The organism is Bifidobacterium callitrichidarum, from assembly GCF_003129905.1.
GTDB classification, from domain to species: domain Bacteria; phylum Actinomycetota; class Actinomycetes; order Actinomycetales; family Bifidobacteriaceae; genus Bifidobacterium; species Bifidobacterium callitrichidarum.
Genome location: NZ_QFFM01000010.1, coordinates 1 through 115,343 on the forward strand (window position 1 = coordinate 1; position 115,343 = coordinate 115,343).

85 protein-coding genes, 6 tRNA genes, 1 other RNA gene and 1 pseudogene (1 of these 93 running past the window's edge) are annotated in these 115,343 nt (G+C 64.3%); 26 read left to right on the forward strand and 67 right to left on the reverse strand.

The window, feature by feature from the left end; genetic code table 11:
- Positions 1 to 210 precede the first annotated feature (210 nt).
- Positions 211 to 1,053, forward strand: coding sequence for a 6-phosphogluconolactonase (gene pgl, locus DF196_RS05535; RefSeq protein WP_109056890.1), 843 nt, complete (start codon positions 211 to 213; stop codon positions 1,051 to 1,053).
- A 733-nt stretch (positions 1,054 to 1,786) separates the two neighbouring features.
- Here the strand turns inward: pgl and gndA are convergent.
- Together gndA and DF196_RS05545 are read right to left on the reverse strand one after the other, a co-directional pair.
- The gene (gene gndA / locus DF196_RS05540; RefSeq protein WP_109056891.1) at positions 1,787 to 3,241 is read right to left on the reverse strand and encodes an NADP-dependent phosphogluconate dehydrogenase; all 1,455 of its coding nucleotides are present in this window, start codon (positions 3,239 to 3,241) and stop codon (positions 1,787 to 1,789) included.
- Between the two features lie 96 nt (positions 3,242 to 3,337).
- A complete protein-coding gene (locus DF196_RS05545) occupies positions 3,338 to 4,591 on the reverse strand; it encodes a putative ABC transporter permease (protein ID WP_338323320.1) in 1,254 nt (417 codons plus the stop codon).
- A 401-nt stretch (positions 4,592 to 4,992) separates the two neighbouring features.
- On the opposite strand from DF196_RS05545, the gene DF196_RS05550 reads away from it, so the two are divergent.
- The 5 genes from DF196_RS05550 to DF196_RS05570 all read left to right on the forward strand — a co-directional run bounded on the left by DF196_RS05550 (position 4,993) and on the right by DF196_RS05570 (position 13,682).
- Positions 4,993 to 6,651 carry an adhesin gene (locus DF196_RS05550; RefSeq protein ID WP_241519607.1) on the forward strand — a complete coding sequence of 553 codons (1,659 nt, stop codon included), beginning with the start codon at positions 4,993 to 4,995 and terminating at the stop codon, positions 6,649 to 6,651.
- Between the two features lie 369 nt (positions 6,652 to 7,020).
- Complete coding sequence (locus DF196_RS05555) at positions 7,021 to 7,935, forward strand: hypothetical protein (RefSeq protein WP_109056893.1); 915 nt, start codon at positions 7,021 to 7,023, stop codon at positions 7,933 to 7,935.
- A 394-nt stretch (positions 7,936 to 8,329) separates the two neighbouring features.
- On the forward strand, positions 8,330 to 10,864 hold the full coding sequence (locus tag DF196_RS05560) for a YhgE/Pip domain-containing protein (protein WP_109056894.1): 2,535 nt from the start codon (positions 8,330 to 8,332) through the stop codon (positions 10,862 to 10,864).
- On the forward strand, positions 10,861 to 13,023 hold the full coding sequence (locus tag DF196_RS05565) for a YhgE/Pip domain-containing protein (protein WP_109056895.1): 2,163 nt from the start codon (positions 10,861 to 10,863) through the stop codon (positions 13,021 to 13,023). The genes DF196_RS05560 and DF196_RS05565 overlap by 4 nt, the downstream gene beginning before the upstream one ends.
- A gap of 41 nt (positions 13,024 to 13,064) precedes the next feature.
- Positions 13,065 to 13,682: a TetR/AcrR family transcriptional regulator gene (locus DF196_RS05570; protein ID WP_109056896.1), complete on the forward strand. Its 618-nt coding sequence runs from the start codon at positions 13,065 to 13,067 to the stop codon at positions 13,680 to 13,682.
- Between the two features lie 74 nt (positions 13,683 to 13,756).
- Here DF196_RS05570 and DF196_RS05575 read toward each other — a convergent pair whose 3' ends face one another.
- The 8 genes from DF196_RS05575 to DF196_RS13835 all read right to left on the reverse strand — a co-directional run bounded on the left by DF196_RS05575 (position 13,757) and on the right by DF196_RS13835 (position 24,028).
- Positions 13,757 to 14,317, reverse strand: a complete 561-nt coding sequence (locus tag DF196_RS05575) for an FMN-binding protein (RefSeq protein ID WP_109056897.1) — start codon at positions 14,315 to 14,317, stop codon at positions 13,757 to 13,759.
- A gap of 215 nt (positions 14,318 to 14,532) precedes the next feature.
- Entirely contained in the window at positions 14,533 to 15,330 is a 798-nt protein-coding gene (locus DF196_RS05580; RefSeq protein WP_109056965.1) for an ABC transporter ATP-binding protein, read from the reverse strand.
- A 28-nt stretch (positions 15,331 to 15,358) separates the two neighbouring features.
- The gene (locus tag DF196_RS05585; protein ID WP_109056898.1) at positions 15,359 to 16,654 is read right to left on the reverse strand and encodes an ABC transporter permease; all 1,296 of its coding nucleotides are present in this window, start codon (positions 16,652 to 16,654) and stop codon (positions 15,359 to 15,361) included.
- Positions 16,655 to 16,687: 33 nt separating this feature from the next.
- Entirely contained in the window at positions 16,688 to 18,091 is a 1,404-nt protein-coding gene (locus DF196_RS05590) for an ABC transporter permease (RefSeq protein WP_109056899.1), read from the reverse strand.
- Between the two features lie 22 nt (positions 18,092 to 18,113).
- Entirely contained in the window at positions 18,114 to 19,391 is a 1,278-nt protein-coding gene (locus DF196_RS05595; RefSeq protein ID WP_109056900.1) for a DUF2318 domain-containing protein, read from the reverse strand.
- Positions 19,392 to 19,484: 93 nt separating this feature from the next.
- Positions 19,485 to 20,180, reverse strand: coding sequence for an iron transporter (locus DF196_RS05600; RefSeq protein WP_109056901.1), 696 nt, complete (start codon positions 20,178 to 20,180; stop codon positions 19,485 to 19,487).
- A 39-nt stretch (positions 20,181 to 20,219) separates the two neighbouring features.
- Positions 20,220 to 21,992 (reverse strand): FTR1 family iron permease, encoded by a 1,773-nt coding sequence (locus DF196_RS05605; RefSeq protein ID WP_338323321.1) that lies wholly within the window; start codon positions 21,990 to 21,992, stop codon positions 20,220 to 20,222.
- Positions 21,993 to 22,240: 248 nt separating this feature from the next.
- A complete protein-coding gene (locus DF196_RS13835) occupies positions 22,241 to 24,028 on the reverse strand; it encodes a DUF6020 family protein (protein ID WP_241519609.1) in 1,788 nt (595 codons plus the stop codon).
- Between DF196_RS13835 and DF196_RS13440 the strand changes: the two genes are divergently transcribed.
- Both DF196_RS13440 and DF196_RS05620 read left to right on the forward strand, forming a co-directional pair.
- Positions 23,996 to 24,084, forward strand: a tRNA-OTHER gene (locus DF196_RS13440). The two genes, DF196_RS13835 and DF196_RS13440, sit on opposite strands and share 33 nt — an antisense overlap.
- A 295-nt stretch (positions 24,085 to 24,379) precedes the next feature.
- Positions 24,380 to 24,467: transfer RNA gene (locus DF196_RS05620), tRNA-Ser, on the forward strand.
- A 153-nt stretch (positions 24,468 to 24,620) separates the two neighbouring features.
- Here DF196_RS05620 and DF196_RS05625 read toward each other — a convergent pair.
- On the reverse strand, positions 24,621 to 25,499 hold the full coding sequence (locus tag DF196_RS05625; RefSeq protein WP_109056902.1) for a LysR family transcriptional regulator: 879 nt from the start codon (positions 25,497 to 25,499) through the stop codon (positions 24,621 to 24,623).
- Positions 25,500 to 25,724: 225 nt separating this feature from the next.
- Between DF196_RS05625 and DF196_RS05630 the strand changes: the two genes are divergently transcribed.
- Both DF196_RS05630 and DF196_RS05635 read left to right on the forward strand, forming a co-directional pair.
- Entirely contained in the window at positions 25,725 to 26,534 is an 810-nt protein-coding gene (locus tag DF196_RS05630) for a PhzF family phenazine biosynthesis protein (protein ID WP_193852563.1), read from the forward strand.
- A 65-nt stretch (positions 26,535 to 26,599) separates the two neighbouring features.
- Positions 26,600 to 26,971, forward strand: a complete 372-nt coding sequence (locus tag DF196_RS05635) for a DUF488 domain-containing protein (protein WP_421728448.1) — start codon at positions 26,600 to 26,602, stop codon at positions 26,969 to 26,971.
- Between the two features lie 129 nt (positions 26,972 to 27,100).
- On the opposite strand, the gene DF196_RS05640 is transcribed toward DF196_RS05635, so the two are convergent.
- Both DF196_RS05640 and DF196_RS05645 read right to left on the reverse strand, forming a co-directional pair.
- A complete protein-coding gene (locus tag DF196_RS05640; RefSeq protein ID WP_109056903.1) occupies positions 27,101 to 28,555 on the reverse strand; it encodes an FtsX-like permease family protein in 1,455 nt (484 codons plus the stop codon).
- On the reverse strand, positions 28,552 to 29,397 hold the full coding sequence (locus tag DF196_RS05645; protein WP_109056904.1) for an ABC transporter ATP-binding protein: 846 nt from the start codon (positions 29,395 to 29,397) through the stop codon (positions 28,552 to 28,554). The genes DF196_RS05640 and DF196_RS05645 overlap by 4 nt, the downstream gene beginning before the upstream one ends.
- Positions 29,398 to 30,139: 742 nt before the next feature.
- Here DF196_RS05645 and DF196_RS05650 point away from each other — a divergent pair.
- The 3 genes from DF196_RS05650 (at position 30,140) to DF196_RS13840 (ending at position 32,412) form a co-directional block, all read left to right on the forward strand.
- Positions 30,140 to 30,211: transfer RNA gene (locus DF196_RS05650), tRNA-Thr, on the forward strand.
- Positions 30,212 to 30,378: 167 nt separating this feature from the next.
- Entirely contained in the window at positions 30,379 to 31,206 is an 828-nt protein-coding gene (locus tag DF196_RS05655; RefSeq protein WP_109056905.1) for a YoaK family protein, read from the forward strand.
- A gap of 204 nt (positions 31,207 to 31,410) precedes the next feature.
- Positions 31,411 to 32,412, forward strand: a complete 1,002-nt coding sequence (locus tag DF196_RS13840; RefSeq protein WP_241519610.1) for a hypothetical protein — start codon at positions 31,411 to 31,413, stop codon at positions 32,410 to 32,412.
- Between the two features lie 103 nt (positions 32,413 to 32,515).
- On the opposite strand, the gene DF196_RS05670 is transcribed toward DF196_RS13840, so the two are convergent.
- The 5 genes from DF196_RS05670 to gltX form a co-directional block, all read right to left on the reverse strand.
- Positions 32,516 to 32,965 carry a hypothetical protein gene (locus DF196_RS05670; protein ID WP_109056906.1) on the reverse strand — a complete coding sequence of 150 codons (450 nt, stop codon included), beginning with the start codon at positions 32,963 to 32,965 and terminating at the stop codon, positions 32,516 to 32,518.
- 91 nt (positions 32,966 to 33,056) lie between these two features.
- Positions 33,057 to 33,131, reverse strand: a tRNA-Gln gene (locus tag DF196_RS05680).
- A 38-nt stretch (positions 33,132 to 33,169) separates the two neighbouring features.
- Positions 33,170 to 33,242 (reverse strand) — tRNA-Glu (locus tag DF196_RS05685).
- Between the two features lie 247 nt (positions 33,243 to 33,489).
- Positions 33,490 to 33,562 (reverse strand) — tRNA-Glu (locus DF196_RS05690).
- Between the two features lie 351 nt (positions 33,563 to 33,913).
- The gene (gene gltX / locus DF196_RS05695) at positions 33,914 to 35,434 is read right to left on the reverse strand and encodes a glutamate--tRNA ligase (protein WP_109056907.1); all 1,521 of its coding nucleotides are present in this window, start codon (positions 35,432 to 35,434) and stop codon (positions 33,914 to 33,916) included.
- Between the two features lie 456 nt (positions 35,435 to 35,890).
- Here gltX and DF196_RS05700 point away from each other — a divergent pair, with 456 nt between their 5' ends.
- On the forward strand, positions 35,891 to 37,390 hold the full coding sequence (locus DF196_RS05700) for a DUF805 domain-containing protein (protein WP_109056908.1): 1,500 nt from the start codon (positions 35,891 to 35,893) through the stop codon (positions 37,388 to 37,390).
- Between the two features lie 213 nt (positions 37,391 to 37,603).
- Here DF196_RS05700 and nagA read toward each other — a convergent pair whose 3' ends face one another.
- The 4 genes from nagA to DF196_RS05720 form a co-directional block, all read right to left on the reverse strand.
- Positions 37,604 to 38,905 (reverse strand): N-acetylglucosamine-6-phosphate deacetylase, encoded by a 1,302-nt coding sequence (gene nagA, locus DF196_RS05705; protein WP_109056909.1) that lies wholly within the window; start codon positions 38,903 to 38,905, stop codon positions 37,604 to 37,606.
- 349 nt (positions 38,906 to 39,254) lie between these two features.
- Positions 39,255 to 40,067: a glucosamine-6-phosphate deaminase gene (gene nagB, locus DF196_RS05710; protein WP_109056910.1), complete on the reverse strand. Its 813-nt coding sequence runs from the start codon at positions 40,065 to 40,067 to the stop codon at positions 39,255 to 39,257.
- 239 nt (positions 40,068 to 40,306) lie between these two features.
- Complete coding sequence (locus DF196_RS05715) at positions 40,307 to 42,010, reverse strand: UDP-glucose--hexose-1-phosphate uridylyltransferase (protein ID WP_241519611.1); 1,704 nt, start codon at positions 42,008 to 42,010, stop codon at positions 40,307 to 40,309.
- The gene (locus DF196_RS05720) at positions 42,010 to 43,092 is read right to left on the reverse strand and encodes a phosphotransferase enzyme family protein (RefSeq protein WP_109056911.1); all 1,083 of its coding nucleotides are present in this window, start codon (positions 43,090 to 43,092) and stop codon (positions 42,010 to 42,012) included. The genes DF196_RS05715 and DF196_RS05720 overlap by 1 nt, the downstream gene beginning before the upstream one ends.
- 358 nt (positions 43,093 to 43,450) lie before the next feature.
- On the opposite strand from DF196_RS05720, the gene DF196_RS05725 reads away from it, so the two are divergent.
- Entirely contained in the window at positions 43,451 to 44,338 is an 888-nt protein-coding gene (locus DF196_RS05725) for a helix-turn-helix domain-containing protein (RefSeq protein WP_109056912.1), read from the forward strand.
- A gap of 42 nt (positions 44,339 to 44,380) precedes the next feature.
- Here DF196_RS05725 and DF196_RS05730 read toward each other — a convergent pair whose 3' ends face one another.
- The 3 genes from DF196_RS05730 to DF196_RS05740 all read right to left on the reverse strand — a co-directional run bounded on the left by DF196_RS05730 (position 44,381) and on the right by DF196_RS05740 (position 47,813).
- Positions 44,381 to 45,751 carry an ATP-binding protein gene (locus DF196_RS05730; RefSeq protein WP_109056913.1) on the reverse strand — a complete coding sequence of 457 codons (1,371 nt, stop codon included), beginning with the start codon at positions 45,749 to 45,751 and terminating at the stop codon, positions 44,381 to 44,383.
- Between the two features lie 177 nt (positions 45,752 to 45,928).
- Positions 45,929 to 46,978: a hypothetical protein gene (locus tag DF196_RS05735; RefSeq protein WP_109056914.1), complete on the reverse strand. Its 1,050-nt coding sequence runs from the start codon at positions 46,976 to 46,978 to the stop codon at positions 45,929 to 45,931.
- Positions 46,979 to 47,153: 175 nt separating this feature from the next.
- Positions 47,154 to 47,813 carry a histidine phosphatase family protein gene (locus DF196_RS05740; protein ID WP_109056915.1) on the reverse strand — a complete coding sequence of 220 codons (660 nt, stop codon included), beginning with the start codon at positions 47,811 to 47,813 and terminating at the stop codon, positions 47,154 to 47,156.
- A gap of 319 nt (positions 47,814 to 48,132) precedes the next feature.
- On the opposite strand from DF196_RS05740, the gene DF196_RS05745 reads away from it, so the two are divergent.
- Positions 48,133 to 49,566, forward strand: coding sequence for an MFS transporter (locus tag DF196_RS05745; protein WP_109056916.1), 1,434 nt, complete (start codon positions 48,133 to 48,135; stop codon positions 49,564 to 49,566).
- A gap of 400 nt (positions 49,567 to 49,966) precedes the next feature.
- Here the strand turns inward: DF196_RS05745 and DF196_RS05750 are convergent, their stop codons facing one another.
- Positions 49,967 to 50,503: a GtrA family protein gene (locus DF196_RS05750; RefSeq protein ID WP_109056917.1), complete on the reverse strand. Its 537-nt coding sequence runs from the start codon at positions 50,501 to 50,503 to the stop codon at positions 49,967 to 49,969.
- 375 nt (positions 50,504 to 50,878) lie between these two features.
- On the opposite strand from DF196_RS05750, the gene DF196_RS05755 reads away from it, so the two are divergent.
- Positions 50,879 to 51,226 carry a tautomerase family protein gene (locus DF196_RS05755; RefSeq protein ID WP_109056918.1) on the forward strand — a complete coding sequence of 116 codons (348 nt, stop codon included), beginning with the start codon at positions 50,879 to 50,881 and terminating at the stop codon, positions 51,224 to 51,226.
- Between the two features lie 196 nt (positions 51,227 to 51,422).
- Here DF196_RS05755 and DF196_RS05760 read toward each other — a convergent pair whose 3' ends face one another.
- From DF196_RS05760 to ffs, 8 genes are all read right to left on the reverse strand, one after another.
- Positions 51,423 to 52,940, reverse strand: coding sequence for a formate--tetrahydrofolate ligase (locus DF196_RS05760; protein WP_109056919.1), 1,518 nt, complete (start codon positions 52,938 to 52,940; stop codon positions 51,423 to 51,425).
- A gap of 149 nt (positions 52,941 to 53,089) precedes the next feature.
- Positions 53,090 to 54,691, reverse strand: a complete 1,602-nt coding sequence (locus DF196_RS05765; protein ID WP_109056920.1) for a C69 family dipeptidase — start codon at positions 54,689 to 54,691, stop codon at positions 53,090 to 53,092.
- A gap of 200 nt (positions 54,692 to 54,891) precedes the next feature.
- Positions 54,892 to 55,446 (reverse strand): YbhB/YbcL family Raf kinase inhibitor-like protein, encoded by a 555-nt coding sequence (locus DF196_RS05770; protein ID WP_109056921.1) that lies wholly within the window; start codon positions 55,444 to 55,446, stop codon positions 54,892 to 54,894.
- A gap of 330 nt (positions 55,447 to 55,776) precedes the next feature.
- The gene (locus DF196_RS05775) at positions 55,777 to 56,928 is read right to left on the reverse strand and encodes a DNA polymerase III subunit delta' (RefSeq protein WP_109056922.1); all 1,152 of its coding nucleotides are present in this window, start codon (positions 56,926 to 56,928) and stop codon (positions 55,777 to 55,779) included.
- 192 nt (positions 56,929 to 57,120) lie between these two features.
- Positions 57,121 to 57,744: a dTMP kinase gene (gene tmk, locus DF196_RS05780; protein ID WP_109056923.1), complete on the reverse strand. Its 624-nt coding sequence runs from the start codon at positions 57,742 to 57,744 to the stop codon at positions 57,121 to 57,123.
- Between the two features lie 166 nt (positions 57,745 to 57,910).
- Complete coding sequence (gene topA / locus DF196_RS05785; protein ID WP_170114991.1) at positions 57,911 to 60,925, reverse strand: type I DNA topoisomerase; 3,015 nt, start codon at positions 60,923 to 60,925, stop codon at positions 57,911 to 57,913.
- A 137-nt stretch (positions 60,926 to 61,062) separates the two neighbouring features.
- On the reverse strand, positions 61,063 to 62,235 hold the full coding sequence (locus DF196_RS05790) for a phosphatase PAP2 family protein (protein WP_109056925.1): 1,173 nt from the start codon (positions 62,233 to 62,235) through the stop codon (positions 61,063 to 61,065).
- A gap of 191 nt (positions 62,236 to 62,426) precedes the next feature.
- Positions 62,427 to 62,523: signal recognition particle sRNA small type (gene ffs, locus DF196_RS05795), an RNA gene on the reverse strand.
- A gap of 542 nt (positions 62,524 to 63,065) precedes the next feature.
- Here ffs and DF196_RS05800 point away from each other — a divergent pair.
- Positions 63,066 to 65,264, forward strand: a complete 2,199-nt coding sequence (locus DF196_RS05800; RefSeq protein WP_170114995.1) for a transglycosylase domain-containing protein — start codon at positions 63,066 to 63,068, stop codon at positions 65,262 to 65,264.
- A 366-nt stretch (positions 65,265 to 65,630) separates the two neighbouring features.
- On the opposite strand, the gene leuA is transcribed toward DF196_RS05800, so the two are convergent.
- Positions 65,631 to 67,547, reverse strand: a complete 1,917-nt coding sequence (gene leuA / locus DF196_RS05805; RefSeq protein ID WP_109056927.1) for a 2-isopropylmalate synthase — start codon at positions 67,545 to 67,547, stop codon at positions 65,631 to 65,633.
- 221 nt (positions 67,548 to 67,768) lie between these two features.
- Here leuA and DF196_RS14045 point away from each other — a divergent pair, with 221 nt between their 5' ends.
- From DF196_RS14045 to DF196_RS05820, 3 genes are all read left to right on the forward strand, one after another.
- Entirely contained in the window at positions 67,769 to 68,623 is an 855-nt protein-coding gene (locus DF196_RS14045; protein WP_276310817.1) for a DUF4234 domain-containing protein, read from the forward strand.
- Positions 68,624 to 68,845: 222 nt separating this feature from the next.
- Complete coding sequence (locus DF196_RS05815; protein ID WP_109056928.1) at positions 68,846 to 71,185, forward strand: PASTA domain-containing protein; 2,340 nt, start codon at positions 68,846 to 68,848, stop codon at positions 71,183 to 71,185.
- 454 nt (positions 71,186 to 71,639) lie between these two features.
- Complete coding sequence (locus DF196_RS05820; protein ID WP_170114992.1) at positions 71,640 to 73,181, forward strand: metallophosphoesterase family protein; 1,542 nt, start codon at positions 71,640 to 71,642, stop codon at positions 73,179 to 73,181.
- Between the two features lie 7 nt (positions 73,182 to 73,188).
- Here the strand turns inward: DF196_RS05820 and DF196_RS05825 are convergent, their stop codons facing one another.
- On the reverse strand, positions 73,189 to 75,474 hold the full coding sequence (locus tag DF196_RS05825) for a PASTA domain-containing protein (protein WP_158276276.1): 2,286 nt from the start codon (positions 75,472 to 75,474) through the stop codon (positions 73,189 to 73,191).
- Positions 75,475 to 75,633: 159 nt separating this feature from the next.
- Positions 75,634 to 75,741, reverse strand: a pseudogene (locus DF196_RS14190) (zinc-ribbon domain-containing protein); the annotation flags it as partial.
- Positions 75,742 to 76,197: 456 nt separating this feature from the next.
- Here DF196_RS14190 and DF196_RS05830 point away from each other — a divergent pair.
- Positions 76,198 to 77,055 carry a FadR/GntR family transcriptional regulator gene (locus DF196_RS05830; protein WP_109056930.1) on the forward strand — a complete coding sequence of 286 codons (858 nt, stop codon included), beginning with the start codon at positions 76,198 to 76,200 and terminating at the stop codon, positions 77,053 to 77,055.
- A gap of 302 nt (positions 77,056 to 77,357) precedes the next feature.
- Here DF196_RS05830 and nagB (DF196_RS05835) read toward each other — a convergent pair whose 3' ends face one another.
- The 10 genes from nagB (DF196_RS05835) to DF196_RS05880 form a co-directional block, all read right to left on the reverse strand.
- Complete coding sequence (nagB, locus tag DF196_RS05835) at positions 77,358 to 78,170, reverse strand: glucosamine-6-phosphate deaminase (protein ID WP_109056931.1); 813 nt, start codon at positions 78,168 to 78,170, stop codon at positions 77,358 to 77,360.
- A 52-nt stretch (positions 78,171 to 78,222) separates the two neighbouring features.
- Positions 78,223 to 79,185: a dihydrodipicolinate synthase family protein gene (locus tag DF196_RS05840; RefSeq protein ID WP_109056932.1), complete on the reverse strand. Its 963-nt coding sequence runs from the start codon at positions 79,183 to 79,185 to the stop codon at positions 78,223 to 78,225.
- 180 nt (positions 79,186 to 79,365) lie between these two features.
- Positions 79,366 to 80,199: an ABC transporter ATP-binding protein gene (locus DF196_RS05845; protein ID WP_109056933.1), complete on the reverse strand. Its 834-nt coding sequence runs from the start codon at positions 80,197 to 80,199 to the stop codon at positions 79,366 to 79,368.
- Positions 80,196 to 82,271: a dipeptide/oligopeptide/nickel ABC transporter permease/ATP-binding protein gene (locus tag DF196_RS05850; protein ID WP_109056934.1), complete on the reverse strand. Its 2,076-nt coding sequence runs from the start codon at positions 82,269 to 82,271 to the stop codon at positions 80,196 to 80,198. Before DF196_RS05850 ends, DF196_RS05845 begins: the two co-directional genes overlap by 4 nt.
- A gap of 2 nt (positions 82,272 to 82,273) precedes the next feature.
- Positions 82,274 to 83,230: an ABC transporter permease gene (locus DF196_RS05855; RefSeq protein ID WP_109056935.1), complete on the reverse strand. Its 957-nt coding sequence runs from the start codon at positions 83,228 to 83,230 to the stop codon at positions 82,274 to 82,276.
- A gap of 282 nt (positions 83,231 to 83,512) precedes the next feature.
- Positions 83,513 to 85,081, reverse strand: a complete 1,569-nt coding sequence (locus DF196_RS05860; protein WP_109056936.1) for an ABC transporter substrate-binding protein — start codon at positions 85,079 to 85,081, stop codon at positions 83,513 to 83,515.
- 509 nt (positions 85,082 to 85,590) lie between these two features.
- Positions 85,591 to 86,259 carry an N-acetylmannosamine-6-phosphate 2-epimerase gene (locus tag DF196_RS05865; protein WP_109056937.1) on the reverse strand — a complete coding sequence of 223 codons (669 nt, stop codon included), beginning with the start codon at positions 86,257 to 86,259 and terminating at the stop codon, positions 85,591 to 85,593.
- A 102-nt stretch (positions 86,260 to 86,361) separates the two neighbouring features.
- Entirely contained in the window at positions 86,362 to 87,387 is a 1,026-nt protein-coding gene (locus DF196_RS05870; RefSeq protein WP_109056938.1) for an ROK family protein, read from the reverse strand.
- Positions 87,384 to 88,292, reverse strand: coding sequence for a DUF4862 family protein (locus tag DF196_RS05875; RefSeq protein WP_109056939.1), 909 nt, complete (start codon positions 88,290 to 88,292; stop codon positions 87,384 to 87,386). The genes DF196_RS05870 and DF196_RS05875 overlap by 4 nt, the downstream gene beginning before the upstream one ends.
- Before the next feature lie 126 nt (positions 88,293 to 88,418).
- Complete coding sequence (locus DF196_RS05880) at positions 88,419 to 89,039, reverse strand: DUF5701 family protein (protein WP_109056940.1); 621 nt, start codon at positions 89,037 to 89,039, stop codon at positions 88,419 to 88,421.
- A 234-nt stretch (positions 89,040 to 89,273) separates the two neighbouring features.
- On the opposite strand from DF196_RS05880, the gene asd reads away from it, so the two are divergent.
- Entirely contained in the window at positions 89,274 to 90,368 is a 1,095-nt protein-coding gene (gene asd, locus DF196_RS05885; protein ID WP_109056941.1) for an aspartate-semialdehyde dehydrogenase, read from the forward strand.
- Positions 90,369 to 90,429: 61 nt separating this feature from the next.
- Here the strand turns inward: asd and DF196_RS05890 are convergent, their stop codons facing one another.
- Both DF196_RS05890 and DF196_RS05895 read right to left on the reverse strand, forming a co-directional pair.
- Positions 90,430 to 90,996 (reverse strand): ACT domain-containing protein, encoded by a 567-nt coding sequence (locus DF196_RS05890; protein ID WP_109056942.1) that lies wholly within the window; start codon positions 90,994 to 90,996, stop codon positions 90,430 to 90,432.
- Between the two features lie 83 nt (positions 90,997 to 91,079).
- Positions 91,080 to 91,844 carry an aspartate kinase gene (locus DF196_RS05895; protein WP_109056943.1) on the reverse strand — a complete coding sequence of 255 codons (765 nt, stop codon included), beginning with the start codon at positions 91,842 to 91,844 and terminating at the stop codon, positions 91,080 to 91,082.
- A 427-nt stretch (positions 91,845 to 92,271) separates the two neighbouring features.
- Here DF196_RS05895 and DF196_RS05900 point away from each other — a divergent pair, with 427 nt between their 5' ends.
- Positions 92,272 to 93,459 carry a class C sortase gene (locus tag DF196_RS05900; protein ID WP_109056944.1) on the forward strand — a complete coding sequence of 396 codons (1,188 nt, stop codon included), beginning with the start codon at positions 92,272 to 92,274 and terminating at the stop codon, positions 93,457 to 93,459.
- Positions 93,460 to 93,476: 17 nt separating this feature from the next.
- Here DF196_RS05900 and recR read toward each other — a convergent pair whose 3' ends face one another.
- Together recR and DF196_RS05910 are read right to left on the reverse strand one after the other, a co-directional pair.
- Positions 93,477 to 94,079, reverse strand: a complete 603-nt coding sequence (gene recR, locus DF196_RS05905) for a recombination mediator RecR (RefSeq protein ID WP_109056945.1) — start codon at positions 94,077 to 94,079, stop codon at positions 93,477 to 93,479.
- Positions 94,080 to 94,170: 91 nt separating this feature from the next.
- On the reverse strand, positions 94,171 to 97,509 hold the full coding sequence (locus DF196_RS05910) for a DNA polymerase III subunit gamma and tau (protein WP_109056946.1): 3,339 nt from the start codon (positions 97,507 to 97,509) through the stop codon (positions 94,171 to 94,173).
- Between the two features lie 159 nt (positions 97,510 to 97,668).
- Between DF196_RS05910 and DF196_RS05915 the strand changes: the two genes are divergently transcribed.
- Positions 97,669 to 98,274, forward strand: coding sequence for a TetR/AcrR family transcriptional regulator (locus DF196_RS05915; RefSeq protein ID WP_109056947.1), 606 nt, complete (start codon positions 97,669 to 97,671; stop codon positions 98,272 to 98,274).
- Between the two features lie 146 nt (positions 98,275 to 98,420).
- Here the strand turns inward: DF196_RS05915 and DF196_RS05920 are convergent, their stop codons facing one another.
- The 15 genes from DF196_RS05920 to DF196_RS05990 all read right to left on the reverse strand — a co-directional run bounded on the left by DF196_RS05920 (position 98,421) and on the right by DF196_RS05990 (position 113,361).
- The gene (locus DF196_RS05920) at positions 98,421 to 99,545 is read right to left on the reverse strand and encodes a diacylglycerol/lipid kinase family protein (RefSeq protein WP_109056948.1); all 1,125 of its coding nucleotides are present in this window, start codon (positions 99,543 to 99,545) and stop codon (positions 98,421 to 98,423) included.
- Positions 99,546 to 99,643: 98 nt separating this feature from the next.
- The gene (locus tag DF196_RS05925; RefSeq protein WP_241519613.1) at positions 99,644 to 100,024 is read right to left on the reverse strand and encodes an Rv3654c family TadE-like protein; all 381 of its coding nucleotides are present in this window, start codon (positions 100,022 to 100,024) and stop codon (positions 99,644 to 99,646) included.
- Between the two features lie 35 nt (positions 100,025 to 100,059).
- Positions 100,060 to 100,506, reverse strand: a complete 447-nt coding sequence (locus DF196_RS05930; protein WP_109056972.1) for a TadE/TadG family type IV pilus assembly protein — start codon at positions 100,504 to 100,506, stop codon at positions 100,060 to 100,062.
- Positions 100,507 to 100,511: 5 nt separating this feature from the next.
- Positions 100,512 to 100,796 (reverse strand): DUF4244 domain-containing protein, encoded by a 285-nt coding sequence (locus tag DF196_RS05935; protein WP_109056950.1) that lies wholly within the window; start codon positions 100,794 to 100,796, stop codon positions 100,512 to 100,514.
- A 379-nt stretch (positions 100,797 to 101,175) separates the two neighbouring features.
- Positions 101,176 to 101,781, reverse strand: coding sequence for a type II secretion system F family protein (locus DF196_RS05940; protein WP_109056951.1), 606 nt, complete (start codon positions 101,779 to 101,781; stop codon positions 101,176 to 101,178).
- Positions 101,778 to 102,500 (reverse strand): pilus assembly protein, encoded by a 723-nt coding sequence (locus DF196_RS05945; protein ID WP_170114993.1) that lies wholly within the window; start codon positions 102,498 to 102,500, stop codon positions 101,778 to 101,780. The genes DF196_RS05940 and DF196_RS05945 overlap by 4 nt, the downstream gene beginning before the upstream one ends.
- A gap of 3 nt (positions 102,501 to 102,503) precedes the next feature.
- Positions 102,504 to 103,517: a TadA family conjugal transfer-associated ATPase gene (locus tag DF196_RS05950; protein ID WP_109056952.1), complete on the reverse strand. Its 1,014-nt coding sequence runs from the start codon at positions 103,515 to 103,517 to the stop codon at positions 102,504 to 102,506.
- 4 nt (positions 103,518 to 103,521) lie between these two features.
- Positions 103,522 to 104,478, reverse strand: coding sequence for a CpaE-like family protein (locus DF196_RS05955; RefSeq protein WP_109056953.1), 957 nt, complete (start codon positions 104,476 to 104,478; stop codon positions 103,522 to 103,524).
- A gap of 304 nt (positions 104,479 to 104,782) precedes the next feature.
- On the reverse strand, positions 104,783 to 105,508 hold the full coding sequence (locus tag DF196_RS05960) for a DedA family protein (protein WP_109056954.1): 726 nt from the start codon (positions 105,506 to 105,508) through the stop codon (positions 104,783 to 104,785).
- A 240-nt stretch (positions 105,509 to 105,748) separates the two neighbouring features.
- Positions 105,749 to 106,429 carry an HAD family hydrolase gene (locus tag DF196_RS05965; RefSeq protein WP_109056955.1) on the reverse strand — a complete coding sequence of 227 codons (681 nt, stop codon included), beginning with the start codon at positions 106,427 to 106,429 and terminating at the stop codon, positions 105,749 to 105,751.
- A gap of 243 nt (positions 106,430 to 106,672) precedes the next feature.
- Entirely contained in the window at positions 106,673 to 107,275 is a 603-nt protein-coding gene (locus tag DF196_RS05970; protein WP_109056956.1) for a heat shock protein transcriptional repressor HspR, read from the reverse strand.
- Between the two features lie 189 nt (positions 107,276 to 107,464).
- Positions 107,465 to 108,472: a DnaJ C-terminal domain-containing protein gene (locus DF196_RS05975; protein WP_109056957.1), complete on the reverse strand. Its 1,008-nt coding sequence runs from the start codon at positions 108,470 to 108,472 to the stop codon at positions 107,465 to 107,467.
- 70 nt (positions 108,473 to 108,542) lie between these two features.
- On the reverse strand, positions 108,543 to 109,262 hold the full coding sequence (gene grpE / locus DF196_RS05980; protein WP_109056958.1) for a nucleotide exchange factor GrpE: 720 nt from the start codon (positions 109,260 to 109,262) through the stop codon (positions 108,543 to 108,545).
- The gene (dnaK, locus tag DF196_RS05985; protein ID WP_109056959.1) at positions 109,262 to 111,145 is read right to left on the reverse strand and encodes a molecular chaperone DnaK; all 1,884 of its coding nucleotides are present in this window, start codon (positions 111,143 to 111,145) and stop codon (positions 109,262 to 109,264) included. Before dnaK ends, grpE begins: the two co-directional genes overlap by 1 nt.
- Positions 111,146 to 111,522: 377 nt before the next feature.
- The gene (locus DF196_RS05990; protein ID WP_241519614.1) at positions 111,523 to 113,361 is read right to left on the reverse strand and encodes an alpha-amylase; all 1,839 of its coding nucleotides are present in this window, start codon (positions 113,359 to 113,361) and stop codon (positions 111,523 to 111,525) included.
- Between the two features lie 245 nt (positions 113,362 to 113,606).
- Between DF196_RS05990 and DF196_RS05995 the strand changes: the two genes are divergently transcribed.
- Positions 113,607 to 114,632 carry a LacI family DNA-binding transcriptional regulator gene (locus DF196_RS05995; RefSeq protein WP_109056961.1) on the forward strand — a complete coding sequence of 342 codons (1,026 nt, stop codon included), beginning with the start codon at positions 113,607 to 113,609 and terminating at the stop codon, positions 114,630 to 114,632.
- Between the two features lie 107 nt (positions 114,633 to 114,739).
- Here DF196_RS05995 and DF196_RS06000 read toward each other — a convergent pair whose 3' ends face one another.
- Positions 114,740 to 115,343: the 3' portion of a TraX family protein gene (locus DF196_RS06000; RefSeq protein ID WP_109056962.1), read on the reverse strand. 203 nt of this gene lie beyond the right edge of the window; the window shows 604 of its 807 coding nt (coding positions 204-807); the start codon falls outside the window, past its right edge — the gene reads right to left on this strand; it ends in the stop codon at positions 114,740 to 114,742.

Consider the following 115,343-nt stretch of genomic DNA (forward strand, 5'->3'; position numbering starts at 1 on the left):
ACCAAGATTGACATGAATTCCATTGGACTACCCCTCAGTCGGCTTCGCCGCCAGCTCCCCTGACAAGGGGAGCCAAGGATAAAGGGCATGTCAATCCTGGTTTAACAGAGCCATATGAATTGCTCCCCTCAGTCAGCTTTGCTGCCAGCTCCCCTCAGAGAGGGGAGCTGGCACTACTCTTTTCAATACGCAAGAGGAAAAGGAACACGTATGGCGGAACGTAAACTGGTGGTTTATCCGGGCAAGGACCTGATGATTCAGGCGGGCGCGCGGCGCTTTGTGCTGACGCTGCTGGATTTGCTGAGTGAACGGTTGCCCGACGGCGGTCAGCGCAAGCGCGTGGATGTGGCGTTGTCCGGCGGTTCGGCGGCTCAGCCGTTGGGTCTGGTGCTCGCCGATCCGCTGGCGGATGCCATCGACTGGCAGCGCGTCCACTTCTGGTGGAGCGACGAACGCTTCGTGCCGGCAGACAACGCCGACCGCAACGCGCTGGAGGCCCGCAAGCTGCTGCTCGACCAGTTGGTGGCCGATGGCAAGCTGCCGGAATCGAATATTCATGAGATGGCGGCAGACGTACGCTCCGCCGAGGAGATCGCATCGGTGATGGCGGATGCCGCCAGCGACGATGCTTCCGTCCGAGCTGCGGCCGATGCCGTCAATGACACGCTGCTGGAAGCTGCCGCCCGTGCTTATGAGGACGAGTTGACGCGAGAGCTGGGACCGAAGCCGGCCATCGACTTGATGATTCTGGGCATGGGACCGGATGGCCATTACGCCTCGCTGTTCCCCGGACATGACGAGGTGCTGGTCGCCGATCGACTGGCTGTGGGCGTGAATCACTCCCCCAAGATGCCGCCGTTGCGCGTCTCGTTGACCGCGCCGCTCATCGCGCGTTCCCGTCACACGTGGTTCTTCGCGGCCGGTGCCGGCAAGGCCGAGTCGCTGGCGCACGTGTTCGCACAGCCGAACAATCCGGCATATCCGTCGTCGTTCGCCGGTGGAGTGGACGAATTCGTCTGGTTCTCGACCGAGGAGACCGTGACGAAGCTCTGAGGTGGGCGCGGGCACAGACCGTGTGCCCCGTAAGGGCATTTCACCTAAAAAAATGGGCTATCGGGGCAATATTGCTTGCCCCGATAGCCCATTTTTCGTCAGAATCGCATATGGGGGCACGGGCCTTATCACGTCATTTTGACGATTCAGACAAAAACGGCGGAATTCCAACGATTCTCATTTGCCCCGATACGCTAAAAACGCCTCAAATCAGTCTCCGGGGGCACATCGCGTGCCCCGATACTCGAATTTGATACGAAAAGTGGCTATTGGGGCACGGATTTGCATTGCGCGGAGGAACCCCAGGACCGACACGGTGACATAGCCGCTGTGAGAGGAAAATCAGGAGAGCCCATCGAGCTCTCCTCAAACCGAAAGACGAGAACACATCTTCAGAGTGCAGCTTGCCTTCATCGCCCTTGGCCCCTGCAATGCGGGGCCTGTTGCGGCAAAAATCAGCCCTGGCTCAGCGGCATATCCGCCGGCCTTCGAAGAAGAATGGAAAACCCACTGGAATGGCAGCATAACCGCCAGTCCAGTGGGTCAGTCAACAGTCCATTTGACTGTGCTCAAGCCTGAAAATCAGCTCTGCTGCTCTTCAGGCTTGCCTTCTTCGACCAGCAATTACGGACCGGCCTACGGCCGGGCTCAGATCTGGCTCGGCGGTAAACCGCCTCGCAACCGAAGAAGGCCGGAGAGCCCACAGGGCTCTCCTAAGCCTGAAATTACGAAGCTACGCTTCGATTTCAGGCTGGCCCGCTTCGGCCCACAACGTGTGGAACACACCCGGCTTGTCGACGCGGCCGTAGGTGTGGGCACCGAAGAGGTCACGCTGGGACTGGGTCAGGGCGGTGGGCAGGCGCTTGGAGCGCAGGCCGTCGTAGTAGGCCAGGGAGCTGGAGAACACCGGGGTCGGGATGCCGGCCTCGATGGCCTTCACGATCACGCGGCGCCAGGCGTCCTGGGACTCGCCGATGATCTTCTCGAAGTACGGGTCGAACAGCAGGCTCTCCGGCGGGTTGTCGCCCTTGAAGGCCTCGGTGATGCGGTCGAGCAGGAACTGGGCGCGGATGATGCAGCCGCCGCGCCAGATGCGGGCCACCTCGGACAGGTTGATGTCCCAACCGTATTCCTTGGCACCGTCCTGAATCTCGTTGAGGCCCTGGGCGTAGGCGACCACCTTGGAAGCGAACAGCGCCTTGCGCACGTCCTCCACGAATGCGGCCTTCTCCTCGCCGTTCAGGTCGATGGTCTTGTTCGGACCGGCCAGGCCTTCCTTCTGAGCGGCCTCGCGCAGCTCGCCGTGGGAGGACAGGGCACGGGCGAACACGGCCTCGCCGATGGAAGCGACCGGGGAGCCGAACTCCAGACCGGTCTGCACGGTCCAGGTGCCGGTGCCCTTCATGCCGGCGTGGTCGACGACCACGTCCACGAACGGCTTGCCGGTTTCGGCGTCCTTGTGGTGCAGGATCTCGGCGGTGATCTCGATGAGGTAGGAATCGAGATCACCCTTGTTCCACTCCTCGAACACGTCGCCGATCTCCTCGGCGTCCATGCCCAGGCCGCGGCGCAGGATGTCGTAAGCCTCGCCGATCACCTGCATGTCCGCGTACTCGATACCGTTGTGCACCATCTTGACGAAGTGGCCGGCGCCGTCCGTGCCGATGTGGGTCACGCAGGGCTCGCCGTTGACCTTGGCCGCGATGGATTCGAGAATCGGGCCGAGGGTCTTCCAGGATTCCGCGGTGCCGCCGGGCATCAGGGACGGGCCGTTGAGCGCGCCTTCCTCGCCGCCGGACACGCCGCAGCCCACGAAGTGGAAGCCCTTGGCGCGCACTTCCTTCTCGCGCTTGATGGTGTCCTTGAAGAAGCTGTTGCCGCCGTCCACGATGATGTCACCGGGCTCGAAGACCTCCTCGAGCTGCTCGATCACGGCATCGGTCGGGGCGCCGGCCTTGACCATGATGATGGCCGTACGCGGGCGCTTCAGGGACGCGGCGAACTCCTCCAGCGTCTTGGCCGGCACGAAGTTGCCCTCGGTGCCGTGCTCGTCCATCAGCTTTTCGGTACGGGAGTAATGACGGTTGAACAGGGCCACCGTGTTGCCGTGGTGGGCCAGGTTGCGCGCCAGGTTGGAGCCCATGGCGGCCAGTCCGATAACGCCGATATTTGCAGTAGCTTCGGCCATTGCCTTGCCTTTCCTTGACTTCGGTCAAACAACTGCAAGTCTATCGTTCGGCATGACCCCGCGCACGGGTCGTCTTACGCTGCCCGCGTAGCGGAATCACATACGTCCGGCCTTGGAGGGGTCGATGTGCATCGTCTGGAATCGGTCGGCCATGTAGGAATCACCGAAATGCTCGCCGAACCACATGGCGACCGGCGAATCCTGCACCTGACCGGCCATGCGCCCGTACCAGCAGTCCAGCGCCATCAGCGTGAAAACGATGTCGATCACCATGAGCACCGCGCACACCGCAGTCAGCGAGTAGCGCACCTTCCAGGGGATCCGGTTGATAAGCGCAAGCATGCGCGGCAGCAGGAACCTGACCCACACCACACCGATAAGGCCCCAGAAGAACATGTACTTGCCGGACGTGCGGCCGTCGATGGACAGCCACTGGCCGGTGTAGTCCCACGCGGTGATGCCGAACGCCACCTCCATGAACCAGCTCGTGCAGTATTCGAACGCGCCGCCGATCACCGCGGACGCACAGAAGATGAGGAACGGGTTCGCTTTCCACAACCGGTTCAGGCAGACGGTCACCAGCACGGCCCCGCAGCCGTAGATCGGCGAGAACGGGCCCCACAGCAGGCCCGCACGGTCCTGCAGTTCGCCGTGGTACAGCGCCATGTGGTAGATCGTCTCGATGACGAGTCCTCCCACGGAAGCGATGGTGAACAGCCAGAAGATATTGAAGAAGTCCAGCGCGATGTAGCCTTTGCCGGACTGGTCGCGCCCGAGCATGCCTGCGGCCACGGCGGATTCGTAGTCGCTGCGTTCGTCCATGCGCCTGAGCGCACGTTGCAGCCGACGTTCCTCTCGCAGCGACGGATCGGCCGTGACGGAAATCACGATGAGGATGACCATCTGGATGGCCGGCAACACGAGGTTCCAGCCGAGGCCTTCGAGCGCCAACGACAGCATGCCGTCCGCCAGGGTGAGCGGCATGAGCACGTACGCCCAGCGTGCGGCGTACCGGCGTCGGTTGCGCACCAGTAATACGCCGAAAATGGTCAGGCACACGGCGTTGACGATGAGCACCACCGCATGCGCCGCGGTCAGGATGAAGGTCAGGCTCAGCGCGTCCACGTGGCCGCGGCCCTCCGCGATCTCACGGATGGCGTACAGGGAGGACAGCACCAGGATGGGCAGCGTTGCCAGTCCGTCCAGCAGCACCAGCACGCCGTAGACGCGGGCCAGAATCGGCAGTCGCTTGGCATCCAGGTCCATGTCGGCGCCGTCCAGCTCAGTGGCGGCCAGTTCGGCGACCACGGCCGATTCCTCCGGGGACTCGGAAGGCGAGACTTGTGTCATACGGTGTCTCCTCATTTATGAAGCGTTATCGAATCGGCATGAGCCTATGCTGGCGACTTTTTGGCTCCCCTCTCTGAGGGGAGCTGTCGAACGAAGTGAGACTGAGGGGAGTGACACTGCATATGACTCCCCTCAGTCAGCTTCGCTGACAGCTCCCCTCAGAGAGGGGAGCCAGAAAAAGGCCATTTACATATTCGGCTTCTGCCCACGCTAGCACGCCGGGGCTTTCAGGAAACTCCCCAAAACTGTCCAGAAGGCCTTGACAGAAGTTCCAGAGACTCTTTCGGGCCATACAAGGGACCTTTGCGGCAGGAGCGGTGTACTGAAACCATCAACGCACGACGAGTGCCCACCGCAAGCGCGGGCAGCAGTAACCGCCATGCACTGTGAAAGGAATCATCATGACCAGCACGCATTCGTCCGGCAAGCGGCGGACGTCCGCCCACGGAAACGACAACCAGCATCGAGACGCCCGCCCCGGCTCGTCCAAGGCCCGCCGCACCGCACAGCTTCCGCTTGGCAAGGCCGCGGCCGCAGCGGCCGCCATCTCCCTGATCACCGGATTCGGATACGGCATGGCCGGCACCGCCATCGCCTCCAATCTGGGACTCGGCTCCTCCAGCAGCAGTTCCGCCGCGAACGGCAACGCGCAGGGCGGCATGGGCGGAGGCGCCGACACCATGACTTTCGACTACACCGGCACCTACTCCGGTGCCCTCACCGCGGACGGCAAGAAGGTCAGCTCCGACGGCGAGACCACCGAGGCCACCGAATCGGACCAGAACGTGGCGCTGGCCGAAAACGGCGGCACCCTCACCCTCACGAACGCCACGCTGAACAAGTCCGGCGATTCGGACAACGCCGACAACAACAACTTCTACGGCACCAACTCCGTCTCCCTGACCGTGGGCGAGGACTCCAAGACCATCATCTCCGACTCCTCGCTCAACGCCTCCAGCTCCGGCTCGAACGGCATCTTCGCCACGGATTCGGGCACCGTACTGGCCAACAACGTGAAGATCACCACCACGTCCGACAATTCACGAGCGCTGGACGCCACGTACGGCGGCACGATTCTGGCGAGCGCAGTCACCGCCTCCACGCAGGGCGACCACAGCGCCACCATCGCCACCGACCGCGGCGGCGGCTCCATCTCCGCCACCGATTCCACGCTTTCGACCGCCGGCTCAGGCTCGCCGCTGCTCTACTCCACGGGCGACGTGCAGGTCTCCGGGGTCACGGGCACGTCCACCGGCTCGCAGATCGCCGGCATGGAGGGCCTGAACACCATCCTCATCAAGGATTCCAAGCTGACCAGCACCATCACGGACAAGACGGCCAGCGACCCGATCGCCAACGGCGTGATCATCTACCAGTCCACCTCGGGCGACGCCGAGTCCACCACGGGCGAGCATGCCACATTCCAGGCGGCGGATTCCACGCTGAAGTCCTCGATCCAGTCCGGCTCGATGTTCTACTTCACGAACACCACGGCCGATGTGGTGCTGTCCAACACCACACTCGACTTCGATTCAAGCAAGGCGGCGCTCATCACCGCGGCCGGCAACGACTCCAACAATTGGGGCCAGGCCGGTTCGAACGGCGCGACCGTGGTGTTCACCGGCCGCAACCAGACGTTGAAGGGCGCGGTGAGCGCGGACACCATCTCCTCAGTCACGCTGAACCTGCTTGAGGGGTCGACCTGGACCGGCACGGCCTCGATCGCCGAGAACGCGAACGGATCCACCTCGGACGCCCCGATCACGGTGAACGTGGACGACACCTCCACCTGGACGGTCACCGGCGACACCACCGTCTCCGCCCTGAACGTGGCGGACGGCGGCAAGGTGGTCGACTCGGACGGCAACACCGTGACGATCGTCGCGAACGGCAAGACCGTGGCCAAGGGCACCGGTTCGGTGACCGTGACCGTCACCGGCGACTACGGCACCACGCTGCCGGACTCCGCCACCGGTGAGGACACGCAGCTCGACACGGACCTCATCGACCGCTCCGACTTCGACGACCAGTTCGACACCTCGACCAGCTGGAGCATGTGACGCCACAAACGGCGTTCCTTCGCTTCCCGCTTTGCTAGACGGCTTCTCTCAAAGCGGGGAGCCAAGGAACGAAGCCATCAGATTTGCGTCGGGTGATGCGGGGCGCACCCGACGCGCTATCCCCTCGCCCCTTCGGCCCCGCACCACGTTTCCAAACCACAACCAATAAACCAATAAGACTCCGTTAATCCAAAGTCGGCATGAACCCGATTGGACTACCCCTCAGTCGGCTTCGCCGCCAGCTCCCCTGACAAGGGGAGCCAAGGATAAGGGCGCGCCCGCATTGGTTTGACAGAGCCAATAACCACCAATCCGCGATGCTCCGAACCGCGCACTCCCGTACCAGCGGTTCATAGGAAAGGACCAATCATGAGCAACAACGACACCACGAACATCATCCCGCAGAACAACGGCGGCGAGCCGACCACCGGCTCCACCACGCCGATCACGGCGAAGTCCTCCGGCACGACCGGCACGTCCGGCGCGTATGCGGAATCCGGTCAGAGTGCCGCCCGCATCAACGGCGGCACGTCGGCTTCGGCATCCACCGGTTCGGCGGACGACCAGAGCCTGCCGCTGTCCTACACGCCACAGCAGTCCAATGCCAGCAATTATGCGGGCTCAGCATCCAGCCAGCAGACGCAGTCCGCACAGCAGTCCACCCCGTTCGCCACGGCCCCGACGCAGGGCGTGCCAGGTGCGTACAGCGCGCCTACGCAGCAGGCCGGCCAAGCCAACGCCTACTGGCAGTCCGCCGCCGCCAACGCTCCCGTGGCCCCGGCGATCCCCGGCGGCGAGGCCGCTGCGGCCGGCACGTTCTCCGGCAAGGCCATCGCATTGATCGTGGGCATCAGCTTGGTCTGCGGCCTGGTGGGCGGCCTCGGCGGCGGCATGGCGTACGGTGCGATCGCCGGCAACGGCTCCTCCTCGTCCAGCCAGCAGATGCAGATGGGCGGCGGACAGGGCGGCATGGGCGGTCAGTCCGGCAACGGCAACAGCCAGGGCGGCCAGAGCCTGCCGGGAGGCCAGTCGACCGATGGTCAGTCCTCCAGCGGACAGTCCACGGACAGCGAGTCGTCCAGCGGCTCGTCCAGCTCCGACGGCAGCAGCCAGTCGGGCCAGTCCGGTTCCGTGCCGTCCATGCCCGGCGGCCAGTCCGCTCCGGGAGGCCAGTCGACTGACGGCCAGAGCGGTTCCGCTTCGGGCCAGTCCACGGACGGCTCCTCCGAATCTTCCAGCCAACTGAACGGCACCTCCGAAGACGCGAGCACCATCCAGAGCTGATACAGCAAGGTTCCGTTAAACCAAGATTGACATGACTGTTACTGGACTACCCCTCAGTCGGCTTCGCCGCCAGCTCCCCTGCAATCAAGGATGAACTTCGTTCACGTCTTGCTAGCTCGACTACCGTCTCGCGCATCGCCTACGGACAGCACACCGTGCTGTCCGTTTCACGGCGACGCCCTGACAAGGGGAGCCAGGAGTGGAAGCCAAAGCTGACATCCATCACCAAAATAGACAGACTGCCCAGCGGCGCACGATTTGCCGCTGGGCAGTCTGCGTTTCCGGCCGCGCGCATCCCGAAATCTCCCGGCATGGCATTACGCTACTTACTGCGTAGCGCTACGTTTTCCGTATCGCTACGGGAAACGTAGCATCACAAGACCGGGGGTATGCAGTGCGCAACATTCTCAAGGTCCTCAAGCGCGACATCCTGCGCCTGCTTAAGGTGCCGACCGCCTGGGTGATCCTGTTCGGCATGGTGTTCATCCCGCCGCTGTACTCCTGGTACAACATCGTGGGCTTCTGGAACCCGTACGGCAACACCGGCGGCATCAAGGTGGCCATCGCCAACAACGACGCCGGCACGGACAACACCCTCATCGGCAAGCAGAACCTCGGCGACCAGATCGTGGCGCAGATGAAGGAGAACACCCAGCTGGGCTGGACCTTCGTGAATCAGGCCGAGGCGATGGACATGGTGGAATCCGGCAACGCCTACGCCGCCATCGTCATCCCCAAAAGCTTCTCGGATGACCTCGCCGGCGTGGTGACGGGCGGCAGCGACCGACCGACCCTGGAGTACTACGTCAACGAGAAGGCGAGCGCCGTGGCCCCCAAGGTCACGGACGTGGGCGCCTCCACGCTGGACCGTACGGTCAACTCCACGTTCGTCTCCACCGTCTCCAAGGTGCTCACGGACGTCATCAACAAGGCCGGCGACAAGGCCATCGCCAGCACCGACCAGACCAAGTCCAAGGCGCTCACGGCCCTCGACGAGGCCTCCGGCGACGTGCAGACCACGCGAAACACCATCGCCAAGCTCAACACCGCACTGGACAAGGCGCCCGGACAGACCCGCACCGCGCGCGAGGCCATCGAGGACGCGCGCAAGCTCGGCCTTGACGCCGCACAGGGCCTTGCCGGAGCATCCAAGCTCATCGGCACCACGCAGAACAGCGTCACCGATTTCATCGTGGATACCTCCGGCACCATCGACCAGGGCTCCAGCCTGCTCAGCCAGGCCGTGAACAAGGCCAACCAGAGCGTGGGCACGGTGACCGGCGCCATCAATTCGGCCAACCAGCAGGTGGGCGGGCTCATCAACACCGCCACGGACATCAACGAGGCGAACGCCGAGATCATCGCGCAGCTCAACGCACTGCCGAACGCGGACAGGGAGCCGCTCAAGTCGGCGATCGCCAAGCTGGAGCACCGCAACAGCCAGCTGGCCGGCACGCTGGGCAACCTGAGCAGCCTCAACACCACCATCGGCAACGCCGCCACGCACACGCAGGGGCTGGCGGACAACCTCAACAACGCCACGCAGACCACCATCACCGCCGTGGGCGACGCCCGCAAGACGCTGGTCTCCGGCTCGCTGCCGCAGTTCAACAACGGTCTGAACACGCTGGGCACCACCGTGGGAACGCTGGCGAACGGCGTCACTTCGCAGACCCAGCTCATCGACCAGTCGAAGAAGGTGCTGGACCAGCTGGACAAGGCCGTGTCCTCCACCAAGACCGCGCTGAAGGACACGGACTCGGCGCTGGCGGGCGTGCAGGACAAGCTCGGCACGCTTGCCACGGATATCAAGGCCCTGTCCATCTCCAATGCCCTCAACGCCCTGATGGACACGGACGGCAAGTTGGATGCGTCCAAGATCTCCAGCTTCATGCTTTCCCCCACCGTGATCAGCGAGAAGACGCTCTATCCGGTCTCCTCGTACGGTTCCGGCATGGCGCCGCTGTTCACCGCGCTGGCGCTGTGGGTGGGCGCGTTTGTGCTGGTGGTGATTCCCAAGATCGAGACGGACAGCGAGGGTATCGAGCACCTCACGCCCACGCAGGGCTATCTGGGACGACTCGCGCTGCTGTCCGTTCTGGCGGCCACGCAGGGACTGGTCACGGCCATCGGCAACCTGGTGCTGGGCATGCAGTGCGTGAACATCCCCGTGTTCGTCCTGACCTGCGTGATCACCTCACTGGTGTACATGTCGTTCATCTTCGCCATGGCCACCACGTTCATGCACGTGGGCAAGGGCCTGTGCGTGGCCTTGGTGATCCTGCAGGTGCCGGGCGCCTCCGGCCTGTACCCCATCGAGATGATGCCCAGGTTCTTCCGCGTGATCTACCCGCTGCTGCCGTTCACGTACTCCATCGACGCGATGCGCGAGGCCATCGCCGGATTCTACGACGGCAACTGGTTCCGCTACATCGGCAAACTCCTGATCTTCGCCGTGATCGCCTTCCTGCTGGGTCTCGTGGCCCGTCCAAAGATGGCGAACCTCAACCGCCTGTTCGCGCGCGAGATCGAGGAAAGCGACATGATCATCGGCGAGAAGGTGCATCTGCCCGGCAACGAATACCGCATCACGCAGGCCATCGCCGCGCTGGCCAACCATGAGGGCTACCGCAGGTCCATCGAGCGGCGTGCGGCCAGTTTCCAGCGGCAGTATCCGAAGCTGCTGCTGGGCGCACTCATCGCCGGGTTCGTGGTGCCGGCGATCCTCATCATCGTGTTCTCGCTGACCACCGGCGAGAAGATCGTGGTCATGGCCACGTGGCTCGCGTGGGTGGTCATCATCATCGGCTTCCTGATGGTGGTGGAGTTCACGCGCGACTCCATCCGCCGCCAGACCGAACTCGGCAATCTCTCCGACGAATCGATCCGCTCGATGCTGTACGAGAAGGAAGGAAAGCACGCACGATGAAAACCATCTGGAAGCTGTTCATCGGCGACGTCAGGCGACTGACCAGCAACGTGGTCTCCATCATCATCGTGATCGGCCTGGTGATGATCCCCGGCCTGTTCACCTGGTTCAACGTGGCCGCATGCTGGGATCCGTTCTCGAACATGAAGAACCTCAAGTTCGCAGTGGCGAACGTGGACGAGGGGTACAAGTCCGACCTCATCCCCATCAAGATGACCGTTGGCGACCAGGTGGTCAACGCCCTGCGCGCCAACAGCCAGCTCGACTGGACCATCACCACGAAGGCGGACGCCATCGACGGCGCGAAATCCGGCAAGTACTATGCGGCCATCGTGATTCCGAAATCGTTCAGCAAGGACATGATGACGTTCTTCTCCAGCGACGCCAAGAACGCGCAGCTGACCTATTACCGCAACGAGAAGAAGAACGCGCTGGCCCCGAACCTGCTCAACGAGGGCGCGGACGAGGTGGCGGCGGAGATCAACACCACGTTCGCCAAGACCATCACCTCCTCGGCGCTGGAGATCGCCTCGTCGCTCGCCGACCAGCTCGACCAGCCGGAAGCCAAGGAGAAGCTGGCCAACTTCAACACGAACATCGCCGACTTCGCCGCCCGTCTCAACGACACGGCTGACATGCTCGGCACGTATTCCTCGCTCACCGAATCGGCCCAGCTGCTCATGGACACGTCCAACGACCTCATCGCGCAGGCCTCGGATTCGGCCAAGCAGGCCAAGAAGGACCTGTCCGGCGCCAAGTCCGGCGTGGAGGACGTGGCGGGCGCGTTGGGCACCACCACATCCGCCATGACCGAGGCGCTCAAGACCAGCGCCGACAGCTTCGGCTCGGTCTCCGATTCCATCGACTCGCTGTACGAGGACGCGGCCGCCGGTTCCTCCACGGCCGCCGCCGAACTGGACAGCCAGGCCGCCGCCGTGGGCGAGCAGATCGCGCACTACCAGTCGATCCGCGACACCCTGGCCTCGATCCTGGGCGACAATGCGCTGACCGTGCGCATGCTGGACCGGTCCATCGCGCGGCAGACCAAGCTGCAGAACGCGCTGAGCGGCGCGGCGAGCGACATCCGCGCCGGCAACCAGCACGCCCAGGACCAGCGCGAGCAGGTCAAGGCGCTGGCAAACCAGGCCAAGGACAGCATCAACGGCGTCAAGACGGACTTCGACGAGAACGTCAAGCCGCAGATCGAATCGCTGTCGTCCACGGTGTCCGACGCGGCGACGCTGCTCGGCACCAATGCGGACACGCTCAAGGGCACGCTGGGCGATCTCAAAGATTCGGCTTCGAGCGCGGGCACGATGCTCACGGACGCGCGGGCCACGCTGGGCAAGGTCGCGGGCAAGCTGCGTTCGGCGGCCACGGAACTGACCTCGTTCACCGGCAAACTCGGCGAGGCGCTGGACACCGGTGACATGAGCATGGTCAAGGACGTGCTCGGCTCCGACCCGGAGACGCTGGCCTCCACGCTGGCCGCGCCGGTGCAGCTCAAGCGCAAGGCCGTGTTCCCGGTGGACAACTTCGGCTCCTCGATGGCTCCGTTCTACACGCTGATTCCGCTGTGGGTGGGTTCGTTGCTGCTGGTGGTGACGCTGAAGACCACCGTGTCCCGCCGTATCCGCAAGGAACTCGGCGATCCGCGGCCGCACCAGCTGTATCTGGGCCATTACGGGGTGTTCGGGCTCATCGCCTTCATCCAGGCCACCGTCTCGCTGGGCGGCGATCTGCTGTTCCTGCGCGTGCAGGCCGTGCATCCGCTGCTGTTCATGCTCTCCGGCTGGCTTTCCGTGTTCGTGTTCTCGCTGTTCATGTACACGATGGTGGTGAGCTTCGGCAACGTGGGCAAGGCCATCGGCGTACTCATGCTCATCGTGCAGATCACGGGCGCCAACGCCGCGTATCCGGTGCAGATGCTGCCCGACTTCATCTCGAAGATCTCGCCCGCGCTGCCGTTGACTCATTCGGTGACGATGATGCGCGCGGCCATCGCCGGCGTCTACGACATGGATTACTGGAAGGCCGCCGGCATGCTGCTGGTGTTCGTGCCGCCGCTGCTGCTGCTCGGCCTGCTGCTGAGGAAGCCGCTGGTGCGGTTCAACCAGTGGTATGTGGCCAAGGTGGAGAGCACGAAGGTGCTGAGTTAGCAATCCCGGATACAGGCCAGACGAAACAAGAAGAAGGAATCATGACGGCAATGGCGATGACCGCGGCTCCGCGCGCCGAACGCACGCGCAAGGCCACGGACCGCAAGCTTATGAAGGCCACGCTGCAGATCGCGGTGGAGCGTGGCATCAGCGGCGTGACCATCGAGGAGGTGGCGCGGCGTTCGGGTGTGGCCAAAACCACCATCTACCGCCGCTATCACAACGCCAATGAGCTACTGCGCGAAATCAGCGCCAGGTATCTGGTCAGCAACGAGGACACCTCGGAAGCGCCATCCCCCACGCGGGAGCATTTCATGCAACTGCTGCAGCGGCTGGTGGATTGGGTGAATGCCAACGACATCGACATCAAAAGCGTGGGCATCGTACTGTCCAGCGAAGCGGAGTTCTTCCAGCACATCGTCACTCAGGTCGTGACGCCCTGGCTGGGCACGCTCAAGGCGTTCCTGGAGCGGGGCGTTGCGCAGGGCGTCTTTCGGCGCGGCCTTGACGAGCGGCTGCTGCTGTCCACCATCATCGGCTCGCTGGTGGCGTATGAGGCGATTGAGGGTCAGGCTACGGGGGCGGCGCGGGCCACGTCGTCGCACGGGGATTGGCCGGAGCGCCTGACCGACCTGCTCTGGCCGGCGTTGCAGGCCTGAACCGACCGCCGACCGTGTTCATATAGGCGCATGTGTTGCGCGTCCGTGCAGCGACGGCACGAAACGCGCCCACGTCACTCCTGGATAGATGCCTCCTGGCGGGCGATTTCGAGGGCCTTGTTGAAGGCGTCCGAGGTCCAGCTGGCACCGGCCACCTTGTCCACCTTGAGGTCCTTCAGAGGCTTGCCGTCCACCACGCCGTTGATGGCTTTGGCGAAGGCGTCCTGATGGTTCTTGGAGATGGTGGTGAACGGGTGCCCCACGATCTCCACGTTCTCGACGTTGCCGTCCTTGATGGTCAGATGGACGTCGATGGAATCCTCGCCCACCGGACCGTACTGGCCGTTGATGGAGTAGTCGCCGTCCTTGTAGTTGCCGGTGTCCTTCTTGTCGGACGTGGTGCCGGAGTCGGAGGAGTCGGACGAATCGGACGACGAACCGGAACCCGAGGAATCCGAGCCGCTCGACTGCGACTGCTCCTCCTGTGACTTCTCGGTCTCGCCGGAGTTGCCGGCATAGTCGTCGTTCATCGGCGTGGCCTTGGACTCGCCGCATCCGGCGAGCAGCGCGCCGGCCACCACTAGACCGGCGGCCGCCAACGTGGCGGATTTCTTCAGTGCATGCATGTCAGTCATTATGCCCACCTTATCGACTCATCGCGATTGACTACCCCTCAGTCGGCTTCGCCGACAGCTTGTCCTGCAATCAAGGACGAACTTCGTTCACGTTTTGCCGGCTCGACTGTCGTCTCGCACATCGCCTATGGACAGCACACCGTGCTGTCCATTCCACGGCAATGTCCTGACAAGGGGAGCCAAGGAGAGCGACCTTATCAATCGGCTCAACGGAATCATTCCTCGCCGCCGGTTTTGGCGGCCTTGGTGGGGTCGGCGAATCCGATGGCGGTCTCGCCGGTCTGCGCGCCTTCGACCTGAGCACCGGTGGAGGCCGGCTTGCCGCCGGCCGCCTCGTAGGCCTCGCGGGCCTTCTCGTCGTTCCACTTCTCACCCACGAGCACGCCGTGGTTGAGCATGATCTCGCGCTCTGCACATGAAGCCACCAAGGCGTCGTGCGTGACCACGATGATCGTGGTGCCCTGCTCGTGCAGCTGGCGGAACAGGTCGAGCACGATCTTCTCGTTCTTCTCGTCCAGATTGCCGGTCGGCTCGTCGGCCAGAATCAGTTTCGGCTCGTTGATGAGCGCGCGGGCCACGCACACGCGCTGCTGCTCGCCGCCGGAGAGCTGGCCGGGCAGGTGGTGGGCGCGGTCCTTCAGTCCAACCTTCTCCAGCGCCTCAAGCGCCTGCTTCTCATCCACGACCGAATGGTAGTACTGCGCCACCATCACGTTCTCCACGGCCGTCAGGTGCGGCACCAGGTAGAACTTCTGGAACACCAGGCCGATGAGGTTCTTGCGCACGTCCGCCAGCTGGCCGGCGTTGAGGTCCTCCAGCTTGCGGCCCTCGAGCTTCACCGAGCCCTTGGACGGGGTGTCCATGCAGCCGATCATGTTCATCAGCGTGGTCTTGCCGGAGCCGGACGAGCCCACGATGGCGAGCCATTCGCCCTGCGGCACGGTCAGGCTCAGGTCGTCCACGGCATGCAGGTCGCCGTAGATCTTCGAGATATGGTCGAGTTCAAGCAGCATATCCATGGTCATTTTCCTTACGTTAGCGTTATTCCTCGCGCAGCACGACGGCGGGGTCGATGCGCGTGGCCCGGTGCACGGGCGGGATGGAGGCGATGACGGCCACCAGCGCGGCGAGCACCACGGATGCGGCGCCCAGCCACCAGTTGAAGCCGATGGACCGTTCAAACACGGCCACGCACAGCCATTGGGCCAGCCCGTAGCCGATGGCTGTGCCGAGAAGACCGCCGATCAGGCCGTACATGGCCGATTCCACATAGAACTCGGTGCCGATGGCGGCGGAGCTTGCGCCCAGGGCCTTCCTCAGACCGATCTCGTTGCGGCGCTGGGAGACAATCGAGCTGATCGTGGTGCCCACGCCCACGAGCGTGAGGACCAGCACCACCAGCGAGACGATCCAGAACAGGGTCTGCAGCATGGTGATGATGCGGGTGTCCGAGGAGGTGATCTTGGTGACCTGCTGCGCCTTGACATGCATCGAGGTCATGTCGTTGATGCTCTTGACGAGGGCGCTGAGGTCCTCGGCTCCGGCCGAGTACTCGATGACGTCCACGCCGCGGCTGGTGCCGGTGAGCTTGTCCACGTCGGCGTTGGTGGCGTAGATGATGGAGTCCTCGCTGCCACCGGTGTCCACGATGCCGGCCACGCGGAATTCGGTGCCGGAGGTGTCCATGATGTCGCTGGAGACGCGGCCGTCCTGCGTGGGCTGGTCGGAGGGGGTCTGCGACTGAGTGGCGTCGGACGAGGACGAATCCGAGGAGTTGGAAGAATCGGCGGAACCGGAAGCATCAGTACCGGAGGAACCTGACGTGGAGGAAGACGTGTTGTCGGACGCACGGTAGCCGATGGTGATGCCGCTGCCGACCTGCAATCCCATGGCGTCGGCCACGTCGCGGCCGATGAGCACCTTGCCCTCGGACGGCCACGCACCGTCCACCACCCAGTGATGGTTGAGGTTCCGCACCTCGGAAACGTCGATGCCGGCCATCACGTAGGGCGCGGCGTTGACGCGCACGTTCTCGTACCGGTAGGCGGCGTGCTTCTCGGAGCCTTTGGCCGCCACCATCTCGGTGGTGTGCTCGACCATTGCCTTGTCGATGCCGGCCTTGCCGTCGGCGCCGGCCTCGGTGGGGGTCACGATGAGGTTCGCGCCGTACGCGCGCATCTCCTCGTTCATCTGCTGGGGCACGGCGATGCAGATCATCGCCAGGCAGAACAGCGTGGCCGCGCCCACCAGCGAGGCCACCACGGCCATGACCGCACGCGAACGGCGGCGGAACACGGCACTGAACAGCATCCTGAAGAACATGCCGGTATTGGTCATCGGCGGTCTCCCTTCACACGTTCATAGACGGACTCAGCGGCCATGGAGCACCTCCGCGGGCTTGAGACTCAGAATCGAGCGGATGGACGAGGCGGAGGCCAGCAGCACGGTGATGGCGAGCAGCACGAACACCAGCACGAACACCATCGGGCGCATCGTGATGCCCGAACCGAACACCACGTGCCCAATCAGCTGGGCCACGCCGGAACCGAGGCCTGCACCGACGAGCGCACCCAGCAGCGAAATCGCGGCCGTCTCCGCCATCATCAGGCGGGAGACCGCGCCGTCCGTGGCGCCGATGGCCTTGAGCAGCGCCAGTTCCGAGGACCGCTCGCCGATGGAGGCGACCATGAGGTTCGCCACGGCCACAGCCGCCGCGATAAGGCTCAGCACGGTCATCAGAATCATCACAGCCTGCGTCTTCTGCAGCACGTTGCCCTGCAGCGCGGCCACCTGACGCACCTGCTTGGCCACCGCGCCCGGAATCACCTCCTCGATCTGGTAGGCGATGGAGCTCGGATAGGCGGTGCAGTACCAAACTTCCCACTCGTCCTGGCTCAGCGCGGCCGGGTTCTTGGCGGCCTTGCGGGCCAAATCGTTCTCCGGTGTGGTCAGGGCCTTGACCTCGATCTTGTTCACCGAGTCGGGCAGGCCCACCAGGTCCTGGAGCTGGTCGGAGGAAACGTACATGGCGCTGTTGTCGTCATCGCCGGAATCGTAGACGCCGACGATCTTGAAATCGATGGACTTGTTGCCGCGCATCAGCGAGACGGTGCCGCCGATCTGCACGGCGGCCTCGTCCTCATGGCCCTGACCGGCGTCGACGCCGAGCGATTTGGCGAGGTCCTTGCCGATGACGGCTTCCTTGGTGCCGTCCTTGGGCCAGCGGCCCTCAAGCTTCCACCAGGAGCGCATGCCTTCGACGCCCACCACCGTGGTTTCGCCGGAGGCAAGTTTGAGGCTCTTGTTGAACCAGGTGCCAACCACCGGCACGTTCTTCTTCGTGGGGTAGTCGGCCAGGCTCACCGACCAACCATCGCCCTCGGTCACCGGCTTGGTGTTGACGGCCGTGACGTGCTGGTTCAGTTCGGGCGCGAAATTGGTGATGTTAAACGCCCAGAAAATTGTCTTGATCTTGGCGGCGTCCGACTCCTTGAGGAAGGACGTCGGGTCGCTGGCGGATGCCGAACCGCCCGAGGTGCCCTCGTCGGATCCGCCGGTGTTGTACAGGTCGGAGACCACGGCGTCGGACTTGGGCTGCACGACGATGTTCGAACCGTACGTGGACAGTTCGGCGTTGAGCTTGTCGCCCACGTCGAACACGACGCCGAGCATCGAGACGCTCACCGTGGCGGACAGGCACACGGTCAGCGCGATGAGCAGGCGCCGGCGCAACTGGCGCGTGAACGACCGCGCGATCATTCGCAGAAAGAACATGATTCTTGCCTCCTGCCTGATTTCACTGGAAGTGGGCGCTCAGGGCGTCCAGATCGGCGGTTTGGATGGTGATCTTGCCGTTGCCGGTCTTGTACGGGAACGGGATCGGGTTGCATCCGCCCTTGAAGCCGATGGTGGCCAGGTTGATGGCGACCTCGCACTTCTTGCAGATGATCTTGCCGTCCTTCTCGTAGTAGCCCGCGTCACCGCAGTTCTCGCAGGCGTCCAGGCCGATGCCGTACGCGCCACCGTTCTTCTTGATGATGATGAAGCGCATGACGGTGCCGTCCTTGGCCTTGTATTCGAAGCGGTGCAGATGGCCGTCCTCGACCTGGCTGAACGGGATGGTGGCCACGCCGTCCTGGAGCGAGTAGGCCTCGGGCTCGGACAGCGTGATGGTCTGGTGGGTGGCGGCCACGCCCGCGGTGAGCGTGGCGGTGACGCCGATCATGGCGATCAGGCTCCAGACGGTCGCGGAGATGGCATGGCGGCGGAACGCCTTGTGGCGGCGCAGCGTGGCCTCGTTGGCGCCGGGCACGTTGTGGGTCTTCATGCGGAAGCCGGCCACCACCGAAGCCACCGCGGGCACCACAAACACCAGGGCCTGCGCCATGATCATCGCGGTGTTGTGGTTGATGGACCAGGCGAGGGCCACGAACATCATGTGGTTCATCGGGAAGCCGCGCGCCTGCAGGATCTGGGCCAGACCGGTGAAGTGCTGGACGAGCAGGATCGCCATGACGGCGACCACGGACACGGTGAACGCCCAGCGCACCGCCGTGGTGCGCATGGTACGGAAGATGGCAGCCACCACGATGGACATGGCCGCGCCGAGCACGAAGCCGAGGGCGCGCAGCAGCATGGCGGAGGTGAAGGCGGTCTCGCCCGGCTCCACCCAGATGGTCAGCTGCAGGATCACGTCCGGCAGGGCGTAGAAGACGGTAAGGGCGATCTGCACGGCGGCCACCGCGTTGGCCACGTGCATCCAGAGCGCGTGCTTGTCCCAGTCATGCGTGATGCGGCGCGCGCACAGCACCACGGCGATGGCGAGCACGTCCACGATCACGGCCACCACGAGCACCGGGTAGTTGACGAATGTGCGCTGGTTGATGACGGCCGTGGCGCGCAGGGCGGCGAACGCCACCGCGGCGACGAGGCCGATGACGAGGCCCCACAACCGCCAGTGGGCGCTGAGCGGTTTGTCGCGGCCCTCGCCCACGGTGAGCATCACGCTCAGGCACATGACCAGCAGTGCGGGGGCCAGCGTCCCCGGCATCACCGCTACGAATTGTTCGAGCATTCGCGCCCTTTCCTAGAACCGTATAAGTTAACCCCACAAAACAGCGAAAGCTCCCCTCAGGCTGAGGGGAGCAGATTCGCTACATGGTTTCAATCACCATTGACGCGGCGTGTAATCCCAGTTGTCGAAGGTGACCTCGATGGGCTCGGTCCAGAAGTGGCCCTTGACGCCGGTCTCCGGGTCGACGTGGAGCATCCAGCCCTTCTTGGCCGGGGACTCGATGGAGAGCTTGAGCTGGTAGGTGCCGGCCTTGTCGAGCTTGACGTTGGCGCCGTAGTGCGGACCGTCGGAGGCGTTCATCTGCATGAAGGTACCGGAGGTGGCGGTGCCGCCCTCGACTTCCTTGCCGGTGGACTTGTCGATGATGGTGTAGTTCACGGTCAGGTCAGGGATGAAGTCGCCCTTGCCGTAGCCCAGCTCGGTGGCCTTCTCGTTGCCGTGGATGTCGGCCTCGAGGTGGAAGGAGGCGTCGGCGGCCTTGAGGCCCATGGAGGACGGCTCCATATCGATCGGCTGGAAGTAGACGGCGCCCACGGTCAGCGGGCCGGCCTCCTGATCCTGCTCCTCGGCGGTGCCGGACGGGCCCACCGGGACCTCCTCGAAGCCGGCGCCGGCATCGGAGGCGGTGTCGCTGGAGTCGGAGGAATCGGACTTGGTGTCCGACTGGGAGGAGGTGTCCGACTTGGTGTCGGAGGTGGCGTTGGTGGAACCGCAGGCGGCCATGGACAGGGTCATGGAGCCGGCGAGCAGCAGGCCGAGCAGCGCTGCGATCTTCTTGTTCTTCATCATTTCTCTTCCTTTGGTATTTGGATGAAATATTGGCAAAAATCAGTGGGTTTCGGCAGCGGCCTGGGCCTTGAGCCTGCGCTGCTTGATGAATCCGACCACGAACAGGGCGATCACGGCGATGGCCGCGATGACCTGGGCCACGATGCACTCGACGTACGGGTAGAAGCCGAGCCAGTCATTGGTGGGCAGGCCCTGGATGTAGTTGGCGGGCAGTGCGTCGCCCTCGATGAGCGAGTGCACGCCGCCGCCGGCGAAGACGACCACGAGCACGGACATCAGAATCGACGTGACGAGGAAGAACGGGCCGATCGGGATCTTCACCGACGTGAATCGGATGATCAGGAAGATGAACACGAGCACCACGGCCGCGGCGATGCCGCCGACCCACATGCCGTGGGTGTCCTGGCTCATCGTGTAGATCGACTGGTAGAAGATCACGGTTTCGGCACCTTCACGGAACACAGCGAGGAAGCTCAGCATAGCCAGCGAGACCACGGTGCCGAACGCCACGTGCTCGCCGGACGCGACCTGCGCGGAGACGGACTTGACGGCCGCCTCGGTCTTGGTGCGAATGTACCGGTTCCAGGCCTCCACCGAGGACTTGTTGAGCATCCAGTTGCTGGTCCACAGCAGCATGCCCATGGCCACGAGCGCGCAGACGCCCTCCATGATCTCCTGAATCGGGCCGGAACCGCCGAAGGCGAGCACGAAGATCACGGCCACCAGGCCGGCGCCCGCGAGGCCCGCGAGCACGCCGAGGTAGATCCACTTGGTGAAGCGCTTGTTGCCGGACTTGACGAGGTAGGCCACCACGGCGGCGACCACGAGCAGCGCCTCGAGACCCTCACGGATGAGGATGAGGAACGCCTGGCCGACCGCGCTGGTGATGAGCTTGGTGAAGCCGCCTTCCTTGTCGGCCGCACCGCCGTCGAGGATGCCGGCGTCCTTGACGAGCATGGCCTTGAGGTCGTCGATGAGCTTCTTGGTGCTCTTGAGGTCGGCGCCGGTGTTCATGGACTTGCGGCACATCTTGAACTGGTATTCCACCTGCGAGACGCGGCTGCCGCTGATGGCGTTCATCACGTTCTTCTCGAAGCCGAGCTTCTCGTAGTACTGGTAGTAGGCGTTGTTGACGAGCGTGGCACCCTTCGCTCCATCACCCTTGGCATAGGCCTTGTAGGCGTTGTCGAGAATCGGGGTCATCTCGTTGGCCACGTCGGTCCAGGAACGGTTGCCTTTGCCGGGGTTCTTCTTTTTCTTGGCGTCGAGCTCCTTGCGCTCCTTGGCGAGCTGGGCCTGCAGGGCCTCGGCGTAGGCCTTCGGCTTGGCGAGCTGCGTGTTGGCGTCGAGCTGCTGGGCGGTGGCGTCGAGGTCGGCGGAGAGCGCGTCGATCTGCTGGCTCATCTGGTCCTCGTTGCCGGGCACATAGGTGAGGTCCTGGATGGACTGGAACGCCTGCTGCTGGGCGAGCTGCTTGTCCGAACCGATGGTGTCGCGCACCACGGCGGTGAAGTTGGAGGCCACGTAGATGGTGTTGTACGCGGACATGACCTCGGAGGTGGAGCCGGCGGTGTTGCCGTCCTTGTAGGTCTTGAGGCCCTGGGCGAGCTGCTTGTCCATCGCCTTGGCCACATCGGTCCAGGTGGCGTAGTCGGTGACGCTGGAGCTGGAGCTCGACGAGTCGGAGGAGGAGTCGGAAGAATCGGCGAAGGCCTGCTGCGGAATCATCGCGGCCGGTATCGCGACGGCGAAGATCATGGCGAACACGAACGCCAACGCGGCGAGCGCACGCAGCGGCGAGCGACGAAGCATGCTGAATTCCTCTCTCATGGGCATGGTTCAAAGCTTTCAAACCACCTACGCAATATAGAGAAAAAAATTCTTCGGCAACAGTCTTGATTTTTAGGTTTAGTCGAGGTATTGGAAGCTCCGATACGCGGAAATTGGAAGGATAAAATGTCTCACCATACGGACTGACGGCGAGCGAGGCGGGCTCCGGGTCACGACGAGACCATCATTCGGACAACGGCATCACGTCAGAGGCGGGCAGTCTCGTGGAGTCAGGGGCGGGCCTCCCGTGTCGGAGCCGGCATCGAGCCCAAATCAGTCGTCTGCCCGGCGACGAACGGCAGGGCCGCGAACAACGGCAGCGTGAAGTACACCGGAATCGGGTACCAGAATAGCGCTTCCGGTGAGGCGTACAGCGAAAACACGGTGAAGAACAGCAGCCCATACGCGGCGAGCGCGGGGGCGACGGGATTGCCGCGATGACCGCGATCACCATCGTCGCGGCGCTTCGGCCATGCCCGCCACGCCACGGCCCGCACCAGCAGCGCAAGGCCCACGGCCAGCGGGATCCCGGTGACGTACAGGGCCATCGCGGTCAGCGGATTGTCCTTGCGCACCCAGCGATGCACCGACTTGAGGATGCGGCGCTGCCATTGCGGCCGGCGGGACGCGCCCATGAACGGCGCGAGGTCGCGGTCGACGGCGGCGATGCGTTCGGCGGCGGGTACGTCGGCGTCTTCGTCGGATGCGGCGGTCTCTTGTCCCGTGGTTCCGGTGACGCCTGCCGTCTTCGCGGCTGCAGTATCGCCGTCAACCTTGGTCTCAGTGACGGCATCGACGCCGGCATCGGACTTTGCCTCGGACGTTCCGGCCGTCACTCCAGCCTTGACCTGGCTCCTATCCCGCGAGCCTGCGTTCGCCGCGCCTTCTGGCAGGAACGTCGCCCACTGTCTCAGGTAGCCGGGCGTGAACAGATAGTCGGAGTCGGTGGGGTACGCGAAGTTGAGCGCGGGATCCCACCAGGCGCGGATCGGACCGGCGTAGGCCTTGGCGTAGTCGGCCGGATGAGCCAGACCGAGCTCCGCCCACGTGCGGAGGGCCGCGAGCTTTTGGGCCGCGGTCGGCTGCGGATGCTCCCGTAGGGTGGCGAACGTCTCGTTGGTGCGGTGCGGGTTGAGGGTCGCGGCCGCTTGGTCAAGGTTCATGACGGCGTTCAGCCGGGCGCGCTGTGCCGCGGTGATGGCGTTGGGGTCGTCGGGATGATCATGCGCGACCTGGGCGACCGGCTGGGTGACGAGTCCCCAGACCTCGCGTCCGGGCGATGGGTTCGCGTGCGTGGCTGCGGCGGCGAGCGGCGACCATACGGCCTGGGCAAGCAGGATCGCGACGGCAAGGCACGCGAACGCGCGGAATCTGGGTTTTCCCTTCCGGCATACCGCCAGCAGCCCACAGCCGGCGCACAGTACAATCACGAGGGCCGTGCGTTTGGAAACGATGGAGGCAAACAGCAACATCACAAACACGATTGCTGCCGGGCGACGTTCGAGCACCCGCCCGCGCGTGAGGCAGATTTCGGAGAACACCACGGCCAGCGGCAGGAAGAAGACGGTGTGCAGGGAGTCCTTGCCCATCGTGGTCACGGAACCGACCACCACATAGCTGGTGGCGAGGTACATCAGGGAGAGACCGATGAGCCATCGCGGGGCGCCGAGTTTGCGGATATAGCAGAGGGATAAGGCGGCACCGGTTGCGAGCAGTGCGGCTTGTACGGCGGTGTATACGGCCTGCCCGGCGAGCGGGGAGCCTCCGCTGAGCGCCTCGCCGAGATGCCAGAACAGGCCGAACGTCAGGGTGTCGAAGAGCGGATGCTGGGTGTAGTAATGGTGGATTCCCGAGGCCTGGAGGTATTGGGCCACGGTGTCGTCGCGCATGGAGCCGGGCCAGGTGAGCGCGATCCAAGGCAGCCAACAGACGATGAGCGTCAGGAGATACGGGAGGAAGCGGGATTTGAGTGCGGCGGTCAGCGTGGAGGGATGGCGGGCGGCAAGCCAGGTAAGCACTGATTGCATGATTTGGGGCAGCTGCCTCACGAGTTCGAATCTCGTATCCTCCGCCACGTTCACCGCAAACGCCTCTACATGCCGCATGGTTTCACAGCGTAAGGCGCACCATTATGTTCCGCGCTGCGAGGCACCAAAAATTCACGGCGTCGGGATAGACCGTTCACGTTCGACAACCTGGCTGTTCGGATATCTGGCCGCGTACTCGGTAAAACGCCATTCGGCCGTTTGCCAGTCACGCAATCCAAACGCGACACGCCGAAGACACTCCAACCGTGCGCTTTTCCAAAACCTGTGGTACTTTATTCAAGTTGCCTGCGGAGCTTGCTTCAAGCAAACACTGCAAAGCATGGAGGATTCGCCTAGTGGTCTATGGCGCACGCTTGGAAAGCGTGTTGGTGTAACAGCCTCACGAGTTCGAATCTCGTATCCTCCGCCACCAGGGTTTTGGCTTTTGCCAAAGCCCTTTTTTCGTTATCCGTGCCTTGTCGCCTGCACAGACCTCTCGCAGTCTGCGGTTGTGCGGATTCGAACCCATGCAAATCAGCCGGTATCGCTCCAACCCCATACGCGACACCCATCACAGGCAGGCTCACGGCAATGCGTCGATATTGCCGCGCAGGTGCTCGATGAATCGCCTGGCCGCCAGGGGGAGCCTGTCGCGGTCGGCGTAGGCGATGGCGATGGTGCGTTCCACGGGCGGATCGGTGGGACGTAGGGCGAGCCGGTAGTTGGTGCTGGTGCGGTGGAGGATGAGTTCGGCGAGGATGCTGAAGCCCAATCCGGCCTCGACCATGGTCATGATCGAGTAGTCGTCGTGGATGCGCAGCCGCACGTTCGGCTTGAGTCCGATCGACGCGAACGCCTCCAACGGCTCGGAGTAGTGGCCTTCCTCCAGCAGGATCATGGGTTCCTTGGCGAGCGCGGCCAATGGCACCCGGTCAAGTGCTGCGAGCGGATGGCCTTGCGGCAGAACGGCGAGCATGGCACCCCGTTTGATGGTGATGGTCTGCACGTCGCGCGCGGCGGCGGGGTTGATGAATCCGAAGTCGATGGTGCCGTTGTGGATCCACTCCTGGATGGTGGTGTAGTCGCCTTGGTGCAGGACGAACCGCACGTTCGGGTGACGCTGTTGGAAGCCACTGATGAGCCCAGGCAGCCAGTGGGCGGAGATGCTGGCGATGGTGCCCATGCGGATCACGCCGGTGTCGAGGCCGAGGATCTCGTCGGTCCGTTCGCGGATGCGCAGACCGTCCTCCACGTAGCGTTCGATGAGCGGGTAGAGCTGGCGCCCCTCCTCGGTGAGCGTGCATCCGCCGCGCTGCCGGTTGAGCAGGGTGACGTCGAGTTCCTTCTCCAGCGATGCGATCATCTGGCTGACGGCCGACTGGCTGCAATGCAGCTCGTCGGCGGCCGCGGAGAAGCTGCCGTATTCGACGATGTGCCACAGGGCGAGATACCGGTTGTCCATGGTTCACCATCATAGAAGATACATAAGCATTGCTTATGTAGTCATTAGCAAATTTGATTGTACTTATCGTGTGTGGCCTGCATACGATGGCCGTCATCGGCGGAACCATCGTGTACATGATGCTCGTTCAGCTGGTGTTCGTCTGACGGGCTTGCGGCTTCCTGCCACGTCGTGAACTCGCGACGGGGCATCTGACAATCGGTGATGAAAGGCGGATTGCGGACTATGGCCATAAAACAGTATGTGGTGGATGCGTTCACGGATCAGGTGTTCAGGGGCAATCCGGCGGCGGTGTGCCTGCCGGAATCGTGGCCCTCGGATGCGCTGATGGCAAGCATCGCGATGGAGAACCGGTTTTCCGAGACCGCGTTTGCGGTGCACGAGCCGGAAGGGTGGCGCCTGCGCTGGTTCACGCCGGGTGGCGAGATCGACCTGTGCGGGCACGCGACGCTCGCCACGGCGTACGTGATCCTGCGGTTCGTGGAACCGGACGCCGACATGGTGCGGTTCCGCACGATGAGCGGCGTGCTGACCGCGGCACGGACTCGCGGCGATGACGGGGCCGGCGACGTGTTCACGATGGATTTCCCGGCCTTCGATATCAAGCCCACACCGGTCACCGACACGATGGAGCGGGCGCTGGGCGCGAGACCGGTCGAGGCGTGGCTCGGCCGCGACCTGCTGTGCGTGATGCCCGACGAGCGGACCGTGCGCGACCTCGATCCCGATCAGGAGCTGCTCAAGGATCTGCCCGGCCTGCTGGCCAACGTCACGGCGGCCGGAGATCCGGGCGGCGGCTTCGACTGCGTGTCCCGATCGTTCGCGCCGAAGCTCAACGTGTCCGAGGACCCGGTCTGCGGTTCCGGTCACTGCCACATCCTGCCGTATTGGAGCGAACGACTCGGCAAGACCTCGCTCACCGCGTATCAGGCGTCGGCGCGCGGCGGCATCATCCACGCCACGGTCGCCGGCGGCCGCGTCGGTCTCGGCGGCGGCGCGGCGCTGTTCTCCGTGGGCACCATCCTGCCCGACTGATGATGGAATCGGCGTTCGGACGTCCGGCATTGACTTGCCCGTTTTACGGACCGATGATGGTGGGCGTGGGAATCGTAGTGAAACGTATCTATGACGAGCCGGAATCCGGAGACGGCTACAGGATTCTGGTGGATCGGCTGTGGCCGCGCGGCGTGAGTAAGGAGCGCGCCGCCCTTGATTTGTGGATGAAGGGTATCGCGCCATCGCCCGAGCTGCGTAAATGGTTCGGGCATGAACCAACGCGCTTCAATGAGTTCGCCGAACAGTACCGGGCTGAGCTGGATGCCAACGACGAAGCCGTCACGGCACTGCACGATCTTGCCGCGGCCCATGCGACGGTCACGCTCCTGTACGCGGCCAAGGATCCGCTGGTCAACCATGCGGTCGTGCTGCGCGACTACATGAACGACATCATCGGAGCCGTCGAGACGCGCTGAACCGGCCCAAAGGTTGGGGTCTCGTATCCTCCGCCGCCACCCCGGAACCATTACGGTTCCGGGGTTTGCTTATCAGTCAATCCTTCGAACGGTCTCGGGTCTACAAGCCCATAACCCAATACTCCTTGATCAATCATCGGCCCGGTAATCGGTCAGGTTGAGACCGGCGGCCACACGATTGGAGGCGAACGCGCCGATCGCGACCAGCGCATAGCACAGCGCGAGACCTCCGAAGAAACTGAGCAGCGTGGCCGGCTCGGTCATCGATACGGCGAACAGCGGCGCCATAAGGAGCATCGAGCAGCCGCCCGCCACAATCACCACGATATTGAGCGGCGTGAGCACCTCGATGAATCTCGCGCGGTTCAGGGTCTTCACATCCGTCCCTTCAAGCACAAGCATGCGGTATTCGCCCACTTGATCGTAGACGCTGCCGGCCTGCATCACGCCTGAGCTGACGGCCGCGAGCACGGCGGCGAACACCAATGTCAGCAGTCCGCCGGTGCCGATGTCGCGCAGGAACAACGTCGCTGGATCGTTCGGACTGCCGCCCGCCGCAGCCGAGCCGAGGAATCCGCAAATCGACGTGATACCGGCGATGAACACGGCCAGCGCAATGCCGGAGACGTTGCGCCAGGCACGCTTGGGATTATCGAGGATGCGGCGCATGGCGATCATGGTCGCGGCATCCTTGGGATGGTGGGCCTTGGATTTGGCACGGGCCGTGACCACCCATGAACCGATGAGATTGAACAACGCGAAACAGAGCAGTACGAAGCCGGCCACCACAATGTAGATCATCACCTCGCCTAGGCCGAAACCTGCCACCATCGCCGGATTCTTGAACACGATCACGGCGACGAGCATCACGGCGACAAAGACCACCGCGCGCCAAGCGGACGGCAGCGGACCCGCCGTGCGACTTGTGACGCCAAGTGGCGTGATGGCCACGCGACGCAGCGTAATCAGCGAAGAGACCAGCGCCAGTACAGCGACGCCCGCAACCGTAACAATCAAGGCAGGTACTCCGACCCAGAGCTGTTCGAATGTGAACCCCTGATTCTGGAAACGCAGCAGCATGATCAGCGGCATGAGCACACAGTAGCCGAGGATGCCGATGAGCGAGCCGACCAAGGCTTGGCCGGCGGCATCGAGCGCGGTGAGACGGACCACCTGACCTGTGGTGGCGCCGGCCAGTCGCAGGGCGGCGAGACGCGCATCACGGCGGGACGCGGCCAGTCGCGCCGCGGAACCGGCGAGCGCCACGAACGGCACGACGAGCAGCACGCAGGCGAACCCGGCAAGCATCACGTACCCGGAGGCGTAGGAGGCCGGATCAGCGGGATTGGTGAGCCGATGCTGCCAGACGGTCAACGTACCCGGCCTGCATACGGTTTCATCGAACAGGCATCCAAGCGTGTGGTCGGCGGAGGCGCGCCAGACGAACCCGTGCACGCCGCCAAGCACCGTGAGGAAGATGGCAGTAGCCGCGGCGAACGCGATGATTGCCAGTACCGAGGTATGCCCGGACGTGTTCGACCGACCGGAACGATGGAACAACCGCCAGAGTGCGAACGTGCTCATCGTGCGCCCTCCCCCAGTCGTCCGTCCTGCATGGTCACGGTACGCGAGCAGAAGGCGGCCACGTTCGGGTCATGGGTGACGACGACCACGGCCGCACCATTGTCACGTGCGGCGGCCATGAGAATGCCCATGACCTCGCGACCGGTGGTCTGGTCGAGCGCGCCGGTCGGTTCGTCGGCGAAGACGACGGCAGGTCGCACGGCGAGCGCCCTGGCGATGGCGATGCGCTGCATCTGGCCGCCGCTCATCTCGCCGGGCCGATGCGTGGCCAGCGTCTTGAGACCCATGCGCTCGAGCCAGAGCATGGCTGCGTCCGTTGCATCGCGGTATGACACACCGCCAAGCATCATCGGCAGGGCGATGTTCTCCACGGCCGGCAGCTCGGGCAGCAGTTGACCTGACTGGAACACGAAGCCGAAAGCGCTGCGGCGCAGCCTGGTGCGGTCGGCATCGCTCATCGTTCCGAGATTCGCGCCGCGGAACATCACGGTTCCGGCAGTCGGGCGAATGATGCCGGCGAGCGCGTGGAGCAACGTCGATTTGCCGGAACCGGACGGACCCATGACGGCCACCGTCTCGCCTTCTCCCAATGCGAAGTTCACGTGGTTCAGAGCGAGCGCGTGCGGGCCGGATGGCGCATTCTGAATGGAGGTGGGGGACGCCACTCCGGTGACCCCGCGACCGGCCTGTGTGTTGAGCATTGCGGCGGTGTAGTCCATCACAAGATCATGCGCTTCGAGTATCGGCGTCCACGTATGTGGCTGCCGGAGTTGAGGCTGCGCCGGCTGGACTGGCTGGGCCTTCGGCGTAGTGCACTGGGATTGCTGTGTTGTTGCGTTCATACCACCGAGGCTACGGGCCAGTCGTGCGGCCCTCCATCGGACTATGGGATGAACCATTCCGAATCGGTTCGCAGAATCGCGCAACGGCTCATCCGGAAGGATTACCCACAAGGATGAGGCTGTTCAGACGGGCATCTCGTCTCATCTGCCATCATGCAGCAATCTGAACGACGGATGTGAATATCGCCATCAAAAACGCATCCACGACGATGCGAAGACCGGTAACGACTACGAGGTTTGCGGAATCGCCTGTGACCACGCGGTATGTGCAGAAAGCATGTCGAACCGTCGGCGGCACGCCTGCTTCTCCGGATACCGGCTGAAAGCGAGCGTCAGCGCTCGATGCCGTATTCGGTGTACATGTAGGCGTCGTACTGGCTGTCGTTGCCGTGGTGTGCGGTGGCATGGTGCGATTCATAGTCGCTGATCTGTGCGTTCATGGTCATTCCTTTGCTCAACTTCCATCCATGTTGTGATTCGGTTTACCCCGCCCGTGTTTCCGAATCATGTGCGGTCGGCCAAGCACAGGTGAATTCGTGCCGGCGCGATGGTGAACGTGGTGCCTGACGACCTCCCGATGTCCCGACCGCGGCGAAACCGCCCTGCTCCGCGACCAATGCCGCCAGCACAGCCCGACTTATGCACCACGCCCAGCCGCCGATTTGCGCGATACACGATTCCGTGCCATGATGTACAGGTTGCCTGATGAGGCCCGGCCAAATGGCTCGGCCGAATCCGTAACGCCCCGATAGCTCAGTGGTAGAGCACTTCCTTGGTAAGGAAGAGGTCGTGAGTCCAATTCTCACTCGGGGCTCTCTTTATTCCCGGTTATTCCTAGCGGAATCCTTCGTCAGATCGTTGCACATAGCGGCTCCGCAAACCCTTCCGTTACATGCCGTCGTGCCACTCCCCTAGCCTTACGACGTGCGCGTATCGCGCCGCCCGCAAAGCCCATCCACCGTAAGGAACCCGCCCGCCGCCATGACCTCCACATCGCACCTCGCCGAAGCAGGACGCACGCTGATCCCCCGCAAGGACGACCGTTACGGACTACTCTCCCCGGCGCTCGTGATTCTCACGTTCGTGGCCGGTCTGGTGGATGCGTTGAGCTATCTGGCACTCGGGCACGTGTTCGTGGCGAACGTGACCGGCAACATCGTCTTTCTGGGATTCGCGATCGCCCACGCGCAGGGCTTCGTCTGGTGGACGTCGGCATTGACGCTGGCCGCCTTCATGGTCGGCGCGCTCATCGGCGGGCGTATCATCCACTATTTCGGCGCCAATCGCGCCCGTCATCTGCTGGTTTCGACCGTAATCCAGCTGGCGTTCGTGGCCGCGGCACTGGCCGGCATCTACCTGCTCAACCATTTCGCCCCGGAACCGGCCATGGGAGGTACCGATCCCACGGCCCTCGCCCGTGCCTCGCAGCCGAGCCTGAACTTCCCCACCGCTCGGCATATCGACCTGCATATCATCATGCTCATCGTGCTGCTCGCGCCGGCCATGGGCATCCAGAATTCCACCGCGCGCAAGCTGTCCGTGCCCGATCTGCCCACGACGGTGCTGACGATGACGCTGACCGGCATCGTGGCCGATACGTCCGCCCACGGCCATGAGCAGTCGAAGCTGGGCCGTCGCGCGGTGGTGATGCTGGCCCTGGCCCTCGGAGCGCTGACTGGCGCGCTGCTGCAGACGCGCGGCCATGAGGACATGATTCTGATGGTGATGATCGCCTGTCTGCTTGCGGTCATCGCGATGATGCTGCCGCACGTGCGGTCCGAGGCCAGCTGGGTGGTCGGGCGTCGGTAAATGCAAGAGGCACGCCAATTGCAGCGCAACAATTCAAGGTTGATAGGGATACAGTAAAGCTCTGTTCAAACAGAATCGGCATGAATCCGGTTGGACTACCCCTCAGTCGGCTACGCCGACAGCTCCCCTGACAAGGGGAGCCAGAAATAAGAGAACATGCCATCTTGGTTTCACAAAGCTTATAGTGATTCCGGGAGGCCGACCATGCGAATCATCGAGCAGTACTGCCAAGGCAAGCGAAACGACCAATCACTCAACGAGGACGGACTCATCGTCACTGACGATTTCGCGGCCGTGGTGGACGGGGTGACCAGCAAAAGCATCCGGCATCTTTTGCGACCGAGCGGCGGAGTCATCGCGAAGAACCTGGCATTAGAGACCATCGCGGATCTGCCGGCCAATGCGGACATGCGGCAGGTGCAGTCGGCAATTGACGGGCGGCTGCGGGAAGCGTACCGCAGCACAGGTAGGCGCACTCACGATCCGGCCCCAAGTGACGCACCCGCCAACTCGCGCGATGAAGCCGCGGGTGCCGAAGCCGCATACGGACATGCCGGCGATTCCCCGGTAATCCGCGATTATGCCGTGTTCGAACGCGAGCCCGTGGAGCGACTGCAGGCCAACGCAGTGGTCTACAGCGTCCGCCACCACGAGGCCTGGCTGTTCGGCGATTGTCAGATCATGGTCAACGGCGTGCAGATTCCGACCATCAAGCGGGTCGATGAACTGCTCGGCGAATTGCGGGCGTTCATCACGTTGGCATTGCGGGAGCAGAACGGACAGGATCGTGCGTCTTCTGGCGCTCCATCCGACGTTCCGGCCAATGGCTCGCCCTATTCCCGGCCCGATTCTCCGTCCGATTTCCCGCCTGATTCCGGAGATCCCGCACGTGACATGATTCTGCCGTTTCTGCGACTGCAATCGCAATTCGCCAACAAGCGCGGACCTTACGGCTACTTCGTGTTCGACGGATTCACCGACCCGACGTATCCGATCCGCACGGTTCCCATCCACCCCGGCGACGAGGTCGTACTGGCTTCTGACGGCTATCCTCTGCTCAAGCCCACACTTGACGAATCCGAGGCCGAGTTGCAACGGCTCAAGCGCGACGATCCGGCACTCATCGGAGAATACCGGTCGACCAAGGGATTCACACCCGGTCTTGACTCGTTCGATGACCGCACCTACCTGCGATTCGTCGCGTAACGAAGGATCCACAGCCGTAACACAACCACACCGCTTACGCGAAAGGCCGCCCCGACGAATCGGAAGCGGCCTTACTATACGTTTGCAGCAGGAGCTGAAAAACTCACTTCTTGGCGGCGTTGACGGCGTCCACGGCCTTCTGCAGAGAGGCGGTGTGCGTCTTGTACCAGTCAGCCTGCTCGTTGAGCTTGTCGGTGGCGGCCTGATAGCCCTTGGTATCATCGGCGAGGCAGCCCTCGTACTCGGGCATCTCGGCGCTCAGCTCCTTGTTGAGCGCGTCGAGCGTGGAGGCGTCCGTGACATCCTTCTTGGTAAGGGCGGCGGCTTCGGAGGCGTCTCCGTTGACCAGGTTGTTGTAGTCGTTGGTAGCGTTGCGCACTTCCTCGGAGGCGGTGGCGCATGCTGCCACGGCGGTGTTGTACTGGGATTCGGAATACGCGCGGAATCCGAACACGCCGGCCACGGCGATCACGGCGACGATCACCACCACGATAAGGGCGATGGCCCACTTCGGCATGCGCTTCTTTGCAGCGGTCTGGGTTTCAGCGGACATACTCGATCTCCTTCGTTCTCGTTCAGTGCGGGACGGGCTTTCGTGAAGCCCCCAGAAAAACAAAAAACCCTCGCATTTCGCGAGGGCTCATTGGCTGGGGTGCCTGGACTCGAACCAAGAATGGCTGAACCAGAATCAGCTGTGTTGCCAATTACACCACACCCCAATTTGGCTGGCGTAGCAACTCCGAAGAGTTGTCCGTCGTACCCCCAACCGGATTTGAACCGGTGTTGGCGCCGTGAGAGGGCGTAGTCCTAGACCGCTAGACGATGGGGGCATATTCAGTTTTTCAACCGGCTGCTCGGCGAACCGCGCAACAGGTAGATATATTACAGGAAGCACCAGTGAATGCAAATCACGGCGTGTCGCGCGGAATTCTGCGGTTTTGGAGCCAAATCATGAGCAGTCGCCGCCATAGGTTCCGATGATCGATTCCGGGCATATGCTCACCACGAAACGTCACCCCGGGCAGCCGGCCCGGAAAACGAAAAAGCCCCGGCGTGATGCCGAGGCTTTCGAAGAAGTACCCCCAACCGGATTTGAACCGGTGTTGGCGCCGTGAGAGGGCGTAGTCCTAGACCGCTAGACGATGGGGGCTTGAGTTATCCACTGCGGCGAACCGCAACGAGTGATTAATATACGGGAACATCTCACCGACGTCAACCACGGCGTGTCACATTGTGATTCCTTGGTTGACAAGGCGCCTTTCTGGACTATGCCGGCATAGCTAACAGCGGCATCCGGAGAACATGAGCGCATATAAAGGACCCTATACCCATACCGGACTACCCCTCAGGCGACCTTGCTGACAGTCGACAACTCCCCAACAAGGGAAGCCAGAAAAAGAATCGCACCGAATCGACGAAAACGGGCGCCTGCCCACGAAAGGCAGACGCCCGCATATTCTGCCACAGTCAGTCAGCGGAACGATTCAGTCACGGCTCAGGCTCACAGGTGCTCACGCAGGCCCTTGAGACGGGCGACGGTCACATCCTTGCCGAGAATCTCCATGGATTCGAACAGCGGCGGGGAGACGCGACGGCCGGAGACGGCCACACGCACCGGGCCGAAGGCCAGGCGCGGCTTGTAGCCACCGTCCTCGATGAGCGCCTTGTTGAGCAGCTCGTGCAACGGCTCGGCCTTCCACTCATCCTCGGAGGCACCCTCCAGCGCGGCGATCGCGAGATCAAGCACGGCACCAGCGGAATCCTTGAGCGTCTTGCGGGCGTCGTCATCGGGCTCGATGTAGCCTTCGGACGAGAGCAGGGAGCCGACCATGCCGGCCACCTCGCCCAGCAGACGCACGCGCGGCTGGACCAGCGGGGCGGCGGCGGTCAGGATCTCCTGCTCGCGGGAGGTCAGCGCATCCCAGTTGTCGGCGGAGACCACGCCGTCACGGTGCAGGTACGGCACGGAGCGGCGCAGGAAGTCGGCCGGGTCGAGCATGCGGATGTGCTCGGCGTTGATGGAGATGGCCTTGTCCAGGTCGAAGCGGGCCGGGTTGGCCTTCACGTCGCGCACGTCGAACTTGGCGATCATCTCGTCCATGGAGAACACGTCGCGGTCGGGAGCGATGGACCAGCCGAGCAGCGCGAGGTAGTTGAGCAGGCCCTCGCGGATGAAGCCGGCGTCGCGGTGGTTGAACAGGTTGGACTCCGGGTCGCGCTTGGAGAGCTTCTTGTTGCCCTGGCCCATCACGTACGGCATGTGGCCGAACAGCGGGGTGGTCTTGGCGATGCCGAGCTCTTCGAGGTAACGGTAGAGCACGATCTGGCGCGGGGTGGAGCTCAGCAGGTCCTCGCCGCGGAGCACCACGTTGATCTCCATCATGGCGTCGTCCACCGGGTTGGTGAGCGTGTACAACGGGTCGCCGTTCGGACGCACGATGACGTAGTCCGGCACGGAACCGGCCTTGAATTCGATGGTGCCGCGAATCAGATCGTCGAAGGCGATGTCCTCGTCGGGCATGCGGATACGCAGGGCGGGTTTGCGACCTTCGGCGCGGAAGGCGGCCTTCTGCTCCTCGGTGAGGTTGCGGTCGTAACCGTCGTAGCCGAAGGCCTTCGGACGGCCGGCGGCCACGTTGCGGGCCTCGATCTCCTCCGGGGTGGAGAAGGACTCGTAGGCATAGCCGGCTTCAAGCAGCTTGGCGGCGACGTCCTTGTAGATGTCGCCACGCTCGGACTGGCGGTACGGGCCGTGGGGGCCGCCCACGTCGATGCCTTCGTCCCAGTCGATGCCGAGCCAGCGCAGGGCCTCAAGGATCTGGTTGTAGCTCTCCTCGGAATCGCGGGCGGCGTCGGTATCCTCGATACGGAAGATCAGCTTGCCGCCGGTGGCGCGGGCCTCGGCCCAGTTGAACAGTGCGGTGCGGACCATGCCCACGTGCGGGGTGCCGGTCGGCGACGGGCAGAAGCGAACACGGATGTTCGCGGGGAGTTCGGGTTTGGTGTTTTCAGCATCAGTCATGGGCTCTATTCTGCCGCGGAGCGGGGACGCGCCGAAGCGCGGAAACCGTCAGCAGGCGAGGCCGTCGAACAGCAGGGCCCAGTCCTGCGCCTGCGCGTCGGAATCGTGGGAGTCGTGGCGATCGCTGCCGTTGTAGTTGTAGTCGTTGTTCATGATGGTTCCCCTTTGATGTAATTGTGTTCGCGCCGAAAGCTTCATTGGCTTCCTGCGGCTCCGTCACCGCAGCCGTGCGCGTATCTATCGATACATAGTACAGAACCGCACAACAACGAACATCTCCGGTTGATATCGATTTGATAACGATTGCATGGGCTGGTTTCCGCCGATACGCCGACCGCAGGCGTGCAACCGCTTCAGCAACGCCGTTCAGGCAATATTCACCGTATGTGTTGGGTTTTCATGGAAAAGCTGGAAGAATGGAGCAGGACGATACCGTCCGCGATGAAAGGGGAATCAATGACTGATCCCAACAGCGTGCCGCTTCCTTCGGCACCCAACGCCCCGAATAACGGCGCTACACCGAACCCGCAGACCCCGCAGAACACCGGCAATGCCACGCCACAGTACGGCCAATACGGCACGCCGGCACCGACTTCCGCCCCGCAGCCCGAGTACGGCGCATACGGCGCCCCGGCCTACGGCAACCAGCCCGCACAGCCCGCCTACGGACAATACGACGCCGGCGCAGGCACTCCGTCGACCCCGGCCTATGGCCAGACCGTGCCGCCTCAGCCGAATGGCAATCCTTACGCCTCCGCGCAGCCTTCCGGGCAGTACGGCCAGCCCGCTTACGGCCAGCCCGGCGCGCCGCAATACCAGTCAGCCCCGGCCGCCCCCGGCTACGGCCAGCAGCAGCCGTACGCACAGCCCGCCGCCAATCCGTACGACCAGAACCCGTACGGCGGGCAGTCGCCGTACAACCAGGCGCCGCCGTCCTATGGTCAGTACGCCGCACCGAGCGTCCCGGCCGGCCCCGTCCCACTGGACCAGCCCTACTACGGCTGCCCGTTCCCGGAGGCGTTCCTGCGTTTCTGGAAGAAGTACATCGTGTTCTCCGGCCGCGCCTCCCGCAGCGAATACTGGTGGTGGACGCTGGCGGCCTCCGCCGTCAACATCGTGCTGAACATCCTTTCGGAGGCCACGGATGACAAGCTGGCCTTCCTGGCTACCCTGTGGGCGCTGGCGACCCTGATTCCCGGCATCGCGTTGGCGGTCCGCCGTCTGCATGACATCGATAAGCCCGGCTGGTGGGTGGCCATCTTCTATGGCTCCATCGTCATCGGCGCGATTCTCATGACCGTGGGTGCCGGCACCGCCATTTGGGGCGGTCTCGGCGGCTTCGCGGCCGGTGATTACAGCAACCACTACGGCACGGCGGCGGCCGGCGGCCTCGGCATCGCCGTGATCGGCGCATTGCTGACGCTGGCTGCGGGCATCGTGTTCATCGTGTTCATGGCTTTGCCGAGCAAGCCGGAAGGTGCGCGCTTCGATGTGCCCGGCGGCGCTGGTGCGTTCGGCGCTCCGGCCGGCCCGGCCGCGCCTGCCGCTCCCGCTAATGGCTACGCCCCGCAGTACGGCGCGCCCGCTCCCGCACCGGAATACGGTCAGCAGGTCCCGCCCACACCGGCGCCGGCCGTCCCGACCGTTCCGGAATACGGTCAGCCGGCCCAATCCGCACCGGCAGCGCCCCAGTATGGCCAGTCGACCCAACCTGTCTATGGACAGCCCGCGGAGACTCCTGCGGCACCTGCGGCTTCCGTTCCACTGCCCGACTATGGTCAGACGGCTCAACCCGCCGCAGCACCCTCGCCCGCGCCGACGTCGGAGTACTCCGCTCCCGCCGACGAACCCGTGAGCGACGCGACCGTGCTGTCTCCGCACGAGCCCACCTCACCTACGCCAGCCGCCCCGGCTTCCGACGACGACAACGCGCAGAAGCCTTGGCAGGGTCAGTGAAACTGACTGATTGACATAGCAAATTGGCCTCCGTCCGATAAGGAACGGAGGCCAATTTTTGTTGGCTTTGGTTAAACCAAGATTGACATGAATCCCCTTGGACTACCCCTCAGTCGGCTTCGCCGCCAGCTCCCCTGACAAGGGGAGCCAAGAATAAGGGGCATGTCAATCTTGGTTTAACAGAGCCATTTTGTTTATTGGAGCACGCATACGTTACTTCACCTGGCGGCCGGCGCACCACACGTGTTGGGCGGCCCAGTCGGCGGGGTCGAGGAGGTTGAGGTCGGCGGCGTATCCGGGGGCGATGAGGCCGAGCGGCGTACCGGTGACGGGGTTGGCCCGGTCGAATCCGAAGGCGCGTGCCGGGGTGAGGGTGGCGGACTCGACTGCGGCGACGGGGCTGAAGCCGAGTTCGTTGACCGCGCGCTGGACCGCGACCTCCAGGGTGAGCGTGGAGCCGGCGATGGCGCCGTTGGATACGAGTCGGGCGTGGCCGTCGATGACGTTCACGTCGAGTTCGCCGAGCTTGTACGCGCCGTCGGGGCAGTCGGTGGCGGCCATGGCGTCGGTGACGAACGCGATGCGGTGGGGCGCCAGTCCAAAGCCGAGCTTGACCATCGGGTTCTGGACGTGGAAGCCGTCGTTGATGAGCTCGATGGTGACGCGCGGGTCCTCGACGGCGGCCGGGATGGGGCCGGGTTCGCGGTGGTGCAGGCCGTTCATCGCGTTGAACATGTGGGTCATGATGCCGGCGCCCGCGTCGAAGCCGGCCTGGGCGGTGGCGTAGTCGGCGTCGCAGTGGCCGACCGCAGGCACCACGCCGGCGGAAGCGAACTGCTTGATGGCGCCGATGCCGTGCTCCAGTTCGGGGGCGATGGTGATCTGGCGGATGCAGCCAATCTTGCCGACGGCGGGGTCGGCGCCCGAGGCGTCGAGCATGCGGTCCACGAGTTCGGGCACCGGGTCCTTGAGGCAGTTCGGATCGTGCGCACCTTTGCGCTTCAGGGCGAGGAACGGGCCTTCGAGATGGCAGCCAAGGATGTCGGGGCGGGTGGCCATCTTCTCGCGCACGGTGCGGATGTTGCGGCAGATCACGTCCATCGGGTTGGTGATGAGCGAGAGCACCTGGCGGGTGGTGCCGTGCACCGCGTGGCCGGCGCGGGCCACGTCGATGCCGTCGGGACCGTCGTCGAAGCTCTTCTCCCAGGCGCCGTGGGCGTGGATGTCCACGTAGCCGGGCGTGAGGATACGGCCGCCCGCGTCGATCACCTCGCCGGAGCGGGAGGCCGGGTCGATGCCGACCGTGCGGCAGGCGTGCTCGAACGTCTCCTCGCCGGTGCCGTCCGCGGCGGCGGAGCCCGTGGCCACGATCACGCCACGCGAGTCCGAAACCACCCAGTAGCCGGATTGCTCGCCGCGGGCGTCCACCTTGCGCGCCCCTCGAATCGCGACCGGCTTGGCCTCGCCTTCCAGCACTGCCGTCACGCGCGCGACGATTTCACTTCTGTCCGTCATGTTTCCTGATGCTCCTTTGCCTGAAAACCACTTGGCTCTACCCAATACACCATAATTCCTGCCCCTACACGCGCGATTCGCCCATATCGGCCTTGCCGGGGCGGAAAACACTGCCCCGGCAAGAGGTATTCGCCGTTATTCGGCCTTCCGGGGCAGACATCTTGCCCCGCCGGCCGGTTTTCAGCACAATTCGGCACGCGGGGGCAACAACCGATATCCCGCAAAACCGCGCCATTCCGCCAAATCGGCGTCGCAGCGCATACAGGGCCCGGAATCGGGGTTGCCCCGGCGGCCGGTTTCATGACGAAACGAAGCCGCCGGGGCAACCAGTCACACTACGATCCGCCGATCAGATGCCCTGCCAGGCCGGCTTGTGGGCGAAGGCGTAGCGGTAGTAGTCCTTGTGGCGCAGGCGGCTCGCGGCCTCCTCGTCGATGATGATCGTGGCGTGCGGGTGCAGCTGCAGCGCGGAGGCCGGGCAGAACGCGGACACGCCGCCCTCGACGGTCTCCTCGATGGCCTCGGCCTTGCCTGCACCGAACGCGAGCAGCACGAGGTGACGGGCCTTCAACACCGTGCCGATGCCCTGCGTGATGCAGTGGGTGGGCACCTGGTTGATGTCGTTGTCGAAGAAGCGAGCGTTGTCGATGCGGGTCTGCTCGGCCAGGGTCTTCACGCGCGTGCCGGACGCGAGGGAGGAGCCGGGCTCGTTGAAGCCGATGTGGCCGTCGGTGCCGATGCCGAGGATCTGCACGTCGATGCCGCCCGCGGCCTCGATCGCCGCGTCGTAGGCCGGGCCGGCGGCGGCGATCTTGTCGCCGTCCTCCAGCGGGGCACCGTTCAGCACGTCGCCGGGCACATGGACCTTCTCCGGGTCGAGGCCGAGCGGCTCCACAACCGTGCGGTGGATGGTGGAGTGGTAGGACTCCGGGTGGGTCAGCGGCAGGCCCAAGTACTCGTCCAGCGCGAAGCCACGCACCTTGGAGACGTCGATGTGCTCCTCGTGCACGATCTTGGCGAGGGCGCGGTAGGCGGCCAGCGGGCTGGAACCGGTGGCCAGACCCAGCACCGCGTCCGGCTTGGCCTTGATGAGGTCCGCGACGCAACGGCCGTAGATCTCGCCGGCCTCCTCCTCGTTCTTGACGATAATCACTTCAGCCATGATTGGATTCCTTTCTTGATTCCGATGGGTAATCGGTACGTTTTTCGATGGTGATGGTGCAGAGACGGGAACTTCCTCGAGCACTCCCCTCAGTCGGCTTCGCCCGCTCGTCCGCAATGAGGGACGAACTCCGTTCGCGTCGTGTTGACTCGACTGTCGTCTCGCACATTGCCTACAAACAGCTCTGCTGTTTGCCTCACGGCAATGTCCTCAGAGAGGGGAGCCGAGAAAGAGGGCAACTACTGTCGGACGAAGCCGAGAGCTTCGAGGAAGCTCACGGTGGTGTGCTTGTCCTTGAAGACGGCGGTGTTGCCCAAGATGCGTTCGCACACACTGCCAAGCTCGTCCTGCACGGCCGCGTGGATCGCATCACGGTTACGGTTGCCGTCGAGCGCGGCGGCAAGTTCGGACCACTGCAGCTGGAAGTCGGCGCAATCCTCAGGCAGCCCCTCGCCGGCGGCGAGCGCGTCCTCCAGTTTGCCGAGCTGTTCGACCAGTCGTCCGGGCAGGATGAACAGGCCCTGCGCCTCAATCAGACCAATCGGCTCCTGCTTGATGGGCCAGAATTCGGGGTGCGCGTGGAAAATACCTTCCGGGTACTGCTCACTGACGGCGTTGTTGCGGAAGATGAGGCTCATCTCGTAGCCGCGGTCGGTGATGATGGCACTCGGCGATACTGCGGACTGGCGGTTGCCGTCCACGTCATGGCTGGCGATATCCGCCGCCGCATCGTCGTAGCCCTGCCATGCGAGGCGGATCCTGTCGCTGACCTCCACGATGGCATCGCGGTTTTTGGAGACCACGCGCGCGGCGGTGCCGGGCCAGTCGAGGATCTCGACCACGGTGTCCGGGAAGTCCGGCACAGCGAACGTGGCCCAGGCCGCGGCCTTGTGCATCGGCAGCAGTTCGCCGCCGCCCTGATAGTGGTCGTGGGCGAGCACCGAGCCGCCGATGCGCGGCAACGCGGCGTTACAGCCCAGGAAGTAGCCGGGGAAGCGATCCACGAAGTCGAGCAGGTGGCCGAAGGTGTCGCGGTCCACATGCATCGGCGTGTGCGTGCGGTTCACGCAGATGCCGTGCTGGTGGAAGTAGCCGTACGGTGAGAACTGCCAGAACCATTCCTCACCGCCAAGCGTGACCGGGATGGTGCGTAGCGTGCGCTTGTTGCGGCCCGCGAAGCCCTCGTTCTCATGGCAGATGGTGCACTTCGGGTAGCCGCCGGCCACCGAATTGCCGGCCGCCGCCTTCTTCATGTTCTTGAATTCGGGCTTGGCCATGTTGATGGTGATGACCAGTCCGTGCGAGTCGAAGCGAGGATTCTTGTCGAGCACGGCCTTCTTGACATAGTTGTTGGCCACGCAGTAGCGGTAGAACCAGTGCATGGCCTCCATGCCGCCGTCGGTGCCTTCCGTCTCCTCGAAGCTGTCTTCGATGGAGGACGGCGTGCCAGAAAGCAGGCCCATGACGATGTCCGCGTAGACCGGGCCTTCATCCGGCTCAAACAGTCCGGCCGCGACCGCGGCGGTGCGGAAGTCGGCGAGGAGGGTGTTGGGGTAGGCGTAGCCGCCGGCGGGAGCGTCGGAAGCAGTACCGTCTCTTCCCCGGTCAGCTTCGCCGCCAGCCTGACCCGCAATTCCGGAGCCTTCGGCCGGCATATCGGCTCGACTGGCGTCTCGCACCTTGCCTACAGAGAGTCCACCGGACTCTCTGCTCAACGGCAAGGTCCCGTCAGAGAGGACCGAGGTATTTAATGCGCCGTACGAATCCAGACCGAACAACTCGAAGATGCGGTTGCGGGTCCAGTCGGCGTCGCGGGCGTCCAAGTCAAGGTTGCGCTCGGCGTAGGCCACCAGCGCGTCGATGGAGGCGTACACCCCGGCGAGCGCGGCCTGAGCATCGGCCGGGATACCGGTCTGCACGCCGGCTTCGTGTTCCACGGCCATCAGCGGGCGCTTCCTTCCAGCACGTCGGCCACGATGGCCTGGATCTCGCCGGCCTTGGCCTCCATCTCCTGCACCAGCTTGATCTGCGTGCGGGCGCGCACCAGGTTGTGCTCGGGGTACTTGGTGGCGAAGTAGGTGTCGCCGGCCAGGTAGTCGGCGAGGAAGCGCATGCCGCATTCCATGGTCATCAGGTTGCCGGCGAAGGCGAACAGCTCGCCCTCGCGCGGGGTGACGCTCTCACGCACCGCGCCGATGAATCCTTCGGCGTATGCGCGGAAGTACTCGGTGCTGAAGTGCACTTTGTCGAGGTCCTGCTCGTCCTCGAGCGCGGTGGAGGCGCCGAAGCGGATGGAGTCGCCGAAGTCGAAGAGCATGGAGCCCGGCATGATGGTGTCGAGGTCGATGATCGCGCGGGCCTTGCCGGTCTCGGCGTCCATGAGGATGTTGTTGAGCTTGGTGTCGTTGTGGGTCACGCGCAGCGGGATGGAGCCGTCGGCGAGGCCGTCCATCACCACGGAGTACTGGCTCTCGTGCTTGAGGAAGAAGTCGATTTCCGGCTGGCAGGTGGCGGCGCGACCCAGCTTGTCCTCGGCGAGCGCGGCCTTGAAATCGGCGAAACGGTGCGGGGTGTCGTGGAAGTGAGCGATCGGCTCGGTGAGCTGGGAGGCGTCGAATTCAGCGAGCGTCTGCTGGAATTCACCGAACGCACGGCCGGACTCACGGAACACGTCCGCGTTCGGCACGAGGCTGTAGGACGTGGTGTTTTCGATGAAGGCGTATACCCGCCACGCGCCGGACTCGCGCTCCACGTAGGTACCGCCGTCCTTGGTGCGGATGATGTCCAGCGTCTCCTGGCCGCGGGCGCGCAGGAAGTCAGTGACGAGTTCTACGTTGCGCATGAGGTTCTTGGTGTCCGGGAAGACGTTGGTGTTCATCTTCTGCAGGATGTAGCGGCGCTGATCCGTGGTGAGCAGATAGGTGACGTTGATGTGGCCGTCGCCGTACGGCTTGATGCTTTCGACCTCGCCTTCCAGCTGGAAGAGGTCCGCTACGGCGGCGAGTTCGCTGTCGATGGTTGCCATGGGTTCCTTCTTTCGTGTGCGCGTTGCGGTTCGTGTGGTTGGTTCATTCGTCTGTTCGTGACTCGCGTGGGATGCCGCCGACTCCCTCGCCCGCGGTATTCCTTGCGCATGCCTTTCACTTGTTATTGAAACACGGGCGATGTCTGATGCAACACCCCAACCGCGGCCAATAATCCTTGCAATAGCAGCGTTTTCAGCGATTATCGAGGTCCCTGATGACGATTGATGCAGCACAATTTCCATCATCGTTAGGACAATTTTTTGATATGGTGAGTAGGGGCGTCCTTGACTCCCCTCAGTCACTTCGTGACAGCTCCCCTCAGAGAGGGGAGCCAAGCAGGCACACGAAAGGAATGGCATGACACCGGTCGAGCATCATGTGGATACGGCGGTCTCGCATTACTACGTGTACGTGCCCAGCCGCAACGCCCTGCGCATGTTCCTCTACCCCACGCGCATCGGCCTGTACCGCTATCTCAAGGGCTATTGGCTCAATCGCGCCTCATTCGACAGCTTCATCCTGATGGCCGTCTACAGCGGCACGTTCACGTTCACCGTCAACGGCCGCCGCTCCACGGCGAGTACCGGCGACCTGGTGCTGCTCGACTGTCATGCGCCGAACGTCTACCAAGCGCAGGCCGAGACGGATAGCACCCTGCTGTGGATGCATTTCGACGGCCGGCTCGCGCACGACTACTTCGAGACCATTCACGACGAGCTCGGCAGCGTCATCACCCTGAAGCGCGCCACCTACGCCATCAGCCGGTTCCGCATGATCTATGACACCTTCGCCGAGGAACGCAAGGTGAACGAGGCGCGCATGTCGTTGGCCATAGCGGAGGTGCTCACCGAATGTCTGACCGCCGGCGACGACACCGCCGAACGGACCGGCACGCCTTACAACCAGCACGCCATCGAGGAGACGCTCTCGTACATCGCCACGCATCTGAGCGAACCGTTGCCGGTCTCGCAGCTCGCCGGCATGGCCCTGATGAGCGAGTACTACTACATCCGCGTGTTCAAGCAGGTGACCGGGTATACGCCGCACACGTACATCGTCAACGCGCGCATGCACGCAGCGAAGTACCTGCTGCTCACCGGTGAGGCCACCCTCAAAGAGATCTGCACCGAATGCGGCTTCTACTCCACCAGCGCCTTCTGCGCCGCGTTCAGGAAGCGCTTCGGATGCACGCCCCTGGAATTTCGCCGCAGCGGGGCGGGTGTGTCCGCATCGGTTTCTCTCTGAAAGGCCGGAGACCATGCCGTCATGGAGCGGCGCACCAGATGATCATTCGCGCAGAAACCACTTCCAAGCCGGAATCTGTTTGATCACCAAGCCGTCCTGCTCATAGTCACGTTCCGCGCCCTCGCCCACAATAATGACGCCCTCGTTGAGGCCATGCTCCGCCATCATCTCCCACAGCGCGCGCGTCTCTCGCTTGACCGTCGCGTCGTCGTTCATGTTCGCCGTGACCTGGTAGAGCTCATACGTCTCACTTTCCAAAGCGTCGCCTACCACGAAATCGATTTCGTATGCATGCTCGCCCGTATGGCATGAAGCGATGCCGTCACGCCGGAACCCCACGTTGCGGCGGCGCAGTTCCAGATACACCGCTTCCTCCAAACGCTGTCCATCATCACGCATGACCGCACTGGACGAGGCCGCGGCGAGACCGGGATCAATGGCGTACACCTTGGGCACCGCGGTGCTCCGCTCGCTGAGCGACATGGACAATTCCCGTACGCGGAACAGCAGATAGGCGTCCTCGAAATAACCGATAAGATCCCCGAGTAATTCACGACTGGTCGGCAGCCCGACAGAACGCAGGTCATTCTCCACCTTGCGCAATGACAATTGCCGGCCATTGGAGCCCAAGGCGCGCCGGGCCAGCGCGGATGCGACCCGGGGACGTGAGACGTTATGACGTTCGACCACATCGCGCAGCACCACACGCTGCACATACGACTGCAACAGGGCGATCCGCTGTGGAACGGGAAGATCCTGCACCGCCGGGAAACCGCCGACCGTCAGATAATCATTCAGGCCCCGCTGCAAAGCGAGACGTTCCTCGAACGAATAGTTTCCCGTAGAGGCATCACGGTCATCCAACCGTTCAGCGGAAACGATCCCGCGCGCCCGGACGAACTCACGGAACGAATACGGCAACAGCTCGAAATCCAGTGCGCGACCGCGGAATTCCGTGGCGATCTCGCGCGACAACATCTTGGACGAGGACCCACTGACGTAAATCGTGGCCTTCGTGCCATCCACGATGCGGCGCAGCCACGCGCCCCAATCGCGCATTTCCTGCAGCTCGTCGAAGAACAGGTACGCACCTTCCCGAAGAGCTTCGGGATGAGCAGTGTAAAACGCCTCCAATACCTCGTCACCCGTAGCCGGCGTAATCACTCCCAGCCGGTCGTCCTCGAAATTGAAGTAGCAGATGCGATTCCATGGAACACCCAAACGATGCAGCGATTCCATTTCCTGAAACAACCGATAACTTTTGCCGCTTCGACGCATGCCAGTCACGACTTTGACCAGATTGCCCGCCTTGGGTGTCAACGGTGCGCCCAGATCCAAATCTCGTGCGACGATTGGCTGGAAATCGGCGATATCGAAGCTTTCCAGCTTTTCCGCGATCACTGGATTAGACATGATCACCCTCCCAAGAAAACAGAACTGGTAACTTTACTTTACCAATCTGCGCAAAACTGGCAAAGCAAAGTTACCAGCCTTACGCAAAATTGAGTACATACCGTTGCCGGACTGTCTTTGTCGCACACTCAAAAGCAGAACGCGCGACGAAAGGTATCGCTTACCGCCACCGTTCAGCTACAACTCGACGGTTTCCTTGTTGTCGTTCTTGACGTGGGCGAACTTGGCGGCGAGGGCCTCCTTGTTGCGCTTCTCGTCCTCTTCCTTGGCCTTCTTCTTGGCCTCGGCGGGATCCCAGAGCACATCCTCGCGGTGCTTGGCCCATTCGGCCGCCGCGAGCGGGGCGATATAGTCGGCGACGGCGTCGAGAGTCACGCCTTCGGATGCGCCGGCCGGATCGGCGGCCTTCGCGCGCACGTCGAGCAATCCGCGAATCTGGTCGTCGGTCAGGCAGATGCGCGGCACAGCGATCTGCTCGCGCAGCTCGTTGACCGCCAGCAGGACCGGCAGCACCGCGCGCGCCGCGGCATCGGAAGCCAGGGCGTCGCCGGTCGAAACGACACTATCCGCCGTCGCTCCGACCAGCACGTCGCAGACGGCGAGCGCCGCGGCGAAACGGTGGGCCATCGCGTCCGTCAGCGCCGGCGAGGGGACGAACTCGTCATCGGACGGATCCACGGCCTCACCGGCCGTATCAGCATCACCGGCACCGGCCGAACCAGCCGCATCGCCGTCACCGTCCGCGGCGCCCGGAACCGTGTAAACGCCCGTGTCGAACATGCCGGCGTCGACGGCGGCCTCGACGGACTCCAGCGCCTCATGCACGGCGACGGACACGTCGTCGGGCCAGGCGACGCCCAACGATTCGGCCGCCTCGTCCACGAGCGAGGCGTCGCCGGACTCGGAGAACCCTGCCATCGTATCGTAGGCGTCGTTGGCGGCGAGCAGCACGTCGACGACCGACTGCGGGCGGCCGGGAATCGAGTCGGCGCCCTCGTAGACGAACTCGGCGTCGGGAACCGTGACGTCCTCGCCGGTGATGATGCGCGCGAACGCACGGGTGACGCGCACCTGCAGGTTCTCCGCGTACTTCGCGTCGTTGTCCATCCGCATGGCCTTGGTAAGCGGCCACAGCGCGACCAGACGCGCGCCGGACTCGGCGGCCTCGCGCACGGCGGGCAGCGCGGCCACACGCGCGATTGCCTCACGATTCAGTTCAACGGTCATTGCATGCTCCTTTGCGTCAGGCCCCTCGCCCCTCAGCGGGCCGGTCATATTCATCAGTCGATTGTAGTGCGGCACACCCCGGCCCAACCCGCACGGACTCCCCTCAGTCGTCTGCGACGACAGCTCCCCTCAGAGAGGAGAGCCGATGAAAATGGCGGAATTGCAACGATTCTGGTTACTTCACGTCCGCCGCGGGGTCCACATACGTGATGGACATCACACGGCCGGTCTCGTTGTCGTACGTCACGGACGTGACGGAGGCGAGCGCGGTGTGGCGCAGGAACATCCAATGCTCCGGATGGCCGGTCTCCAGATAGTGACGGTAGCTGAAGATGGGCGACTCGTGGCTGACCACCACGATCTGCTGGCCGGGGTGCTGGGCCACCTTCTCGCGCGCGAAGGCGTCCATGCGCTGGGCGATGTGCTGGTACGACTCGCCCCAGCTCGGCTTGTACAGGTTGGTCACGAGCTTCCAGTTGCCGTTCTTCCACAGTGCACCCTCGCCATGGCCGATGCGCTTGCCGCGGAACTCGTTGCCGGCCTCGATGACGCGCTCGTCGGTGGTGAGCGTAAGCGGAGCCTCGCCGCGGGTCTCACGTACCCCGTTCAGCGCGTCGAGGATCGCTCCGGCGGTCTCGCGCGTGCGGTCCAGCGGCGAGGAGTACACGGCGGCGATGGTGTTGGTCTGCGGGTTGCTGGCCAGGTAGGCGGCCGTGGCCTGCGCCATGCGGCGGCCCAGGTCGGACAGGTGGAAATCAGGCAGGCGCTCGTAGAGCAGGTGGTCGGGGTTATAGACCTTGCCATGACGGACGAAGTGGATGGTGGTGGCGGTCATCGTTGGCTCTCCTTGCTTGCGAATTGCTTGCGAACGGAACGGCTACGGCCACTATACGCGACCAGCCGGGCCAGGGAGTGGTGGACGGAAAACGGCGTCATCGAATCCGCTAACTACCGCGTGTCAATCGAGCCCACCGCATAGAGTAGCCGTGACGCAAATATGCGAAGTCGGGGGCGGCGGTCTTGTCGGATTCCCGAACGCCACGCAAACTTTGCGCGACCATGGACAGACACATCATTCGATGAGGGCTTCGCCATCCAACGCCACGGATCGCGAGGGACATCCAATCGGGAGCGGAAAGGAGCGTAGTGCTGTTATGTCCAACATGAACACCGTCACGGCCGCCATCAAGGAAGTCGGACATAAGGTTTTTGGCGGGTACGCCGAGCTGCTGCGTATCCCGCACACCGCACGCTACTCCATCGGTTCGGTGATCGCGTGCATGCCGTTCCCGATGGTGGGCATGACCATCACCATCTCCGTGCAGCATTACTACGGCAATTACTCGCTGGCCGGCATGCTGACGGCCATCCAGGCGATCGCGCTGGCCGTGGCCACGCCGCTGCTAGGCAAGCTCACGGACAAGTTCGGCCAGCGTCAGGTCTCGATTCCGACGATTCTCGTATGGATCGTGGCCGCAATCGCGCTGGTCACGTCCATCACCAACCGCGCGCCGGAGTGGGTGCTGTACTGCCTGACCCCGTTCCTGGCCGCGATTCCGCCGTGGGGCGCCATGAGCCGCGCCCGCTGGACCAAGATTCTGAAGGGCGACCGCGAGAAGACCAACCGCGCGCTTTCGCTGTGCGGCGTGCTCGACGAGTGCATGTGGGTGATCGGCAACCCACTGGCCTCCACGCTGGCCGTGATCTCCGGCCTGCTGGCATTCTCGTTCACCGGCGTGTGCGTGGTGATCGGCGCGCTCATGTTCCTCACTGAGCTGACCACCGAGCCGCCGTCGCAGACCGCGCTGGCGCGCGCGGAGGGCATCACGCGCAAGGAGTACCGCGAGCGCGAGGCCGCCAAGGCAGAGGCGTTGAAGGAGGAGACCGCGGCCGAGGAGGCCCGTCACCGCATGGAGCGCGAGGGCGTCACGGACGAGACGAAGATCCAGGCCGCCATCGAAGCCGCCGTGGCTGAGGCGCGCAGCGGCAAGAAGGCGTCCATCTGGGGGCCGGGCCTGATCGCGGTGTGCGTCACCTGGTTCGGTCTGGGCGCATTCCAGTCGGCCGCCGGCATCTCGATCATCGCGTTCGCCACCGAATCGAACATGAAGCAGTACACGGGCTTCGTGTTCGCCTGCTTCTCCATCAGCTCGCTCATGGGCGCGCTGGTGTACGGCGCCAAGAACTGGGCCATCCCGCTGTGGAAGCGCTTCTACTTCTGCCTGGCGGTGGTGAATATCGGCATCGGCACGTTCATGTTCGCCAAGCACCTGTGGGTCATCATGATCATCTATCTGGTGATCGGCGTGTGCCAGGCGCCGACGTGGATCAACGGCAACCAGCTCATGCTGCATCTGGTGCCGCCGTCCCGCCTGACCGAGGGCATGGCGTGGATGGGCGCGATGAACTCCATCGGTTCGTCCGCCGGTTCCGCGATCGCCGGCCAGTTCATCGACCGCATGGGTTCGCACGGCGGCTTCATGGTGGTGACCACGCTGGCCATCGCCTCGCTGGTGATCGCGCTGGTGGGCTTCAAGCAGATCAAGGGCTCCACCGAGCAGCCGACACTCACCGAAGTCACCGTGTGAGGTAGTCTGGATTCCCTCTCTGAGAGCCGAGCCGTTAAATGGGGAGTCCAGTGGACTTCCCATAGGCGAAGTGAGCCGCGTAGCGGCGAAGGCTCCCCTCTCTGAGGGGAGCTGTCAGCGAAGCTGACTGAGGGGAGTCTCCGCAAGGGCTATCGTCACGGCACTCCCCTCAGTCTCACTTCGTTCGACAGCTCGTCCTGCAATTAATGACGAACTCCGTTCGCATCCTACTGACTCGGCTGTCGCCTCGCACATTGCCTACAAACGGCTCTGCCGTTTGCTTCACGGCAATGTCCTGACAAGGGGAGCCAAGAACTCTTGCTATTACGACAAAAGCCCGGCCGTTGAAGACCGGGCTTTTACGTATGTATTGGGCGGCAGGCGCGAGCAGTGAAGGCTACTACTTCGGCCAGCCCTTGGGCGTGTGCTCCAGGGACCAGACGCCGAGCTTGTGGGAGAAGCTGTTCTCCCACTTGGCTTCAAGCTCCTCGGCCGTGAGCTTGTTCTCCGCGGAACGCAGACGGTTCATGGCGTTGGTGTGCGTATCGTCCAGCAGCCACTTGCGGATGAGGAAGTTCCAGACCATCACCACGGCGGTGGCGATCAGCTTGCCGATGTTCGTACGCAGCAGGTATTCCGCGTGCTGCGAGACGAAGGCGTCGCGGTTCATGCCGTACGTGGAGATCCAGATGATGGCGTCGTTCATGAACAGGCCGATCACGGCGCCCACCACGAAAATCAGGATCTCCATCCAGCGGGCCATGTCGGAACGGTGCTTGAACACGAACTTCATGCTCGCCAGGTAGTTGAAGATGAGCGAGATGATGAAGGAGATGGTGGCGGCAATCACATTGTGCATGTGGAACACACCGACCAGGAGGTTCAGGATGCCCCAGTCGATGATGAAGGCGATGACGCCCACGATGCCGAACTTCATAAGCTGCGCGATCAGTTTTCTCACAGTGGGTATTCAACACTACCCGTCTGACTGCCGGCTGGCCGTTGGCTGTATTGTCCCGCAATCTCTGCAATTCGCTTGGCTCTGTTACACCAAGATTGACATGTATTATGTCTGACTACCCCTCAGTCGGCTTCGCCGACAGCTCCCCTGACAAGGGGAGCCAAGAATAAGAGCCATGTCAATCTTGATTTAACAGAGCCATTCGTTTCGTCTGTGGGATTCCGCCCGGCCGTACTGCCGTACGGCTTGCCGCGGTACGACCCTCGGTGAAAGCCGTCGGACGGCGATAGACTGAAGGCGAACGTTCTCATCGATGCCCTTGTCAGCGAGGGCTTTCGTCAAGGAGGAATCATGCCCGTCATTCACACCCATGTCTCCGTCTCCACCACGCCCGAGCAGCGCGAGGCCCTGAAGGCCGCGTACGGCAAGGCCATCACCGCGGTGCCCGGCAAATCCGAAGGCTGGCTGATGTGCCCGTTCGAGGACAACATGCCCATCTACTTCGGCGGCGACGACTCCAAGCCGGCCGCCTACGTGGAAGTCAACGTGTTCGGCCGCTCCGTGCCGGGCTCCGCCTGGGAGAAGCTGACCGAATCCATCATGGCCGCGCTGAACTCCACGCTCGGTATCCCCGAGGACCGCACGTACATCCGTTACACCGCCACCACCGACTGGGGCTGGAATGGCGGGAACTTCTAGTTCGCCGACTTCTTGGCTCCCCTCTTTGAGGGGAGCTGGCACGCGAAGCGTGGCTGAGGGGAGTCGCGGGTGACTCGCGTAGAGCTCCCCTCAGTCAGCTTCGCTGACAGCTCCCCTCAAAGAGGGGAGCCAAGTATGATGAAAGCCCGCCGGCGCGAAGCTGGCGGGCTTTCATCGTTCGTGCATCACACGAGCATCAGACGATCTTCGGCATCGGCGTAGTCAGGCTGGAGGTCAGGTTCACGTGCACCAGACCGGCACCGGCGTGCACCTCGACCTTCTTCAGCGTCACCGTGCGCTCCTCCTCCGGGGCACGGTCGTTGTCGGTCATGGTCGCAGGCGACTTGACGGCCACGAGCGCAAGGTCATCGAGCGAGATGCCGGCGGACTGGCACAGTTCCATCGCGGCGGACACGGACTCGGTGAAGCCGGGCTTGTAGATCACGCGGTCGGCGGGCACACCGTAGGCGTGCTCGGCCACCCACTTGACGTTCTCGGTCAGGGCCATGCCCTTGTGGGAGTGCGGTTCGGCCGGCATGGAACCGTTCTCCAACACGTCCACGAAGCCGTCGAGCTGCGGGGCCAGGGCCTCGCCGCCGTCGCGGAACAGGTTGCCGATGATCGGCGCGCGGAAGCCCAGCTCCTCGGCGGTCTCCTTGAGCGCCGGAATCTGATCGTCCTCGCCGTCCCACAGGTTGATGAGCGGGAAGGTCGGGATGTCAAGGCCCTCCAGGCGCTGCACGTGGAACGGGTAGCGCCAGGCCAGATCCGGATCGTCGCGCCAGGTGGAGGCGCGGGTCACCACGACCGCGGCGGACGGCCACTGTGCGCCGAACTCGCGGCAGGCGATGTCCAGCCACTTCTGCGCGCCGGCGTCGGTGCCGTAGCCGGCCTCGACGATGACCACGTCATGCAGGGCGCAGGCCATCTCCACGGACACGAGCGTCGGGATGCCGATGGACACGTTGGCGAACGGGCCGCCGTGCACGTACACCGGGGAGCCGTTCACGGTCTCGGTCTTCGCGGGCTTGACGGCGTCGGCCAGGATGCCGGTGATACGCCACAGGTCGATAAACTCGCCGAAGGTCACGGCCTTGCCGTCCTTCGTGCCGGCGATCATCTTGGAGACGCGATCGGCGATCTCGTCCATGGAGCGGGAGAGCACCACGATCTGCATGAGCTCGGAGGTCGGGGTGAGCACCACCTTCTCCGCCACGTTGCCCTTGCCGTAGTCCACGGCGATGGAGCGCAGGGAACGGGACGGCACTTCGGAAACGCGAGGCACCAGAACGGTGTCGAGCTTGCCGTCGTCGATGGCCTTCTCGGCGAAGGAGACGAGCAGGTTCTGCGCGGCGGCGATGGCGCCCATCTCACCACACAGGCCCCAGTCGATGAGCTCGGGGTGGGTCAGGGAGGCCTTGCCGCCGCCGGAGGCGCCGCCCTTGGAACCGGCGGCGGTGATGCCCATGCTCGGCTGACGCAGCACGGCGGCCGCGTCGATGCCGCGCTTGTTGAGCGCGTCGATGAGGGCGATGGTGGTGGTGGTCTTGCCTTCGCCGCGGGAGGCCTTGAGCGGGGTGTCGGCGGTCACGAGGATGACCTTGCCGTGCTTGCGCGGGGCATCCGGGTTCTCGGCGAGGTACTTCATGTAGCCGAAGGCGTCGATCTTCTGGACCAGGCCGTACTGGCTGGTGAAGTCTTCGATGGTGGTCATTGGGGAACCTTTCTCAATATCTCTGGCTCCCCTTGTCAGGGGAGCTGGCTCGTGCAACGAGACTGAGGGGTAGTCGAATCATACGAAGGCCGCTACCCCTCAGTCAGCTATCGCTGACAGCTCCCCTGGCAAGGGGAGCCCAGTAAAGGTTAGAAATCGGACATGTGGAAGCCGTTCCTCATCTCCATGCTGCGGGTGTACAGCACGGAGTCGAGGAGCTTGTCGGTCTCCACCTTGAGCTGGTCGGCCATGGTCTGGTTGGCGGCGGCGAGGATGCCGCGCACCTCCGGGTTGCGCACGGCGGCGATGATCTCATCCGGATCCATCGGCTGCACGTCGCCGTCCACGTTGTCCGCCTCGAACTCCTCCTCGGCGGCCGACTGTGCGGCTTCCTCAGCGGCGGTCAGGCCCAGACGGGCCACCTGCTCGTCCGTGGCAGCCACCAGACGGTGACCCATGCCGCCGGTCTTCTCCTGGTAACGTTCCACGGCGTTGGAGGTGGAGCGGAAGGCGCCATCGCACAGGGCGGCGATGATACGGTTGGCCCAGTAGAAGTTCTCGGAGGTCACGCGGGTGGTGGTGTCCTCAAGGTAGGCGGGCGTGGTGTCCACGTTCGGGAAGAACGGCACCAGCGTGTTGAACGGGTTGGAGCCGTACGCCATCCACTGGATCGCGCGGTTCGCCTGCGGACGGTACGGGCGGATCTGCATCACGGCGAGCTGGCTCTGGCGGTTGATGCCGATCGTGCGGTACATGTGGCGGGTGCGCTCGTCACCGAGCTGGCCATACGGGTCGAACGGGGTGCCCTGGTAGTGGGAGGACAGCACGTACTTGACGTCCTCGATGGTCACCTTGCGCTCGGGCTGGCGGGCCCACGGGATGTCGTTGGACTCCGGCTTGTGGTCGGCGTCCGGGCCGTCCCACACCTCGTCGTACGGGTTGAGGAAGCGCTGCATGTACCAGGCGCGCGGGGTGTTGTACACGTGGTCGGAGTCGGAGTGGGAGCCGAAGGCGTCGCGCGGGTTGAATGGGGTGGTGTTCTCCACGGACAGGTCGAGGTGGTTGGTCTCGATGAACTCGGCGAGGTCGGCGGAGCACATGTGCTCCTCCTGATCGCCCAGGGCGTCCTCGAGATCGAATTCGTCGATGCCCAGCTGGTTCGGCATGGTCACGTACGCCTCGTCCGGCACGCGCTTGGCGATCCAGTGATGGCCGCCCACGGTCTCCAGCCACCAGATCTCGTTGACGTCGGAGAAGGCCACGCCGTTCATCTCGTAGGTGCCGAACTCCTCGAGCAGCGCACCCAGACGCTCGACACCCTCGCGCGCGGTCTTGATGTACGGCAGCACGATGGTCAGGAAGTCCTCCTCGCCGATGCCGCCGGGCACTTCCGGCTCGTCGCCCTTGGCCGGGGCGTACTCCACGAACGGGTCGGCGCCGAGCACGCGCTCGTTGGTGGTGAGGGTCTCGGTGGCGCTCATGGCCACGTTCGCCTCGTTCACGCCGGCTTCGCCCCAGATGCCTTCCTTGAGGTCGGCATTCGGCACGGCGGTGTACTGCAGCGGATTGTCCGGCAGGGTGATAGTCAGGTGGGAGATCACCGACTTGTATTCGCGCGGCTGTTCCTCCGGCTTGACGACGATGAAGCGCTTGGGGTTGAACTCGCCGTTGGCGGAATCCTCGTTGCGGGCGATGATGGTGGAACCGTCATAGCTCGCGTCCTTGCCTACCAGAATCGTGGTGCAGGCCATATTGGATGATGTCCTTTCTCTTCCATTTGGCTCCCCTTGTCAGGGGAGCTGTCACGCTTTGCGTGACTGAGGGGTAGTCAAAAATTCGCATAATCGGGCCGTGGCGCACTCCCCTCAGTCCGACTGCGTCGGCCAGCTCCCCTCAGGGAGGGGAGCCATGACCGCGCTATCGCTGCCTATATGTTACGAAGTTACGCAGCTCACGCCTTGCCGGTGACGAACATGCCACCCTGGTCGGGAGCCTCGCCGCATTCGCGCAGCTTGTGCAGCAGCTCGTTCATCCAGAAGCCCTGGTTGAGGCCGGGCAGCGGCTCCTTCGTGGCCCAGACGTGCAGGTAGTAGTCATGATCCTTGTCCGGCGGCTGCGGGCCGTTGTACCGCATGATGACCGCCGGGTCGTTGTCGCGCCCCAGGAACTTCGAGGCCGAGGAGTTGCGACCCTGCACCGCCTCGGGAATCATCGCGGTCATCTGACGGGAGAAGTCCGGCGGAATCGAGAGCGCGTGGGAGTCGTTGAAGTCGAACATCAGCGCGTCGATCGGCAGGTTCGCCACCGTCCAATGGATCCACTCGAATCCGCACACCGGGATGGAATCGGGATCGGTGAACGTCCAGTGCAGGTAATGGGCCTCCGGGTTCACCTCGTCGATATAGAAGGGGAAGGAGATGATGGGCACGCCACCCGCGCGGTATTCGGGCGCGGCCGCTTTGGCGAAGTCGTCAGGAACGACGGTGAAATCAGCGGAAATCTTCATACGCTCCAGTGTATCGCGCCCCATGTTACCGGCCGGCGGGGCGGCACGGGCGGCTCATGCCCGATCTGCCACGCCGGCGACCGCCCGGCCGAGGCGAATCAGCGACTTGCCACCCATTGTGCCCCAATCACGCGGCCTCATCGAGCCAGGCCAGCGACCTGCTACCTGCCATGCCCCGCTTGTGCGCCCGCATCGGGGCAAACCGGTTGTTCACTACCCGTCATGCCCCGCTCAGCACCCACTATGCACAGCAAGCCGGCGACGTACTACCTTTCCCGCCCCGCCAGTAATCGCATGGCATGACGGCAACGCGGCGAAGCAGGCACTACTTCACGGAATCAACGCGCAGAACAGCGCCTCGAACGTGAGCAACGGGTTGCCATTGCCGGCCAGGCGCTTGCGGGCGCGGGCCACCTCGTCCAGACGGGCCACCGCACCGGCGCGGTCGAGCCGCACGGACAGTTCGGTGATGGCCGACCGGTTCTCCAGGTTGATGAGCCCGACAGCGTCCTCCGCGTTGTTCTGCAGCACCGCCACGTCCCGGTAGATGGAGGCGACGGAGTTGAGCGCGCGGTCGAGCACGTCGCGCGTGCGGCGGGTGGCGTATCGCTTGATGTCGTCCTTCTTGGCCACCTGATTGAACGCGCCGCGCAGCTTCGGGGGAATGCGCTCCCCCTCGGCGAGACCGTTGATGCGGCGGAATTCCGCCTCCTGCTTGCCGGACCACTCGTTGGCGTCCGCCTCGGCCTGCCCCTTGGCGTTGTCGATGAGATTGCCGGCCAGCAGCACCGCGTCCGAGGCGCGGGCGAGGTTCAGCACGCCGACGACCAGCTCGTCGCGGTCCGACATCACGCGCTCGTTCGTGGCATACAGGCGCGCGATGCCGATGTGCCCTTCGGACAGGCGGGCCGCACGCTGGGCGACTTTGGGCTCGGCACCCGTGTTCGCCGTAAGGAACTCGGCCACGGCCGCCGGGGACGGCACGGCGAGGTTCACCACGCGGCAGCGCGATCGGATGGTCGGCAGCACGTCCTGCGCGCTCGGGGCGCACAGCAGCCAGATACAACGTTCGGCCGGCTCCTCGATCTCCTTGAGGAGCACGTTGGTGGTGCGCTCCAGCATGCGGTCCACGTCCTCGATGATGATGATGCGCCACGGCGCGGTGGACGGCATCTGCTCGGAAGTGGTGATGATATCGCGCACCTGGTCGATGCCGATGGTCACCTTGTTGGTGGCCAGCACCGTCACGTCCGGGTGCGTGCCGGCCAGCACCTGCTGGGTCACGCGCGTGGGCTCGGCCCCCATGCCGCGATCCGGGCTTTCCAGCGCCGCCGCGAACGCACGGGCCATGTTCGATCGCCCCGATCCGGGAGGCCCGCAGATCAGCCACGACTGGGCGATCTGGCTCGGGTCGCCCTGCGCGATGCGGCTCAGCATATCCACCACCGGCTGCTGGCCCACCAGCGAATCCCACACGCTCATTTCATCTCCCCTTGTCGTTGCGGGTGCCGTTCCCCGTGCTAGTCAACCTGAAAACCTATTGATTCCATTAGACCAAAACTGACGTGAATCTTGTTTTTCGACTACCCTTCAGTCGGCTTCGCCGCCAGCTCCCCTGACAAGGGGAGCCAAGGGACATAGGTCATGCAGGCCCGCTGAGCAGAACCTTGCTCCTTACTGCAGCAACGCGGCGATGTCCGTTTCGATGGCGGACCAGACCGCTTCGATGGGCTGCCCGGCGTCGATCACGCGGAACCGGTCCGGCTCGGCGGCGGCCAGGTCCAGAAACGCCTGACGGGTGCGGTTCTGGAAGTCGCTGCCGGCCGATTCCATGCGATCCTCCGCATGTTCGAGACGATTGTGCGAAAGGGCCGGATCCATATCCAGCAGGTACGTGCGGTCCGGCAGCAGATTGCCGGTGGCCCACATGCTCAGGTTCCGGATTTCCTTGGAGGTCAGCTCACGACCGCCCGCCTGGTACGCCAGCGACGAATCCAGGTATCGGTCCGTGATGACGACCTCGCCGCGTTCCAACGCCGGGCGGATGGTTTCGGCCACATGTTGCGCGCGGTCGGCGGCGAACAGCAGGGCTTCGGCGCACGGGGAAATATCGGCGCCCCCGGCTTCTACGCCATGCAGCAACAGCTTGCGGATGGCGCGGCCAAGCGCGGTGCCGCCCGGTTCGCGCGTGACCACGACCGTGCGCCCTTGCGCCTCCAGGTAGGCACGCAACCGTTCGACCTGCGTGGTCTTGCCCACGCCGTCGACGCCTTCAAAGGAAATAAACAGACCGGTCATGCTCCTGACCTTACCGTGAGGCGGAGAGTTGCCTGAAATCGTCGGCCATCTCGATTGCGAGGGGCTGAATGACGCCTGATAATCGGAATAATCGGAATGCCCCATCAACGACCGCCACGGCAGCCTGTCAATGGGGCATTCAACGCAATCGTGCGAGCGGGCCCGCCTACTTCTTCTTGGGCTTGGCGGCCACGACCGGCGGGCGGGTGAAGCCCTCGTTCGCGGTGAGCCATTCGATGTCCGCCTTGACCGTGGAGGCGGTGGAGCCGAGCTTTTCGGCGATGCGGGTGTTGGCCCATCCCTTGGCGGCCAGCTTCTTGACCTCGGCACGGCGCTCGGCGCGCTTGGCTTCGACGGCGCTCACCTTGGGCGCGGGCTTGGCGTTCTTGCCCTTGCCAGCCGCAGCGCCACGGCCGCGGCCACGACCGCGCGTGGACGGCCCGGCCGCGCGCTTCTCGGCCAGCAGACGGAAGGCGTCGTCCGGCGTGATGGTCTCCGGCGTGTACTGCCTCGGCACGGTGCGGTTGGTCTCGCCATCGGTGATGTACGCGCCGAAACGGCCGTCCTTGATAGTCACGTTCTTGCCGGTGGCCGGGTCGGTGCCGAGCTCGCGCAGCGGCGGCTTGGCGGCGCCACGCCCGCGGCCGCGACCGTACTTGGGCTGGGAGAACAGCTCCTTGGCCTTGTCGATGTCGACCGTGAAGATCTCGTCCTCCGAGGCCAGCGAACGGGTCTCGGACTTGCCGTCCGCGCCGGTCTTGGACAGGTACGGGCCGTAGCGGCCGTTGTTGGCGGACACCGTGCATTCGGACACCTCGCCGGTCTCGGCGTTGGTCTCCTCGTACTTGCCCACCTCGCGCGGCAGGCTCAGCAGCTTGAGCGCGTCCTCCAGCGACAGCGATTCGGGGCTCATCGTCTTGAACAGCGAGGCCATCTTCGGACGCGGCGCCTCCTTGGCACCTTCCGGCGTGGGTAACGTCAGCGCCACGTACGGACCGAAGCGACCGTTGCGCACCTCCACGGTGCCGCCGGTGGCCGGGTCCTTGCCCAGCTCGCGCGGACCGCCCGAATGGTTGTCAATGAGGCCACGGGCCACGGCCACGGTGAGCTCGTCCGGGGCGATGGTGTCCGGCAGGGAGGCGCGCTTGGGGTTGCCTTCCGCGTCCAGATGCTCCATATCCTCCAGATACGGGCCGTAGCGGCCCACGCGCACATGCAGGCCGTCGCCGATGTCGATGGTGTTGATGGCGCGCGCGTCGATCTCGCCGAGCTGCGCCACCTGCTGCTGCAGGCCCTCATGCGCCTCGTCGGCGTTCTGGGCAGCACCCTCGCCCGAGCCGAAGTAGAAGCGGGTGAGCCATTCACGGCCGGACTCCGCACCGTGGGCGATGCGGTCCAGGCCGTTCTCCATCTCGGCGGTGAACTGGTAGTCCACGAGCTTGGGGAACTTGGTCTCCAGCAGCTTGATCACGGAGAATGCCAGCCAGCTGGGGATGAGCGCACGGCCGCGCTCGTAGACATAGCCGCGATCCATGATGGTGGAGATGATGCTGGCGTACGTGGACGGGCGGCCGATCTCCTTGGCCTCCAGCGTCTTGACCAGCGTGGCCTCCGTGTATCGGGCCGGCGGCTGGGTCTCGTGGCCGTCGGGCTCGACGCTTGTGGCGTCGACCTGCTGGCCCACCGTCATCGGGGGCAGGGAAGCGTTGCTTTCCGATGCGTCGGCGCCGGACTTGCCCGCGGCGGCCTTGCCATCGGCCTTGCCGGACGTGGCGGCATCGGCTGCGGCCGGCTTGGCTGCGGGCTTGCGGCCCTCGCCAGTGGCCTTCATGAAGCCGGGGAATTCGATGACGGTGCCGGACGCCTGGAACACGGCCTCGCCGTCCGCGGAACCGGCCGGGGCGGACAGGCGCACGGTGGCGGTGGAACCGGTGGCGTCCGCCATCTGGCAGGCCAGCGTGCGCTGCCAGATCAGCGTGTACAGGCGCAGCTGGTCCACCGGCAGCTTGGAGGCCAGCTCGTCCGGGTCATGGAAGCGGGAGCCCGCCGGGCGGATGCATTCGTGGGCCTCCTGCGCGCCGGCCGTCTTGGTGGCGTACTGCTTGGGCTCGGCGGACAGGAACCGGTCGCCGAAGTGGTAGGAGACGGCGTTGCGGGCGGCGGCGATGGCCTCCTGCGACAGCGTGACCGAATCGGTTCGCATATAGGTGATGTAGCCGTTCTCGTACAGGCTCTGGGCCGCGCGCATCACGGCGCGGGCGCCCATGCCGAGGCGGTTGCCGGCGGTCTGCTGCAGCGTGGAGGTGGTGAACGGCGGCTGCGGGCGACGGCGGTACGGCTTGGTCTCCATGCTCATCACCGTGAACGGGGCGTCACGCAGCACGCCGGCCAGCGCGGTGGCGGAGGTCTCGTCAAGCTGGCGGACGTTGTCCTTGAAGCCGTCGGGCGTGAGCTGGCCGTCCGGACCGAAGTCCTTGGAGCCGGCGAGTCGCTTGCCGCCGAGCGAGACCATGCGCGCGGAGAATTCGGTGCGGTCCCCGTCGGCGGAGGGAGCGGCCAGCGTTGCCACGATGTCCCAGTAGGGAGCACGCTTGAAGGCCATGCGCTCGCGTTCGCGCTCGACGATGAGGCGCGTGGCCACGGACTGCACACGGCCGGCAGACAGGCCCGGACCCACCTTGCGCCAGAGCACCGGGGACAGTTCGTAACCGTAGAGTCGGTCGAGGATGCGGCGGGTCTCCTGGGCGTCGACCATGTTGCCGTCCACGTCGCGCGTCTTGTTCAGGGAGGCGTTGATGGCGTCCTTGGTGATCTCGTGGAACACCATGCGCTTGACCGGCACCTTGGGCTTCAGGGTCTGCACCAGGTGCCATGCGATGGCCTCGCCCTCGCGATCCTCATCGGTTGCGAGGTAGAGTTCGTCGGCGCCCTTGAGCGCGGACTTCAGTTCGCTCACCGTGCGCTTCTTGTCGCCGTCCACGATGTAGTAGGGCTTGAAGCCGTCGTTCACGTCCACGCCGAACTTGCCGAACTTGGCCTTGTCCGCGGCGGGAACCTGGCTGGGCTGCGCGAGGTCGCGGATATGGCCCACCGACGCCATGACGGTGTACCCCTTGCCCAGGTAGTCACCGATCTTGTGGGCCTTGGTCGGAGACTCCACAATCACGAGTTTGGTAGCCATACCCACTCCTTAATATCTCTCCTGCGGAAACATGCGTTTCTGGCGTCATAATACTCACGAACGATGGCCAATCGCCAAATCGGGGGCGTGCGGCAGCCCGGACGACCGCATCCGGGCGACGGCGGCAAGACGCCCGCCTAGCGCTTCGGCGGGGCCGGCGGGGCGCCGATCAGACCGATGCGGCTCAACGGCGAGGCTGTGATCTGGCGCAGGGCCAACATCAGTCCGAAGGCCAGCGAGGCCACGCCCGTGACGCCCGCCACGGCGCTGATGATGGAGCCCTGCACGGCCCAGCTGGCACTGACGGGCAGGCCCGGCACCACCTGCCAGATCACGTACGCGGCGTAGGCGATGAGCAGCAGTCCGGCGGTGATGAGCACGCTGCCCACGATCTGCACGCTCACCGAGGAGACGCGGCTGCCGGGCGCGTCCATACCGGACGTGCGGGTGAACGCCATGGCGATCAGGGCCAGTCCCGCCACCAGCAGAATGGACATGGCCACGTCCGAGGGACGATGCCATTGGCCGTAGATCACGGAAACGCCGACGAGCACCGACCAGGTCACGCCCACGACCCCGGCCAGCGCTCGGGCGGCGCGCGGCACGGCGAGCAACAGGATCGCGGCGCAGGCGGCGGCCAGCATCGTGTGCCCGGAAGGCGCGGAGTTGACGGCGGGCGATTCGGTGTTGATGATGAACGGTCGCGGCAGCACGTCCTTGATGCGCGTGGTCGCCAGGCAGATCACGGCGAACACGGCCACCTGCCCGACCAACCACCAGCGGCGTCGGATCAGCGCGGTGACGATGCCGATGGCGGCGATCGCGCAGCTGACGGCGATCACCAGCCACGACTGGGCCACGGCGCCCATGATGCCGGTGGCGAAGCCGGGCACATGGTCGGCCAGGTTCTTCCAGACGAGTTCGTCGTACGACTGGCCGTTTTCCGTGTACACGCATCCCCACCACACGCCGAAGCCCACGGCGATGAGCAGCAGTCCGAACACGACGCAGAGCACGCGGCTGGACACGCGCGGACGCACGGTGAGCGGGTCGAGACGGGCCAGGCCGCGGTCGATGTCGTCCGGTTCGTCGCTGTAGGGCATGCCGGAGCGGCCGGTCGCACGGGTCATGCCGAGGGTCGCGGCGGTGGCGGTGGTGCGGGGGTCCGGGCCGAGTGCGGCCAGCGGATCGGGTTCGGGGGCCGGGACTGACGACTGCGTGCGGGAGGATGATCCGGGGAATCCTGCGGAACCTACGAGATTGGCCGGCGCGTGCGGGTCACGAATGGTGGGATGCTGTGCGTCATTCATACGTTCGACTGTACGGCCGCGCCCCGGACAGTACCCCGCCGCATTGCGAGCCCGTAGCCGAATCCGCACATTCTCATGTGACAGTTACGCGGTGGGGCCTGGTACGCCTCGCCCGACACACTCAAGGCCGTTCGGCCAAGCCTACGGTCTGGCGAGGCGCACCAGGCCTCACCGCTACCGTTCCGGCAAAGATGGAAAAACCTCCACGCACCCGTCAGAGGCCACTTACCCTTGCTGCATTCCTGCCCTGGGGGAGTTGGGTGACATAGCGCCGCGTGGAGGCTTCGAGTAAATATACGGAGACGGGTGGACCAGGATGCGCGCGGGCGGGGCATGGGCGGCGGGAACGGTGACGGCGAGCCGGCAGAAAGCCGGTCGGAAGCTGACTTGAAGCCGTCCGTAAGCGCCCGGAAGCGACCCGCGTCCCCTGAAAAGGCACCCTCGGAACCCCGTACGTGCCCGATATACAGCCGTTTTCCAGACAACTTGCAGCGGCGTGTCCAATGCCGTGTCCATATGTGAGGATTCCGCGTAAATCCGGGTTTTGAGACCGCTTGGTTGCGTTCACGGCCAACGAATGTTCAAGACCAGCGGTTACGGTGGTCTATATGTCTTCATATCAACGTCGTGCACACGCGCAGGGTCGGGCCTATGCCGCAAGGCAGCCGCGTACCGCGCAGAGCAAGACCTACGGCACCGCGGAGAACGGCATTAGCGCCACCCGCGCAACGCGCGCAGGTTCCGGCACGCACCGTCCCACAAGCCATAAGGCACCCAAGCGCAGCAGGAGAAGGAATGGCGGCAGGCGGCCGCATCGCGTGCTGAAATGGGTGCTCGGCATCTTCTTCGGCCTGTTCGGCCTGGGACTGCTGACCGGCTGCGCGGCCTTCGCATACCTGTACACCACCACCGAGGTCCCGCAACCTGAGAAGTTCGCGCTGGCGGAAAAGACGCGCGTCTATTACGCGGACGGCACCACGCTCATCGGCTCCTACGCCGAGCAGAACCGCGACATCATCTCCTGCGAGGGCCTGCCGAGCTATCTGGGCAACGCCATCGTGGCCTCCGAGAACCGCACCTTCTATACGGATCGCGGCGTGGACCTGAAGGGCATCGCCCGCGCGTTCTGGAACAACGTGACCACCGGCACCCGCCAAGGCGGCTCCACCATCACCCAGCAGTACGCCGAACGCTACTATCTGGGCGAAACCACCACGTACGCCGGCAAAGCGCGCGAGGCCATACTGGCGCTCAAGATCGCACAGACCGAGTCCAAGGACGAGGTGCTGTGCAACTACATGAACACCATCTATCTGGGCCGCAACTCCTACGGCATCCAGGCGGCGGCCAAGGCCTACTTCAACAAGGACGCCAAGGATCTGACGCTCTCCGAGGCCGCGATGATCGCCGGCATCATCCCCTCCCCCTCCACATGGGATCCGGCGGACAACGCCGCCATGGCCAAGCAACGCTTCAAGCGCGTGCTGAACATCATGGAGGAGGACGGCTACATCACCGCCAAAGACAAGGCGGCGGCCAAGTTCCCGGACACCGCGCCCGTGGCCCAGCAGAACGAATACGCCGGTTCCACCGGCTACCTGCTGGATATGGTGGAGCGCGAGCTGGTGCAGTCCAAGGCCTTCACCAAGGAGGAGCTGGCCACCGGCGGCTACAAGATCGTCACCACCATCGACAAGTCCAAGCAGGATGTCATGCAGTCCATCGGCGACACGCGCCTTTCGGACATGCCCGAGACGCTGCAGATCGGCGGCATCGCCGTGGAGCCGAAGACCGGGGCCGTGGTGTCGGTGTACGCCGGTTCGGACTACCTCACCAAACAGCTCAACAACGCCGATCAGGCCCTGTTCGAGCCCGGTTCCACCATGAAACCGTTCGCACTGCTGGGCGCGGCGCAGTCCGGCGTGAACTTCAACACGCTGTTCAACGGCAACTCGCACCAGCACTTCTCCGGCCTGGACGCCGAGGTGAACAACGCCCTGGAGAACAACTGGGGGTATATCAACCTCTACCAGGCCACCGCAAACTCGGTGAACACGGTGTTCATGAACGTCAACGAGCACCTGACCCCGCAGCGCACGGCGGCGATCGCGCATGAGGCCGGCATCACGGGAGACATCGACGAGAACTCGATGTACAACGTGCTCGGCATCAACGCGCTGACCGTGTGGGATCTGGCGCAGGGCCACTCCACCATCGCGAACAACGGCGTGAAGAACACCATTCACATGGTCGATCGCGTCATCGATTCCAATAACAAGGACCTGTACAACGCGCCGAACGAGAACGAGCGCGTCTTCGACGCCAACGATTGCGCGCTGGTGCAGAAGGCCATGCTCGGCACCACCACGTACGGCACCGCGGCGGGCACCTCCACCATGCTGGGACGCCCGGTCGCCGGCAAGTCCGGCACCGCCAACGACGAGAAGGCCTCCTCCTTCGTGGGCTACACGCCGAGTCTGCTGAACGTGTGGGCCATCTGGAACCCGGACAAGGACGGCAACCCGCAGGTGGTGCCCGCCTTCTCCGGCTACGGCATCTCCTCCACCGGCTACCCGGCGCACCTGTTCCAGGAATACATGTCGAAGGTCCTGCAGGGCACTCAGGTCGAGGAATTCCCCACCGCCAAGGACACCGGCAAGATCGGCGGCACGGACGGCACGTGGGGCCTGGGCAAGGGCCAGAGCTCCGGCACCACGTCCGGCCAGCAGAAGGCCGAGACCGACGACAACGATTCCAAGAGCGATTCCTCCGCCGATGGCAAGGATCAGTCCTCCGGCTCCGGCACTGGCTCCAGTTCGCAGAACACGCAGGAATTCGCCCAGCAGTGCCTCAACAACCCCAGCTATTCCACCGAGTGCCCGAACAATCCGGGCACCAACAACGGCGGCACCGCGAACGACCCGTCCAACGGCGACGACAGCGGCCCGTCCTATGACGAGCCCGTCCAGCCTGACGAGGAGTCGCCCTTCGCACCCGGCGAGACGTATTCCTATTCGACCACGGAGTAGCGAGGAGCACAGCGGGATTGGCCTTGCGGCCAATGCTGTGTTTTTGCGGCCGTTTGGCCGCGGCTACTCTCCCTCCGTCATCGCTTCGCGATGCCACCTCCCTCGACAGAGGGAGGCAGGTTTTGATCGTGTAGATCTTGGCCCCCTCTGTCGAGGGGGCTGCTGAGCGTAGCGAGGCTGGGGGAGAGTAGCCGCGGCCAACGGCCGCAAGAAGCGCATCGGCCAACGGCCGATTCCGTCCCCAACGCAATGGGCCCGTCTTCCATAAGGGAAGACGGGCCCATTCGTATATCCAGCCGTATTCAGACGACCGCCCAATCGGCGGCCGCCCTACTCAGCCAATCAGCCTATCTGGCTTCAGCGGCTTCAGCGCGTGCGCTGGGAGCGGTTGATCGCGGAAATGATCGCCTTGAGGGCGCTGGTGGTGATGGACGAATCGATGCCCACACCCCACACGATCTTCGCGTCGTCGGCCTCGCCCACCTGGCATTCCACGTAGGAGGCGGCCATGGCGTTGGTGCCCACGGACATCGTGTGCTCCACGTAGTCCATGATGGAGGCGTCCACGCCGAAGTTGGAGATGGCGTTGAGGAAGGCGGCGATCGGGCCGTTGCCGATGCCGGAGACCTCGCGCTCCACCGGCTCATCCTCGCCGACGTTCACGCCACGATCGAGCACGCGGGCCTTGAGCACGGTGTCCGAACCGTCCTCGCCGGAGCTGATGGCCACCTTCAGGAGCTTCAGACGGCCCCACGGCGCGAGCGAGGCGTCGTGCGTATCGCCCACGACCACGCCGGCGGCGGTCATGCCGGACTGTTCGACCGGCAGGTACTCGTCCTTGAACAGACGCCAGATGTCCTCGTCCTTGACTTCCTTCTTGGTGTCGTCGGCGAACTTCTGGACGATCTTGTCGAACTCCACCTGCAGGCGCTTGGGCAGGTCGAGGTTGTGGTTGGTCTTGAGCAGGTAGGCCATGCCGCCCTTGCCGGACTGCGAGTTGACGCGGATGATGGCCTCGTATGTGCGGCCGATGTCCTTCGGATCGATCGGCAGGTACGGCACGAGCCACACGAAGTTGTCCAGATCGGCGCCGGCGCGGTCGGCGGCCACCTGACGGGCCTCAAGACCCTTCTTGATGGCGTCCTGGTGGGAGCCGGAGAACGCGGTGAACACGAAGTTGCCGGCGTACGGGTGACGCTCGGAGATCTTGATCTGGTTGCAGTACTCCACGGTCTTGCGGATCTCGGGCACGTTGGAGTAGTCGATCTGCGGATCGATGCCCTGCGTGAGCATGTTGAGGCCCAGGGTGACGAGGTCCACGTTGCCGGTACGCTCACCGTTGCCCAGGAGGCAGCCCTCGACGCGGTCGGCGCCGGCCAGCATGGCCAGCTCGGTGGCGGCCACGCCCATGCCCTCGTCGTTGTGCGGGTGCAGGGAGAGCACCACGGAGTCGCGGTCGTCCAGGTGGGTGGAGACGTACTCCACCTCGTCGGCGAACACGTTCGGCGTGGTCATCTCCACGGTGGCGGGCAGGTTGATGATCATCGGGTGCTCGGGGGTGGGCTTGATCATGCCGATCACGGCGTTGCACACCTCGACCGCGTACTCCGGCTCGGTGCCCGTGAAGGACTCCGGGGAGTACTCGTAGTACAGGTCGATGCCCTTGGCCTCGCCCTCGAGATCCTTGCACAGCTCGGCGGCGTCCGTGGCGAGCTTCTTGATCTCTTCCTTGTTCTTGCGGAACACCACCTCGCGCTGCAGCACGGAGACGGAGTTGTAGAAGTGCACGATCGCGCGCTTGGCGCCCTTGAGGGCCTCGTAGGTGCGGCGGATGAGGTGTTCGCGGCACTGGGTGAGCACCACGATGGTCACGTCGTCCGGGATCAGCTCGCGCTCGATGAGCATGCGGATGAAGTCGAAATCGGTTTCGGAAGCGGACGGGAAGCCCACCTCGATCTCCTTGAAGCCCATGGAGACCAGCAGGTTCCAGAAGCGCAGCTTGCGCTCGGAATCCATCGGGTTGACGAGGGCCTGATTGCCGTCGCGAAGATCGACGGAGCACCAGCGCGGCGCGCGCTGCAGTCGCTTACCCGGCCACGTGCGCTCCGGGTAATCAAAGGGGATCTGCTTGTCGTATGCGGCGTACTTGTTGTACGGCATACGGCTCGGTTTCTGCGGATCGCCGATGAATCGTGCCGGAGGCAGCAGCGGGTCATTGTTCCCTCCATTGGATGCCGCGGCGACCGCTGCGAGATCAAAGACGGACGATTGATCCTGACCCATTGTTCCTCCTTTGCTGTGTGGAATGATTCCTCAATGGTTAGTCGTTTACGCACATGTAACATGTGCATCTCTCTATCCTAGCGACGGCCCGTTCCAACACCCCGCACGTCTCACAATCTGCCGGAATCGGTTGTGTTTCCTTGGGATGACGGACCGGCGGCACTAGGATTGGAAGCATGCGCGGGGGCGCAAGGCTTCCGCCATGAGAGAAGAAGTCCATTATGACGAATCCGAATGTTCCCCCGACCCCTCAGGTTCCGCAGATGCCTCCGATGCCGCAGGCACCGCGCGTGCAGTCCGCACCGATGCCGCAGCCGGTCCAGCCGCCGACCCAGGCGCCCGCTCAGGCACCGTTCGCCGCGCCTGTTCAGGCGCCCGTTTCCGCTCCGGCCTACGGGCAGCAGCCGTCCGTGCCTCAGCCGTCGATTCCGCAGCCTTCCGCCGCTCCTCGCACTCCGCAGTACGCACCGCAGCCGGCCTATCAGGCGCCGCAGGCCCCGCAGTACGCCGCGCCGCAGCAGCCGGCCCAGCCCGCACCGGCCCCGTCCTTCACGCCCGCCGCTTCCGCCGGCACTCCGGGAACCCCGGGTGCTCCCGCAATCCCGACCGGCATGGTTCCCGCCGCCCCGTCGATGCCGGCACCGCAACAGCCCACCGCCGTATACAGCTCGCGCCCGGCCCGTCAACTGCGCACCAAGCGCGGCCTGCTCAAGTACATCCTACTGGGCATCATCACCCTCGGCATCTACGACCTCTGGCAGCTGAGTGAAATCGGCGAATCCCTGAATCTCATGGCCTCCCGCCGCGACGGCAAGAAGACCATGCACTACTGCCTGCTCTTCTTCATCGTGGGCCCGATCACCCTCGGCATCGGCACCCTCGTTTGGTTCCATCGCATAAGCGCGCGTGTGGGCGAGGAGCAGCAGGCCCGCGGCATGGCGCCCACCGTTTCCGCCGCCACGTTCTGGCTGTGGGGCATCCTCGGCGCGTTCATCATCGTGGGTCCGTTCATCTACTACTACAAGCTGCTGCACGCGATGAACGACCTCTCCGCCGACTACAACGTCCGCGGCTGAGCCCCGCCGCATCCGTCAATCGTTTCCACGAGGCTCTGTTAAGCCAAAATTGACATACCCCTATTCTTGGCTCCCCTTGTCAGGGGAGCTGGCGGCGAAGCCGACTGAGGGGTAGTCCATATCAATTTGGTGTAACAGAGCCTTCTGTAGGCCGCCTTCGCCGGCATAGCCGAGACGGTTCGTTCATGCTGTCTTTTTTCATCGATTCACGAAAGCAAAGTCATGTTCTGTACTCACTGCGGAAAGCCCAACGACGATTCCGCCAAGTTCTGCACCTCCTGCGGCGCGAAGCTGGACAAGCCGGAAGTTCCGGCCGCGACCCCGGCCGCACCGGCAACGCCCGCCGCAACTCCGACACCCACGGCTGTGCCGCTGCCGGACAGCGTACCCGCCCCGGCCAGTCCGACGTCCGAAGCACCGGCCGTAACCCCGGCCGCACCAACTGCCGCGGCTCCGGCGACATCGCCCACGGCCTCCGCCACAGTCTCCGATACTTCCGCCACGGCGGCCTCCGCAACGGCATTCAGCACCGCCAAGCAGCCGCCGAACAAGCTCATCATCGCACTGGCCGCCGTGCTGGCCGTCATCGTGGTGGCGGGCATCGCCCTGTTCGCCACCTGGAAGGCCGAGATGTGGGGCGGCAAGACGCTGCCCGATCCCGCGTCGATCGTCAAGACCACGGCCTCAAAGGACGGCAAGTCGGCCACCATCAAGGCCAAGGACGTCACCGAGGCGCTAAAGCTCAAGGGCATCAACGCCAAAACCGAGAAGGTCTTCTCCGGCAAGGAAAGCGGCGCGTTCCTGGGCTACGACGGCCTCAAGCAGGGCCAGCGCGTCTCCGCGGGCACCATCGTCACCGTGCAGGAATCGGCCGGCCCCGGCGTGCCGAAGAACACGCTCGGCAAGAAGGCCGAGCAGGTGGTTGACACGCTCGAAGGCATGAACGTGCCCGTACATTACAAGAAGGTCTACGTCTCGGACACCAAGAAGAACCCCGAAGGCACCGTCGTGGCCACCTATCCCGCCGCCGGCACCGGCGTGCAGGACTCCGAAAAGGACAAGGGCATCTACGTGGGCGTGGCCGCCAAGGGCGATGGCACCGCCCTGCCGCTCGATGTGATGGGCAAGAGCGTGGACGACATCAAATCACAGCTGGAGTCCGAAGGCCACAGCGTGACCGTCGAAAAGCGCTTCTCCTCCAAACAGTACGTGGGCAAGGTGGCCGGCGCGGATCCCGCCCCCGGTTCCTCGCTTGATTCCGGCGATGACGTGACCTTGTACGAGGGCATCGACGCCACCAGCATGAAGGATGCCTTCACGGACAGCAATCTGCCCGAAACCGGAGGCGATGCGTTGCTCGGCACCACGGATGCGGCCGATGGTCAGTGGTGCACCAACGACGGCCAGTGCATCACCATCGAGGATCATAAGATCACCGAAGGCGGCAGCGACAACTCCGACTACAACAGCTCGTACGACGGCTATCTGGTTGCCTGCGATGCCATTCAGCAGGCATACTGCAGCAACCCGAACGCCGACTATCTGGTCACCCAGGACTATGGCGCATTCGAACTGCTCCCCCATATCAGCCTCACCAACTTCTGGTCGAACGGCAAGATGTACGACAGCAATGGCGTGCATATGGACGATTCCTGGCCCAAGTCCGGCGAATACCATCTGCAGGACCTGTTCCTGGTGGTTCCCACCGGCGCCAATCTCGAAGGACTGGAGAGCAAGGGCTACTTCGATAAGGACGCCCTTGCCGCCGCGAAGAAGGAGAAGGCCGTCGACACGGACCGCCCGTTCATCCTCTGGCGAGACCCTTCGAAGTACGAGACCACCACGGCACCGTACAGCGGCACCGGCATGAACTTCAACCCATTCCTGCCATACAACGGCTACAGCGGCGATAAATCCAACGTGGTCAAGATGAAGCCCGCACCAAGCGACGCAAACGCCTATTACCGAGTGGAATCGTCCGACCCTGACTGGGATTCCCTGCCCGACGCCGAGGTCAAGGGCGCCGGCAAGGCCGCGAAGTCCAGCTCCGACGATTCGGACAGCAAGTCCGATTCCAAGGCCAGCGCCGCCCTGTTCAAGAACGTCGCCGACCAGTACCGGTTCTTCTCCACGGGCAATGGATCGGCATTCATTGACATGACCGTGAAGGACGACGGCAGCTTCGCAGGCGAGGCGAACACCGCAGACATGAACTCCGGCGAACCCACCTACAAGGCACCACGTATTACGTATCCGTTCTCCGGCAAGTTCTCCTCCATCAAGAAGAACAGCGCCGGCGGCTACGACCTGCAGTGCGACTCCTCGTCCTTCAAGTGGGAGAAGGACAAGTATACGGATGAGAGCGGTCTCAGTCCATGCGGCGCCTGGCATTGGTATCCCGCCGGCACACCGTGGTCGTCCATGGCATCGGGAGATAAGGTCAAGTACGCGCTGGCGTACGGCAGTCAGATGGATTCCTCGAACTCCGACTCCTACAAGTCGAACCTGCTCTACGATGAGGACGCCGAGCGCTCCGCCTTCTACCCCTACTCCCAGAACTAATTTCCCTATCTATGGCTCCCCTCTTTGAGGACATTGCCGTGAAGCAAACAGCGGAGCTGTTTGTAGGCGATGTGCGAGACGACAGTCGAGCCAGCAGAACGCGAACGAAGTTCGTCCGTAATTGCAGGACGAACCGTCGGCGAAGCCGACTGAGGGGAGTCCTCGTCACCTTACTGGCGCAGCTCCCCTCAGCCCGCTCCGCGGCCAGCTCCCCTCAGAGAGGGGAGCCTTTTTGTTGGGCTCTGTTCAGTCACAATTGATATGCATACTCAGGGACTACCCCTCAGTCGGCTTCGCCGGCAGCTCCCCTGACAAGGGGAGCCAAGATAAGGAGCATGTCAATTGCGATTGAACAGAGCTTTTCGTTTGTCCCTGAAAACGCCAGGCAACATCCCTGTGCCGGTACTGTGAACACCCGCCCGTCCACTGCACCGCTCTCCTACACTGTGTAGCCATGACGAGCTTGCGATTCCGCGAAGACGGCAGCTTCCGCGTGCTGCAGATGGCCGACGTGCAGGACGGCCCCGACGTACGGCCAGACACCATCCGCCTCATCCGCGAGGCCATCCGCGCCTCCGACCCGGACCTTGTGGTCTTCACCGGCGATCAGATCCGCGGCTACGACCCCGCCTACATCGACACTTTCCTGCGTCGTCGCGGCGAGGAACCCGGTGCCCGCGTGCGCGCAGTCACCGAAGTCGAGGCCAAACTGCGCGGCATCAAACGTCATCCCGTCATCCGCGAGGCCGCAGGCAAGGCGGCCGGACGCATCGCCGACCGACTGACCGAGGCCGGCCGTCCCGTACCTGCCAAAATCAGCGCAATCGCCGGAATCGCCAATGCCGGCACGACCCCCGCAGATGCACCGGCGGGCTCCGACCCGGCGTCCCCGGCCTCCCCCGAACCCGCAGCAATCACAACCACACTCGCCCCGGACGCCCCCGCCACCATGGACGAGCTCATGGACCAGACGCGCGAGAAGGTCCGCCGCACGTTCTCCGGATTCCTCGGGCCCATCGTGGAGGCCGGCGTCCCCTTCGCCGCCACCTACGGCAACCACGACTTCCAGTGCGGCATCCTCGCCAACGAGCAGGACGACATCTACCGCGAGTTCCCCGGTTGCCTCAACCCGCAGGACAGCCTGGAGCCCGGCACGTTCGCCCTGCCCATCGAGTCGTCGGACGGCTCGGGCCGCGTGGCCATGTCCGTCATGATGGTCAATTCCGGTGATTACGCCGGCAAACCCGAGGAAAACGACGCCCAGTACCCGGCATACGTGGTCAACTCCCGCGGCCTCGATCTGGCCGATGCTGACGGCTACGGCACTCCCTCGCCCGAGGCCATCGACTGGCTGCGTGACGTCCAGACCGAACTCGGCGAGCGCAACGGCGATGGCAAGCCCGTGCCCGCCATCGCCTTCCAGCACATCCCCCCGCAGGAGTTCTACGACTGCCTGAAGGAGGTGCCCGCATGGACGCCGAATTCGGTGGAAGGGGCGCGCACCCACGCCGGCCACTGCTACGTGCTCGACCACACGGTCTGCCGACCGGGCTCGCGCCTGGGTGAGGCCATCGGCTGCGCGGACGAGAACGTGGGCGAGGTGAGCACGCTGACCGAGGCCGGCGGGTACTTCGCGCTGTTCTGCGGGCACGACCACAAGAACGCCTTCGTAGGCCATGTGCACGGCATCGATCTGGGATACGCGCCCACCTGCGGCTTCGAATGCTACGGCCCGAAGTCGCGCTACCGCGGCATCCGCCTGTTCGAGTTCCACGAAAGCAATCCGGCCGGCTACGTGACGCGCATGCTCACGTGGGGCGATCTGGTGGGCCGCTACTCCAGCAATGAGGTGCGCGTCTGGTTCGAGGACCACTGCATCACCGACGCCATCGGCATCCGCAACGAGCTACGACGCCCACAGGTCTTCGCCGTCCTCGCCGGCGCCATGAGCCTCGGCTTCATCGCCATCATCCACTCCCTGCTCAAGCAGCGGTAGGGCGCGCTTACACCAGGTTGCTGTAGAAGGTTTCGCCGGAGCCGCTGGTCTCGTTCACCAGCGCCGGACCGGGCAAGGCGCTGGCCTGTCTGTCCGAACCGAAGTATCCGGCGCCCCAGCCCTTCATCGCGTCACTCAGGCGCGACACGGCGTATCCCTTGGGGTAGAGCGTGAACTCCCCGCATGGCGACATGCCATACGGTTCGGTGATGGTCACTTTGGCGCCGTTCTCGTCGTACGAGTCGCCGACGGTGCCTTTGATCTTCAGTCCTTTGGTGTCGCACTGCAGGGTATAGGTGCCGTCGTCGTTCTTCTTGGCCGAGACGAATTTCCCGGAGAATTCCGACTGGCTGCGGGTGCCGCGCGGGTATTCGCTGCCACCGCCACCCAGGTCGGTGTCGATGTATGTGCCTTCGAACGTGCCATCCTCGTGAACGGTCAGACTGGTGCCCCAGCCGCCGGCACCGGATGAGAAACCGTATTCTTCGGCGGCTTCCTTCATTGCCTCCTTGAAGACCTTGTCGGCAGCCGTATTCGATTTGCCTTGGGCGGTGCTGGACGAATCGCCGGATGAGCCATCGGAATCCTTGGCGCCTTTGACGGAGAGGTTGGTCATGGAGTCCCAGTCGTAGTCGCCGGTCTGATCGACCAGGTAGTAGGCGGTGGCGTCACTCGCGGCGGGCTTGAACTTCACGTCGTTGGTGTCGTCGGTGGACGGCACGAACGGGTTGTCGCCCACGTTTTCCTTGGTCACCTTCACGCTGGTCTGGTCGTACAGCGCGGGGTCGCGGTAGAGGATGAACGTGCGATCGCCGTCCACGGCCTTCTGCTTGCCGGCGGCCTTGACCGCGTCCGCGTCGAAGTAGCCGCCCTCTTCGGCGGCCTTGATGTCAGCGCCGGCCGCCACATAGACGAACAGATCGTTGGCCTTCATCTCGTAGGTGGCGCTGCCATCCCAGCCATCCGATTCGGAACGCGCCGACGGCACGCCGTTACGGCAACCATCGAACCACGTCGAAATCATCTGGCCGCCGCACATGGCGCCCTCGCCGCCGCTGCCGAAGTCGAACATGCCCCAGTTCTTGGTGATGAGGCGGTTCTTGGAACCACCCTCATATTTCTGCCCATCGGAAGTGATATCGATGGAGCAGCGAGCCACGTCCCCACCGTTTGAGGCGAAGCACTGGCTGACCTCAGTGCCGTCCGATGAGTCGCTGCCAGCCGAGGAGCCCCATGTCTGCGAGATGGTCGTATCACCATAGTCGTTCTCGCCGGCGCTCAGCGTCATGCAGTCCTTGTCGATGTCGGTGATGGTCGCCTTGCAGTACGTGCCGGTGATGGCGTCGCTCATCATGTACAGCGTGCGCGCGCCGGGCTGGGACCGGCCGGACGTGTCGATCATCAGATCGTTCACGCTGCCGGCGTCCACGCCCTGATACAGCGTGATGGACTCGCCCGAAGTCGTCGGCGAACCGGGTGCGGGATCTGCGCCGATCACCTTGCCGACCATGTTCTCGGAGGCGAAATGCCGCTTGACGGTCACGTCATAGCCCTGCGACTCCAGCTCGGAGCGCACGTCGGCCGCATCCTGCCCCACGATGTCCGCGCCGATGCCGTCGCCCTTGCCGGCCACGCCGATGTAGATGCCCTCGTCGCGCTTGTCTTCGGGCAGTCCGGTGCCGGCGGCGGGGTAGGTGGCCACCACGGACCCTTCCGGCATGCGTTTCGTATCGTTGACGATGACCTTCTTGTAATGCACGGGTACGCCCATCGTGTTGAAGGTGGACGTCACCTGTTCGGCCTGCTTGCCGATGACGCCTTTCGGCACGCCCGGTCCGGCCGATTCCTGCACGGTGATCACCGCGCCTTTCGGCATGCGCGCGCCCGGCTGGGTGCCCTTGTATCCGACGAACGAGCCCTCGGTTTTGCCGGAGAACACCTGCTCGGTCCGGGCACCGAAACCCTTGGCCTTAAGCGCGGCGGTCACATCCGAGGCCTTGACCTCCGCCGACTGTCCGTCGCCGGTATCCGATGCCGCGACGGCGATGGACGCGGGATCCGGCAGCGAGCGCCCGCCCCACAGTTCCGCCTTCCGCGTGGCGAACAGCGCGATGCCGGCCACGACCAGCACGGCCAGCAACGCCGCCAACAGCAGCACCATCCGATCCGGTTTGGCCGGGGCCGCGGCCGTCGTCGGGGCCGCAGTGCCGGCAGGTGCGACGGGTATGGTAGTCGCCGTGACGCCGGAGTGGACCACCGGACCGGACGGCGTGGCGGCAGTCGCGGGAGGCATCGGGACGCCTGTACCCGCAGGCGCGGGAATGGCCCCGGAATTCGCCGCCGGCCGGACGGGAACGGACGCGGTCTGCGGCAACGGAACCGCACCGGGCGCCGGAAGCCGCACACCAGGTTGGCCGGCCGGCGTCGTCGCTCGTCCGCCTCGTCTCAGCGGTGCCCCGCACCCCACACAGAACTTATTGCCGTCCTTATTGGCGGCACCACACCTCGCGCAGAACATCCTCGGTCTTCCCTCTATCCGAATGGTGCAATCGCGCACCATTCTAGTGCGCCGCGGTTTCCTGCGGCTCCGCGGGGGCCCACGAACGCCCGCGGACAACCGCGTCCACCGCGAACACCCGCAAGCCTCGGCGCCGCCCTAGCCCTAGCCCCAGCGCCGGCCCATAAGAAGCCCCGGCCAACCCCGCGCGGCCGCGATGCATTCATGATACGATAGTAGTTGTCAGATGTCTGATAACTCAGCGTAGAGCCATCACTCAGAGACCGGCGCGGATCCCACGCACTTGAGACGGCACCCGCACATGTCAGCACCGGACCCCCCCGACAAGCACCCCGCACCCCCTATCGGGCCGGACCATATCGCAATGGGCACAAAACCGCGCCAGTACCGGCGTTTCGCACTATTGTGGTTGGCGAGACCCGCCGGGGAGAACGGCTTTCATCAACCGCGGCGGCAACGTCGCGACCCCGCAAGGACGAACAAGACAAGGAGCGTATCATGAGCAACCCATCCGGTCCGGCCGCACTTGAGACGCCGACCCAGACCGGGGAATCGACCCAATCGCACAACGATGAGGCCCCATACGAATATACCCAGCAGGAACTGGCGTTGTTGGCCCGCCTGTCGCTGCAAAGCACATCATCCGTCGTCCCCCCGCGCAGCCGTTGCGACGAGACGATGGACGCCATCAAATCCTACATCCTGCACGAGCATCTGCAGCCCGGAGACGTGCTGCCGACCGAGGCGCAGCTGTGCAACACCATCGGCGCCTCCCGTTCCTCGGTGCGCGAAGCGGTGCGCAAGCTCGAGGCACTGAACATCGTCAATGTGGAGCATGGCAAAGGAACCTTCGTCGGGTCGCTGTCCTTGGACCCGATGGTGGAAACGCTCGCCTTCCGCTCCATGGTGTCCGTGGGCAAGAATTTCGCCGACCTGCAGGATGTGGTCCAGCTGCGGCGGTTCCTTGACCTCGGTTGTGCCGACGAGGTGGTGGCGTCGCTGGCGAACAGCGAGCAGCCGCATCTCATGAAGCTCGCCGATTCCATGACCGCCACTGCAAAGGACGGCAAGACCTTCCTCGCGCTCGACATCGAATTCCACATGGGCATCCTCGATTCGCTGGACAACACCATCGTCAAGCAGATGGTCCGGTCGCTTTGGCTGGTCCATATGGCGGTGCTCCCCCAGCTCGGGCTGCCGGTCTCCAGCGAGCTCGACCGCACCGCGGCGGCCCACCGCCGCATGCTCGACGCCGCGCTGGCGGGCGACGTCGAGGCGTATCGCAAGGCCGTCATCGACCATTACGAGCCCATCGAATCCATCCTCAAGCAGCGCATCGAAGACGGCGACGAGTAACCCATCCCTTCCTCCAAATCCAAGAAGGCGGGGTCCGTTCCGGGAACATTTCCGGAACGGACCCCGCCTTCATTCGGGAGGAGGGAAGGAAAGGCATAGGCTCTGTTAAACCAAGATCGACATATCCCCCTATTCTTGGCTCCCCTTGTCAGGGGAGCCGGCTCGCAAAGCGAGACTGAGGGGTAGTCCCACGAAGAAAACAGTCTCCGCCCCTCGTGCAACTAAGAAGGCGGGGTCGGCTCCGGGAAATTCCGGAACCGACCCCGCCTTCATTCGGGAGGAGGGAAGGAAACGAATCGAGATCAGATGCCCTGCCAGGCCGGCTTGTGCTCGTACGAGTACCGGTAGTAGTCCTTGTGCCTCAGCCGGGAGGCCGCCGCCTCGTCCACGATGATTGTGGCGTGCGGGTGCAGCTGCAGGGCGGATGCCGGGCAGAACGCCGAAACGCCGCCCTCCACGGTCTCCGCCACCGCCTCGGCCTTGCCCGCGCCGAACGCCAGCAGCACCAGATGCCGTGCCTTGAGGATCGTGCCGATGCCCTGCGTGATGCAGTGCGTGGGCACCTGCGCGAGATCGTCGTCGAAGAACCGCGCGTTGTCGATGCGGGTCTGCTCGGTCAGCGTCTTGACGCGGGTTCCCGAGGCCAGCGAGGAGCCGGGCTCGTTAAAGCCCACGTGACCGTCCGTGCCGATGCCGAGGATCTGCACGTCGATGCCGCCGGCGGCCTCGATCGCCGCGTCATAGGCCGGTCCGGCACCCGCGATCCGTTCTCCGTCGGACAAGGGCGCGCCTTCCAGGATGTCGCCGGGCACGTGCACCTTGGCCGGGTCCAGGCCCAGCGGCTCGACCACCGTACGATGGATCGTCGCATGGTAGGACTCGGGGTGGGTCAGCGGCAGGCCGAGATACTCGTCCAGCGCGAACCCGCGCACCTGCGAGACGTCGATGGATTCGGCCTCGACGATGCCGGCCAGCGCACGGTATGCGGCCAACGGGCTCGATCCGGTGGCCAGTCCCAGCACCGCGTCCGGCTTCGCCTTGATGAGGTCGGCCACACACCGGCCGTAGATCGCGCCGGCTTCGGCTTCGTCCTTGACAATGATGACTTCCGCCATGGGGAGATTCCTTTCTGGTTCAGGTCAGTTCAGGTCAGTTCGGGCCAGCAGCTCAGGCGACCACGGTGGAGGCGCTGACCTCCTCGGCGGTGCGCACCGGCTCCAGGCCGCATTCGCGCAGCACGCCGGCCACGGCCTCCACGTTCGCGCCAGTCAGCGCGCGCACCGGGTTGGGCATCTGGTTGGTCTCGAAGATGCCGAGCAACGCCATGGCGGTCTTGAACGCGCCCACGCCGGCACCGAATCCGGAGACCCCGGAGGTGACGTTCACGATGTTCATCAGCGCGGCGAGCTTGTCCTGCTCGGTGCGCACGGTGGCCCAGTCGCCGGCCTCGTAGGCCTGCCACATGCGCACGTAGCCGGTGCACTCCACGTTGCCCAGGCCCGGCACGCTGCCGTCGGCGCCGACCATGTAGGCGCCCTCGACCACGCCCGCCTGACCGGTGAGCAGCACCAGCGGGTGGCCGGCCTTGCGGTTGGCGTCGCACAGGAAGCGGAAGGAGACGTCGTCGTTAGAGGAGTCCTTGACGCCGGTGAGCACGCCGTCAAGGCCGAGGCGGATGAGCAGGTCGCCGGGCAGCTTGACGTGCACGCACACGGGGATGTCGTAGGCGAACAGCGGCAGGTCCACGGCCTCGTGGATCAGGCGGAAGTGGTTCTCGATCTCGGGCAGGCCGCCGAGCGCGTAGAACGGTGCGGTGGCCACGATGGCGTCCGCGCCAAGTTCGGCGGCGACCTTGGCGTGGGCGATGACGCGCTCGGTCTCGGTGTCGATGCAGCCGACGAGCACCGGCACGCGACCGGCGGTGAATTCGATGGCGGCCTCGATGATCTCACGGCGGCGTTCGTCGGTGCTGAAGGCCACCTCGCCGGAGGAGCCGAGGAAGAACAGGCCGTTGACGCCCGCATCGACGAGACGGTCGATGGAGCGCTTGAAGCTGGCGCGGTCGAGCTGGCGGTCGGCGGTCAGCGGGGTCACGACCGGAGGGATTACGCCGCGGAAAGTGGTGTTCATGTTGGTATTCCTTGTGTCTGTTGCTTCGTTGGAAGACGTTTGGATGGGTATCGATGGATGGGAATCAATCGGTCCGGCGGCCGCGTGGCGACCGGACCCGCGCAGGGACGGCCCACCGGCGGGAATCATCGACGATTCCCGCCGGCCAGGCCCTGCGTCTGCGTCGGATGCGCCGGACGCTCAGATGCACTCTTCCGGAGTCGGATGCAGCAGCGATGGCGCCGCGCCCAGCAGCAGCTTCGTGTAGTCGTCCTGCGGGTTGTTCAGCACATCCTTGGCCTCGCCGTGCTCGACGATGGTGCCGTGGTTCATCACCACGATCTCGTCGGAGACGTAGCGGACCGTCTGGATGTCGTGGCTGATGAACACCATCGACAGGCCGAGCGACTTCTTCAGGTCGGACAGCAGGTTGAGGATCTGCGCGCGCACGGACACGTCCAGCGCGGAGGTCGGCTCGTCGGCGATGATCGCGTCCGGGTTGAGCGAGAGCGCACGGGCGATGGCCACGCGCTGGCGCTGGCCGCCGGAGAGCTGGCCCGGCAGCGCGTTCAGCGCGGACTTCGGCAGGCCGACCATGTCGATGAGCTCGTAGGCGCGCTTGCGGCGGGCCGCCGAGTCACCGAGCTTGTGCACCACGAGCGGGTCCATGAGCTGGTCCTGCACGCTCATGCGGGCGTTGAGCGCGGTGGCCGGGTCCTGGAAGACCACGGAGACCACGCGGCCGATGTCCATGCGCTCCTTGGCGGTGCGCTTGGTCACGTCCTGGCCCTTGAAGAACACATGGCCGCCGGTGACGGTCTGCAGGCCGCACATCACGTTGGCCGTGGTGGACTTGCCGCAGCCGGACTCGCCCACGATGCCGATCGTGCGTCCGGGCATGAGCTTGAGGTTCACCTTGTTGACCGCCGTCACCTTCTTGGGGTGGAACAGCGTGCCGGCGCGTGTGGTGAACACGACTTCGGCGTCCCTCAGCTCGATGATCGGGGTTGCGTTGCTGTTGGTCTTGCTGTTCATCGCTGTGCTCCCTTCAGGGCTTCCGCGGCCTCACGCTCGGCCACTTCCGGCGTGGGCGCGAACCAGTCGTAGGTGAAGGCGGGTGCGGGCGCGGGTTCCGGGTCGTCGGGCAGGCAGGCCACCATGTGCTGGGTGCCGGGCACGCGCTTCATGACCGGGTGGATGTCGAGTCCACGGTCCGGATGCGAGGAGCGCGGCGCGAATCGGTCGCCCTTGGGGAAGTCCGCCGGCGAGGGCACCGTGCCGGGCACCTGGTGGAGGCGTCCCTGTCCGGCCTCGATGGAGGTGACGGAACCGAGCAGGCCGCGGGTGTACTCGTGGCGGGGATCGGTGAGGATCTCCTTGGTGGACGCCTGCTCGACGACCTGGCCGGCGTACATGACGGTCACCGAGTGGGCGACCTTGGCCACGAGCGCCAGGTCATGGCTGACGAAGATCATCGCGAAGCCGAGCTTCTCGCGCAGCTCGTTGAGCAGGTCGATGACCTGCTTCTGCACGGTCACGTCGAGTGCGGTGGTCGGCTCGTCGGCGATGATGAGCTTCGGGTCGCGGGTCAGGGCCATGGCGATGAGCACGCGCTGACGCTGGCCGCCGGAGAGCTCGTGCGGATAGGACTCCAGCGTGCGCTTCGGGTCGAGGCCCACCAGTTCGAGCAGCTCCTCGGCGGTGCGGGTGCCGCCGCGCTTGGTCAGCTGCTTCATCTGCGCCTTGATGAGCATGGACGGGTTGAGGCTGGAGAGCGCGTCCTGGTAGACCATGGCGATCTCATGGCCGCGCAGGGCGTTGTGCTCCTTGGGGCTCATGCCCACGAGGTTCTTGCCGTCGAACAGGATCTCGCCGCTGATCTCGGCACGCGGGTCGAGCAGGCCCATGATGGCCAGCGAGGTGATGGACTTGCCGCAGCCGGACTCGCCCACCAGGCCCATGGTCTGTCCGGCGCGCACGGCGAAGGACAGGTGGTCGACCACGTTCACGTCGCCGTGGCGCGGGAACTTGATGCACAGGTCGCGCACCTCGATGACCGGCTTGGCGGTGGACAGCGGGATGAAGCGGTCCTTGCGCTTGAGCTCGGCCTCACGCAGCTGCTCGAGGCGCTGATCGAGGCTCTCCTTCTGGGCGGCGTAGGCGGCCACCGGATCCACGAGCAGGCGGTCCTCCTTGCGGCTGAGCTCCTTGCCCTCCTCGCTCTGCTGGATGGGGGCGGTGGGGGCGGCCACCATGGCGTCGGTGATGCCCTCGGACAGGATGTTGAGGCACAGCACGGTGATCATGATCGCCAGGCCCGGGAACATGGCCTGCCACCAGTAGCCGTAGAGCACGCCGGCCTTGGCGGAGGACAGGATGTTGCCCCAGGTCGGGGTCGGCTCGGGGATGCCCGCGTTGATGAACGACAGGGAGGCCTCGAACACGATGGCATCGGCCACGGAAAGCGTGGTGAACACCATGACGGGGGCCGCGATGTTGCGCGTGACGTGCTTGAAGAGGATCCACGGGGCGCGGGCGCCGGAGACGATCACCGCACGCACGTAGTCCTTGCCGTACTCGCTGATGATGTTGGCTCGCACGATGCGGGCCACCTGCGGCACGTACAGCACGCCGATGGAGATGATGATGCCGATCATCGACTGGCCGAGGATGGAGACGAACACCGCGGCGAGCGCGATGGTCGGCACGGACATGACCACGTCGATCAGTCGCATGATGATCTCGGACACCCAGGTGCGCGATACGGCGGCCACGGCGCCGATGATGGAGCCGACGACCAGGGCGAACGCGATGGAGCTCAGGCCGATGACCAGCGAGTACCGGGCGCCGTAGATGACGCGGGAGAAGACGTCGCGGCCGAGGTTGTCGGTGCCGAACCAGTGGTCGGCGGTGGGGGCCTGGTAGCTGAGGGTGATCTCGGTCGGGTTGTGCGGGGTCACGACGGACGCGAAAATCGCGGCCAGCGCGAGCACCGCGATGACGATGACCGAGATGCGCGTGCCGATGGTCATGCTCGACCAGCGCTTGACCCTGACCTTGGTATTGGGCTTGCTGAATTCGCGGGTTGCGTTGTTGCTTCCGAGCATCGTCACACCGTCCTGATTCGCGGGTTGATGAGGACATAGAGCAGGTCGACGATCACGTTGACCACCATGAAGGCCAACGCCACGACCAGCGCCACGCCCTGCACAAGGGTCGGCTGGTTGTTGTTGATGCCGTCGAACATCGCGGTGCCCATGCCGGGCAGGGCGAAGATGACCTCGATGACGATGGCGCCGCCCATGAGGTAGCCGATCTTCATGCCGAGCATGGTGACCGGGGTGATCAGGGCGTTGCGGAACACGTTGCGGGCCACGACCACGCCCTTGGGCACGCCGGCGCCGATGGCGGTGCGCACGTAGTCCTTGTCGAGCTCCTCGACCATGGAGGTGCGGATGATGCGGGTGAGCGAGCCGGCCACAGGCAGGCCGAGCGCGAAGCTGGGCATGGCCATGCGGGCCAGGTATCCGGCCGGATCCTGGGTGAAGGCGGGCAGGTCGCCGGCGCCGGGCAGCCAGGCCATCTTGATCTGCAGCGCGTAGATGAGGAGCACGCCGAGCCAGAAGGACGGGGTGGCGATGGCGATGATGGAGACCACGCGGATGGCCTGGTCGACCCAGGTGTCGCGGTAGAGGGCGGCCAGCACGCCGAAGATGACGGCAAAGACGATGGCGATGAGCAGGCCGATGAAGGTCAGCTGGAGGGTGATGGGGAACGCGGTGGCGATGCGGCCGCTCACCGGGTCCTTGTTGACGCCGTAGACGCCGAGGTCGCCGCGCAGCAGGCCGCCGAGGTAGGAGAAGAACTGCTCCCACCAGGGGCGGTCGAAGCCCATTTCGTGGCGGTAGGCGGCGAGCGCCTGCGGGGTGGCGTTCTCGCCGAGGGCAGCGACGGCGGGGTCGTACTGGGAGAAGGACATCAGGAAGTAGACCAGCAGGGTCACTCCGAATGCCATGAACGGCAGGGCGATCAGTCGTCTGCCGAGGAGGCGTAGCAGGTTGTTCAATGGGACTCCCTTGTCGGATTGTTCAAGACAGGTGATTCAGGGTGATTCGGGAATGGCATGCGGGTCGGCACTCCATGGGGCTTAAACCGCTGCATTCCTTTTCCTCGGCTCCCCTTGTCGGGGGAGCTGTCACGAAGTGACTGAGGGGTAGCCGGAACCCATCGCATCAGGTCCGAAGACCAGCTCGATGAACGGCATGGCCCTCCCGCCTCGCGGACGTTCAGTGGCCCGCGGGACGGGAGGGCCGTTCGATGATGGTGGGTTTTCGCTACCGGCGGGACGTTACTTGTTCAGCTCGGCGTTCACCAGGTTGATGCCGGTCGAACCGATGGCGTCGACGCTCTTGAACACGCCCTTCTTGAAGGCGGTGGTCGTCTGACGGTGGAACAGCGGGTAGAGCGGGACCTCCTCGCTGAGCAGGTCGAAGCACTGGTTCCAGTAGCCCTGGCGCTCGTCGTCGCTGGAGGCGTCCAGGGCCTTGTCCATCAGCTCGTGGAGCTCGGTGTAGCCCTCGGAGCCGTTCCAGAAGGTACGGGTCTTGGTCCAGGCGTTGTCGCCGTACCACCAGTTCATCAACAGGTCGGGGTCGTTGCCGAACACGGACGGGTCGCCGGGGGCGAGCACCATGGAGAAGTCGGCGTCTTCCTTGTCGGTGATGTTCGGGTAGAGGGCGGAGGACGCCATCGACTGGATGTCCACGGTCATGCCGATCTCGGCCAGATCGTTCTTGATCTGCGGGGCCAGCTGGGTGATCCAGGAGTGGTCGGTGGTGTAGAGGGTGAACTTGAGGTCACCGGTGACGCCGGCCTCCTTGAGCAGTTCCTTGGCCTTCTCCACGTTCTTGGTGTAGACGTTGCTGGCCTTGTGGTAGTTCGAGAAGTTCTCGGGCAGGAAGCTGGTGGCCGCGGTGGCCTGGCCGGACATCTGGTTGTCGATGAGCTTCTGGGTGTCGATCGCGTAGAAGACGGCCTGGCGGACTTCCTTCTTGTCGAACGGGGCCTTCTTGGTGTTGAACATCAGGAACGGCAGGTTGAAGCCCTGCACGGTCTCCAGTTCGGAACCGGAGGATTCGAGGGTCTTGAAGGCGTTGGCGGGGACCATCTCCATCACGTCCACCTTGCCGGCCTGCATGGCGGTGACGCGGGCGGTGTCGTCCACGGACACGTTCCACACCATGTGCGCGGCCTGGGCGGGGTAGTCGCCGTTGTACTGGTCGTTCTTGTCGAACTTGACCTGCTGGTCGGTGATCTCCGTGTACTTCCACGGGCCGGAGCCGATCGGCTGGGCCTTGAGGTCCTCGTCGCTCATCGAGGAGGGGACGATCTGGATGAGGGCGAGGCGCTGCTTGAACATCGGGAACGCGCGGGTGAGCTTGAAGGTCACTTCGGTGTCGGACTTGGCCTCGACGGAATCGATGAAGTCGAGCATGGAGATGTACAGGCTGCCTTCGGCGGTGGTGCGCTTGTAGGAGGAGACCACGTCGTCGGCGGTGACCGCCTTGCCGTCGGAGAACTTGGCTCCGTCGCGCAGGGTGACGACGTACTCGGTGTCGGAGACCTGCTCCGGCTCGCCGGCGGCGAGCGCGTTGAACACGGAGTAGTCCGTGTAGTTGAGCGCGTACAGCGGCTCGGTCACATGCCAGTTGCCGGCCATGGCGAGGGCGCTGGACGTGGTGGACGGCGAGAAGTCGCGGGTTGCGTACGCGACCTGTGCGGTGATGGTGTCGGCCACCGCCGTGCCGCCCTTCGCCGTGCTCTGGGTGTTGCCACCGCCGCCGCATCCGGCGAGCAGCATGAGGCCCGCGACGGTCGCCGCCACGGCAGCCTTGAACTTTCCATTCTTCCTGATCATTGGTTCTCCTCGTCGTTGAGTGAATGTAGGACCATCGTTCGAACCGAGACGGTGCCTTTCCTGGGATGAGATTGATTGATGATTGTTGGTGATTGTGGGTTCTCGCCATTCCGATCTCTCGGCTGGAGGTCCTTGTGAGAGCCCTTAACGTCGTCGTCGAACTGATTTAATGATAAGACGTCTGATGTCTGATTTCAAGTCGGGAGTGTTGTGGGCTTGCCGGAACACGAAGGCGGCGGCTCGCAATGGCCGAAACGGCTGGAATTCAGCCGAAAATCAGCCATCACGAGCCGCCGCTTCCTGTCTTTTCCGCTCTACAGCTGCGCCACGAACAGTCCCACCTTGGCTCCCCTTGAAGGACATTGCCGTGAAGCAAACAGCAGGGCTGTTTGCAGGCAATGTGCGAGACGACAGTCAAGCCAACAAGATGCGGACAAAGTCCGTCCGTAATTGCGGACGAGCTGGCGGCGAAGCCGACTGAGGGGTAGTCGATTCGAGCCGTAACTTGATCACAGCTGCGCCACGAACCAGCGTGTGATGCTCGTGGGGTGCGTGATTGCCGTTCCCACCACGGCGGCCCACGCGCCTGCGGCCATCACCCGATGCAACTGGGCGGGCGTGTGGATGCGTCCCTCGCACAGCACGGGCACGTCGGGGAACGCCTCGATCATCTGGCCGAGCAGCTCGAAGTCCGGCCCGTCGGTCTTCGGCCTCTCGCCCGTATACCCGGACAGCGTGGTGGAGATGATGTCGGTGCCGGCTTCGACGGCGCGTTCGGCGTCGGCGAAGCTGCCGCAGTCGGCCATCACGAGCACGCCTTCGTCATGCAGGGCGTGCACGGTGTCCGCGTAGGTCAGGCCATCCGGTCGCGGGCGTCCGGTCGCGTCGATGGCGATGATGTCCGCGCCGGCGGCCGCACAACAGCGCGCGTGACGCAAGGTCGGCGTGATGTACACGCCCTCCTCGCCGTCCTTCCAGATGCCGATCACCGGTACGCTCACCTGGCCTTTGATGGCCGCGATGTCCGCGAGCCCCTGGCAGCGGATGCCCACGGCGCCGCCCTCGACGGCCGCCATGGCCATCTGCGCCATGGTCTCCGGGTGGCGCAGCGGCTCGCCCGGATACGCCTGGCAGCTCACCACGAGCCCACCTTTGATTCGTTCAATTGTCTGATGCATAATCATTGCTCCCTGCTCCCTCGGCTCCCCTTGTCAGGGGAGCTGTCGGCAAAGCCGACTGAGGGGTAGTACCTCGAAATCAACGTGAATTCAGTGCAATCGTTATCGAGACTGCACATATTGCCGCACGGCCGCGGCCGCACCGATGAGCGGCGCATCACCGCCGAGTGCGCCTTCGACGAGCGGCGTGGGTTTGACCAGCGCGAGCGCCGATTCCGCGAATCCGTCGCGCAGGGCATCCCACCAGATCGGCCCGGCCTTGACCACCGACCCGGACACGACGATCACGTCCGGATCGACGAGGTTGCCCATACCTCCGATGCATTCGCCAAGCGCCCGCGCGCTGTCGGCCAACACGGCGCACGCCAACGGCTCACCCGCCGCGGCCCGCGCGGCCACGTCTGCGCCGCTCGAGGCCGGCTCGGGAACGTCGCCACCGGCTTCGACCGCCGTATCAGCGGCATCCGCCCCCTCATGAGCCCCCTCGAGACGCCGGTTGTACAGATCCTTCAGACCCGTGCCGGACGCCACCGGTTCGATATGCCCCTCACGGGTGCCGCACGAGCACAGGAACCCGCGGCCCAGCGCGCTTGGCACATGCCCGGCATGGCCCGCCACGCCGTGCGCGCCGGTGAACAGCCCGCCATCCACCACGATGGCACCGCCGATGCCGGTGCCCACACCGATCGACAGCACCACACCCTTGCCACGGCCGGCACCATAGCTGGCTTCGCCGAGTCCGTGCGCGCCCACGTCGCCGATCATGCGCACCGGCAGATCGGTCACATCGGCGAAGGCGTCGTAGATACGCTGACCTCGCCAGCCGGGCAGAATATCGGTGGCCGCAACGATCACGCCGGTCTCACTGTCCGGCACACCGGCCGCCGCGATGCCGATGCCCGTAATCGTCACGTCTTCGGCGGCGGCTTGCTCCAGCTGGCGCATGGCGAGCGCCACGATGCGTCTCTTGAGATCGTCGCCGCCGCGTGCGGCCTCGGTCGGTATCGAACAGCGACCCGTCACGATGGGAGTGTCACCGGCTGCGGCCGGCAGCGTCACGAATCCCGAGGCGACTTTGGTGCCGCCGATATCGAATGCCAGATACGTAGGCTGCGTTCCCCCGCTCATGACACGACCGCCCGGTAAATGCGCTCCAGATAGCCGAGTCGCTCCTCGAGAGTCGCGTCTTTGGGCACGCATACCTTGGCACCCAGATAATCGAGCGGTGTCGCCTGTTCGCCCGCGGCCCGCACGGTTTCCGCAATCGCGGCGGCATCCATAAGCGAGGTCGGCTCGTCCGGGCTCATGGGCAGGTGGCCGTCGATCCAGCCGTACCCGTACTGGGTTTCCTCGGGGCCTGCTCCGGAGAACATGAGCCCGCTGAGCACGCCGACCCGCACGGCCTTGCCCACATGCTCGACGGCGGTGGCGGCGGTTCGGCCTTCCACCACAGATCGGCCCCAGTTCACTGTCAGTCCGATGCCGGCCTGTTCGCACAGTTCGATTTCGTCCTCGATGGGCAGGAATCCCTTTTCCGGCTTCTGCCCGTCAACGTACTTGTCGCAGTGCTCGATCACCAGTTTCGCGCCGGACCAATCCAGCTGCGCCAGCTCCTCCAGCGAGGCGGCCATGGCACGGCGGTCGGCCTTGGCGGTGGGCGCCGAATGCACTTCGACGAACCGGACATCCTGACTGCCTCGCCACTGCGTGAAGTCGGCGAGCGCGTCACGCACCTGCGTCATGAAGTCGAGCGCGGCCCGGCGCCCGTCCCCGTCCGGGCTGGCGAGGCCGAAGTTCGGGTCCTTCCACACGTGCTGCATGGTTCCGGGAATAACGGTGATGGTATTGCCACGCCAATGGGCGGGCAGGATGCCGGCAAGCCAGATGCGCCCGGCGGTTTCCGCAAGGTCGCCGGGGAAGGGCAGTTCGGTGCCGCTTACCCACGGCTGCCCACCCAGCAGGTTGTAGTAGTCCTCCTGGGCTTCCCGCCCCTGAGGCAACGACGCATAGGCGCCGACGACGAATGATGGCATGCTGGTTTCCTCCTTGAAAAGCTGGTGCCAAGACATACCTATCCTACTATCATCAGACGTCTGATGTCTAATCTCTGGAGCGTCCGACCGCATCGGTCTACGCCCATGGCAGGCGGATCTACAGGATCACAGGAACAGGCTGATGCCACGGCGGGCCATGCAGTAGGCGTTGCCCAGCCAGGTATGGCGGGAGTTAGGCCAGACGGCACCGAGTCGCGGCGCGTTCTGACTCATCCAGATGGACGGCACGCGGCCGTCCGCCGAACGTGAGCCCAGCAGGTTGAAGCCGTTCTTCTCCAGCAGCCACTCCGGATGCTGGGTGGCGATGGCCAGCCCCTCCTCCAGCGTGAGCGGCAGACGCTCGTCCGAATCGATGAGCTTGCGGGCCACGTCCGGTTCGCGGTTGATGTAGCAGGTGCCGGTGTGCGGCTCGATCACCAGGTAGAACGGGCCCTCCGGCGGTTCGAAGCCATCCTGCGGCAGGAAGCTGGCGATGTCACGCGGGGGCATGGTGGTGAACCCGGCCATGCGGTTGATGGAGGTTCGTGCGATCAGCGATTCCGGCGAGACCAGCTCGCGCGTAGGCACCAGCAGGATGTTCGAACCCAGATCGGCTCCTTCCAGAGCCTCGATGAGGGGCCGGGCCAGCGAGCGGAAGGCCGCGGCGGACATATCCGCCACATCCGGGTATCCGAGGGCCACGATACGGTCAAGCTGCTTCTGCGCCTCTACTGATGCGATAGACATGGCTACCAGCGTAGCGCGTCGCCATGTCGGAGACGACGCCGCACCATGCCGGGCCAGGGCACCGCAGCACCGCCGCCCGACTCTTTTCCGCACGTCCCTTGACGATCCGGCACATCACGCGAGCGGCAGCGCCCGTCAGGCCATCATACGGAAGGCCGCGCGCCATGCCCCGGTCGATTCCGTAAGATTGGAACCTACGTGTGTATACCCATCCATCTGACCCAAGGGGTTGATATGTCCGAAAAGTTGAAGGTCGGCATTCTGGGCGCCACCGGCATGGTCGGCCAGCGCTTCATCACGCTGCTGGAGAATCATCCGTGGTTCGAGCTGACCACGCTTGCCGCTTCCGCGCACAGCGCCGGCAAGACGTATGAGGAGGCCGTCGGCGACCGTTGGAAGATGGAGACGCCGATGCCCGAGTTCGTCAAGAACATGACGGTGCTCGACGGCGACGACGTGGAGAACGTGGCCAAGGACGTGGACTTCATGTTCTCCGCCGTGAACATGCCCAAGGACCAGATCCGCGCCATCGAGGAGCGTTACGCCAAGACCGAGACCCCGGTGGTCTCCAACAACAGCGCCCATCGCTGGACCCCGGACGTGCCGATGGTGGTGCCGGAGATCAATCCGGAGCACTTCGCCGTGATCGAACACCAGCGCAAGCGTCTGGGCACCACGCGCGGCTTCATCGCCGTCAAGCCCAACTGCTCCATTCAGGCGTACACCCCGGCGCTGGCCGCATGGAAGGAATTCGAGCCGCGCGAGGTGGTCGTGAGCACCTACCAGGCGATCTCCGGCGCGGGCAAGACCTTCAAGGACTGGCCCGAGATGGTGGGCAACATCATTCCGTTCATCTCCGGCGAAGAAGCCAAGAGCGAGAAGGAGCCGCTCAAGGTGTTCGGCCATGTGGACGCCGCCAAGGGCGAGATCGTGCCGTTCGATGGCGCTCTGAAGATCACGTCCCAGTGCATCCGCGTGCCCGTGCTCAACGGCCACACCGCCACCGTGTTCCTCAACCTCGGCAAGAAGGCCACCAAGGAGGAGCTCATCGACCGACTGGTGAACTACACCTCCGAGGCCGCCAAGCTGGGCCTGCCGCACGCGCCGAAGCAGTTCATCCAGTACCTCACCGAGGACGACCGCCCGCAGGTCAAGCTCGATGTGGATTACGAGGGCGGCATGGGCGTCTCCATCGGCCGTCTGCGCGAGGATTCCATCTTCGGCTGGAAGTTCGTGGGCCTGGCCCACAACACCCTGCGCGGTGCCGCCGGCGGCGCACTCGAATGCGCCGAAATGCTCAAGGCCCTCGGCTACATCACCAAGAAGTAGCGTTTCTATAGCAATATGGCTCCCCTCAAAGAGGGGAGCCAATTCATATGTCCGTAAAAACTCAGCGACCGGTACCGCCGTAGACCACGGCCTCGATCTGCGTGGCGTCCAGGCCGTACGCGGTGTGCAGCGCCTTGACGGCCTCGTTGAGCTGCTCCAGCGGCACCAAGGCGGCGATGCGGATCTCGGAGGTCGAGATCATGAGCACGTTGATGCCCTTGTCGCTCAGCGCGCGGAAGAACTTGGCGGCCAGACCGGAGTGGGTCTTCATGCCGACACCCACCACGGCCACCTTGCCCACGTTGGTGTTGATGTCGAAGGAGTGGTAGCCCAGCTCCTCCTGCTTGTCGAGCAGCGTGTCCTGCACCTGCTTGACGGCGGCTTCCGGCACGGTGAAGGAGATGTCCGCGGTACCCACGGATGCACCGGCCTGCACGATCATGTCCACGTTCACGCCGGCGGTGGCCAGCTCGGTGAACACCTTGGCGGCCATGCCCGGCTCGTTCGGCACGCCGCGCACGGTGGCCAGCGCCTCGGAACGGTCGTGGGCGATACCGGAGATCACCGGGGCCTCGGGGCCGAGGTCGGGGAACAGGTCGCCCATGGATTTCGCTTCTTCTTCAGTCATGTCTTGCCTTGTCTTGCTTGATTGTCTTACGTTGTTCTGATGACCGACGCCATTCGCCCGCACGGTTGCGGACGGACCGCCCGTCAGTCGAGGTTCGGCAGCGTGCGCGGGTCCACGCCGTTTGGCACCACCAGCGTGCCCGGACGGTGGGAGAAGGACGAACGCACATGCAGCGGCATGTTGAACCGCTGGGCGTACTCCACGCAGCGCAGGGCCAGCACCTTGGAACCGCAGGAGGCCATCTCCAGGATGGAGTCGTAGTCGATGACCGGGATGCGACGGGCAGCCGGCACGATGCGCGGATCGGCGGTGAAGATGCCGTCCACATCGGTGTAGATCTCGCAGATGTCGGCGCCGAGGGCCACGGCGAGCGCCACGGCGGACGTATCGGAACCGCCGCGACCGAGCGTGGTGGCGTCACCCTTGGCGTTGATGCCCTGGAAACCGGCCACGATGGCGATGTCCCCCAGAGCCAGCGCGTTCTTCACGCGGTCCGGCTTGACGGACTTGATGTGAGCCGCACCATACCGGGCGTCGGTGAAGAAGCCGGCCTGCTGGCCGGTGAAGGAGTGGGCCCGGCTGCCTTCCGCATGGATGGCCATGGCCAGCAGGCTCATGGAGATGCGCTCACCGGCGGTCATCAGCATGTCCATCTCGCGCTCGGGCGGGTTGGAGTCGATGCTCAGCGCCTGGTCGATGAGGTCGTCGGTGGTGTCGCCCATGGCGGAGACCACCACGGCCACCTTGTTGCCCTTCTTCTCCGTTTCCACAACGCGCTTGGCCACACGTTTGATCGAATCGGTATCGGCGACCGAGGAGCCGCCGTACTTCTGCACGATGAGAGCCACTGCTGTCCTTTGTTCTTCTCTTAGGGGACGTTTGCCGAACATTCTACGCAAACGCAACGATTATAAGGACCGCCGTCCTCACCCCGCGGACCGCCACCGGCATGTGGACACCGCCAAACAAGCCGAATTCAGCGAACGTTCAGGATGATGCCAGAGGTCTTTGCGCCACTCGCATCGTTCCTCCCAAGTTCATGCGGTTATATATCAATTACCGGCAAACGAAAGCGAACCGGAGGGGTTTCCGCAAAGCCTCATAATTGAACGAACCTTTCTTCTTCTCCTTCTTCTTCCTCTCTCAGGGCCCGGCTTCATCACCCGGGCCCTTTCCTTTGTTCTGGTGCCCTGACCCGGTATTTGCGCCGGGCATTCGGCACGGGTAACGTGTCGCACAGCGATACAGGGGCATATCGGGACGGAGGCATCGGCCATGGCTTTCTCACGCAGTCGTCATGCGAGCAGGCACGCCGCTCCCCGACGCTCCGAAAAGCCGACCCCCTCGGACCGCGTCATCGCAGCCGAATCGCATAAGTCGTCACACGATAAGCAACCGAACGACCTCGAACCGCGGCCGAACGCGACCAACCAGTCCGGCCGACCGGCCGCAACTCCCCCGCTCACGTCGTTCAACGAAGCCGTTGACATCACCGACCTGCTCGCCGAACGCCGCCGTCTGCAACGCAATCTTTGGGTGATGCGCATCATCACACTGGTGCTGCTGATCGCCGCCGCGGCCGTGGCCTGCTTCCCGCTGGCCCTGCAATTCCAGTCCGGCCGAGAACTTGCCGCCACCGCGGCCACCAGTGCGCGCGATGTGGCGAATTGGCCGTACCCACAGGCCGAGGACGCGCTCAAGGCAGCCCGTGCCTATAACCAGAAACTCGCCGCTTCCGGCCAGCCCGTCCTGGGCGAGGCCGTGGACCCGTTCGCCACGTCGCAGGGCGGCTCGCGCGCCAGTGGCGAGGACTCCGCCTCCAAGAAGGACAAGGAATACCAGTCGCTGCTCAACGCCGGCAACGAGGTGATGGGCACCATCAAGGTACCCAAGCAGTCCATCGACCTGCCGATCTATCACGGCACGTCGGAGGAAGCGTTGGCGTCCGGCGCAGGCCATCTGTACGGTACGAGCCTGCCCGTGGGCGGCAAATCGACCCATTCGGTGATCACCGGCCACCGCGGTCTGGTGGAGGCGATGATGTTCACCCGCCTCGACGAAGTGAAGAAAGGCGACTTCTTCTACATCGAGGTCATGGGCGAGACGCTGGGCTACAAGGTGGACAACATCTCGGTGATCCTGCCGGACGACACCTCGAAGCTGCGCATCGTGCCCGGCGAGGACCGCGTGACCCTGATGACCTGCACACCGTATGGCGTGAACACGCACCGACTGCTCATTTCCGGCCATCGCGTGGCCATCCCGGTGCCGGCCCCGGAGCCGAACGACATCCTCGACGCCCGCAACATCACCATCGGCGTGACCGCAGGCGTGCTGATGGCCGGACTGTTCGTTGTCTGGCTGCGCCGCCGCCACGAGACCGCCCGCATCATCCGGCATGCAGCGTTCTGGCCATGGCACCGACTGCCCGGCAACAAGCCGAACGATCCGCTCGCCGACTAGGTTCCAAAACTCTGGGCTCAGGCCTCCCGTCGGCCGGCGAGCGCACGGCCGAGGGTGATTTCGTCCGCGTATTCCAGATCGGAGCCCACCGGCAGGCCGCTCGCCAGTCGGGTGACCTTGACGCCGGCCGGCCTGAGCAGCTGGGTCAGATAGCTGGTGGTGGCCTCGCCCTCGATGTTCGGGTCGAGCGCCATGATCACCTCGGTGACCTCACCGCTTTCCAGCCGTTTGATGAGTCCCGGAATCCGCAGGTCGGCGGGCCCCACGTTGGCCATGGGGTTGATGGCGCCGCCGAGCACGTGGTACAGGCCGCGGTATTCGCGGGTGCGCTCGATGCTCATCACATCCTTGGGCTCCTCCACCACGCAGATCACCGTGTGGTCACGGCGCGGGTCGGCGCACACCGGGCATGGGCTGGACTCGCAGACATTGCCGCAGATGTCGCAGAACCGCACCTTCTCCTTGACCTCTTCGATGGCTTCGGCAAGGTCGCGCGCCTCATCCTCCGGCGCGGACAGAATGTAGAACGCGATGCGCTGCGCGCCTTTGGGTCCGATGCCCGGCAACCGGCCGAATGCGTCGATCAGGCGCTGTACGGCACCGTCATAGGCCAATGCCATGGATATGTCTCACTTTCCGCCGCGGCTTCACACCGCGACCATCATGCTTGCTCGGAGCCCCGGCTCAGGCTTTCCTCTCGGGGAGAAGTCGTCACTCCTCAGGCTTCTTAGCGGCCTGCATATTCCTCGGGTTCTTGGGGTCGTCGGCCGTGAACTCCTCGACCTTCTTGACCTCGAACATCTTCTTCAGGTCGTCCAGGCTCATGGCCGAAGCCTCGCCCAGCGACTGGTCGTTCATCGAGTACTCGTCGTCCTCGGCCGGCACCTGCGGTCCGGACTGAGGACCGGCCTGCGACGGAACCTGCTGGTTCCACGGGTCGGCCGACTGTCCCGCCGATTGCCCTGACGGCTGTGCAGTCTGGTTCGACCGCTGATCCCAGCGCCCGGCAGCGGCACCGCCCGTCTGCCCGACTTGGGCTTGGCTCGGCACCGCCGGCTGGTTCCACGGATCCGCTTCCGAGGCCATAGGCGATGACCCTGCCGAAGACTGCCCTGCTGATCGTACCGGTTGGTTCCACGGGTCGTTGTCCGGCGTACTGCCTTGCGGCTGATTCCACGGGTCGGGTCCCATGCCGTCGTCCATCGGTGGTTCCTCCGCCGGCGGCACGTCCGCCCACGGGTCCACGCCGTTCGCGACGCTCCGGGGCTTTGCGTTCGCGGAAAGCCCCGACGAGTTGGCGCCAGGCTGGGCGGCCGTCGCGGCGGTCCGTGTTCCGGACGCCCGTCTGGAGCGGTCCTGCTGTGAAGTCGCATCCCCGCCGGTTCCGAATCCGGATTGCGATCCCGACCAGGAATCTGCCGACGATGCGGCCGAGTCCTCGTTTCGGGACCGCGTGCCGCCGGTCCAGGGGTCGTCCGCCGCAGAGGCAGTCGGTCCCTGAGTCTGCGGTTGCGCACCGCCGCCCGTCCATGGGTCGTCCGCTGCCGGAGCAGCCGGCGAGACGGTCGCTGAAACGCCAGCGGATGCGGCAGGTTGCGCAGGCACGGCCCATGGGTCCACGCCGTCGCTGACGTCCGGAACCGCCACGTGCTTCTTGTGGTGTTCCTCGTGTTGTGGCGCCGCGGTGGACGCCTCGGCCGGGGCGAAGCCATCGGCCGCCGGCATCGCCGGAGCGTCCGTCCGTGTCCCGCCGGGCCGGCTACCGGAATCCGGTACCGCGGTCCTGTCTGCGGTATCGGCTGCGCCGGCGATCGGCTTGGCCCAGGGATCATCCTCCGCCCAACTGGATGTGGAAGATCTGCTGATCAGGCTGGGCTGGTTATCAGCGTCAGATACTGTTCCGGCTCGGTGGATATCGTCGGATTCCTCCGGCTGGGCCGCCGGTTTCGGCGTTTTTGGCTCGCTGCCGGCACGCATGCCCAATCCGGCTCCAAGACTGGAAGCGGCCAGTCCCGCCTTGGCCAGCGCGATCTGCTGCTTCACCTTGGCCAGTTGCTCTGGGCTCATGTACTTGATGGATTCGGCCCGCTCGCCGTTAGCCGTGACCGCCGTAGGGGCGATGACCGCCGTGGGACCGAATTCCTTACGCACGGCATCCCTCACCACGGCCGATGCCTTCTTGCCGCTATCGGTATCCACGGCAAGCGCGAAGGCATGCTGGCTCAACGGCTTGTCGAAGGTCATGGACAGGCATGGCAATCCCTTGCGGTTAGGGCCGAACTTGACGGTCGGCACCTTGCCGCGCGTCACGTACTCGCGGACGGCCTCAGGCAGTCCCGCCACGGCCGCGTCCCACTTCTCGTCTGTCGAACGGTTATCCGCTACCGCAGGCACGGCCGTACCAGCACCAGCACCAGCACCAGCACCAGCACCAGCACCAGCGATATTGCCATTCACACCGCCAACCGGCTGCGTTCCTCCGGACTGCGTCGAGGCTCCCCAACCGTTAGCGGACTGACCTGGCATCTGCTGTGCCGGCATGCCGGCAGCGGGCTGAGCGGACGACGCAATCCCCCAACCATTGGCCGAAACACCGGATTGCGCCGCAGCCGTGCCGGTATCGCCAGCATGCGCACCCCAGCCATCGTTCACCGCGGCCTGTTGCGTACCGCCCGCGACTGCGGATACGGCGTTCCCGCCGGTCTGCGTCCCGACGGATCCGCCAGCCGTTTGCCGCTGATTTCGCGCGGCACCGGAGAATCCTCCATGAGAGGAACCGACGAAACCGCCGCGTGAGGCACCGGCAAAGCCACCGGAAGCCGCACCACCAGCACCCCCGGCCGCTGCACCACCTTGCGCACCGCCTGCGGCACCGCCCTGCGTCGCGCTCGGAGCACCAATGCCGGCAGCTCCAGCCATGCCCGGCACGGCCACGGCAAAGCCCGTCTCACTGCCTGCCAGCAGACGCGCGGCCAGCAGTTCCAACCGCATACGCGGGGAAATCGCACCGGTCATGGCACCCAGCGTGGTGTTGATGATCTCCGCCATGGCGGTCAGCGCGCCAAGCCCCAACGCCTTGGCCTGACGGTGCAAATCGTCCATATCCTCGGCCTCGGCCGTATCGGACAGTACGGATTCCGCGCGGTCTCCGGCCAGTGTGAGCACCAACAGGTCACGCACGCGGGCCAGCAGGTCTTCCACAAACCGGCGCGGATCGAACCCGCCGACCACGACCTTCTGAATCACGCCGTACAGGGCCTCGCCGTTATGGTCGATGACCGCGTCCACGGCCTCGCCGATCAGCGCCTCCGGAGTGAAGCCCAACAGCGCCACAGCGGCATCATGAGTGATGACGCCTTCCACCGAGCCGACCATAAGCTGATCCAGCACAGACAGCGTGTCTCGCACCGATCCGCCGCCGGCGCGCATCGCAAGCTTGAGCACACCGGGTTCGGCCTTGATGCTCTCCTTCTCGCAGATCGTCTCCAGATACGGACCCATGACCTCCTGGGGCACTAGGCGGAACGGATAGTGATGGGTGCGCGAGCGGATGGTGCCGATCACCTTGTCCGGCTCGGTGGTGGCGAAGATGAACATCACATGCTCGGGCGGTTCCTCGACGATCTTGAGCAGCGCGTTGAAGCCCTGCTGCGTGACCATATGGGCCTCGTCGAGGATAAAGATCTTGTAGCGGTCGCGGGCGGGGGCGAATCCGGCGCGTTCGCGCAGTTCACGGGCGTCGTCCACGCCGTTGTGCGAGGCGGCGTCGATCTCCACCACGTCGATGGAGCCGGGGCCTCCGGTGGCCAAATCCTTGCAGCTCTCGCATTCGCCGCAGGGATGCGAGGTGGGGCCCTTGGCGCAGTTCACGCATCGCGCCAGGATGCGCGCCGAACTGGTCTTGCCGCAGCCGCGCGGCCCGGAGAACAGGTAGGCGTGCGTGAGCTTGCCCTCGTCAAGGGCTCGCATCAGCGGGACCGTGACTTGGTCCTGGCCGATCACACCGGCGAAGGTGTCCGGACGATAGCGACGATACAGTGCAAGTGCCATAGCTACTAACCTACCTTGCCCTCACCTACATTCCCATACGACCGCGTCCGGCTGCCATCCATCGCCCCTCGGACCCACTCAGCTACCGGAACCGCCGGCGGTCAGCCCTCCCGACAGGTATTAACATAGTGTCAATAACCTTGTCAGGCAGGAGGGATCATGACCAGCGCTCCCGAAGAGAAGCAGTCCGCCCGCGGCGATGCGCGCCGCGAGGCCATCGTGCAGGCCGCCCGCACCATTTGCCTGGAGAAGGGGTTCTCCCGCATCACCGTGTCCGACATCGCGGGCGAGGTCGGCATGACGCGCTCGTTGTTCTACCACTACTTCAAGGACAAGGACGCCGTGGCGGACGCCGTGCTGGACGACGTCATCGACGAGATCCTCTCCAAACTGGAACGCTGGAACGAGTCCCGCGAGACCGGCAACGTGAGTAAGGCCATCAACGACATCGTCCGTCTGCTGCGCGCGCTCATCGCCGATGAAAGCCCGTTCTCGAACCGTATGATCCAGGACGGCAACGCCGAACTGTATATCAAGTTCATCGACCGGGCCGCCGATCGCATCGCGGACTACATCGCCCAGACCACCGTGCGTGACTTCGAGCAGCTGCATGGTCTGCCGATCACCAACGTCCACGAGACGTTCTTCACGCTGATCGTGGGCCTCATCTCGCTGATCCGTTCCCATCCGAATGTCAGCGACCAGACCATCAAGGAGGTCATGGCCCAGACGCTGCATATCGAAGGGTACGTCACCCAAGACTGAGCATCGAAACCAAACGGTTCGCGCGACAACGGTTTGGGACCCATCCGGCACCGTCTAGCTATCCTCGCTATCCTCGATGCCGGTCGCAAGCGGCTCCGCGCATAGCCGGACCTGGACTTGAGCCCGAAAACCGAGGTACGGTGCGATTATTCGAATCGTCCGGTCAACGGATCGCGCCCATCCCTGGCGATGGCGTCCATCACCCGCTGCCGGTCGTCCACACCCTGCGCGGCCACGGCCGGAGGCACCAGCACGCGCAATGCGCAGTCCTCGGCCACCACCCGGACCGGCAGGCGACCGATGTACTCGCCGTCCGCCATCAGCAGCGGCGGCTCATCGCCCTCGTCCGCCCGGGTGATCTCGATCTCCCGTACGCGCTCCCATCCGAACACCTGCGAGGCGAGCAGCCTGCCGTTATAGGCGTTCGAGACAGCCACCACACATTCGCCGAAGTTGGGCACATGGTCCATCCACACCAGATCCAGCAATCCGTCGGAGAAGCATGAGTACGGCGAGACCTCGATGCCGCCGCCGATGTGTCGTGAGTTCGCCACGGTCAGCAACGGCGAGATGATGTCCCGTTCGTCCGTCGAACCATCCGCCAGGGTGGCCTTGACGTGGTAGCCGTACCGCTTCATGCGCGTCAGCTCCACCAGCACCGCGGCGAAGTAACGCACGGAGCCGTTCGGCAGACGCGAATGGTTCGCTCGGTCGTTGATGCTCGCATCGATGCCGCAGGACAGCATGCCCGCATAGTACCGGTCGATTGGGCGGTCTTCGATCTGCCCGTCGGCCGACTCGTATTCGTCTCCGGTGGTCGGATCGACCGCACGCCCGCCTTCCAGCGAAGTCACACGCCCCATGTCCACGTCAATGGTCGAACCGCACACGATCGCACCGACGATGCCTTCCACGGCAGTCTCGATGCGGTTGACCGGAAGCTTGAGCCCACGTGCGAAATCGTTGCCCGAACCCATGGCCACCACACCCAGCGGCTTGCCACTGCATCCCACGGCGTTGGCTCCGAGCGCGATCATGCCGTCGCCACCGACCACCACCAGATAGTCGTATTCATGCGCTCGTTCGCGGGCCTGATTCAGCGAATCGTCGAAACTGGTGCCGGTGATGTCCATCACCGTGAAATCATGGGCCCGACCGGCGGCCTGGAGCAGGGACAGCACCTGCGCGTCCACTTTGGCGCCGCGGCCCTTGTCCGAAGTGGGGTTGCCCACCATGGCCACAACCCGGCAGCGTTCGTTGCGTTCACTCATGCCTTCACCTTAACCAATGATGGCCGTGCCCCGCCAGAGCGACGCTCCCCTCACACGTGCGGCTTATCCGACATCCGCTTCCGGCATATCGCGTTATCTCATTCCCCGACTCCCCTCGTGCATTCCATGGGCCCGGCCCGGGACGTGCGTTCCACGTGAAACGCCAACGGCACCTTGGTCTCCACCGCGACGGTGACCCAAACGTCATCGCCATGCACCGCGCAGTCAGATGCCGTGGCCCCGCTCGCCGAAACCGTGTTCACGGCAAGCGCGCAGGGGTCACCGGCATCCTCATGCCAAGCGACGTATGCCGCGGAGAACGCGGCCAAATCAGCCAAGGAGCGGGCCCGGCTCTGACAGACCATCAGATTGCCCACGCAAGCCACGACCGCGAGCGCGACGCCCACGACCATGACCAGCATGGCGCCGGCCATGGTTCCCGAACCTTCCTCGACTTCCTCGAATCGTGTCCGATACACTTGCTCGCTCCTTTGCCTGCTCATCGCTGTATGGGTCACTGCAACACCGCAGTGGCGTCGCTGGCGATGCGGGTCGGGGTCACGTCCAACGGACCGGGCAATACCGGGCATTCCACGACCACGCTTACCGAACGCTCGCTGTATTCCGCCCGTATCGAAATGCCATTGCCGGCCACCTCGGCGGCGGCCCGCTGCGCGGATGACTCCTGACCGGAGACCACCAGCTCGCGGGCCGCGGCCGAAGCGGCGCTATGACAGTCCATCGAGACCGACACCACTCGCCCCAACGTCAACAACAGTCCGGCGATGGCGATGACGCTGGGCAGCACGATGGCGAACTCGGCCGTGGCCGATCCCTTCTCCCATGCGCACGCCCCGTCATCAATGTCGTTTCCCCTGCCGGGCCACCATTCATGCGGTGACGGTTCCGATGCATGATGCGGCGGCAATCGTGCCCGCCATCGGATTGTTGGACATCTCATGATCGTCACCCGATGTTCAGCGCCTTCTTGACGATATTCGTCAAGAGCGTCTTGATGACGTCCGACTTCAGAATGGTGACCAGCAGTGCCGCAAAGCCCGTAGCCGCGATGAGTACGACGGCGTACTCGGCCGTGGCCGCGCCTTCCTCGGGTTCGGCCGTCAGTGTGCGGATCCTGGCGTCCATGAGGCAGATGCGTTCGTTGGCGCGTTCCCGTAATTCCGCGAATCTGGCCCTACCGCGGACCAACGGACCGGAACGGCCATCAACAATGGTTAAGGAGGAGTTCATGGCTTTCCTTTCATGTGGAGGGAAGGAAACGCGGCGCCGACATGCCCTTCCCGGATGAGTGATGGATGGTGGCCCCCGCACCGAAATCGGCACGGGGTGCTTCCACTGTGCCGGTTGAGGACCAGGCATCGGAAGAAAAACAGGGCATGTGGTTCCAGCTTCTCCGGTTATCCACCGCCGGGAGTGTCCTCCACCGCGGCTGTGGATAACTTGGGAGCATGGTTCGGCCGTCGCGATATTACGAATGGCATCAATGGGAAAACTCCTGAGTCAGGATTGTCTCCGGCAAGAGCGCCGACACATCCCACGGGGGCTCATCCTCTAATCACCCCGACCGACGGCCCATCCAGTGACATGGCATCGACGAACAAATCGGCCGTCACATGACGAACGAAACGATGGCGGGAATCACGCCTATCAGCACGAAGGCCGGCAGGAAGCACAGTCCCGTCGGCATAAGCAGTTTCACGGATAATCGCGCCGCATTGCGTTCGATCAGCGAGCGTTCGTCGCGGTTCAGCTGTTCGATGGCGGCTTCGATGCGCACGCCCGGCGCATCGCCGTGCTTCCACGAGGATTCCAAGGTGGCGCACAGCAGCGGCAGCACATCGCCGGACCGGTTGCCGGAAGCCCTCCGATGACCATGTTCGGCATCCTCAACGGCAGCGGCCTTCCACGCATCATCCCATGGAGCACCACGATTGAGCGCCGCACCGACCCTTTCCATGCGAGCCCCGCAATCGCCGCCGACGGCACGGCCCACCGCCTCCACGGCACGCGGAATCGACGCGCCTTGCTGCAAAGCGACCTGCACCATACGCAGTATCAGTACGGTCCTAGACACGCCATCGTCATCCTCGGCGCTCTCCTGCGTGCCGGTATCAGGGCATTTGCGAAGCCTGTCTCCGGTGTCGGCTCCACCTACCCGCAGCCATGTCGCGACGGCCGCGCAACAGGAGGCGACGCCGATAAGCCACGCAATCATGCCAGGTCCTCCTTCATCAACGCATGCACCCATGCCAGACCGGCCACATAACAGCATCCGCCCAATGCCAGGCACACCAATCCACGGGAGGAGCCAAGCAGGAATGCCAGGGACTTCGCGCCCATCAATTCACCCAATGCCACCGTGGCGGCCGGGAGCACGCTCAACAGACCGATGGTGGCTTTGGGGACGGCGAATGCCTGGGCGGTCAGATGCTGCGTCAGCCGCAATTGCCGGTATGCCGATAACACCGCTTCCAGGCACGGAGCAGCCTGGCATCCAAGCTCGTCGCTGAGCGTGGCTGCGGCGGCGACGCCCAGAGCGGCATGGCGTATCTGAGCCGGAGATTCGTCCGGCAGCCGCCGCGTCTCGAACAACGCCGTCAAGCGGGTGGCAGTGAGTCTGGGTACCGCAAAGCGGCGACCGTACTGTTCCTCGAAGGATTCCAGTAACGTGCCGCCGCCTTTCATGCGGGCGATGGCCGAGGCGATGACCTGTGCGATGCCAACCCGTGGAAGCGTCCCATGCCCCTGCCCGCCGGAGCCGAGCCGGATGGCATTGCCGCCTGCTTCACCATCATCGTTGAAGGAAGTGGCGGACAACCCCAAGGCGCGGACGAGTCGGCTTTTCGAACGCCGGCCGGGCAACCGTCCGGAAAGATGCGCCCGCCGATCCGGCCACAATATGATGGCGAGCGCCGCCAGCACCGCACACCACATGGCTCAACCGCTCCAACGAACCCGGAATCGTTCCCATTCGGGTGCGTACCGTGGTGCTTCGGAACCATTCCAGACCGCCAGCGGCACCCCGCTCAGCCCGTCTTTCGCCACGCGAAGGCCGCCGATCTGCGCGATGCGGCGATGCCCGTCGGTTCGTTCCAAGTGCAGCACCACATCGAAGGCTCCGGCAGCGAGCATGGCCAAGGCCTGTGGCCCCACGCCGGCAAGCAGTCCCAGGGAGACGAGGCGTGCCGGCACGCGCTCCACGCCATCGGCATGCAATGTGGTCATGCCGCCATGATGGCCTGAGTTGAACGCGCGCAGCAGGTCCACGATCTCCTCACCGCGGCATTCGCCGAGCACCACACGGTCGGGTCTCATACGCAACGTGGCCTTGGTCAGATCGGATAAGCCGATGGCGCCGATGCCCTCCACATTCGCTTCGCGCGCCACCAGGGAGACATGGTTCGCATGGCCGAAATCGCCCAGTTCCCGAACTTCCTCCACGGTGATGATGCGTTCGTTCGCACCGCATCGGCCCAGGAGGGCCTTGACCAGCGTGGTCTTGCCCGCGCCGGTGCCGCCGGTGACCAGCACCGTGGCCCCTTTATCCACCAATCCCGTCAGCAGCGGCAACCAGGCCGGAGGAAACATGCCAGACTGTCCCAAGGCCGGCAATGTGGCGCGCGTGCGGTCGGGGAATCGTATGGAGATCGAGGCGCCCTGCGGCACTAACGGAGCAATCACCGCATGCACGCGGATGCCGTCCACGCTGGAGGCGTCCGCGATGGGGCAGGCGTCGTCCAAGCGGCGGCCCAGTTGCGCGCAGAGCTGGACCGCGTATTCACGGACCACCTGCGGTGACCGGAACGGCACCGGTATCCGCTGCTCCGCCATGCCATTGCCTCGGTCAGCCCAGACCCGGCCGTCGCAGGTGACCGCAAGATCCGTGATGCGGGGGTCGGAGGCCAATCCGTCAAGGAGCCCGAAGAACACGGCATTGTATTGGCGGCTCATGATGTCACCACTCTTCGGATGGCCGGGAGGACGTGCGGGGAGGCCGTATGGCCTGCTCCACCTCATCGGCCAACATGGTCACGGCCTTGCGGCTGCCTTTGACCACCGAGCGAATGCCGAGTCCTTCCAATACGTCGCCGCACAATCCCACGTTCGGGCGGATGGGGCCGAGCACGGTCGCGATGAGGTAGTCCTCCGCTTCGGCGATGCCGACGCCGCCCCGGCCTCGCGGCGCCCCACGCGGTTCGATGCCGACGATGGTGGGAGCGTCGCATCCCCACGAAGCCAGTCTGGACCGGTGTGATTTGGTTCTCGCCAGTCCCATGACGGATAGTTCGGCGGCCACGACCTGCACGCCCCGGCGTAGGTCGGGAACGGTCTCGATCAGGCCGCCCTGGCCGGCATCCACAATGACCACGTCGTTCGCTTCCGCCAAGGCTCGTATCGCGGCCTGGACCTCCCACCACTCGGGTTGGCGGGCGTTCCAGGGATCGTAGGGCAGGATGCGCACGTCTTCCCAGACCAGCAGCTCATGGTTGAGCGCGGCGCCTTCGATGCGTCCCAGCGGAGCATCGATCTGGCTGAATCTGAGACCGGATTCCCGCTCCACGCCGAGCAGCAGATCCAGGCATCCGCCTACGAAATCGGCGTCCACCAGCGCGCAGTTCAGACCGCGGCCGGCCAGGGTCCAGGCCAGCATGGATGCGGTGACGCTCAATCCTATGCCGCTGTGGCTGGCGGTCATCGTCACGATGTTGCGGAACACGGTGTCCGTGGCCAAGGCCGCAGGCGGAGCGTCTTTGGACCGTTTGCGGTCGGATGAGGCCAGGGGCTTGGGCGGAGGGGTGTAGTAGCGAAATGCGGATGAATGCATGTCGTCCGCGGGCAGGGGAACGCCCGGAGGAGCCACCGCGGGCGAGGCCATCCTGCGAGCCACGCGGGGTGTGGTGTTGCTGTTCATAAGGCCCGATTGAAACGTCTTGGAGCCGGTCGGCTCCACTCGGGCGCAGTCGTGTGGCTCCGGCTCGGGGACTTATCCACAGTCCGGCATGTCGCACACCACGCATGTGGATAAGTCAGAAAACAAAAAAGCTCTGTTAAACCAAAATGATCTGGATTCCACCTGGCTACCCCTCAGTCGGCTTCGCCGCCAGCTCCCCTGACAAGGGGAGCCAAGAATAGAGGGCACGCCAATCTCGGTTTAACAGAGCCAAACAAAAACGGCCATGCGCGAGGCATGGCCGCTATGGCGGAAATTTGGAGGCTTACTTATCGAGGTGCTCGATGCCGGACTCCATCACGTCGAGCTGGGAATCGGTCACCGGCTCCGGCTTCTTCTTGCCGAACTTGGCCTTGAACAGGCCGATGATGGTCGGGGCGAGCGAGACCAGCAGGATGAGCACGATCACCAGCTCGAAGTGATCCTGCACGGCAGGGATGTTGCCGAAGAAGTAGCCCAGCAGCGTGAACAGCGTGGACCAGGTGAGGCCGCCGAGTACCGAGAACGGCGTGAAACGGCTCCACCGCATGCCGGAGATGCCGGAGATGAACGGCATGAACGTGCGGATGAACGGAAAGAACCGGCCCAGGAACACGGCGAGCGGACCCCACTTCTCGATCATGCCTTCGGTTTTGGCGATGCGTTCGGGGGTCATGGCCTTGACCTTGCCGGACTGGATGATGCGGCGGCCGAAGAAATGGCCGATGAAGTAGTTGCACTGGTCGCCGATGATCGGCGCGCACCACACCACCGGCAGCAGGTAGAGCAACGGCAGGGCGGCCTTGCCGGTGGCGGCGTCCGGAGCGGCGAACACGCCGGCAGCGAACAGCAACGAGTCACCGGGCAGGAATGGGAAGAACACCACGCCGGTCTCGATGAAGACGATGAGGAAGATGAAGCCAAGGGTCGGCGCCACACCCATGGCGATCCAACCGGCGATCGCGGCGCGCGGATCCTTCAGCAGTTCGAGGATGAAATTGATAAAGCCCATGTGATTCCTGGAATTCCTATGAGTCGAAGTCGGTCATGCGTCGCAGGCCCTGCTCTCGCCGGGATTCGCGGCGGGCGGCGGCGCGCGAAACGCACGTATCAAGCCGTCCACTACCCTACCAGCGGGGCTTATACAAGCCTGAACGGAAACCGACAGGCTCATAGGAATCTGCACAATGCGCCGATGATCCTTGACCGGCTGCTGTTACCGGCTGCTGTTACCGGTCGCCGCCGTGCGAGGTTATTCGGCCGACTGCTCCAGGTGCCGGCGCACGAAGGCGTCGAGCGCGGCGGCATCGATGCCATCATAGGAATCGATGGAGGCGAACTGGCCGAGACCGGAAGTGTCGGTGCGGATCCAGCCGGTCTGCGCGATCAGCGTGGCACCGGACGCGGCACCCGCCTTGAGACCCACCGAGGAGTCCTCCATGACCACGCACTTGGCCATGTCCTCGGGCGCGATGCCGAGTTTGGCCGCGGCGGCCAGATACGGCGCGGGGTTGGGCTTGTGGTCGTACGGGTCGTCGCCGCAGATGTATCCGGAGAGGAGGCCGGCCGCCTGCTTCATGATGTTCTCAGCCATACGGCGGGGCGAGGTGGTAACCAGCATGCACGGAATGCCGGCATCCTTGAGCGAACGCAGCACGTCCCGCACGCCGGGAATCCACGGCAGGCGCTCGACTTCCGCGTTGAACACGTAATCCTTGAGCTGCACGTCGATCTCCTCGACGCTCAGCGTGCAGCCGCGGTCAATCATGTGCTGGGCCACGTTCGGTACCGGGGTTCCGGAGACGGACCAGCCGAGTTCCTCGTTCCAATCGCCACCATTGGCGTGCGCGATTTCGATCTCACCGTCATGCCAGAGCGGCTCGGAATCGATGAGTGTACCGTCCAGATCCCAGAACACAGCCTTGAGTAGCATGCCTACCTCCGTTCATACATCCATTTCGTCACGTTGCGTCTCCCTATGCTCCATTGCACCAACCGGATACGACAGTTGGGGAAGTTCAGCGCGCCACGGTGTGGTGATTCCTGCACGGTGTGGTTACGAAGAATGGCGGAATATAGCCATTCCCAATCAGTACATCATGAAAAGATCACCACACCGTGGGATTTTGACCACACTGTGCGGCCGGGGAATGGAGGATTCGGCGAGCCCGCAGGCTCACCAGCCCCACAGGACCATGGATTTGGAATCGTCGGTATAGGGAGAGGCGACGGCGGAACGCGAGTCGGTGGCGTTCTGGCCGTAGCCTGCGACCGGCGTGGGGCGGCCGGGCAGCTCGCGGGTTTCGCGGCGGATGGCGTTGCGCCACAGGCGGGCGCGATTGGAGCGCTGGACCTCCACGATGTTGCCGTCACGGCCGGCCGCGAAGACGCTGTCCTCATTGGCCGTTTGCATGCGTTTGACCTCGCGGCGTAGCTGGCGGTTCTCCTCTTCGAGCGCCAGGATGCGGGCGATGCCCGAAAGATTGATGCCCTCGTCCTGGCTCAGGCGCTGGGCGCGAGCCAGGCGGGCAATGTCGCGCAGGCAGTAGCGGCGGGCACCGCCGTCCGTGCGCTGCGGACGCACCAGATTCAACCGGTCGTATTGACGGAGGGTCTGGGGGTGGATGCCCGCCAGCTCGGCGGCCTGGCCGACGGTGAAGATGGGCAGTTCAATATCGAAGCCGACCTCATCCGCACCGTCCAGGTCGGCGCGTCCCATGACGAGCGCGGTGGCGCACATGGCGTAGAGCTGCCGCATCTGATTGGCTGTTCGCGCCATGATGTGCCTCCTTTTATGCGTTTGATCTACGGTTTTGCATAGGGGCTCCCCTCAGTCCGCCCACGGTGGCCAGCTCCCCTCATAGAGGGGAGCCAATGTGCAAACGTGTCATAATCCATCAACACGCTCACAGCCACGTCAGAGGAACCAAAACCGCTATTTGATGATGAGCAAGAACCCCGGCGGGGATCAGCGGGCGAGGTAGTCGCCGGCCTTCTCGTCGAATTCCTTGGCGGCGTGCTTGAGCATGAGGCCCGGTTTGGCGGGGACCATGATCTGCACACGGCCGACGAGGTCGCCAGGCTGGTTGCCGCGCTTGACGCCCAGACCTGCGAGCTTGAGTTCCGTACCGGAGCTGGAGCCGGCCGGCACCTTGAAGGTGACGGGGTTGCCGTCGATATCTTTGACCTCGACCTTGCCACCGGCCACGGCCTCGCCCACGGTGACGGGCAGGTCCATGACGATGTCCGAGCCGCGCATCGAGAACGTGTCGTCCGGCTTGACGGTGACGTGCAGGTACAGGTCACCGGCCTTGCCTCCGTTAAGACCGGGCTTGCCCTTGCCGGCGAGCTTGATCTTCTGGCCGTCACGCACGCCTGCTGGCACATGGGCCTTGAACTTCTTGCCGTCCACGGACAGGGACACGGTGGCACCCTTGACCGCCTGACGCAAGGTCAGTGCGATCTTGGAGTTGCGATCCTCGCCGTTCTCCGGGCGCAGGGCCTCCTCGTAACCGTAACCGCCGGCGTTGCCGTACTGGGCACCCTGGCCCGCGGCACCGCCGAACATGGAGAAGATGTCGTTGATATTGGGGTTGCCGCCGGCACCGGACGTGGAGAAGCGGATGCGCGAACCGTTGCCGCCCATGCCGGAGCCCGCGCCGAACATGGAACCGAAGATGTCGGAGAAACCGGAAGCGTCGAAGCCGCCGGAGCCGGAACCGCCGGCGAAGCGCGCGCCGCCCATGCCGAACTGACGGATCGCATCGTACTTCTGGCGATCCTCCTTCTTGCTCAGCACGTCATAGGCTTCGGAGATGTCCTTGAACTTCTCCTCGGCTTCCTTGGTCTTGTTGACGTCCGGGTGATACTTACGGGCGAGCTTGCGGTACGCCTTTTTGATGTCGTCGTCGGAGGCGTCCTTGGAGACACCAAGGACCTTGTAGAAATCCTTGCTGAGCCATTCGTTCTCAGCCATTCATGTCTCCTTTCTTGAAAAGTATGATGTAAGGTTTTGCCTCCCTCACTAGAAGGGAGGCAAAACGACATTAGTTTTGGGGGGAGGCTACTACCACTCGGGCGGCGCGGATTACGCGGTCGCCGATGCGGTAGCCGGCTTCGACCACGGTATCGACCGTTTCCTTGTCGGCGTTCGGATCCGGCTTGTGCAGGATCGCGTCGTGCTTGGTGGGGTCGAAGGTTTCGCCCTTCTCGCCGAACTTCTCGACGCCGAACTTCTCGAAGGCCTTGTCGATCTTGGCGGCCACGGCCTTGAACGAATCGTCCATCTCGCTGTGTTCGCGGATGCGATCGATGTCGTCGAGGGCCGGCAGCAGCGCGGTCAGCACGTCGATGATGCCGTGCTGGCGGAAGCGCTCCTGCTCGCGGGTGGCGCGGTTGCGGTAGTTGATGAACTCCGCACGCTCGCGCTGCAGGGCTTCGAGGTAGTCAGCGGCCTCCTTCTTGGCCTTGCCGAGCGGGGTGAGGGTGTCGTCGGAAGCGGAGGAGTCGGTCTCGGACTTTGCCGAGTCGCTGGTCTCTCCGGCATTCGCCGGCTTCTCTTCCTCAGTCGCGGCTGGTGCCGCAGCAGCTCCCTCGTCAGAGGGAGCCGAGGTGCTGGTGCCCTCGGGCTTGGCGGAGTCCGCACCGGCGGAAGGCTGGGAACCGCCCTCAGAGGCGGCCGTGCCGGCCGTGGAGGACTTGGCAGCAGCCAAATCGTCCGCGTCCGGCAGGTCGTTCAGGTAGTCGTCCTTATTGAAGTCGGACATCACTTGTTGTCCTTGTTGTCGTCGTCATCCACGACCTCGGCCTCGACGGTGTCGTCGTCGGAGGAAGAGGAGGCGGAACCGGCGGACGCACCGGCACCGGCGGCACCGGCCGCGGCACCCTCGGCACCCTGCTGGGCGTAAAGGACCTGGCCGATCTTCTGGGCGGCGGTCATCAGCTCGGTCTGAGCGGTCTTGACCTTCTCGGTGTCCTCACCCTTCAGGGATTCCTTGAGGGCGTTGACCTTCTCGGTGACTTCCTTGACGATGTCGTCGGAGAGCTTGTCCTTGTTGTCGTTGACGAGCTTCTCGGTGCTGTAGGCGAAGGCCTCGGCCTGGTTACGGGTCTCGGCGTCCTCCTTGCGCTTCTTGTCCTCGGCCTCGTGAGCCTCGGCCTCCTTGACCATGCGGTCGATCTCGTCCTTCGGCAGGCCGGAACCACCGGTGATGGTCATGGACTGCTCCTTGCCGGTGCCCTTGTCCTTGGCGGACACGTGCACGATGCCGTTGGCGTCGATGTCGAAGGTGACCTCGATCTGCGGGACGCCACGCGGAGCCGGAGCGATGCCGGTCAGCTCGAAGGTGCCCAGCGGCTTGTTGTCGCGGGCGAACTCACGCTCGCCCTGGTAGACCTGGATCAGCACGGACGGCTGGTTGTCCTCGGCGGTGGAGAAGACCTCGGAACGCTTGGTCGGGATGGCGGTGTTGCGGTCGATGAGCTTGGTCATGATGCCGCCCTTGGTCTCGATACCGAGGGACAGCGGGGTCACGTCGATGAGCAGGACGTCCTTGCGGTCGCCCTTGATGACGCCGGACTGCACGGCTGCGCCGACGGCCACGACCTCATCCGGGTTCACGGACTGGTTGGCTTCCTTGCCGCCGGTGAGCTCCTTGACGAGCTCCTTGACGGCCGGCATACGGGTGGAACCGCCGACGAGCACCACGTGATCGATGTCGGACACGGAGATGCCGGCGTCGTGCAGCACGTTGTTGAACGGGGTGCGGCAGCGACCGAGCAGGTCGGAGGTCATTTCCTCGAAGTGGGCGCGGGTCAGGGTCTCATCCAGGTGGACCGGGGTGCCGTCAGGGGTCATGGCCAGGTACTGCATGGAGATGCTGGTGGAGGTGGAGGAGGAGAGCTCCTTCTTCGCCTGCTCAGCGGCTTCCTTCAGACGCTGCAGGGCGATCTTGTCCTTGCTCAGGTCGACGCCGTACTTGTTCTTGACCTCGGAGACCAGCCAATCGATGATCTTCTGATCCCAATCGTCGCCGCCCAGGTGGTTGTCGCCGTTGGTGGCCTGCACCTGAATGGTGGAGAAGCCGTCGTCGTCCTTGCCGATCTCCAGCAGGGAGACATCGAAGGTGCCGCCGCCGAGATCGAAGACCAGGATGCGCTCGTCTTCCTTGCCCTTCTCAAGGCCGTAGGCCAGAGCGGCCGCGGTCGGCTCGTTGATGATACGCAGGACGTTCAGGCCGGCGATCTTGCCGGCGTCCTTGGTGGCCTGACGCTGGGCATCGTTGAAGTATGCCGGGCAGGTGATCACGGCGTCCGTGACCGGCTCGCCGAGGTACGCCTCGGCGTCCCTCTTCAGCTTCATCAGGATCTGCGCGGAAATCTCCTGCGGGGTCCACTTCTTGCCGTCGATCTCGACGGTCCAATCAGTGCCCATGTGACGCTTCACGGAAGAAATAGTGCGGTCAACGTTGGTGACGGCCTGACGCTTGGCCACTTCGCCGACGAGGATCTCGCCGGACTTGGAGAACGCGACCACGGACGGCGTGGTGCGGGCGCCCTCGGCGTTCACGATGACGGTGGGCTCGCCGCCTTCCAGCGTTGCAATGCAGGAATTCGTAGTACCCAGATCGATACCAACTGCACGTGCCATAATGTGTGCTCCTTTTGTTCTTGATTATTCGTTCGTACGTTTCTCGCCCAAGTTCCGAACCGGTCGTCTCTTGGACCTTCCAAAACTTGAGCCTACACCACTCAACTTCCGAACGGCAAGTTCTATTCCCAAATTCGTCACAAAAAGTTGAGCGTGTTGCGCTCAGGTTTTGGAGGTCTTTGTTGAATTGCGACTATCAAGCAGCTTCACCGCGACTCCCCTCAGACGGCTTCGCCGCCAGCTCGTCCTGCAATTGAGGACGAACTTCGTTCGCGTTCTGTTGGCTCGACTGTCGTCTCGCACATTGCCTACAAACAGCTCCGCTGTTTGTTTCACGGCAATGTCCTTAGAGAGGGGAGCCAAATACCCTATAACGCTCAGGTTTTGGAGGGGTCTTTGCGCAGGCGGGCAAGGGCGGTGAGGAGGAGCATCGCGGCGGCCAGGATGAGCACCGAGAGGCCTGCGGAGCGGCTGGTTTCGTCGATGGTTTCGGCAGTCTCCTCATCCATGACGGCGTCCGCATGGTCCGAGGGCTGGGCGGCCGTCATTTCGGCAGCGCTGGCGACGAACCAATCCGGATCGGCCGGGTCGGTGTGCCGGGTGCCGGACCATGCGCCGCGCGTGGCGCCTACGTGTATGGCGATAGCGGAACCGGCCGGCAGGGTGGCCTCGAAGGTGCCGTCGGCCTTGACGGAGACGGCAGCGGAGCAGTCACCGGAGGCGTACACGTTGCAGTACACGCCGGCCGGCATCGAAGTGGAGAACGTCTGCGTGACGGGTTTGTCGCTGTTGTTGATCGCCAGATAGCCCACGCCGGCATCGGCTTTGCCCGTTGCGGTGATGTCATCGGCCGTGTCATCGGTGGCGATAGCAGCATCACCCGCACCATCGGCAGCCGCTCCACGGCCGAAGCCGACCACGTTCTCGCCGTATTCCTTCCAATCCGTAACCTTGGTGCCGGCCACGGCGTTATGAAAGCCAATCATGCCCCGGATGGCGGTCCACCGCTGCGCGCACTGCCAGGTGTCGGCGGCTTCGGCGCCGTCCGTGGGACAGGTCATGTCCGGCACGGAAGTGGCCGTGGCACCGGGCGCGCCGTCATCGCTGGAGCCGAAGTAGTAGCCGGAATAGACGTGCGGCTGCCCGTATCCGTATGCCAGCAGGAAGGCGTTGGCCAGCAGGTACTTCGCGCCGTCCTTGTAGGTCAGGGCGCTGCCGTTGCGTTCGGTGTCCCAGTTCGTGACCCATACGGCAGCCTTGCGGGACGGCACCCAGCTTGCGCTGGCGCCGATGCGGGCCAGTCCGAAGCTGGCGGAGTTGATATCGCCGTCGAAGGCTTCCTTGAGGCGGGCGTTGACGTTGAATTCGGAGACCTTGCCGGTGCCTAGGTAGTTGGATGGCTGGATTTCAGCGGCTTCCGAGGCACTGCCGATGACCTCCTGCTCGAAGAAGATGCTGTCCGCATTCCGGCCCGTCTTCTCGGCGAGTTTGGCCTTGATGGCCGCCACGTCCTTGGCGGCGATGTGCTTGACCGCATCTACGCGGAAGCCCGCCACACCCATGTCCAGCAGCCCGGCCATATAACCGGCGAGCTTGTCCTGCACGTATTCCTGACCGGTGTCGAGGTCCTGCAGGCCGGTGATACGGCAGTTCTGCACGTTGTCGGCATCGTTGTAGTTGCTTACGTTCGCAGTGCAATCGTGGAAGTTGGCGGAGGTGTACGGCACGGCGGGAAAGTTGCCAGCGTTGTCAAAGGAGCTTCCGGCCACGCCTGCGCCGGATTGGTCGGCCCCGGCCATGTGATTGACGACCGCGTCCGCGATGACACCCACGCCTGCCGCCTTGCAGGTTTTGATCATGGCCTTGAATTCGGCTTCCGTGCCGAGCTTGGAATCGAGTCTGTAGCTGACCGGCTGGTAGGAGGTCCACCATTGCGCGCCGGTAATGGTCTCCTGCGGCGGGGAGACCTGCACGTACCCCACGCCTTCCGGACCGTAGGTTTCGGTGCATTCGCGGGCCACGGAGTTCCAGTTGGTCTGGAAGGCGACGACGATGACGTCGCTCTTGGATTCGGCGGCGTGGGCGACCGGCGCCGGACCGTCTGGCAGGGCGGGCAGAGTCGCAGCCGATAGCGCGAACGCCGCCATCGCCGACACGAGCGCGGTCGTCATCTTGCACAGCCGACCACCAAGTCGTTGCACCGTCTTTCCTGTCATGGTCTCCCCCACTCTCCATCGAGCGTTTGCACTGTGCCGAACGTCACCGATACACAACAGTGTTACCGCATACGTTCGCACCTTAGTCTTTACGCAAAGAATATCATGATTGAAACCGCGTGTAACTCGCCGTTTCGCTAACGTTTGCAGTGTATGATGACTGTAGTTGACATTACAACGACGTATCATCGCGACAGTTCGGGCATCACGGGACGACGCCCGTCCCGTACGACTGAGGAGGGTTTATGGGCAAGGCAGACATCTACGAAGTAGCCAAGGCCGCCGGCGTTTCCATCTCCACGGTGTCCCGCGCGTTCACCCGACCGGACCTCGTCTCGGACAAGACCCGCCGCAAGGTGCTGGACATCGCGGACAAGCTCGATTTCAACATCTCCCGTTCGGCCACGGCGCTGAAGTCCGGCCGCACCAACCGTGTGGCGCTGCTGATGAACGAGGAGATCACCAGCTGGTTCAACACGCAGACGTTCGCCGGCATTGAATCGATGATGCATCCGGCCGGCTACGACATCTCGCTGTTCCAGCATATCGACACCGAACAGAACCGCCGTGAGTTCTTCACCGACCTGCCCATCCGCCGCAATGTGGACGCCGTGTTCGTGGCGTCGTTCGCCATCGACCCGCACGAGACGGAGCAGCTCAAGCGCCTCCACGTGCCGATCATCGGCATCAACACGCCTTCCGTGGACGGGTTCGACGCCACCGTCAGCATCGACGACGAACGCGGCATGTACACGGCCACCCAGCACCTCATCAATCTGGGGCACAAGCACATCGTGTACCCATGCTCGGAGGCGGCACTACTGAATTCCTCCATCGACGCCCGCACACGCGGATTCATCCGGGCCTGCCAGGACGGCGAACACAAGCACGAGCTCAACTGGCAGGTGCTGTCCGTGCCGCGCGGTCCGGCATTCGCCGATTCGGCGTTGTCCGCACTGCTCGCGCTGGACGAGTTCCCGGACGCGATCTGCTGCCAGATGGATATGATGGCGATCCCGCTGGTGCTCAAGTTGGAGCGGTACGGCCATCGCACGCCGCGCGACTATTCGATTGTGGGCTTCGATGACAGCCCGTACGCGGACACCATCAACCTGACCACGATGCGTCAGGATCCGTATGCGATGGGTCGCACCGCGGCCGGCAAGGCGCTGAAGTTGATCGACGGCAAGGAGCTCGATACGCCGCATGAGGTGGTGGAGGCGCAGCTGGTGCCGCGTGGCACCGATATGCCGTTCGGCGACGTGGAGTGAAGACACTTTTACGAAGGTATGGGAACGGCCTGCGACCATTGTGATTCCACATGGTCCGCAGGCCGTTCCCTTGCTGCCTGACCGTCCAGTCACGCAGGCAAATCGCACTACAGCAACGCGCCGATGAGGAGCATGACCGGGTAAAGGGCGTAGAAGACCCACTTGGTCCAGGAATGACGGTAGCCGAGTTCACCGTTGCGGTAATGGAGGAAGGCCACGCCGACAGCCGGGGTGATGCACATGACCGCACCCAGCAGGCCGGCGGTGAACATCATCGTGTTCTCGCGAGCGTTGAGGAAGTAGAAGACCAGCACGAAAGCGAGCGTGAGCGCGCCCGTGTACATCACGCGCTGACTGACGCCGACGTGCATGATGAGGTTCCACAGTACGCCGGCAACGATCACGGCGATGGTGAGCAGCCAGCGCACGGCCCTCGTGTGATGCTTGGCAATCCAGTCGATGGCGATGAGCACCAGCAGGGCGATCACCAATCCCCACACCGGGTTGCTGATCCAGTAGGAGACGCCACCGGACGACGCCTGTGCCCCGCGATACGGCGTACCCCAATTCCCGGTAACGATCTTGCCATAGGGCACATCGCACAGGACAGCCAGGATGAACAAACTCGCCCAATAGCGCCAGACGTTGCGCGTATGCCGCCAACCGTCGAAGAGGAGCCAGGCGTAGATCGGCACGGCGCACCATGAGGCG

What these genes read in the sequence shown, in the direction of transcription:
- gndA (WP_109056891.1), bottom strand. Translation starts at nt 3,241, where the DNA reads ATGGCCGAAGCTACTGCAAATATCGGCGTTATCGGACTGGCCGCCATG.
- DF196_RS05935 (WP_109056950.1), bottom strand. Translation starts at nt 100,796, where the DNA reads ATGAACTCCTCCTTAACCATTGTTGATGGCCGTTCCGGTCCGTTGGTC.
- DF196_RS05945 (WP_170114993.1), bottom strand. Translation starts at nt 102,500, where the DNA reads ATGTGGTGTGCGGTGCTGGCGGCGCTCGCCATCATATTGTGGCCGGAT.
- DF196_RS05760 (WP_109056919.1), bottom strand. Translation starts at nt 52,940, where the DNA reads ATGACCACCATCGAAGACTTCACCAGCCAGTACGGCCTGGTCCAGAAG.
- DF196_RS05850 (WP_109056934.1), bottom strand. Translation starts at nt 82,271, where the DNA reads ATGCTCGGAAGCAACAACGCAACCCGCGAATTCAGCAAGCCCAATACC.
- DF196_RS05975 (WP_109056957.1), bottom strand. Translation starts at nt 108,472, where the DNA reads ATGGCTGAGAACGAATGGCTCAGCAAGGATTTCTACAAGGTCCTTGGT.
- DF196_RS05950 (WP_109056952.1), bottom strand. Translation starts at nt 103,517, where the DNA reads ATGAGCCGCCAATACAATGCCGTGTTCTTCGGGCTCCTTGACGGATTG.
- DF196_RS05655 (WP_109056905.1), top strand. Translation starts at nt 30,379, where the DNA reads ATGACCTCCACATCGCACCTCGCCGAAGCAGGACGCACGCTGATCCCC.
- pgl (WP_109056890.1), top strand. Translation starts at nt 211, where the DNA reads ATGGCGGAACGTAAACTGGTGGTTTATCCGGGCAAGGACCTGATGATT.
- recR (WP_109056945.1), bottom strand. Translation starts at nt 94,079, where the DNA reads ATGGCATTGGCCTATGACGGTGCCGTACAGCGCCTGATCGACGCATTC.
- DF196_RS05595 (WP_109056900.1), bottom strand. Translation starts at nt 19,391, where the DNA reads ATGCTCGAACAATTCGTAGCGGTGATGCCGGGGACGCTGGCCCCCGCA.
- topA (WP_170114991.1), bottom strand. Translation starts at nt 60,925, where the DNA reads ATGGCTACCAAACTCGTGATTGTGGAGTCTCCGACCAAGGCCCACAAG.
- DF196_RS05630 (WP_193852563.1), top strand. Translation starts at nt 25,725, where the DNA reads ATGGCCATAAAACAGTATGTGGTGGATGCGTTCACGGATCAGGTGTTC.
- DF196_RS05840 (WP_109056932.1), bottom strand. Translation starts at nt 79,185, where the DNA reads ATGAACACCACTTTCCGCGGCGTAATCCCTCCGGTCGTGACCCCGCTG.
- DF196_RS05730 (WP_109056913.1), bottom strand. Translation starts at nt 45,751, where the DNA reads ATGTCTAATCCAGTGATCGCGGAAAAGCTGGAAAGCTTCGATATCGCC.
- DF196_RS05740 (WP_109056915.1), bottom strand. Translation starts at nt 47,813, where the DNA reads ATGACCGCCACCACCATCCACTTCGTCCGTCATGGCAAGGTCTATAAC.
- DF196_RS05830 (WP_109056930.1), top strand. Translation starts at nt 76,198, where the DNA reads ATGAGCAACCCATCCGGTCCGGCCGCACTTGAGACGCCGACCCAGACC.
- DF196_RS05865 (WP_109056937.1), bottom strand. Translation starts at nt 86,259, where the DNA reads ATGCATCAGACAATTGAACGAATCAAAGGTGGGCTCGTGGTGAGCTGC.
- DF196_RS05765 (WP_109056920.1), bottom strand. Translation starts at nt 54,691, where the DNA reads ATGGCCTGCACCACGATTCTGGTAGGCAAGGACGCGAGCTATGACGGT.
- DF196_RS05965 (WP_109056955.1), bottom strand. Translation starts at nt 106,429, where the DNA reads ATGCTACTCAAGGCTGTGTTCTGGGATCTGGACGGTACACTCATCGAT.
- DF196_RS05565 (WP_109056895.1), top strand. Translation starts at nt 10,861, where the DNA reads ATGAAAACCATCTGGAAGCTGTTCATCGGCGACGTCAGGCGACTGACC.
- DF196_RS05600 (WP_109056901.1), bottom strand. Translation starts at nt 20,180, where the DNA reads ATGATGAAGAACAAGAAGATCGCAGCGCTGCTCGGCCTGCTGCTCGCC.
- DF196_RS05915 (WP_109056947.1), top strand. Translation starts at nt 97,669, where the DNA reads ATGACCAGCGCTCCCGAAGAGAAGCAGTCCGCCCGCGGCGATGCGCGC.
- DF196_RS05670 (WP_109056906.1), bottom strand. Translation starts at nt 32,965, where the DNA reads ATGTCCGCTGAAACCCAGACCGCTGCAAAGAAGCGCATGCCGAAGTGG.
- DF196_RS05890 (WP_109056942.1), bottom strand. Translation starts at nt 90,996, where the DNA reads ATGACTGAAGAAGAAGCGAAATCCATGGGCGACCTGTTCCCCGACCTC.
- nagA (WP_109056909.1), bottom strand. Translation starts at nt 38,905, where the DNA reads ATGACGGACAGAAGTGAAATCGTCGCGCGCGTGACGGCAGTGCTGGAA.
- DF196_RS05735 (WP_109056914.1), bottom strand. Translation starts at nt 46,978, where the DNA reads ATGACCGTTGAACTGAATCGTGAGGCAATCGCGCGTGTGGCCGCGCTG.
- DF196_RS05870 (WP_109056938.1), bottom strand. Translation starts at nt 87,387, where the DNA reads ATGAGCGGGGGAACGCAGCCTACGTATCTGGCATTCGATATCGGCGGC.
- DF196_RS05860 (WP_109056936.1), bottom strand. Translation starts at nt 85,081, where the DNA reads ATGATCAGGAAGAATGGAAAGTTCAAGGCTGCCGTGGCGGCGACCGTC.
- DF196_RS05960 (WP_109056954.1), bottom strand. Translation starts at nt 105,508, where the DNA reads ATGGGCTTTATCAATTTCATCCTCGAACTGCTGAAGGATCCGCGCGCC.
- DF196_RS05580 (WP_109056965.1), bottom strand. Translation starts at nt 15,330, where the DNA reads ATGCTGCTTGAACTCGACCATATCTCGAAGATCTACGGCGACCTGCAT.
- DF196_RS05815 (WP_109056928.1), top strand. Translation starts at nt 68,846, where the DNA reads ATGTTCTGTACTCACTGCGGAAAGCCCAACGACGATTCCGCCAAGTTC.
- DF196_RS05995 (WP_109056961.1), top strand. Translation starts at nt 113,607, where the DNA reads ATGGGCAAGGCAGACATCTACGAAGTAGCCAAGGCCGCCGGCGTTTCC.
- nagB (WP_109056910.1), bottom strand. Translation starts at nt 40,067, where the DNA reads ATGGCTGAAGTGATTATCGTCAAGAACGAGGAGGAGGCCGGCGAGATC.
- DF196_RS05845 (WP_109056933.1), bottom strand. Translation starts at nt 80,199, where the DNA reads ATGAACAGCAAGACCAACAGCAACGCAACCCCGATCATCGAGCTGAGG.
- DF196_RS13840 (WP_241519610.1), top strand. Translation starts at nt 31,411, where the DNA reads ATGCGAATCATCGAGCAGTACTGCCAAGGCAAGCGAAACGACCAATCA.
- DF196_RS05550 (WP_241519607.1), top strand. Translation starts at nt 4,993, where the DNA reads ATGACCAGCACGCATTCGTCCGGCAAGCGGCGGACGTCCGCCCACGGA.
- DF196_RS05920 (WP_109056948.1), bottom strand. Translation starts at nt 99,545, where the DNA reads ATGAGTGAACGCAACGAACGCTGCCGGGTTGTGGCCATGGTGGGCAAC.
- DF196_RS05585 (WP_109056898.1), bottom strand. Translation starts at nt 16,654, where the DNA reads ATGACCAATACCGGCATGTTCTTCAGGATGCTGTTCAGTGCCGTGTTC.
- DF196_RS05575 (WP_109056897.1), bottom strand. Translation starts at nt 14,317, where the DNA reads ATGACTGACATGCATGCACTGAAGAAATCCGCCACGTTGGCGGCCGCC.
- DF196_RS05715 (WP_241519611.1), bottom strand. Translation starts at nt 42,010, where the DNA reads ATGGCCGTGGAACACGAAGCCGGCGTGCAGACCGGTATCCCGGCCGAT.
- DF196_RS05570 (WP_109056896.1), top strand. Translation starts at nt 13,065, where the DNA reads ATGACGGCAATGGCGATGACCGCGGCTCCGCGCGCCGAACGCACGCGC.
- DF196_RS05900 (WP_109056944.1), top strand. Translation starts at nt 92,272, where the DNA reads ATGGCTTTCTCACGCAGTCGTCATGCGAGCAGGCACGCCGCTCCCCGA.
- DF196_RS05645 (WP_109056904.1), bottom strand. Translation starts at nt 29,397, where the DNA reads ATGAACGCAACAACACAGCAATCCCAGTGCACTACGCCGAAGGCCCAG.
- DF196_RS05545 (WP_338323320.1), bottom strand. Translation starts at nt 4,591, where the DNA reads ATGACACAAGTCTCGCCTTCCGAGTCCCCGGAGGAATCGGCCGTGGTC.
- DF196_RS05640 (WP_109056903.1), bottom strand. Translation starts at nt 28,555, where the DNA reads ATGAGCACGTTCGCACTCTGGCGGTTGTTCCATCGTTCCGGTCGGTCG.
- DF196_RS05820 (WP_170114992.1), top strand. Translation starts at nt 71,640, where the DNA reads ATGACGAGCTTGCGATTCCGCGAAGACGGCAGCTTCCGCGTGCTGCAG.
- DF196_RS05940 (WP_109056951.1), bottom strand. Translation starts at nt 101,781, where the DNA reads ATGATTGCGTGGCTTATCGGCGTCGCCTCCTGTTGCGCGGCCGTCGCG.
- DF196_RS05910 (WP_109056946.1), bottom strand. Translation starts at nt 97,509, where the DNA reads ATGGCACTTGCACTGTATCGTCGCTATCGTCCGGACACCTTCGCCGGT.
- DF196_RS05725 (WP_109056912.1), top strand. Translation starts at nt 43,451, where the DNA reads ATGACACCGGTCGAGCATCATGTGGATACGGCGGTCTCGCATTACTAC.
- DF196_RS05875 (WP_109056939.1), bottom strand. Translation starts at nt 88,292, where the DNA reads ATGCCATCATTCGTCGTCGGCGCCTATGCGTCGTTGCCTCAGGGGCGG.
- DF196_RS14045 (WP_276310817.1), top strand. Translation starts at nt 67,769, where the DNA reads ATGACGAATCCGAATGTTCCCCCGACCCCTCAGGTTCCGCAGATGCCT.
- tmk (WP_109056923.1), bottom strand. Translation starts at nt 57,744, where the DNA reads ATGACCGGTCTGTTTATTTCCTTTGAAGGCGTCGACGGCGTGGGCAAG.
- DF196_RS05755 (WP_109056918.1), top strand. Translation starts at nt 50,879, where the DNA reads ATGCCCGTCATTCACACCCATGTCTCCGTCTCCACCACGCCCGAGCAG.
- DF196_RS05970 (WP_109056956.1), bottom strand. Translation starts at nt 107,275, where the DNA reads ATGGCGCGAACAGCCAATCAGATGCGGCAGCTCTACGCCATGTGCGCC.
- DF196_RS05770 (WP_109056921.1), bottom strand. Translation starts at nt 55,446, where the DNA reads ATGAAGATTTCCGCTGATTTCACCGTCGTTCCTGACGACTTCGCCAAA.
- DF196_RS05990 (WP_241519614.1), bottom strand. Translation starts at nt 113,361, where the DNA reads ATGACAGGAAAGACGGTGCAACGACTTGGTGGTCGGCTGTGCAAGATG.
- DF196_RS05555 (WP_109056893.1), top strand. Translation starts at nt 7,021, where the DNA reads ATGAGCAACAACGACACCACGAACATCATCCCGCAGAACAACGGCGGC.
- DF196_RS05955 (WP_109056953.1), bottom strand. Translation starts at nt 104,478, where the DNA reads ATGAACAGCAACACCACACCCCGCGTGGCTCGCAGGATGGCCTCGCCC.
- DF196_RS05775 (WP_109056922.1), bottom strand. Translation starts at nt 56,928, where the DNA reads ATGAGCGTGTGGGATTCGCTGGTGGGCCAGCAGCCGGTGGTGGATATG.
- DF196_RS05790 (WP_109056925.1), bottom strand. Translation starts at nt 62,235, where the DNA reads ATGAATGACGCACAGCATCCCACCATTCGTGACCCGCACGCGCCGGCC.
- nagB (WP_109056931.1), bottom strand. Translation starts at nt 78,170, where the DNA reads ATGGCGGAAGTCATCATTGTCAAGGACGAAGCCGAAGCCGGCGCGATC.
- DF196_RS05825 (WP_158276276.1), bottom strand. Translation starts at nt 75,474, where the DNA reads ATGCCTCCCGCGACTGCCGCCACGCCGTCCGGTCCGGTGGTCCACTCC.
- leuA (WP_109056927.1), bottom strand. Translation starts at nt 67,547, where the DNA reads ATGGGTCAGGATCAATCGTCCGTCTTTGATCTCGCAGCGGTCGCCGCG.
- DF196_RS05625 (WP_109056902.1), bottom strand. Translation starts at nt 25,499, where the DNA reads ATGGACAACCGGTATCTCGCCCTGTGGCACATCGTCGAATACGGCAGC.
- DF196_RS05930 (WP_109056972.1), bottom strand. Translation starts at nt 100,506, where the DNA reads ATGAGATGTCCAACAATCCGATGGCGGGCACGATTGCCGCCGCATCAT.
- DF196_RS05605 (WP_338323321.1), bottom strand. Translation starts at nt 21,992, where the DNA reads ATGCTTCGTCGCTCGCCGCTGCGTGCGCTCGCCGCGTTGGCGTTCGTG.
- DF196_RS05750 (WP_109056917.1), bottom strand. Translation starts at nt 50,503, where the DNA reads ATGAAGTTCGGCATCGTGGGCGTCATCGCCTTCATCATCGACTGGGGC.
- asd (WP_109056941.1), top strand. Translation starts at nt 89,274, where the DNA reads ATGTCCGAAAAGTTGAAGGTCGGCATTCTGGGCGCCACCGGCATGGTC.
- DF196_RS05880 (WP_109056940.1), bottom strand. Translation starts at nt 89,039, where the DNA reads ATGTCTATCGCATCAGTAGAGGCGCAGAAGCAGCTTGACCGTATCGTG.
- grpE (WP_109056958.1), bottom strand. Translation starts at nt 109,262, where the DNA reads ATGTCCGACTTCAATAAGGACGACTACCTGAACGACCTGCCGGACGCG.
- DF196_RS05590 (WP_109056899.1), bottom strand. Translation starts at nt 18,091, where the DNA reads ATGTTCTTTCTGCGAATGATCGCGCGGTCGTTCACGCGCCAGTTGCGC.
- dnaK (WP_109056959.1), bottom strand. Translation starts at nt 111,145, where the DNA reads ATGGCACGTGCAGTTGGTATCGATCTGGGTACTACGAATTCCTGCATT.
- DF196_RS05720 (WP_109056911.1), bottom strand. Translation starts at nt 43,092, where the DNA reads ATGGCAACCATCGACAGCGAACTCGCCGCCGTAGCGGACCTCTTCCAG.
- DF196_RS05745 (WP_109056916.1), top strand. Translation starts at nt 48,133, where the DNA reads ATGTCCAACATGAACACCGTCACGGCCGCCATCAAGGAAGTCGGACAT.
- gltX (WP_109056907.1), bottom strand. Translation starts at nt 35,434, where the DNA reads ATGACTGATGCTGAAAACACCAAACCCGAACTCCCCGCGAACATCCGT.
- DF196_RS05700 (WP_109056908.1), top strand. Translation starts at nt 35,891, where the DNA reads ATGACTGATCCCAACAGCGTGCCGCTTCCTTCGGCACCCAACGCCCCG.